General features: G+C 56.4%; 113 protein-coding genes and 3 pseudogenes. 64 read left to right on the plus strand and 52 right to left on the minus strand.

All coding sequences use genetic code 11. The features are described from left to right. Nucleotides 1–241, minus strand: a pseudogene (locus BM216_RS27130) (transposase); the annotation flags it as partial. Between the two features lie 417 nt (nucleotides 242–658). Continuing rightward, the gene (locus tag BM216_RS27135; protein WP_093002501.1) at nucleotides 659–841 is read right to left on the minus strand and encodes a hypothetical protein; all 183 of its coding nucleotides are present in this window, start codon (nucleotides 839–841) and stop codon (nucleotides 659–661) included. Nucleotides 842–2198: 1357 nt separating this feature from the next. Here BM216_RS27135 and BM216_RS27140 point away from each other — a divergent pair. Both BM216_RS27140 and BM216_RS27145 read left to right on the plus strand, forming a co-directional pair. After that, nucleotides 2199–2564 carry a response regulator gene (locus tag BM216_RS27140; protein ID WP_177230936.1) on the plus strand — a complete coding sequence of 122 codons (366 nt, stop codon included), beginning with the start codon at nucleotides 2199–2201 and terminating at the stop codon, nucleotides 2562–2564. A 250-nt stretch (nucleotides 2565–2814) separates the two neighbouring features. After that, nucleotides 2815–3204, plus strand: a complete 390-nt coding sequence (locus tag BM216_RS27145; RefSeq protein ID WP_244530351.1) for a response regulator — start codon at nucleotides 2815–2817, stop codon at nucleotides 3202–3204. A gap of 3 nt (nucleotides 3205–3207) precedes the next feature. Here BM216_RS27145 and BM216_RS27150 read toward each other — a convergent pair whose 3' ends face one another. From BM216_RS27150 to BM216_RS27180, 6 genes are all read right to left on the minus strand, one after another. Then, nucleotides 3208–3693 carry a sigma-70 family RNA polymerase sigma factor gene (locus tag BM216_RS27150; protein WP_093002507.1) on the minus strand — a complete coding sequence of 162 codons (486 nt, stop codon included), beginning with the start codon at nucleotides 3691–3693 and terminating at the stop codon, nucleotides 3208–3210. 678 nt (nucleotides 3694–4371) lie between these two features. After that, on the minus strand, nucleotides 4372–4566 hold the full coding sequence (locus tag BM216_RS27155) for a hypothetical protein (RefSeq protein WP_093002509.1): 195 nt from the start codon (nucleotides 4564–4566) through the stop codon (nucleotides 4372–4374). A gap of 313 nt (nucleotides 4567–4879) precedes the next feature. Continuing rightward, nucleotides 4880–5236 carry a response regulator gene (locus BM216_RS27160; protein WP_093002511.1) on the minus strand — a complete coding sequence of 119 codons (357 nt, stop codon included), beginning with the start codon at nucleotides 5234–5236 and terminating at the stop codon, nucleotides 4880–4882. Then, nucleotides 5229–8021: a PAS domain-containing protein gene (locus BM216_RS27165; RefSeq protein ID WP_177230937.1), complete on the minus strand. Its 2793-nt coding sequence runs from the start codon at nucleotides 8019–8021 to the stop codon at nucleotides 5229–5231. The genes BM216_RS27160 and BM216_RS27165 overlap by 8 nt, the downstream gene beginning before the upstream one ends. A 257-nt stretch (nucleotides 8022–8278) precedes the next feature. After that, on the minus strand, nucleotides 8279–9208 hold the full coding sequence (locus BM216_RS27175) for an NAD(P)/FAD-dependent oxidoreductase (protein WP_177230938.1): 930 nt from the start codon (nucleotides 9206–9208) through the stop codon (nucleotides 8279–8281). A gap of 285 nt (nucleotides 9209–9493) precedes the next feature. Beyond that, complete coding sequence (locus BM216_RS27180) at nucleotides 9494–11446, minus strand: hybrid sensor histidine kinase/response regulator (protein ID WP_093002515.1); 1953 nt, start codon at nucleotides 11444–11446, stop codon at nucleotides 9494–9496. Nucleotides 11447–11877: 431 nt separating this feature from the next. On the opposite strand from BM216_RS27180, the gene BM216_RS27185 reads away from it, so the two are divergent. Continuing rightward, the gene (locus BM216_RS27185) at nucleotides 11878–12378 is read left to right on the plus strand and encodes a YciE/YciF ferroxidase family protein (RefSeq protein ID WP_093002517.1); all 501 of its coding nucleotides are present in this window, start codon (nucleotides 11878–11880) and stop codon (nucleotides 12376–12378) included. A 62-nt stretch (nucleotides 12379–12440) separates the two neighbouring features. Then, nucleotides 12441–12737 carry a hypothetical protein gene (locus tag BM216_RS27190; RefSeq protein ID WP_093002519.1) on the plus strand — a complete coding sequence of 99 codons (297 nt, stop codon included), beginning with the start codon at nucleotides 12441–12443 and terminating at the stop codon, nucleotides 12735–12737. A 186-nt stretch (nucleotides 12738–12923) separates the two neighbouring features. Here BM216_RS27190 and BM216_RS27195 read toward each other — a convergent pair whose 3' ends face one another. Further along, nucleotides 12924–13832, minus strand: coding sequence for an aldehyde dehydrogenase family protein (locus tag BM216_RS27195; protein WP_093002521.1), 909 nt, complete (start codon nucleotides 13830–13832; stop codon nucleotides 12924–12926). A gap of 872 nt (nucleotides 13833–14704) precedes the next feature. On the opposite strand from BM216_RS27195, the gene BM216_RS27200 reads away from it, so the two are divergent. The 6 genes from BM216_RS27200 to BM216_RS27230 all read left to right on the plus strand — a co-directional run bounded on the left by BM216_RS27200 (nucleotide 14705) and on the right by BM216_RS27230 (nucleotide 20162). After that, the gene (locus tag BM216_RS27200; RefSeq protein WP_244530352.1) at nucleotides 14705–16144 is read left to right on the plus strand and encodes a DUF7125 family protein; all 1440 of its coding nucleotides are present in this window, start codon (nucleotides 14705–14707) and stop codon (nucleotides 16142–16144) included. A gap of 21 nt (nucleotides 16145–16165) precedes the next feature. Next, a complete protein-coding gene (locus tag BM216_RS27205) occupies nucleotides 16166–16540 on the plus strand; it encodes a response regulator (RefSeq protein ID WP_093002523.1) in 375 nt (124 codons plus the stop codon). A gap of 1092 nt (nucleotides 16541–17632) precedes the next feature. After that, nucleotides 17633–18013, plus strand: a complete 381-nt coding sequence (locus tag BM216_RS27210; protein WP_093002525.1) for a PH domain-containing protein — start codon at nucleotides 17633–17635, stop codon at nucleotides 18011–18013. Between the two features lie 247 nt (nucleotides 18014–18260). Then, nucleotides 18261–18524 carry a DUF982 domain-containing protein gene (locus BM216_RS27215; RefSeq protein WP_093002527.1) on the plus strand — a complete coding sequence of 88 codons (264 nt, stop codon included), beginning with the start codon at nucleotides 18261–18263 and terminating at the stop codon, nucleotides 18522–18524. 916 nt (nucleotides 18525–19440) lie between these two features. Then, entirely contained in the window at nucleotides 19441–19752 is a 312-nt protein-coding gene (locus BM216_RS27225; RefSeq protein ID WP_244530353.1) for an ArsR/SmtB family transcription factor, read from the plus strand. Between the two features lie 176 nt (nucleotides 19753–19928). Beyond that, complete coding sequence (locus tag BM216_RS27230) at nucleotides 19929–20162, plus strand: hypothetical protein (RefSeq protein ID WP_093002531.1); 234 nt, start codon at nucleotides 19929–19931, stop codon at nucleotides 20160–20162. 584 nt (nucleotides 20163–20746) lie between these two features. Here the strand turns inward: BM216_RS27230 and msrA are convergent. Both msrA and BM216_RS27240 read right to left on the minus strand, forming a co-directional pair. Next, nucleotides 20747–21259, minus strand: coding sequence for a peptide-methionine (S)-S-oxide reductase MsrA (gene msrA, locus BM216_RS27235; RefSeq protein WP_093002533.1), 513 nt, complete (start codon nucleotides 21257–21259; stop codon nucleotides 20747–20749). A 104-nt stretch (nucleotides 21260–21363) separates the two neighbouring features. After that, nucleotides 21364–21888, minus strand: a complete 525-nt coding sequence (locus tag BM216_RS27240) for a CYTH domain-containing protein (protein WP_093002535.1) — start codon at nucleotides 21886–21888, stop codon at nucleotides 21364–21366. A 703-nt stretch (nucleotides 21889–22591) separates the two neighbouring features. On the opposite strand from BM216_RS27240, the gene BM216_RS27245 reads away from it, so the two are divergent. The 4 genes from BM216_RS27245 (at nucleotide 22592) to BM216_RS27260 (ending at nucleotide 26526) form a co-directional block, all read left to right on the plus strand. Then, nucleotides 22592–22990: a hypothetical protein gene (locus BM216_RS27245; RefSeq protein ID WP_093002537.1), complete on the plus strand. Its 399-nt coding sequence runs from the start codon at nucleotides 22592–22594 to the stop codon at nucleotides 22988–22990. A gap of 145 nt (nucleotides 22991–23135) precedes the next feature. Continuing rightward, nucleotides 23136–23636 (plus strand): YciE/YciF ferroxidase family protein, encoded by a 501-nt coding sequence (locus BM216_RS27250; protein WP_093002538.1) that lies wholly within the window; start codon nucleotides 23136–23138, stop codon nucleotides 23634–23636. Between the two features lie 67 nt (nucleotides 23637–23703). After that, nucleotides 23704–25836 (plus strand): catalase, encoded by a 2133-nt coding sequence (catE, locus tag BM216_RS27255; RefSeq protein ID WP_093002540.1) that lies wholly within the window; start codon nucleotides 23704–23706, stop codon nucleotides 25834–25836. A 432-nt stretch (nucleotides 25837–26268) separates the two neighbouring features. Beyond that, a complete protein-coding gene (locus tag BM216_RS27260) occupies nucleotides 26269–26526 on the plus strand; it encodes a DUF982 domain-containing protein (protein WP_093002542.1) in 258 nt (85 codons plus the stop codon). 61 nt (nucleotides 26527–26587) lie between these two features. Here BM216_RS27260 and BM216_RS27265 read toward each other — a convergent pair whose 3' ends face one another. The 3 genes from BM216_RS27265 to BM216_RS27275 all read right to left on the minus strand — a co-directional run bounded on the left by BM216_RS27265 (nucleotide 26588) and on the right by BM216_RS27275 (nucleotide 28697). Beyond that, nucleotides 26588–27115, minus strand: a complete 528-nt coding sequence (locus tag BM216_RS27265) for a DUF4142 domain-containing protein (protein WP_093002544.1) — start codon at nucleotides 27113–27115, stop codon at nucleotides 26588–26590. A gap of 80 nt (nucleotides 27116–27195) precedes the next feature. Next, nucleotides 27196–28065: a hypothetical protein gene (locus tag BM216_RS27270; RefSeq protein WP_093002741.1), complete on the minus strand. Its 870-nt coding sequence runs from the start codon at nucleotides 28063–28065 to the stop codon at nucleotides 27196–27198. 35 nt (nucleotides 28066–28100) lie between these two features. Beyond that, nucleotides 28101–28697: an alpha/beta hydrolase gene (locus tag BM216_RS27275; protein ID WP_093002546.1), complete on the minus strand. Its 597-nt coding sequence runs from the start codon at nucleotides 28695–28697 to the stop codon at nucleotides 28101–28103. A gap of 305 nt (nucleotides 28698–29002) precedes the next feature. Between BM216_RS27275 and BM216_RS34220 the strand changes: the two genes are divergently transcribed. Continuing rightward, nucleotides 29003–29143, plus strand: a complete 141-nt coding sequence (locus BM216_RS34220) for a hypothetical protein (RefSeq protein WP_177230935.1) — start codon at nucleotides 29003–29005, stop codon at nucleotides 29141–29143. A 69-nt stretch (nucleotides 29144–29212) separates the two neighbouring features. Beyond that, entirely contained in the window at nucleotides 29213–29401 is a 189-nt protein-coding gene (locus tag BM216_RS27280) for a hypothetical protein (RefSeq protein WP_093002548.1), read from the plus strand. A 196-nt stretch (nucleotides 29402–29597) separates the two neighbouring features. On the opposite strand, the gene BM216_RS35110 is transcribed toward BM216_RS27280, so the two are convergent. The 6 genes from BM216_RS35110 to BM216_RS27315 form a co-directional block, all read right to left on the minus strand. Continuing rightward, nucleotides 29598–29945 carry a type II toxin-antitoxin system YafQ family toxin gene (locus tag BM216_RS35110; protein WP_348272020.1) on the minus strand — a complete coding sequence of 116 codons (348 nt, stop codon included), beginning with the start codon at nucleotides 29943–29945 and terminating at the stop codon, nucleotides 29598–29600. Continuing rightward, on the minus strand, nucleotides 29920–30183 hold the full coding sequence (locus tag BM216_RS27290; RefSeq protein WP_093002552.1) for a type II toxin-antitoxin system RelB/DinJ family antitoxin: 264 nt from the start codon (nucleotides 30181–30183) through the stop codon (nucleotides 29920–29922). The genes BM216_RS35110 and BM216_RS27290 overlap by 26 nt, the downstream gene beginning before the upstream one ends. A 1122-nt stretch (nucleotides 30184–31305) precedes the next feature. Continuing rightward, a complete protein-coding gene (locus BM216_RS27300) occupies nucleotides 31306–31896 on the minus strand; it encodes a DUF2076 domain-containing protein (protein ID WP_093002556.1) in 591 nt (196 codons plus the stop codon). Nucleotides 31897–31923: 27 nt separating this feature from the next. Then, complete coding sequence (locus BM216_RS27305; RefSeq protein ID WP_093002558.1) at nucleotides 31924–32640, minus strand: Bax inhibitor-1/YccA family protein; 717 nt, start codon at nucleotides 32638–32640, stop codon at nucleotides 31924–31926. A 17-nt stretch (nucleotides 32641–32657) separates the two neighbouring features. Beyond that, entirely contained in the window at nucleotides 32658–33419 is a 762-nt protein-coding gene (locus BM216_RS27310; protein WP_093002560.1) for an anti-sigma factor family protein, read from the minus strand. Beyond that, the gene (locus BM216_RS27315; RefSeq protein WP_093002562.1) at nucleotides 33412–33942 is read right to left on the minus strand and encodes a sigma-70 family RNA polymerase sigma factor; all 531 of its coding nucleotides are present in this window, start codon (nucleotides 33940–33942) and stop codon (nucleotides 33412–33414) included. Before BM216_RS27315 ends, BM216_RS27310 begins: the two co-directional genes overlap by 8 nt. A 188-nt stretch (nucleotides 33943–34130) precedes the next feature. Between BM216_RS27315 and BM216_RS27320 the strand changes: the two genes are divergently transcribed. Then, a complete protein-coding gene (locus BM216_RS27320; RefSeq protein WP_093002564.1) occupies nucleotides 34131–36044 on the plus strand; it encodes a potassium transporter Kup in 1914 nt (637 codons plus the stop codon). Nucleotides 36045–36171: 127 nt separating this feature from the next. Here the strand turns inward: BM216_RS27320 and BM216_RS27325 are convergent, their stop codons facing one another. From BM216_RS27325 to BM216_RS27345, 5 genes are all read right to left on the minus strand, one after another. Continuing rightward, nucleotides 36172–36381: a hypervirulence associated TUDOR domain-containing protein gene (locus BM216_RS27325; protein WP_093002566.1), complete on the minus strand. Its 210-nt coding sequence runs from the start codon at nucleotides 36379–36381 to the stop codon at nucleotides 36172–36174. Nucleotides 36382–36391: 10 nt separating this feature from the next. Further along, nucleotides 36392–36634 carry a DUF2934 domain-containing protein gene (locus BM216_RS27330; protein ID WP_093002568.1) on the minus strand — a complete coding sequence of 81 codons (243 nt, stop codon included), beginning with the start codon at nucleotides 36632–36634 and terminating at the stop codon, nucleotides 36392–36394. A 100-nt stretch (nucleotides 36635–36734) separates the two neighbouring features. After that, entirely contained in the window at nucleotides 36735–39998 is a 3264-nt protein-coding gene (locus BM216_RS27335) for an error-prone DNA polymerase (RefSeq protein ID WP_093002570.1), read from the minus strand. Continuing rightward, nucleotides 39995–41506, minus strand: coding sequence for a Y-family DNA polymerase (locus tag BM216_RS27340; RefSeq protein ID WP_093002572.1), 1512 nt, complete (start codon nucleotides 41504–41506; stop codon nucleotides 39995–39997). The genes BM216_RS27335 and BM216_RS27340 overlap by 4 nt, the downstream gene beginning before the upstream one ends. Beyond that, the gene (locus tag BM216_RS27345) at nucleotides 41427–42179 is read right to left on the minus strand and encodes an ImuA family protein (protein WP_093002574.1); all 753 of its coding nucleotides are present in this window, start codon (nucleotides 42177–42179) and stop codon (nucleotides 41427–41429) included. The genes BM216_RS27340 and BM216_RS27345 overlap by 80 nt, the downstream gene beginning before the upstream one ends. A gap of 303 nt (nucleotides 42180–42482) precedes the next feature. On the opposite strand from BM216_RS27345, the gene BM216_RS27350 reads away from it, so the two are divergent. The 6 genes from BM216_RS27350 to BM216_RS34780 all read left to right on the plus strand — a co-directional run bounded on the left by BM216_RS27350 (nucleotide 42483) and on the right by BM216_RS34780 (nucleotide 46217). Beyond that, complete coding sequence (locus tag BM216_RS27350) at nucleotides 42483–42746, plus strand: hypothetical protein (protein WP_348272021.1); 264 nt, start codon at nucleotides 42483–42485, stop codon at nucleotides 42744–42746. Nucleotides 42747–42918: 172 nt separating this feature from the next. Then, nucleotides 42919–43701, plus strand: coding sequence for an exodeoxyribonuclease III (xth, locus tag BM216_RS27355; RefSeq protein ID WP_093002578.1), 783 nt, complete (start codon nucleotides 42919–42921; stop codon nucleotides 43699–43701). Beyond that, a complete protein-coding gene (locus BM216_RS27360) occupies nucleotides 43698–43994 on the plus strand; it encodes a hypothetical protein (protein WP_093002580.1) in 297 nt (98 codons plus the stop codon). Before xth ends, BM216_RS27360 begins: the two co-directional genes overlap by 4 nt. 492 nt (nucleotides 43995–44486) lie before the next feature. Next, nucleotides 44487–45056: a type 1 glutamine amidotransferase domain-containing protein gene (locus BM216_RS27365; RefSeq protein WP_093002582.1), complete on the plus strand. Its 570-nt coding sequence runs from the start codon at nucleotides 44487–44489 to the stop codon at nucleotides 45054–45056. 61 nt (nucleotides 45057–45117) lie between these two features. Continuing rightward, nucleotides 45118–45975, plus strand: a complete 858-nt coding sequence (locus BM216_RS27370; protein ID WP_093002584.1) for an SDR family oxidoreductase — start codon at nucleotides 45118–45120, stop codon at nucleotides 45973–45975. A gap of 32 nt (nucleotides 45976–46007) precedes the next feature. Continuing rightward, nucleotides 46008–46217, plus strand: coding sequence for a hypothetical protein (locus BM216_RS34780; RefSeq protein WP_093002586.1), 210 nt, complete (start codon nucleotides 46008–46010; stop codon nucleotides 46215–46217). 568 nt (nucleotides 46218–46785) lie between these two features. On the opposite strand, the gene BM216_RS27380 is transcribed toward BM216_RS34780, so the two are convergent. Beyond that, the gene (locus tag BM216_RS27380; RefSeq protein ID WP_093002588.1) at nucleotides 46786–47040 is read right to left on the minus strand and encodes a hypothetical protein; all 255 of its coding nucleotides are present in this window, start codon (nucleotides 47038–47040) and stop codon (nucleotides 46786–46788) included. 176 nt (nucleotides 47041–47216) lie between these two features. Here BM216_RS27380 and BM216_RS27385 point away from each other — a divergent pair. The 7 genes and pseudogenes from BM216_RS27385 to BM216_RS27410 form a co-directional block, all read left to right on the plus strand. Further along, nucleotides 47217–47648, plus strand: a pseudogene (locus BM216_RS27385) (response regulator); the annotation flags it as partial. A 56-nt stretch (nucleotides 47649–47704) separates the two neighbouring features. Further along, on the plus strand, nucleotides 47705–48685 hold the full coding sequence (locus tag BM216_RS27390; RefSeq protein WP_093002592.1) for a L,D-transpeptidase family protein: 981 nt from the start codon (nucleotides 47705–47707) through the stop codon (nucleotides 48683–48685). Between the two features lie 249 nt (nucleotides 48686–48934). Continuing rightward, a complete protein-coding gene (locus BM216_RS34230) occupies nucleotides 48935–49090 on the plus strand; it encodes a hypothetical protein (RefSeq protein WP_177230940.1) in 156 nt (51 codons plus the stop codon). Between the two features lie 356 nt (nucleotides 49091–49446). Continuing rightward, nucleotides 49447–49677 carry a hypothetical protein gene (locus BM216_RS27395; RefSeq protein ID WP_093002594.1) on the plus strand — a complete coding sequence of 77 codons (231 nt, stop codon included), beginning with the start codon at nucleotides 49447–49449 and terminating at the stop codon, nucleotides 49675–49677. Nucleotides 49678–49704: 27 nt separating this feature from the next. Then, nucleotides 49705–49929: a hypothetical protein gene (locus BM216_RS27400; RefSeq protein WP_093002596.1), complete on the plus strand. Its 225-nt coding sequence runs from the start codon at nucleotides 49705–49707 to the stop codon at nucleotides 49927–49929. A 30-nt stretch (nucleotides 49930–49959) separates the two neighbouring features. Then, nucleotides 49960–50166 carry a hypothetical protein gene (locus BM216_RS27405; RefSeq protein WP_093002598.1) on the plus strand — a complete coding sequence of 69 codons (207 nt, stop codon included), beginning with the start codon at nucleotides 49960–49962 and terminating at the stop codon, nucleotides 50164–50166. A 139-nt stretch (nucleotides 50167–50305) separates the two neighbouring features. Next, on the plus strand, nucleotides 50306–50635 hold the full coding sequence (locus BM216_RS27410) for a hypothetical protein (protein WP_093002599.1): 330 nt from the start codon (nucleotides 50306–50308) through the stop codon (nucleotides 50633–50635). A 69-nt stretch (nucleotides 50636–50704) separates the two neighbouring features. On the opposite strand, the gene BM216_RS27415 is transcribed toward BM216_RS27410, so the two are convergent. Next, nucleotides 50705–50953, minus strand: coding sequence for a DUF2934 domain-containing protein (locus tag BM216_RS27415; RefSeq protein WP_093002601.1), 249 nt, complete (start codon nucleotides 50951–50953; stop codon nucleotides 50705–50707). Between the two features lie 506 nt (nucleotides 50954–51459). Next, the gene (locus BM216_RS27425; RefSeq protein WP_143102873.1) at nucleotides 51460–51765 is read right to left on the minus strand and encodes a hypothetical protein; all 306 of its coding nucleotides are present in this window, start codon (nucleotides 51763–51765) and stop codon (nucleotides 51460–51462) included. A gap of 2 nt (nucleotides 51766–51767) precedes the next feature. Here BM216_RS27425 and BM216_RS27430 point away from each other — a divergent pair, with 2 nt between their 5' ends. From BM216_RS27430 to BM216_RS27450, 5 genes are all read left to right on the plus strand, one after another. Then, nucleotides 51768–53168 carry a dihydrolipoyl dehydrogenase gene (locus BM216_RS27430; RefSeq protein WP_093002604.1) on the plus strand — a complete coding sequence of 467 codons (1401 nt, stop codon included), beginning with the start codon at nucleotides 51768–51770 and terminating at the stop codon, nucleotides 53166–53168. 11 nt (nucleotides 53169–53179) lie between these two features. Then, nucleotides 53180–53422, plus strand: coding sequence for a hypothetical protein (locus BM216_RS27435; protein ID WP_093002606.1), 243 nt, complete (start codon nucleotides 53180–53182; stop codon nucleotides 53420–53422). 39 nt (nucleotides 53423–53461) lie between these two features. Then, on the plus strand, nucleotides 53462–54034 hold the full coding sequence (locus BM216_RS27440; RefSeq protein WP_093002608.1) for a 3'-5' exonuclease: 573 nt from the start codon (nucleotides 53462–53464) through the stop codon (nucleotides 54032–54034). A 70-nt stretch (nucleotides 54035–54104) separates the two neighbouring features. Then, nucleotides 54105–55199, plus strand: coding sequence for a catalase family protein (locus tag BM216_RS27445; RefSeq protein WP_093002610.1), 1095 nt, complete (start codon nucleotides 54105–54107; stop codon nucleotides 55197–55199). Between the two features lie 39 nt (nucleotides 55200–55238). Continuing rightward, nucleotides 55239–57518, plus strand: a complete 2280-nt coding sequence (locus BM216_RS27450) for an FdhF/YdeP family oxidoreductase (RefSeq protein ID WP_093002612.1) — start codon at nucleotides 55239–55241, stop codon at nucleotides 57516–57518. A gap of 30 nt (nucleotides 57519–57548) precedes the next feature. On the opposite strand, the gene BM216_RS27455 is transcribed toward BM216_RS27450, so the two are convergent. From BM216_RS27455 to BM216_RS27465, 3 genes and pseudogenes are all read right to left on the minus strand, one after another. Then, on the minus strand, nucleotides 57549–57764 hold the full coding sequence (locus BM216_RS27455; RefSeq protein WP_093002614.1) for a hypothetical protein: 216 nt from the start codon (nucleotides 57762–57764) through the stop codon (nucleotides 57549–57551). A 68-nt stretch (nucleotides 57765–57832) separates the two neighbouring features. Then, nucleotides 57833–58141 (minus strand): annotated as a pseudogene (locus BM216_RS27460) (hypothetical protein). Nucleotides 58142–58412: 271 nt separating this feature from the next. Further along, entirely contained in the window at nucleotides 58413–58709 is a 297-nt protein-coding gene (locus tag BM216_RS27465; protein WP_093002616.1) for a PRC-barrel domain-containing protein, read from the minus strand. Between the two features lie 158 nt (nucleotides 58710–58867). Here BM216_RS27465 and BM216_RS27470 point away from each other — a divergent pair, with 158 nt between their 5' ends. The 5 genes from BM216_RS27470 to BM216_RS27490 all read left to right on the plus strand — a co-directional run bounded on the left by BM216_RS27470 (nucleotide 58868) and on the right by BM216_RS27490 (nucleotide 61327). Continuing rightward, complete coding sequence (locus tag BM216_RS27470) at nucleotides 58868–59269, plus strand: DUF2177 family protein (protein ID WP_093002743.1); 402 nt, start codon at nucleotides 58868–58870, stop codon at nucleotides 59267–59269. A gap of 6 nt (nucleotides 59270–59275) precedes the next feature. Then, complete coding sequence (locus BM216_RS27475; RefSeq protein WP_093002617.1) at nucleotides 59276–59797, plus strand: hydrolase; 522 nt, start codon at nucleotides 59276–59278, stop codon at nucleotides 59795–59797. Nucleotides 59798–59892: 95 nt separating this feature from the next. Continuing rightward, nucleotides 59893–60120, plus strand: coding sequence for a hypothetical protein (locus tag BM216_RS27480; RefSeq protein WP_093002619.1), 228 nt, complete (start codon nucleotides 59893–59895; stop codon nucleotides 60118–60120). A 401-nt stretch (nucleotides 60121–60521) separates the two neighbouring features. After that, the gene (locus BM216_RS27485; protein WP_093002621.1) at nucleotides 60522–60986 is read left to right on the plus strand and encodes a pyridoxamine 5'-phosphate oxidase family protein; all 465 of its coding nucleotides are present in this window, start codon (nucleotides 60522–60524) and stop codon (nucleotides 60984–60986) included. Continuing rightward, the gene (locus BM216_RS27490) at nucleotides 60983–61327 is read left to right on the plus strand and encodes a DUF3140 domain-containing protein (protein ID WP_093002623.1); all 345 of its coding nucleotides are present in this window, start codon (nucleotides 60983–60985) and stop codon (nucleotides 61325–61327) included. Before BM216_RS27485 ends, BM216_RS27490 begins: the two co-directional genes overlap by 4 nt. A gap of 726 nt (nucleotides 61328–62053) precedes the next feature. Here the strand turns inward: BM216_RS27490 and BM216_RS27500 are convergent. The 4 genes from BM216_RS27500 to BM216_RS27515 form a co-directional block, all read right to left on the minus strand. Beyond that, a complete protein-coding gene (locus BM216_RS27500; protein WP_093002625.1) occupies nucleotides 62054–62431 on the minus strand; it encodes a response regulator in 378 nt (125 codons plus the stop codon). 2 nt (nucleotides 62432–62433) lie between these two features. Then, a complete protein-coding gene (locus BM216_RS27505) occupies nucleotides 62434–63450 on the minus strand; it encodes an HWE histidine kinase domain-containing protein (protein ID WP_210217075.1) in 1017 nt (338 codons plus the stop codon). A gap of 718 nt (nucleotides 63451–64168) precedes the next feature. Next, nucleotides 64169–64591: a type II toxin-antitoxin system VapC family toxin gene (locus BM216_RS27510; RefSeq protein WP_093002629.1), complete on the minus strand. Its 423-nt coding sequence runs from the start codon at nucleotides 64589–64591 to the stop codon at nucleotides 64169–64171. Next, entirely contained in the window at nucleotides 64588–64842 is a 255-nt protein-coding gene (locus BM216_RS27515) for a type II toxin-antitoxin system prevent-host-death family antitoxin (RefSeq protein ID WP_093002745.1), read from the minus strand. The genes BM216_RS27510 and BM216_RS27515 overlap by 4 nt, the downstream gene beginning before the upstream one ends. A gap of 518 nt (nucleotides 64843–65360) precedes the next feature. On the opposite strand from BM216_RS27515, the gene BM216_RS27520 reads away from it, so the two are divergent. From BM216_RS27520 to BM216_RS27530, 3 genes are all read left to right on the plus strand, one after another. Beyond that, nucleotides 65361–66365: a saccharopine dehydrogenase gene (locus tag BM216_RS27520; protein ID WP_093002631.1), complete on the plus strand. Its 1005-nt coding sequence runs from the start codon at nucleotides 65361–65363 to the stop codon at nucleotides 66363–66365. 122 nt (nucleotides 66366–66487) lie between these two features. After that, nucleotides 66488–66670, plus strand: a complete 183-nt coding sequence (locus BM216_RS27525; protein ID WP_093002633.1) for a hypothetical protein — start codon at nucleotides 66488–66490, stop codon at nucleotides 66668–66670. Nucleotides 66671–67737: 1067 nt separating this feature from the next. Beyond that, nucleotides 67738–67956, plus strand: a complete 219-nt coding sequence (locus BM216_RS27530) for a hypothetical protein (RefSeq protein WP_143102874.1) — start codon at nucleotides 67738–67740, stop codon at nucleotides 67954–67956. Between the two features lie 202 nt (nucleotides 67957–68158). Here the strand turns inward: BM216_RS27530 and BM216_RS27535 are convergent, their stop codons facing one another. The 5 genes from BM216_RS27535 to BM216_RS27555 form a co-directional block, all read right to left on the minus strand. After that, nucleotides 68159–68317 carry an entericidin domain-containing protein gene (locus BM216_RS27535; RefSeq protein WP_093002637.1) on the minus strand — a complete coding sequence of 53 codons (159 nt, stop codon included), beginning with the start codon at nucleotides 68315–68317 and terminating at the stop codon, nucleotides 68159–68161. Nucleotides 68318–68346: 29 nt separating this feature from the next. After that, nucleotides 68347–68592, minus strand: a complete 246-nt coding sequence (locus BM216_RS27540) for a hypothetical protein (RefSeq protein WP_093002639.1) — start codon at nucleotides 68590–68592, stop codon at nucleotides 68347–68349. A gap of 217 nt (nucleotides 68593–68809) precedes the next feature. Further along, a complete protein-coding gene (locus BM216_RS27545) occupies nucleotides 68810–69298 on the minus strand; it encodes a PRC-barrel domain-containing protein (protein WP_093002641.1) in 489 nt (162 codons plus the stop codon). Nucleotides 69299–69437: 139 nt separating this feature from the next. Then, nucleotides 69438–69641: a CsbD family protein gene (locus BM216_RS27550; protein WP_093002643.1), complete on the minus strand. Its 204-nt coding sequence runs from the start codon at nucleotides 69639–69641 to the stop codon at nucleotides 69438–69440. Between the two features lie 644 nt (nucleotides 69642–70285). Next, the gene (locus BM216_RS27555) at nucleotides 70286–70528 is read right to left on the minus strand and encodes a DNA ligase-like domain-containing protein (protein WP_093002645.1); all 243 of its coding nucleotides are present in this window, start codon (nucleotides 70526–70528) and stop codon (nucleotides 70286–70288) included. 187 nt (nucleotides 70529–70715) lie between these two features. On the opposite strand from BM216_RS27555, the gene BM216_RS27560 reads away from it, so the two are divergent. Then, nucleotides 70716–70898, plus strand: a complete 183-nt coding sequence (locus tag BM216_RS27560; RefSeq protein WP_093002647.1) for a hypothetical protein — start codon at nucleotides 70716–70718, stop codon at nucleotides 70896–70898. A 75-nt stretch (nucleotides 70899–70973) separates the two neighbouring features. Here the strand turns inward: BM216_RS27560 and BM216_RS27565 are convergent. Further along, nucleotides 70974–71728 (minus strand): IS5 family transposase gene (locus BM216_RS27565; protein WP_093002649.1). Its coding sequence is split into 2 segments (ribosomal slippage): nucleotides 70974–71395 and nucleotides 71395–71728, totalling 756 coding nucleotides; the frame shifts between segments, so codons are not numbered across the junction. A gap of 939 nt (nucleotides 71729–72667) precedes the next feature. On the opposite strand from BM216_RS27565, the gene BM216_RS27570 reads away from it, so the two are divergent. The 3 genes from BM216_RS27570 to BM216_RS27580 all read left to right on the plus strand — a co-directional run bounded on the left by BM216_RS27570 (nucleotide 72668) and on the right by BM216_RS27580 (nucleotide 74206). Further along, the gene (locus tag BM216_RS27570) at nucleotides 72668–72883 is read left to right on the plus strand and encodes a hypothetical protein (protein ID WP_093002651.1); all 216 of its coding nucleotides are present in this window, start codon (nucleotides 72668–72670) and stop codon (nucleotides 72881–72883) included. A 226-nt stretch (nucleotides 72884–73109) separates the two neighbouring features. Continuing rightward, nucleotides 73110–73421 carry a hypothetical protein gene (locus BM216_RS27575; protein WP_093002653.1) on the plus strand — a complete coding sequence of 104 codons (312 nt, stop codon included), beginning with the start codon at nucleotides 73110–73112 and terminating at the stop codon, nucleotides 73419–73421. A 503-nt stretch (nucleotides 73422–73924) separates the two neighbouring features. Continuing rightward, nucleotides 73925–74206 (plus strand): hypothetical protein, encoded by a 282-nt coding sequence (locus BM216_RS27580; RefSeq protein WP_093002655.1) that lies wholly within the window; start codon nucleotides 73925–73927, stop codon nucleotides 74204–74206. A gap of 932 nt (nucleotides 74207–75138) precedes the next feature. On the opposite strand, the gene BM216_RS27585 is transcribed toward BM216_RS27580, so the two are convergent. The 3 genes from BM216_RS27585 to BM216_RS27600 all read right to left on the minus strand — a co-directional run bounded on the left by BM216_RS27585 (nucleotide 75139) and on the right by BM216_RS27600 (nucleotide 77670). Beyond that, entirely contained in the window at nucleotides 75139–75336 is a 198-nt protein-coding gene (locus tag BM216_RS27585) for a hypothetical protein (RefSeq protein ID WP_093002657.1), read from the minus strand. Nucleotides 75337–76376: 1040 nt separating this feature from the next. Further along, nucleotides 76377–76499: a hypothetical protein gene (locus tag BM216_RS35115; RefSeq protein WP_280141712.1), complete on the minus strand. Its 123-nt coding sequence runs from the start codon at nucleotides 76497–76499 to the stop codon at nucleotides 76377–76379. Between the two features lie 781 nt (nucleotides 76500–77280). Further along, nucleotides 77281–77670: a PAS domain-containing protein gene (locus BM216_RS27600; RefSeq protein WP_177230941.1), complete on the minus strand. Its 390-nt coding sequence runs from the start codon at nucleotides 77668–77670 to the stop codon at nucleotides 77281–77283. Between the two features lie 277 nt (nucleotides 77671–77947). On the opposite strand from BM216_RS27600, the gene BM216_RS27605 reads away from it, so the two are divergent. From BM216_RS27605 to BM216_RS34235, 3 genes are all read left to right on the plus strand, one after another. After that, nucleotides 77948–78142 carry a hypothetical protein gene (locus BM216_RS27605; RefSeq protein ID WP_093002665.1) on the plus strand — a complete coding sequence of 65 codons (195 nt, stop codon included), beginning with the start codon at nucleotides 77948–77950 and terminating at the stop codon, nucleotides 78140–78142. Nucleotides 78143–79454: 1312 nt separating this feature from the next. Continuing rightward, nucleotides 79455–79859, plus strand: a complete 405-nt coding sequence (locus tag BM216_RS27615; protein ID WP_093002668.1) for a hypothetical protein — start codon at nucleotides 79455–79457, stop codon at nucleotides 79857–79859. A gap of 902 nt (nucleotides 79860–80761) precedes the next feature. Then, nucleotides 80762–80911 (plus strand): hypothetical protein, encoded by a 150-nt coding sequence (locus BM216_RS34235; RefSeq protein WP_177230942.1) that lies wholly within the window; start codon nucleotides 80762–80764, stop codon nucleotides 80909–80911. 2235 nt (nucleotides 80912–83146) lie between these two features. On the opposite strand, the gene BM216_RS27630 is transcribed toward BM216_RS34235, so the two are convergent. After that, nucleotides 83147–84094 carry a GDP-L-fucose synthase gene (locus BM216_RS27630; RefSeq protein ID WP_093002674.1) on the minus strand — a complete coding sequence of 316 codons (948 nt, stop codon included), beginning with the start codon at nucleotides 84092–84094 and terminating at the stop codon, nucleotides 83147–83149. A 2-nt stretch (nucleotides 84095–84096) separates the two neighbouring features. Continuing rightward, a complete protein-coding gene (gene gmd, locus BM216_RS27635) occupies nucleotides 84097–85236 on the minus strand; it encodes a GDP-mannose 4,6-dehydratase (protein WP_244530355.1) in 1140 nt (379 codons plus the stop codon). 833 nt (nucleotides 85237–86069) lie between these two features. On the opposite strand from gmd, the gene BM216_RS33700 reads away from it, so the two are divergent. The 4 genes from BM216_RS33700 (at nucleotide 86070) to BM216_RS27655 (ending at nucleotide 90258) form a co-directional block, all read left to right on the plus strand. Beyond that, on the plus strand, nucleotides 86070–87269 hold the full coding sequence (locus BM216_RS33700; protein WP_143102875.1) for a right-handed parallel beta-helix repeat-containing protein: 1200 nt from the start codon (nucleotides 86070–86072) through the stop codon (nucleotides 87267–87269). A 100-nt stretch (nucleotides 87270–87369) separates the two neighbouring features. Beyond that, a complete protein-coding gene (locus tag BM216_RS27645; protein ID WP_244530356.1) occupies nucleotides 87370–88227 on the plus strand; it encodes an ABC transporter permease in 858 nt (285 codons plus the stop codon). Nucleotides 88228–88352: 125 nt separating this feature from the next. Then, nucleotides 88353–89396, plus strand: a complete 1044-nt coding sequence (locus BM216_RS27650) for a capsular polysaccharide export protein, LipB/KpsS family (RefSeq protein ID WP_244530357.1) — start codon at nucleotides 88353–88355, stop codon at nucleotides 89394–89396. 103 nt (nucleotides 89397–89499) lie between these two features. After that, nucleotides 89500–90258: a 3-deoxy-manno-octulosonate cytidylyltransferase gene (locus BM216_RS27655; RefSeq protein ID WP_093002678.1), complete on the plus strand. Its 759-nt coding sequence runs from the start codon at nucleotides 89500–89502 to the stop codon at nucleotides 90256–90258. Between the two features lie 11 nt (nucleotides 90259–90269). On the opposite strand, the gene BM216_RS27660 is transcribed toward BM216_RS27655, so the two are convergent. Continuing rightward, nucleotides 90270–91265, minus strand: a complete 996-nt coding sequence (locus BM216_RS27660; RefSeq protein WP_093002680.1) for a KpsF/GutQ family sugar-phosphate isomerase — start codon at nucleotides 91263–91265, stop codon at nucleotides 90270–90272. Between the two features lie 49 nt (nucleotides 91266–91314). Next, nucleotides 91315–92160 (minus strand): 3-deoxy-8-phosphooctulonate synthase, encoded by an 846-nt coding sequence (kdsA, locus tag BM216_RS27665; protein WP_093002682.1) that lies wholly within the window; start codon nucleotides 92158–92160, stop codon nucleotides 91315–91317. Between the two features lie 299 nt (nucleotides 92161–92459). Between kdsA and BM216_RS27670 the strand changes: the two genes are divergently transcribed. The 5 genes from BM216_RS27670 (at nucleotide 92460) to BM216_RS27695 (ending at nucleotide 99644) form a co-directional block, all read left to right on the plus strand. Beyond that, the gene (locus BM216_RS27670) at nucleotides 92460–93629 is read left to right on the plus strand and encodes a capsular polysaccharide export protein, LipB/KpsS family (protein ID WP_244530358.1); all 1170 of its coding nucleotides are present in this window, start codon (nucleotides 92460–92462) and stop codon (nucleotides 93627–93629) included. Between the two features lie 646 nt (nucleotides 93630–94275). Beyond that, on the plus strand, nucleotides 94276–95208 hold the full coding sequence (locus BM216_RS27680) for a class I SAM-dependent methyltransferase (protein ID WP_093002686.1): 933 nt from the start codon (nucleotides 94276–94278) through the stop codon (nucleotides 95206–95208). 68 nt (nucleotides 95209–95276) lie between these two features. Then, a complete protein-coding gene (locus BM216_RS27685; RefSeq protein ID WP_093002688.1) occupies nucleotides 95277–95984 on the plus strand; it encodes an acyltransferase in 708 nt (235 codons plus the stop codon). 167 nt (nucleotides 95985–96151) lie between these two features. Beyond that, nucleotides 96152–98569, plus strand: a complete 2418-nt coding sequence (locus BM216_RS27690; RefSeq protein ID WP_093002690.1) for a capsular polysaccharide export protein, LipB/KpsS family — start codon at nucleotides 96152–96154, stop codon at nucleotides 98567–98569. 16 nt (nucleotides 98570–98585) lie between these two features. Next, complete coding sequence (locus BM216_RS27695; protein WP_093002692.1) at nucleotides 98586–99644, plus strand: capsular polysaccharide export protein, LipB/KpsS family; 1059 nt, start codon at nucleotides 98586–98588, stop codon at nucleotides 99642–99644. Nucleotides 99645–100231: 587 nt separating this feature from the next. Here the strand turns inward: BM216_RS27695 and BM216_RS35120 are convergent. Continuing rightward, nucleotides 100232–101014 carry a CatB-related O-acetyltransferase gene (locus BM216_RS35120; RefSeq protein WP_093002696.1) on the minus strand — a complete coding sequence of 261 codons (783 nt, stop codon included), beginning with the start codon at nucleotides 101012–101014 and terminating at the stop codon, nucleotides 100232–100234. Nucleotides 101015–101394: 380 nt separating this feature from the next. Between BM216_RS35120 and BM216_RS27710 the strand changes: the two genes are divergently transcribed. Next, entirely contained in the window at nucleotides 101395–102543 is a 1149-nt protein-coding gene (locus tag BM216_RS27710; RefSeq protein WP_244530362.1) for a right-handed parallel beta-helix repeat-containing protein, read from the plus strand. Nucleotides 102544–102850: 307 nt separating this feature from the next. Here BM216_RS27710 and BM216_RS27715 read toward each other — a convergent pair whose 3' ends face one another. Both BM216_RS27715 and BM216_RS27720 read right to left on the minus strand, forming a co-directional pair. Next, nucleotides 102851–103795 (minus strand): HEPN domain-containing protein, encoded by a 945-nt coding sequence (locus BM216_RS27715; protein WP_348272022.1) that lies wholly within the window; start codon nucleotides 103793–103795, stop codon nucleotides 102851–102853. A gap of 83 nt (nucleotides 103796–103878) precedes the next feature. Further along, nucleotides 103879–104424, minus strand: a complete 546-nt coding sequence (locus BM216_RS27720; protein ID WP_093002755.1) for a Pycsar system effector family protein — start codon at nucleotides 104422–104424, stop codon at nucleotides 103879–103881. Nucleotides 104425–104735: 311 nt separating this feature from the next. Here BM216_RS27720 and BM216_RS27725 point away from each other — a divergent pair, with 311 nt between their 5' ends. From BM216_RS27725 to BM216_RS34240, 4 genes are all read left to right on the plus strand, one after another. Next, nucleotides 104736–108227: a FecR domain-containing protein gene (locus BM216_RS27725; protein WP_348272023.1), complete on the plus strand. Its 3492-nt coding sequence runs from the start codon at nucleotides 104736–104738 to the stop codon at nucleotides 108225–108227. A 31-nt stretch (nucleotides 108228–108258) separates the two neighbouring features. Beyond that, entirely contained in the window at nucleotides 108259–110067 is a 1809-nt protein-coding gene (locus BM216_RS27730) for a CHASE2 domain-containing protein (RefSeq protein WP_093002704.1), read from the plus strand. A 445-nt stretch (nucleotides 110068–110512) separates the two neighbouring features. Beyond that, the gene (locus tag BM216_RS27735; protein WP_093002706.1) at nucleotides 110513–111469 is read left to right on the plus strand and encodes an SDR family oxidoreductase; all 957 of its coding nucleotides are present in this window, start codon (nucleotides 110513–110515) and stop codon (nucleotides 111467–111469) included. Nucleotides 111470–112005: 536 nt separating this feature from the next. Continuing rightward, complete coding sequence (locus tag BM216_RS34240) at nucleotides 112006–112164, plus strand: hypothetical protein (RefSeq protein ID WP_177230943.1); 159 nt, start codon at nucleotides 112006–112008, stop codon at nucleotides 112162–112164. A 1342-nt stretch (nucleotides 112165–113506) separates the two neighbouring features. Here the strand turns inward: BM216_RS34240 and BM216_RS27745 are convergent. Next, nucleotides 113507–113791 carry a DUF2934 domain-containing protein gene (locus tag BM216_RS27745; protein ID WP_093002710.1) on the minus strand — a complete coding sequence of 95 codons (285 nt, stop codon included), beginning with the start codon at nucleotides 113789–113791 and terminating at the stop codon, nucleotides 113507–113509. Between the last annotated feature and the right edge of the window lie 210 nt (nucleotides 113792–114001).

Here is a 114001-nt window from a genome sequence, read left to right on the forward strand (position 1 = left end):
TCACTTCGCCGTGGAGAGCCACGCGCTCGCGGATCCATTCACTATGGGCCGAGAGCTTGCTGCCAGGCGGATGGCCTTGCCGGGCGGGGCTAAGAGAACCGGATGAACGGTGCAGGATCATCATGTTGTTGACGAACCGAGGCGAAACGCGGAAATGCCGCGCCGCTTCCCGGTTACTGTTGCCTTCATTCACAAACGCAACGACACGCTCACGCAACTCGATCGGATGCGGCTTGCCCATGGCGCTTCTCCTTCCATGGGCAAAGTGAATCACAGATCACACAAAACGGGAATCCCGAATCCGGTTAGCTGCGACACGCTTTAACGCTATTTCAGCCGATCCTGAGGACTGCCGTGACCCGGGATTCATCTCGGAAAATTTCTTCTTGCCGACAACGAAGGAGTCGAAACACCGCTGGCTCGCGGGTTGCACTCACACCCATCCTATGTGCGCAACTGCGGACCGAAAGGGCGGCATCGTGGCCGGCCTCATCCTTGCGAACGACGATCTTGTGTCCGCAACATGAGCGGAAACATCAGGTATTTCGTCCTGATGGTTCTATGGCATGACGGCCGATCTTGCTGTTAAGCAATCTAGCGAGACGCTTGAGCGTTTGGGTAGTGAGGGGAAGTGGCGAGATAGCGCCCCATGTAAACCCTAGTTTGCATTGTTCGGATTTGAAGCCATGTAGATGGCTGTGAAGATGTATAGTGCCAAAGCAAGGGCTGCGTAGCAACCAAATACGATGACGACACCCCTTCCCATCCGGGCTTTCTTCTTGCGTTCTTCGAGCGGCGCTGACTTCCGTTCCAAAGCAGGCTCGTCTTCTGGTCTTACCATTCATAGCCTCCACGCGATGGCAGGCAAACAATGTGTCTGTGACAGAGTTCCGGGCGCATATTCTTTTCTGGTTCGCGGTCGGATCGAGCGGTGACGCTAAGTGCGATGCCCCCGCTCAACGACGATCGAGCAGGGTGACGTGTCGCCGTCAAATCTTCATTAGGCCGTGGAACTTTCGCGACCGAAGTCGGTTCGAGCGCCTCAGCAACTAAGGGGACGCTATGTGTGACGGACGATTTATGCGGCGGAACCTCGCCCAGCTCGCGGAACGAACGCGGCGACAACGATACCTGTCAGCGCTCTCTCAGCACATGGAAAAGCTCCGTGAAATAGAAGCCAATAATTTGTCGACTTGCAAGTGGTCACAGGACCCCGAACCGTCGAAAGACGATGAGTAAGGCGACGGCAGCGATGGAGATACGCTGTACAATATGAGGATCAACGTCCGAGACATTGTGGCCTCTTTCCGATGCGAGGGAGGTAGGCTGCGATGTTGCTGAAAATCAAGTTATCGTCAAATAGAACGACCGCGCGATAGTCGCTTCGACATGAGTGACTAGCTAAAAGGGGATCCAACGGTCGCGTAGGACTTGAGCGAGGTTTGCAAAGTCGCAAGCCCGTAGCGCAGTCGTAAAATGCATCTTGGGAGCCTTGCCGTCATGCTTGATGCGTATATGGATCTTCGTCTGGGTGAAGCACATCGATACGAGCAGGCATAGTGTGCCATTTCCGCGAGGAAGCGAATTATGATGCGCCACTGCCGCCCTGCCGGGCTATTCCAATTGAATCCGCAGCTTTCTGTTTCTCAGCCCAGCGGATACTAGGAAGCGTGCAAGCCCAGCCTTGATGGGCGGGTGGAAGCTGGACTTGCACCTGGGCATTGTGATCGAGGACATTCCCGATCGTGCGCGCGAACTCTCGTCTGACCCGGTGGTTCCACGGGCAATCAAAGATTTGCAATAAATTCGCGAGGCGCTTCAGGATTGGGATCAAGGAAATGCTCAAGTAGCTTGGGTTCATGCACGACAGCCATTGCCTTTTTTCGAGATAGCGATAGAGCGACAAGCCGCTCTGGCGTCTCTAAATGTCTTAGGCCATGGGTTTTCGGGGCACATTTAGTAGCGATTGAGAAGTTGTGACAAAAGTCCTGTTCGCCGGCTAAGGGATAGTATCCATTATAGATGGCGTCGCCGCCAGCGCCGCGGGCTGCTCTCAGCGAGAGGCGGAAACTAGGCGCGGCAGCGGCAGCCCCTCACCAGCGCGCTGGAGCGAGCTTTTCATCGGAAGTTTTGAGGCGGGATGAAACTTTGCCACGGTTGCAGAGTTTGTCGGTGCCCTTGATGACATGAGGTTGAGGATGTCCGAAGTCGCCAAATTGGATGGGAAGAAGATCCTCATCGTCGAGGACGAGTTTTTTCTTGCGGTTGATACCGCGCAATCGCTGGAAGACGCTGGAGCACATGTTCTGGGACCCTGCGGCAATAAGGATGAGGCTCTGCGTATCCTTGCAGAGCATTCCCCAAGCGCTGCCTTGTTAGATATTAATCTCGGCGATGGCTCTGACTTCACGGTGGCTGAGGCGCTTGCAGTGCGCGGAATTCCGTTCGTGTTTATGACAGGCTACGATTTGGAACTTATCCCGCCTCAGTTTGCGGGAGTAGCTCGGCTTCAGAAGCCTATGCGGCTTCGCCAGATCGTTGATGCATTGGAAACGATCATCTAAGTCGCTGACCATGCACGAGGCGAGTCCTGTCGCGAGATCCGCTCGCCTGGGCTTGCGATCCATCGTGGTGATGGCAGAGGCCGTGAAACCATGGACCGGCGGATCCGTTCACGACTCGGACAGGTTTCAAGTGATACCATGCCTGAGATGGATGGAGGTCTGATCATCAACCTGTTACGTGCGCGAGCAGCACGTAAATACACGCGGCAATCAGTTCGGCTGACTCAAACAGAAAGCCTTTGAAGAGATGGTGGGAACACCCGACGTTTTGAAGGAATACAGGGGCAAGCGCATCCTCGTAGTTGAGGATGAGTATTTCTTGGCGGATGAGGTCCGTCAAAAACTTGCAGCTCTGGGCGCAACGGTGGTGGGACCCGTCGCCTCAGTCCGAGATGCGATGGATATGATCGAAGCCTCTGAGATCGATGCGGCCATTCTGGATGTTCACTTGGGAGATGAATTTGTGTTCCCCGTTGCTGACAGGTTAGACGAACTCGATATCCCTTTCGTCTTCGCAACCGGATATGACAGAGCGTTTATTCCAGCTCAATATGCAGGGTTCGCTCTTTGCGAAAAGCCGACCGAACTGGCAAAGATCGCCCGTGCTCTGTGGGACGATGATATCCCGACCTTAAACTAATCATTACGTATTGAGTAACTCGGTGATCCGTTCACGCGCTCTGTTCACGCGGCTTTTCACGGTGCCTGTCGGGCAACCGAAGCGCCTTGCGGCTTCTTCGTAACTAACGCCGTCAATAAAGACGATCTTGATCGCGTCGCGACTGAACTTCGGCAGCGCGGCAATTGCCTTCTCCAGTTCTTGTCCGCGCAGCGACCATTCCTGCTGCGGCTGTACGCAAGCTTTTCGGTCAAGGATGTCGTCCATTCCAACATGTTCGCGTTTCGAAACGCCGAAACGGGTGCAGAACGTGTTGCGCATGATCGTAAACATCCACGATTCGAGCCGAGTGCCCTTCTCGAATTTGTCGAGATTGCTCAGGACTTTCACGACCGTATCCTGGACGAGATCGTCAACGTCGCTAGGAGAGGAGTAAAATCGCCGCGCGAACCTACGAAGCGCTGGCAGGAGTTCGAGCAGTTCTGCTTCAATCTTGGCGTTTTGGCACATCTGATGTTCCCCGTTTACGCACTAACATTTGCCTCCGGAGATTGTTCCTGACTGAGTGCCACAATCAGATGTTTGTGCGCTAGCGTACATAAGCCAGCGGCATTGGGTTAGCGTCATCGTCAATGACTGTACCGATATCGAACGATCTCTTTAGACGTACGGTGTCGCTCCCCTGTCTGACGACAGTGGCCGCGATCTGCCCCACCGTCAGCGTTAAACGTCACTTACCCCGGGTAACAGATCAGCCAGCTGCCCCAGTAGCCAGCGGTGAGACAGCTCAGTATTCATCTTACAGGTTCGTCAAGGTCACGCCGGGTTTTCTTCTGATCCACTGCGCTGATGCGCCAATCACGCTCTCGGTGCACAGAGGCGCCACGTCCCGATCGGCAGCAAAGGCATTCCGACTCTTGCTATCGCGAGTCCCAACCTAGTTGACGTGAATCTTATTGCGATCACCGCCACGCATAAGATTACTCGCCTGCCCTCTTACGACGGCTCCAGATCCTGGGCAGCGAGGTCCCCGGTAGTTCCGAAGCGTCCGAGATGCTTTCAACTGCCGAGTGTACCGATGCCTTCGGATTGCAGGTCCGGTTGCTAACTGCTATGCATAGCATGATTGTTTATTTTCATCTCGCCCGCCCAGCTGCACCGAATTGCGAGCCGGCGTTGATTCTTACGTCAGTTCTTGCTTTCGCTTTCGGGAATTGTAGTGACGATGGTACTTGCCTGTCCTTTTGAGACAAGCACGTTGCCGTGAACGCCGCCCTTGCCCATGTCAACCTCTTCAAGGTTCAGGGAGTCAGATCGCTTTCCCGACTTACCGATCATGGGAGTGGGAAAGGCTCTATCGGATCTGCTTTGCTTGTCGATCATTGAACGTATCCTCCTGGCAACCGATGCGGGAGCGCGATACGATCCCGCTATTCAACAGTGTGACTGGCAGCTAACTGAAGCCCCGAACGTGAGTTCCATTCCTCCTTCAGCCTAACAGCTTGGTACGTTTCCTGACGAACAGCGTTCGCCGCTGCTGGTTCATGACTTTTATTCAGTTGTGCGTGAAGTGCCGTCACCGCCAGGCGGCGGATGCCCCGTTGGCTAGTAGCCGGTCCGGTTTGAGCGATCACTGCTTTAGCAAGTTCGCGCCGCGATTACGTTTTTTTCCAGTTGTCATCGTGGACCAGGGGCGTCAGCCCAGCGCCTGGGCGACTGCGTCGACGTTGATCGGCTTTTCGCAGCGCGGGATATCCGCAAAGCGAGGCGGAAGCGCAGCGTCAACATAGCCTGTCGAAAACACGAACGGGGTGTTTCGATCCATAAGCAGGTCGGCGACCGGATAGGCGAATTCGCCGCCGAGATTGATGTCGAGGATTGCCCAGTCGATCTTGTCCAGTTGCCGGATTAACGCAATCGCCTGCTCCACGGAAGGCACCGGTCCGAGCACCACCGCGCCGGCGTCGCTCAACTGAGTGCGAAGTTCGTCAGCCAGCATATATTCGTCTTCGACGACGAGAATGCGGCGACCTTTCAAAGCGCTCTTAGTCATGACCAGCCTCCGACGTGGTGTCTGATACGGGAATGGAGATGACGCAGTGGACGCCATCTGGTCCGAGGGTGTAAGTTGTTTTCGCACTGAGCTGGTATGGTAATGCCTGCTCGATCAATTCACGGCCTTGCCCAGTGCCACGCGGCGCGCTTCCCTCTGCCGCCATCACCACTCCCCTCTCCCGCCAGTCTATGTGGAGCCACGGCTTGCCTTTGTCGCCAGCGGCTTCGAATGACCAGGCGATTTGGAGGTGCGCATCTGGCTGGCTTAGCGCGCCATACTTGACGGCATTGGTCGCCAGTTCATGGAGGGCCATCGCGAGTGTCTGTACCGTGGACGAGCGCAGCCGCACCCCATTTGGTCCGTTCAACGTCACCTTGTCCGAGGTGACACCCATGGCGGCCAGTTCGGTATGCAGGAGATCCTCGAAGGTTACGCGATCGACGTCATTCAAGCGCGACAGCAGACCCTGGACGCGTGAAAGCGCATCGAGCCGGTCGCGGAAACGAGCCCTGAAGTCAGGAAAATCAGTACTGGCGCGGGCGGTCTTGTCGGCCATCGAGCGAACAACACCGATCAGGTTGCGGGTACGGTGCTGAAGTTCGGCTACCAATACCTTTTGCCGGTCCTCCCATGTACGGCGCTCGGTCGTTTCGATCATTGAGCCGATCATTCTGACGGGTCGCGCAGCCTCGTCGTAGAAGAACCTCCCCCTACCCGACAGCCAGTGTTCCGAGCCGTCTGGGTGCAAGGTGCGAAACTCATGGACGAACTCGGTGTGGTTTTGCATGGCAGCCTGTACTGCCTCCTCTGACACCTGCAGGTCGTCAGGATGGATTCTTGCAACCCACGCCTCGTAACTCGGGTTGACCTCGCCGACAGCGTAACCCTCCATTCGAAAATGTTCATCCGACCAGTGAACCTCGCCGGTCAGGACATTCCAGTCCCAAAGTCCAAGCCGCCCCACCTCGACGGCACTTCGCAGCCGCTCCTCGTTTTGCTCGAGCTGATCCTGGGCGCGTTTCATCTCGGTGATGTCCTGCCCGATACCGCCGATGCGCTCTACCTCCCCGCTCGGTCCGTGAATGGGAAAGTCCGTATCGCGCAGCCAGCGGACGCCGCCGTCGGGACGACGAACACGAAACTCCATGGTGATCTGCTCTCCAGCACAGACCTTGCAGATGCCCTCGCGTACGCGTTCGCGATCTTCCTCCACGATCAGGTTGGTCCAGGTCTGGAGGTCGTCTCCGGCAAGGGCTTCATGGACGGGGAGCCCGTAGATGGTCTCGAATGCAGGGCTCAGGTAATCCCATTGGAGACTTCGGGCGTCCCGCATCCAGATTACGTCCGACGATGCCTCGCCGAACTGGCGCATCCGCGCTTCGCTTTCACGCACGGCAGCTTCCGCCTTCACACGATCGATGGCCGACCGAACCCGGTCGCCGACCTCCCGAATGAGGTAGTCATCCGAGGCGCTCCACGGGCGTGAGGTGGTGTTCTGAACACCAAGAAAGCTGATTTCATCGCGGTCGTCGAACAGGACCAGGTCGGCGAACGCAGCGATCTGACGTTCGCTTAGGTTCGCGCGTGCTGCGTTGTCGAACCTTGGATCCGTCGCCACATCCGAGCTCTTGGTCAAAGTACCCGATCGATAGACACTGAGGAAATTTCGCCCTAGCGGCTCCAGGGAATGCCGTCCGATAATGGACGGCGCATTCGCCGCATATTCGTGGTCGATCTTCAGCTGCCCATCGAAGATTTCGCCGTAGATTACTCGATCGGCACCAAGCTCCTTGCCGAGGTTTCGGATTGCGATCGAAGCGATATCACCAGGCGTCGAAAGGGAGCGTAGGGTGTCTGAGAGGGCCAGCAGGAAACCCTGCCGGTCTTCGTTCAGTTTCCGATCGGTATTGTCCTGGGCAATCTTATAATAGCCTCGCAGGTGGCCGTTATGGTCTCTAAGCGCTATCGTCTGCCCGTCGAGGAAAACCCGCGACCCATCCTTGCGCTGATGCCATCGCATGTCCGCTGCAGCCCCTTCGGCGCGGGCAGTCGACAGTTCACGATCGGGTATACCGGCATTTCGGTCCTCTTCCGTGAAGATGATCTCGCTTGTTTGCCCGATCGCATCCTGAGCCGACCAGCCCAAAATTGCTTCGGATCCGCCCAGCCAGTCGGTGATCCTGTCATTGGCGTCAATAACGATCAGCACATAAGCATGTGCGTTTTCGACAATCAGCCTCAGGCGCTCGTCGGCTGCGCTGAGTGCCGAGACCTTCAACAGCCGGTCGATCACCGGGCCGAGCGTCATGGAATAGGTTTTTAGGAATTCGATATCTTCCTGATCGAATTCGCGTGGCTCACGCGCATCTACCTGCAACACGCCGTAGGGTTTCCGTCCGGGCAGGAAGATCGGCACGTTGACCAGTGCGACGACATGATGATCCGTCAGGAAGGAAGGGAAGACGAACCGTTCTTCGCGAGCAAGGTCATTCGTGATAACCGGCTCTGATTTTTTGATGGCATATGCTTCACACGACCGCTCGCTCAGATCAACCCGTTGATGGCCTACGATACCCTTATCCCAGCCAACGCCGGCTCGAACAATACCCGTGTTCGTCGCTCGCTCAATTTCCAGAACTTTGGCAAGGTCAGCGCCGAGTGCCTCGGCGACCAGCCGGCAGCCTTCTTTGAGGATCTCATCGAGGTCCTCGTGGTCGAGGACGAAGTCCCCGAATTCGGAAAGCGCGCGCTGGCGGCTTACAAATTTGTTCTGAGCGTTCATGACACCCAATGCCTCCTTGCACAGACTGTTCTGGTTCGGGCAGAAAACGTCAGCTTGCTCGCCGCTGTGGCAAACGTATCTGATATAGCAAAACGTTGCGGAAAATCGATCAGCTCTCTCATTGTAATCTGATGGGGGTCGAATTCCTGGCTGTGCCGATCTGCCAATCCGCGCAAAGGATCGATTGCTTGGAAGATCAATTTGTCTCCACAGCAATCTCATACAAACGATGCCTTGGGTGTCGGTTAGTTAATTTTTCAAGATCGTCGGACAAGCGGCGATTGATCACAAAGATCGTTCCTGATTGTCGTCGCGGCGACGCCGGCCTGGCCCATTGCATGGCTGATCTGGTCGAGCCCCTTTACCACGTCGCCCGCAGCATAAAGGCCTCTCACGTCCGTACGCTGGTGATCGTCAACGCGCACGCAGCCCTCCGCCAGAAGGGTCGCTCCGAGCATCTGAGCGAGATCGGATCGGACAGTCGTGCCTAATGCGGGATAGACGGTATCGAATCGTGATCTCGACGTTAGATTACGGACGACGATCGCTTCCTGCTCCAACTCGAATTGAAGTGGTCCGATTTCGATGCGTATCCCAACTTGCGCCAACCGATTCCGTTGCGTGCTGTTTAGGTCGACGCCTTTTGGGCATAACAGTGTGATGTGGGGGGTATAACTTCTGAGAAAAACGGCCTCGTGAAAAGCTCGTTCACCTTGGCCCACAACAGCCACACGCTTATCCGTAATTTCGAAGCCGTCGCATACGGGACAGTAGCGCAAGAGGCCGCGCCTTAGCGCTTCATCATGCATGGCTTTTGGCATCTCGGGTGCCCGATTGGTCACCCCTGTAGCAATAAGAACGGTGCGTGCCTCCAATGTTTTCGCTCCGAACGAGACCACGAATTCACCCTTCTCATGGGTGAGAGCATCGACCCTCCCTTGGCGGATTTGAGCTCCGTATGAGCATGCCTGTGTGCGCATCCTTAGCATCAGATCCGAACCGCTGATGCCGCCTGGGAATCCGGCATGATTGTGTGTGATGGGAATGGTGGCTGCCCTGCCAGATCCGTCATCGAAAACGGTCACCGCCAGATGATAGCGCGCGAGATATATCGCAGCTGTCAGCCCAGCCGGTCCGCCTCCGATGACAGCGCAATCCAACGATCTCGGTTCCGTACTGGTGTTCACTTGCAGAAGCCTCTTTGTACGTTGGCGATGAGAAGGGCAGATGAACCAGCTGGCGCGCTGAAAGTTGCAAACCCTTCCGCGCCGGCCAAATCGGCCGGGATTTCGTGTCACCTGGAACAGCCCGTGCGGACGCAATCGTCGTAATGCCAAGGCAAATCCTGGTCCGTGCGGAGGCCTAGGTTTCGAACATATTCACGGTTCATGCCAGTCGCGGAGGAACTCGCAGGCGTAAGAGATTTGCGGAGAGCCGTGTGAAGGAGCGTTCCGGTACCCGACGCCGCGGCTTCAGTCAGTCGACCTGCCATGCCCGTGCGCTTCGCTTAGCGCTTGCTGCAGCGCGTCTTGCGAAAACGGCTTTGCAAGACGATGCATATCGCTCCGCACGCCGTCGGGAAGTTCTGCATAGCCGGTGGCGAGGATAACGGCGACGGCTAGATATTTCTGCAAAACGACTTCCACCAGTTCCGCCCCTGTCATGTGTGGCATTGCGTGGTCCGATATCAATACGTCAGGCAGTTCCCCATGCTCCAGCAGCATCAGAGCCTCTTGGCCCGACTGCGCCCGCATCGTTGAATGGCCGATGTCTTCCAGCATCAGCACTGTATTCATCAACACCAGGGCATCATCATCTACCACCATGACGGTGAGCGGCTCGACCGCAAGATCCGGCGCCGTTTCAGGGTCGGAACTCTTTGTGTCGTTGAAAGCGTCTGCCAACGCAACGGGCATCCAAAGTTCTGCCGTAGTACCGCAGCCCTGACGAGACTTCAGATTGAGCGCGCCACCTGATTGCGCGAGAAATCCTTGCACCATTGGCAAACCGAGACCAGTACCTTTTCCGACGCCCTTGGTCGTGAAGAAGGGCGTCATGGCCTGCTCGAGGGTCTTGGCATCCATCCCCTCGCCTTCGTCAGCTACTGTTAGACAGACGTAGTCGCCCGCGGGCAGGTCACGGATCTCTTTCGCTTTGACCGCACGCCTGCGACCGCCAATCGTTATCGTGCCGCCGCCTGGCATGGCATCGCGGGCGTTGACAACGAGGTTTAGCAGTGCCGTCGCCAGATGGTTGGGATCTGACATTACCATCGGTAAGCGCAGCGAAAAGGTGGTCGCGATCTCGATCGATCCACCGATCGTCCGCTGAAGCAGGTCGGCCATGCCTTTGACAAGGGCTTGCACGTCGACAGGCTCGAGCTTGAGCTCCTGCTTGCGCGAGAACGCAAGAAGCCGCTGTGTCAGGGATGCACCGCGTTTGGCGCCCAAGATCGCGTTGTCGATCAATTGGACGACGTTTTTGCCCTCAACCGCGCGGCGGCGCGCGATCTCAAGACTGCCAAGGATCGCCGTGAGCAGGTTGTTGAAGTCATGGGCGATGCCACCAGTGAGCTGGCCTACCGCCTCCATCTTCTGTGCCTGGAAAAGTTCCAGCTGTGCCTGTTCAAGCGCCTCTTGCGCGCGACGCTTCTCGGTGATGTCCCGCGTTACTTTCGCAAAGCCGATCAACGCGCCATCGTCACTTCGGATCGCGTCAATGATCACGTTTGCGAAGAACCGGCTTCCATCCTTGCGAACCCGCCAGCCTTCGCGCTCGAACCTGCCTTCAAGGGCCGCAGTTTCCAATGCTACCCGCGGAAGGTCGTCCGCCATGTCCTCTTTGGTATAGAACCTGGAGAAATGCTCACCGATGATCTCTTCCGGCTCGTACCCTTTGATGCGTTGCGCGCCAGCATTCCAACTTGAGACCTTACCTTCAGGATCGAGCATATAGATGGCATAGTCGGTGACACCCTCGACGAGCAGCCGGAATTGCTCCTGGCTGTGCCTGAGGACAGTCTCCGCAACTTTGCGCTCCGACAGGTCGCGGGTGATCTTGGCGAAGCCGAGAAGCTGCCCTGACGGGTCTCGGATTGCGTCGATGACTACATGCGCCCAGAACCGTTCGCCATCCTTGCGAACGCGCCAACCCTCTGCTTCGAACCTCCCATCCTTAGCCGCGGTCTTCAATGCCGTCTGAGGCTTACCTGCCTTGCGATCTTCCGGCGTATAAAATCTGGAGAAATGCTCGCCCAGAATTTCCTGCTCGCTATACCCCTTGAACCGATTAGCGCCGGCATTCCAGCTGCTGACATGACCTTCGGGATCAAGCATATAAATCGCATAGTCGGTGATCGCATCGACGAGCAACCGGTAACGCCCCTCCAATAAATTGGATTGGAGCGAGCTTGTATCAGCGGACATAATTTCCCTTCCGAGCCTTGGCGCGAGCCCCCTAAGCCTTGACCGTTCCCAAGATAAGTAACGTCCGATTTCGTCAACCCAAGTCTTGGTACGGTAAATGACATTTCTGGTGATCCCTAAATTTGCGCTGGTGTCCTCAGCCACTGCGAACCGAAAACTCGATGATCTGGAAGATGTCTTGACGGCCTGATCTGGCAGGGCCCGACGAGATTTTATGCGGGGGGGACGGTCGCTCCGTTGTTTACCCCTGGCGAAGGTAATAACGCCGGTTCACGCAGGTGGTGACTGCTGGTGTTAACCCTGTGCTTGCATCCTCCTGAAAGACGACTTGGAAGCGATGCAGCGATCGTTGGTACGGTATTGGACAGGGAACCCATCTTTCCCTCGGCAAGTTGACGGGCGACCAGACACCAACCCAAGAGGATAACTCAATGGCTTCCACGAAGACGCTCGATGATCTGTTTCTCGACACCCTTAAGGATATCTACTTCGCCGAAAAGCAGATCCTGAAGGCTCTACCCAAAATGGCCCGTGCCGCGCAATCCGAGGAAGGTAAGGCTGGCTTCCTCCAGCACCGTGATGAAACTCAGGGGCAGATCGAGCGCCTGGAGCAGGTCTTTGAATTGCTGGGCAAAGCCGCGCGCGGCAAAACCTGCGAGGCAATCCAGGGTATCATCGCCGAAGGCGAAGAGATCATGGAAGAATTCAAGGACAGCCCTGCCCTAGACGCCGGTCTGATTTCGTCGGCTCAGGCCGTTGAGCATTACGAAATTGCGCGTTATGGCACGTTGATTGAATGGGCCAACCAGCTCGAACTCACCGACGCGGTCCCGTTGTTGCAGGCAAACCTTGAAGAAGAAGAAGCGACCGATGAGAAGCTGACGCAGTTGGCGAAGTCTTCCGCTAACGCCAAGGGCAAAAAGGCCTCCTAAGCCCGAAGAATACGTTCGTCTAGGCCGCCTACGGGCGGCCTTTTCTTTTGGATGAGGTCCGCATGACCCACTTGGTAGAGATTTTCCTCCCTGTCAGCGTTGATGATGCCCAGTCAAAGATCGAGGCTGTTCGTCAGGCACTGGTTGACAAATACGGCGGCGCTACTCTCCACATCAACGCTCCTGCTGAAGGCGTGTGGCAGGATGAAGATACAGTTGAGAGCGACCGTATTGTTGTGGCCGAAGTTATGGCTGAAACGCTCGACATTGCTTGGTGGCGCTCGTATCGGGGCCGACTGGAGGCCACGTTTGATCAGGACGAGATCCTGATACGGTCGACAGAGATCACCCGTCTTTAAAGACGTGAATGTCGAAGCGCGCACACACAGAAAAGCTGGCTCGTTCTGTCCGAGCCAGCTTCTTGTCCACGAGAGCTGCAGGAAGCTGGCGGCTACCTGCGTGCCGACGATGGTCGGTGAGCCAATCATTCCCAGCGCTCGTCGTCAAGCTCGCGACGGGAAGTGGCTCACAAGGCCATATCTTGGTTACTTGTAACCTCTAGCCCGAAGTTCGTCATCACGCGTCACGTGGGTCGTACCAACTGCACCACCAATCCAGGCGGCGATTGCACCGACAGCCGATGCGACGAAGGCGATGATGGCGCCTGTTGCGATGGTGGTTGCTGCAAGCTGGGCGGCTTCGGTTGCTTGCTTCTTGGCCTCTTCGACCGACTGACGATACTGGGTTTCGTACTGCTGGACCTGCTGGCGAGCCTGTTCGACCGGAATATTCTGGGCGCGAGCGAGCGCTTCGGACGCGCGGATGCGTGCTTCCTCAATCTGAGCCTGGTCGCCCGTCAGCATGGCCTTCATAGAGGCGACAGCAGTATCGCGCAAAGCTGCCGGGTCATTGCCGCCGCTGGCATCACGAATGCTCTGTTCGATGCCGGCCATTGGATCAGCTGCCGTGGCAATCGAAGGAGCTGCGGTCGTTGCAGCAGTGGCAGCTGTCGAACTAACACTGGACACGATCCCACCGAGTCCGCTGAATGCGCCGCCGATGATCGCGCCGACCGAGGTCGTCAGGAGATAGACGACGACCAGTGTAGTTACGGCCCATGAAGCCAAGCCATGAAGCGAACCGGTGGAGCGTAGCGGGCGACCTGAAAGACGGCTTGCTACATAACCACCTGCAAAGGCCGCGATGATGCCGCTGGCCAAGAACCAGATCGCGCTCCCGATCGAAAGTGTGCTTGCGGCAGGCGTATCATTGGATGCCGGATCGATAACGGCTGCACCAATGCCAACGCCTAAAAGATTAAGGAGGATGTGGACGGTGAGGGACAAGGCGACGCCTGCAAAAATCGCGCCCCACGACACCTTGTTATAGGCTGCGTTGAGATATGGATCGGTCGTGCGCGTATGCAGCTGCGCGACGGTGACGGGTTCGGTCATAGCTTTATCCTCGTTGCTCACGGCGGTGTGATTGTGGCAGCAACGTGGCGAACTTTATTAGGTTCCCTTGTTTGACGGTTATCCTGACTTTTTCACAAGAGCAGATACGGGAAATCTATTTGAATGAAGGATCGACCGTATTTTACATGATCGAACGCGAGGGCGTATGGTTGCCTTGCAAACGATTATTCGGCCGACCCAAGGCTCATACGAATTATCTAACCAGGATTTTTGCCGAACGGGGATACCTTGTCCGAGTGACTGAAAACTTATGTCTCTTCAAGTAGTATCAAACACCGAATGTCCGTTCTCTCCGCGACGGCGCTCGCAACATATGGCTCTGATCGGCTTGTCGCCGCTAACTCACTCGATTAACACTACCGTCGTGTGGTCGCAGCTCGTTTCGCCCGGGATCCGCATGAATGTGGAATAAGCACCTGCCACGTTAACCGAAGCGACGTGGACACATCTTCGCCGGCCGACGTGACAGCGGGCGTGGTTGTTAGGAACGTGCCCCCAAACCGCGTACCAAAATGGATGAGTGCACGATGGCTTCAGCACCACTTTGAGAACGAGCCCGATGCAATCAATATTCTCGCCTGATCGATGGGTTCGGCGGCTGTTGTCATGCTGGATGTCAGTTCGTGGAATGCGGCTCCTGAGGCTTCCAACTGACATTACTGCATAAGCCTCTTCAACAAGACGAGCGAGATAAAAGCCTTCAGCTCGGCAGTTAGCTTCACCTCGCCCCATCGACAACGGCAACGATCCCAATTAAGTCAACGGCAAGAACGGGGGCGAAAGCTTGCCGCCTTGTGAAATGTGGCGGAGCCTTCTAGCGTGCGGCAGGGGCAGTTGACGGGAAAATACGAGTGATACACACACTTCCGAGACTTGAAACCGGCATTCCAGGGTTGGACGTCGTGCTGGGCGGCGGGCTGGTAACGAGCGCGTCATACATCCTGCAAGGCCACCCGGGGGCAGGAAAAACGATCTTCGCCAATCAAATTGCCTTCAGAGCAGCAGAAAGGGGCGTCAAGGTACTTTACGTGACGCTGCTTGCCGAGACACACGAGCGGCTCTTTCAGGCGCTTGGAACTTTGGACTTTTTCCAAGCAGGACGTCTCGGCGTCGACGTGACTTATGTGAGTGTCTTCCAGACTTTACGCGAAGAAGGCCTGTCGGCCGTCGTAAAGCTCATTCGGCAGGAGATTTCGCGCCAGGGAGCCACTCTGCTGGTTTTCGACGGACTGTTGAACGCGCGCGACCGAGCTGACACCCAGCTTGATGTCAAAACCTTCGTTGCGGAAGTGCAAAGCCAGGCTGCTTTCGTTGGCTGCACTGTGCTGTTTCTAACGAGCAGCCGCATTGAGGAGGAAAGCCCCGAGCACACGATGGTTGACGGGGTTATTGATCTGCATAACGAGCTCAGCGGCGTTCGCGCGGTTCGGCGGCTTCAGGTCAAGAAATCAAGAGGGACGGCTGCACTGGGCGGCTACCACCAGTTCGAGATTACGTCCCAGGGTGTCTCGGTATTTCCGCGTATGGAGGCCGTCCTTGCGCATACCAGCGTCCCTGATCAGGCCCTGCACGGTTCGGTTCCGACGGGAACGCGCGGTTTTGATGCGCTTGTCGGCGGGGGCCTGCCTGAGGGGTCGGTCTCATTAGTGTTCGGACCATCGGGAAGCGGCAAGACCTCGTTCGGCCTCAATTTCTTGTCACTGGCGACGGAAGATGAGCCGGCGCTGCATTTCGGGTTTTACGAGACCACGGCCCGTCTGCGTGCCAAAGCAGCGACGCTCGGTCTGAATCTTGAGGCGCCGATCAACAGCGGTGCGCTTGAGATGCTTTGGAACCCGATGACCGAGAATCTTCTCGATAAGCTTGGGCACCGACTTCTTGATGCCGTGCGTTCACGCGGAGTGAAGCGGTTGTTGATTGACGGGCTAGGAGGCTTCGAGCGCGCTGCGGTCTATCAGCCGCGGATGGTCGAATTTTTCGCAGCACTGACAAACGAATTGCGCGCGCTGAACGTTACCACGATTGCGACTTGGGAACTACGCGACCTGTTCGGACCAACAGTGACTGCCCCGGGATCGGAAGTCTCCAGCCTACTGGATAATCTGGTGATGCTGCGCCATGTAGAAACCGGCTCTCGTTACAGAAGCACCATCTCGGTTTTGAAGGTACGCGACCGGCCGTTCGAACCGGTTATCCACGAGCTCGGCTTCGGGCCAAGGGGGATGGAAGTGCGAGTTGCCCTTGAACCTGTTGCGGGTGCCGCAACGGGATTAGCGCAGGCGACAGTGTGAACATGGGAACGTATAGCTAGTATGCCGCTGATCGTCATAGCCGAGGATGAATTCCTGATCGCTGACGTTCTGGCGATGATGCTGGAAGACGCTGGCTATGAAGTTGCCACAGCAGCTCATGGCAAGGCCGCTTTGGCGCTGGTGAAGGAAAAGCCGCCGGCGCTCGTCATTACCGATTTCATGATGCCGCTGATGACGGGGCTCGAACTTGCGCAAGCGATGCGCGCTGATGCCGCTCTTTCATCCATTCCCATCATGCTTGTGAGCGGCGCGCAGGGAAGCATAGGTCGAGCCCACCCGCACATTTTTGATGTCGTATTGGACAAGCCTTATGAGGAGAAAAAACTCATCTCCACCGTTGTCAGCCTCATTGGTAGCGCTCAAGCGCTGGGCTAACCTCAATCTTCTAAGGCATTAGACGCGCTCGATGGCGTCTCGCATATCATTGATGCCGAATGGTATTTGGAGCACCCTTCCCTCACATTGACTACGGGCTTTCTTCACCTTGAGCTTGCCCGCACCCCCTGCGATCGCAGCGGTTCGTCGTGCTTGAACCTGTCGTGACACTGCCGAGTTAGATAAACGCTTCAAAGCGTCAGGCGGCAAGCAGACGGCTGATAATCTCGCCGGGCACCTCGGTTGAATGCTCATAGCCGATATAACGAAGCTGTTGGTCGTCGTCCTACGAGATCCGGGTCGTCCTTTTTACTCGAGGCATGGTTTAGTCGAGCAGGTTCCGGCGGACACGATACTTAGTTCAGCTTCAGCTCAGCTCGTGCCCGTCGCGATGCCGGTATGGCGCCAGTTGGCAGAGATCACAAGCGGCCGACCGCCCTTGCGCCATAATCAGCCTGTGGCGGCCGGCCAGCGGCGCCCTGACTGATGTAACGCATCCCCCCGTCTACGGTCCCTTCACGAGTATACCACGACGCCGAGGGACCAGGAGGTCATCATAGTCGAGGGTTCAGGTCAGATGGGAAGTGATCTCGCCGGCGCAAGAGTGAAATGAGCGCCCGACAGCCGGCCAAAATGATCTGCAAAAGAAACAAACTCGATGATCACGCAGATGAGAGTTCGGACCCGAGAGACGTTACCTCCTGAAGTCGAGGAGGGGGCCGTAGATTGACCTGCTACCTAGCGCCCTCGCAAGTCAAGAGTGGTCTGAAGAGCTGCCGCGTCTCGACCAATTGAACGGGATTACGGTGGGCAATCGACTTCCCCCACGATGGATACTGGGCGGGCACGCCGGTGCCGCCATCCTTCAACTTCTCAACCAAGTTTGAGCCGCTTTTGCCGGATTGAAGCCGTCATCGTCGGAGGTCGGTGTTTAGACCGGAGGCCCTCGCTTACGGTCGCATGGGTTAGCGCCACTACTACGCCACTATCGACGGCAGGCTTTCAGCGCCCGGCGCATGGAACACGAAAGAGTTATGGACATTTTCCCGAATGCGATCATTCGATCAGAAGTGAAAGTGACGGAGACCACGAATGGGCATCTTTGACGGATTTCTGGGACATGGATCCAACGTTGATCCCGTCGACCTGCAGAAGCGGCTCGAAGGCGTTCTCATCGACGGCGAGACACCAGGCCTCGCGTTTAAAATTATCCGAGACTTCTTCGTGTTCACGCAACACCGGATTATCGTTGTCGATATCCAGGGAATGACGGGAAGCAAGGTGGACTACATGTCGATCCCTTATCGCTCGATAACGCGGTTCTCGGTCGAGACCGCGGGGACCTTTGATCTGGATTCCGAATTGAAGATATGGGTTTCTGGCGCCGATCTCCCAATCAGCAAGACCTTGAAAAAAGGATCGGACGTTCGGGGAATACAAAGGGCGCTGGCTTCTGGGATAATTCGACCGTAGAGCGCCGAAAATCGCGGATGGCGACGAGGCCTAGTGTTGGATTGAGCACCGGTAGCTCGAACGCCATCCATTGGCTCGGAACGCACGACATTAACAGTGGTTCCGGTCGGAGCCGGTGAACGTATGGGCGCCGCGCTCAAGGTCTTTTGTCGTGGCGACTCCTACTTAAATCGGACAGCCGTCTGGTTTTAGGATACGTTGCAATTATGCGGGGGCATGCACTCAAACCCTCTAGAAGGGAAATGGCTTGAACTCGATCATACCGGTAGGCTTTGGCCTTGAGTGGGAATTTGTCGTCTTCGTGGAAGATGGACTAAAAGACAGGCCGATTAACGGCCCAAGAGAAGCCTTGAAATATCTTCATGAGGATGTCCGGCTGCAAACCGGTCGTCCCTACCGAAGCGCGGTAGCAGATTGCAACAATGCCCTCCGCTACCGCCTTGATGCAGAGATCGCGCGGAACTCCTTCGTTGCCGCATATGCCGATTATATGGTGAGAAAACGCGGCTGAAGGCGATCTCGGACGCGACCGTCGTTGCCTTGATGGAGGCTCGCCGCACGGACAATCATCACCGGCGGGCGGCGCGCGTGTCCAAATGCGCTCTCGTCAACTTTCTTTGGACAGCTTCTTGCCCAGGGGCGCCTATAGATGGAAAAGCGATGCACTCTGGTTTCGACGACCATAAAAAAAGCCTCGCCCCGCTCCTTCTTTGCGCAGAAACAAAAGCATCTGCCCTCCTGAGAACGAACCATTCTTGGTGAGCAGCAAAGAGGCCCGGTCCAAACGACCGGGCCTCTTTCGGATTCATAGGTCTAAGACTATTAGTTCGATTGAGCGGGCGCTGACGGCGCCGGAGTTGCCGGTGTGGCGGGTGACGGTGTTGCAGGCGCGCTTGTGTTGGCTGGCGGAGTTGCGGGTGCGGTCGCTGTACCCGTATCACTCGGTGCTCGTGTCATGAGCACGACGGCAAGGATAACGACGACGACCACGACTATTCCGATAATGACGTTTCTATTCATTGAGTTCCTCCCTAAGCCGTAACGGCACAATGCTAGGTAGGCTTGGTCAGCAAATTGTCCACCAGCCAACGCAACACGTCGACGTCAGCATCCCAATGTCTCTGACGCCGGTAGTAAGGCCTGACCGAGAGTAAACATCATCCCCTGCCTGTCAAACCGAGCCGCGAGTGACGTATACTGGTAAGGCAAAGAGCAGAAAAGCAGCTGCTGCAGCGCCTGAAGTCGTTTGAGATGATCTGCATCCACTCCGATAGAGTAAGGCGGCGCCACCCCCCATGGTTGCTTTACAACAATTCAGCATTAGTCATATAAAATTTATTAACCACCTTGCTCCGCACTGCTTACTCAGCATGCTGTAGAAAGAGTGGTTCTCTTTGCGTCTACGGAAACTTCGCACGAGACTGGTTGTGACCTCAAATCTTGACTTTGACACCGCTGCCGACTTTTTGTCCGTTTTGGCCAACGGCAACCGCTTACAGATATTCAGACGTCTCACCGACCGTGAGTGGGACGTTGGTTCGCTGGCCAAGGAGCTCAACCTGAGCCAGTCCGCGCTATCCCAACATCTTAAGCGAATGCGAGAGTTGAAGCTGGTGGAGACGCGTCGCGAGGCCCAAACCATCTTCTACTATTGCCAGAGCGCTGCGGTGGTGAAAATTCTCCTAGTGTTGTCAGACATCGCTGAGACGGACGGAGGCGGCTCAGAGCTCGCGGCCTAGCTTTCGCCGTCGCCGGAATAGGATTGTTAACGCAGCGGATACGTCATGCAATCATCGCTCCCGAGCTTTCGCCGGAACGTCCCTTAGAAAAGCGTCTTCCGCCGGTCCCAGATGCGCGCGGGCCAGTGACAAAAACTGCTCGCCGGTTAAAGTATCCTCGTCAGAGAGGAACTATAATGTCTGAACCTTCGAAAACCGCCCTCGCCGATATTGTCAGATACCATTTTGTCGAGATCGAAAACTATGCAGCAGCTCAATATCCGGGCGACAGTGAGCTAGGCCTGGGCATCGCCGATTTGAGACAGGCCCTCAATGATTACTTCGGCGCAATTAGCTTAAGCAAGCTCGGCCCGAAGGGCAGTCAAACATCGGCTGCTCCTGTCGTTCAAACCACGCCCGATCAGTCTTAGACGTTCCCAGGGGGCAATCCTTTGAATGGAGCTGACTGTTTCAGCTAGAAGCGGTCCTGCGCCCCAGGCGCTGTTCTTCGCCGGGTCGTGCGCGATAGGAAGTAGCCATCTATCGAGTGCGGTGACCGCTCTGACGTTACCGGTGCTGCGCTCTCACGTTGTTCTCGCGCCGTGATGTGAGCGCCTATCCATAGACAAGCGACGAGAATTGCTCCTTAGAGACTAGATCGGAAGTTCCAACGCTGAGGAAGTCTGTACGTCATGTCCATCGGGATCGGCTAGACGATGTCATAGCGCAGATCGTCTGGAAAAGTCTTCGGCCGGGAGACTGGGTAAATGAGGTTGCAGAGCTTACCCCATCTGGAGCAGAACTACGTTGCATCGGGCACTGGGACTGGATCCGGTTCGACCATCCCAATGCCGAAATCAAGATGCTTGATGAGGTGGGGCATATGACCCACCATGCCTATCCAGAAACCTGCAGGCCTGACGGAACCTGTCGGTCAGGTTATGGACTACTCAGGAACGGGACAGACCCAAGCCGGCCACGCTGCGCAGGGCTAATGGCTCGCTCGAGCGTTTTGTCAGCTGGCCGCAACCTTGCGATCCGGGAGTTTCCAACCCGGACGCGGAAAGTGACAGGTGTATCCGTTCGGAATGCGCTGCAGATAATCCTGGTGCTCCGGCTCGGCTTCCCAGAACTCACCGACAGGGGTCACCTCGGTGACGACCTTGCCAGGCCAGATGCCGGAAGCGTCAACATCAGCGATCGTATCTCTCGCGACCATCTCCTGCTGTGAGTTGGTGAAGAAGATTGCGGAACGATAACTGGTCCCCAGATCGTTGCCTTGGCGGTTCAGCGTGCTGGGGTCGTGGATCTGAAAGAAGAATTCCAAAAGATTGCGGAAGCTCGTCATCTCTGGATCGAAGTTGATCTCGATCGCTTCCGCGTGACCGTCATGGTTCCGGTAGGTCGCGTTCTCGACATAACCTCCAGTATAACCTACGCGGGTGGATTTCACGCCGGGGAGTCGGCGAATGAGATCCTGCATTCCCCAGAAGCATCCACCTGCCAGGACTGCGCGTTCAGTACTCATGACTAACTCCCTGTGTGCTGTGTCTGAGGAAGATATGGGAATTGGCGCACACACGAACCAGTCCGCCGTGGCACAATGGGAGCCAAAGCAAATCGATGCGAGGTTTAGTCATTAGAGCCGCCGACAGCGTTCACTCCATAAAGCGTGATGATCTGAGCAGCCCCATTAGGGTCCCGGGAGGCTTCAGCCAGAACTGCAGAACTCAGTCGAGTATCACCTGTGATTTCCCGACCTGTCCATTCCGGAATGTCGAAGTCTTCGCTTTCGGCGCCTAGCTCGATTTCAGCCGTCACAAGGCCCAGCAACGGTCCAAGATACTCATCGACCTGCCAAAGATGCTCTCCCACCTTCACCTCGTGCCTCAGCTTCTCCAGCCCAGGCCCTTTTGCAAACTCGGAGATTATACCTTGGGCGTCATCACTCGTCAGGCTGACATGATATTCACTGCGGGCAGCGCCATGACGCTCCCCCTTCAGGGTCAGTGTCGGCTGATCCTCGCAAAGCCGCACCCTGGCCTTACCTCCCTCGAAACGAGCAATCAGATGATCCTCGATGTGCCGGCTGGCGGCTGCCTCTCCCCTCCATGTGTCGTTTACTACCAAATATTTTCGCTCGACTTCCAACGCCATCGGACGTCCTCCATTGTTCGCGTCCGATAGCGCGGTTGTCAGGAAAAAGTTCCGCTGCGCAGCGATGGAACGCGGACCGTCGTCAAGGAGTTGAAGAGAATATAATGGAGGTCTGAAACAATGGATATCAAGTTGTATCTCATCGGAAGCACGGTCCTAACCACTACCTGGGTTGGCGGAATGGTCGTTCTGCTGGCGGCCGCCATGTAAGGCTGTAGCGGTCGGCTAATTCTATGGGCTGTCCGAAAAGAACAGTGCGACTTTGCTGTCTTCTCCTGTCCTTGGAAACGTCGCTCAGTCTAATGCAAAACGGCAGCCTACCATCAGGACGGCCTCTCCATGGAGCGATCGCCCTCCTACTGATCGATATAAACTTGGGCAATTATCGAAGCTTTACGGCTTGGCGCGGCCTAACCGCCCGACATTTTTGTCGAAAAGACCGGCCTTTCCTTGCTCAGTTCATAGGCCATTCATTTACTCCGGGCCTTTCTCCTGAAGTTCGCTTTCAGTCGCATCCTCGTCTTATTTCGCAAGATCATTGAGATCATCACGCTAAACGCTCGCGGCATTTAGCGTGTAGCGCAGAAGATCTCGACGCAGACGAACAAGAAACGCGCGATGCCTACGCTCTCCACCAAGCCAGCCCGGAACCTCCGGTCTCGAAAAATGTTGCACCGGCAGTCACTATCGAGAGGACAAGAAAATGGCGAACAGCAAGTCTCCGGCTGTCAACTCCCTCCAAAACGAACAGGCTTCGCAACGCTTCGATCCAGATCCTTTGCAAGAAGGGCCGGAGGATACGTTGCTGGCATCCGATCCGGTCTCGGCGGGTAAGTCGTTTCCCGCTGGGGCAACATTGGTGAGCCAGGATGAAGATACCGCGTCAGATGCGCCGCGAGTCGACGAGGCTTTGGAAGCAATACTGGAAAACCGCAATAGTCCCTATGTCGAAACCCGCGAGCATGTTGCGGCAGCGCGGGATCAGATCGACAGCATTCGAGATCGAACGGCAGCCGACATCCGCAGCCGGATCCGGAACAATCCATGGCGGGCTGTCGGAATCGCCTCTTTGGCGGGCTTTCTTTTTGGCCTGAGCCGGTGATTAGCCCGGGCGCCACGTTCTTCTGAGGGTTCCTTGTACGCTGCCGTACAGGAACCGTTTCTGACGACCACCATTTTCCCGAGGTTAGTGGTGTGGCCCCCCGCGCGCACCTTTTAAACTATATCAACATCGACGGAGGACGACTATGGCTAGCGCCAAAACTCTCGACGACCTGTTTCTCGACACCCTGAAGGACATCTACTTTGCGGAAAAGCAGATCCTGAAGGCGCTGCCTAAGATGGCCCGCGCCTCGCAGTCCGAAGAAGGCAAACAAGGATTCTTGCACCATCGCGAGGAAACGCAGGGCCAAATCGAGCGCCTCGAGCAGGTGTTCGAGCTTCTTGGCAAGTCGGCGCGTGGCAAAACCTGCGAGGCGATCCAGGGCATCATCGCCGAAGGCGAAGAGATTATCGAAGAATTCAGTGGCTCGCCCGCGCTCGATGCCGGCCTCATTTCGTCCGCTCAGGCAGTCGAACATTACGAGATTGCACGCTATGGCACGCTGATCGAGTGGGCCAAGCAGCTCGGCCTGAACGACGCGATACCGCTTTTGGAAGAGAACTTGTCTGAAGAGGTAGCGACCGACAAGAAGCTGACCGCTCTTGCGAAAGCCTCAGCCAACAGCAAGGGCAAGAAAGCTGCCTGACCGACCTAAAAGTGAAAGGCTGCCCACAGGGCGGCCTTTTTTAGTTTTCCAACTCGAGGACCGGCATATGGCCAAGCAGACAAAATCACCCACCGAACAAGTCGTTATTCACGATCAGACGATATCCCGCGGTCAGGGCGGCGAACTCCACCAGACGGCGGAAGATGGCTTCGACGTGCTGACGACATCGCAGGGCACTCCGGTCGCCGACGATCAGAATACATTGCGTGTGGGGCCCCGGGGCCCGGCTCTAATGGAGGATTTCCACTTCCGGGAAAAGATTTTCCATTTCGATCACGAGCGAATCCCGGAGCGGGTCGTTCACGCGCGGGGATATGGCGCGCACGGTTTTTTCGAGACGTATGACTCTCTTGCCAAATATACCCGCGCCGATGTGTTCCAGCGCGCCGGAGAGAAGACACCGGTTTTCGTCAGGTTCTCCACGGTTGCCGGTAACAAGGGCTCGGCGGATCTCGCGCGCGATGTGCGCGGCTTCGCCGTCAAGATGTACACCAAAGAAGGCAACTGGGATCTGGTCGGCAATAACATCCCGGTGTTCTTCATCCAGGATGCGATCAAGTTTCCTGATCTCATTCATGCGGCAAAGCAGGAGCCCGACCGCGCCTTTCCGCAAGCCCAGACGGCACATGACAACTTCTGGGATTTCATCAGCCTGACGCCCGAGAGCATGCACATGGTTATGTGGATCATGTCGGATCGGACGATCCCGCGATCGCTCCGCTTCATGGAAGGATTCGGCGTCCACACCTTCCGCTTCATCAACGACAAAGAAGAGTCCACCTTCGTGAAGTTTCACTGGAAGCCGAAGCTCGGCCTGCAGTCTGTCGCGTGGAACGAGGCAGTCAAGATCAACGGTGCGGACCCTGACTTCCACCGTCGAGATTTGTGGCAAGCGATCCAGTCTGGCGAGTTTCCAGAATGGGAGCTCGGGGTTCAGCTCTTTGATCAGGAATTTGCGGACAGCTTCGATTTCGACATTCTCGATCCGACCAAGATCATTCCGGAGGAGGTCCTGCCTGTGAAGCCGATCGGACGGCTTGTTCTGGACCGCATGCCGGATAATTTCTTTGCGGAAACCGAGCAGGTCGCCTTCATGACCCAGAACGTGCCGCCGGGAATCGGCTTCAGCAACGATCCTCTGCTTCAGGGCCGCAATTTCTCTTATCTCGATACCCAGCTTAAACGCCTGGGCGGCCCCAATTTCACTCACCTGCCGATCAATGCCCCCAAGTGTCCCTTCGCGCATTTCCAGCAGGACGGCCACATGGCGATGCGCAACCCGGTCGGTCGGATCAACTATGAGCCAAACTCGTTCGGGGAAGGCCCGCGAGAGAGCAAGGCTCGCGGCTACCGCCATTTCCCAGCGGAAGAAACCGGCACCAAGGTTCAGCTTCGTCCTGAGAGCTTCGCCGACCATTACAGCCAGGCGCGGCAGTTTTTCATCAGTCAGACACCACCGGAACAGCGTCATATCATCATGGCGCTCACCTTTGAATTAAGCAAAGTCGAGACCGTCGCGATCCGCGAGCGCATGGTTTCCCACTTGGTCAACATCGACGAAACGCTTGCATCGGAAGTCGCTCATCGGTTGGGAATGAGCAGCGTGCCGAAGGCTGCGTCTTCAGCTGTAGCCACCAGACAGGATCTCGAACCCTCGCCCGCTCTGAGCATTGTCGAGCGCGGGCCGAAGAGGTTCGAGGGGCGTAAGCTCGGCCTTCTCGTCACTGACGGCGTCGATGCGAAACTGCTCAACGGTCTGATAAGCGCAGTTTTAAAGGAAAAGGGGGTAGTTGAGCTCGTCGCCCCCAAGGTAGGCGGCGTGACAGCGTCAGACGGCACTTTCATCGTCGCGCAGCACATGATCGATGGCGGCCCCTCGGTATTGTTCGATGCCGTGGCACTGCTCGTCTCCGAAGCGGGTGTCGAGGACCTGGTGAAAGAGGCAACGGCACGCGATTTCGTGGCGGACGCATTCCAGCACTGCAAGTTCATCGGCTATAACGGCGCCGCCCTATCTCTTCTTGAAAAGGCTGGCATCGCAAAGGACATGGATGAAGGCGTCCTGGAACTCTCGAGCGCGGCAGCGCTGACAGCGTTTGTCGCAGAGCTTGGCAAGCTTCGAGTGTGGGGGCGGGAGCCCTCAGTGAAACTTGGCCAGACCTCGACGCCTGTCGCGTGATCTAAAATTGACCGGCACGGGGCTTCTCCCCGTGCCGGCCATCCGGAATTGCTGGACAGAGACGACGGGTGGCGGCTAGCACCTATTTTGCGGAGGCCGACCAGTCCGGCTGCGGTGGGTAGATCCTACGCGCCCCCCCTTGAAAGCAAGGCCTCCGCTTGCATTATGCAGCGTTTCGGGCGGGCTGACCTTGGCGCATCTGCTCGCCGAGAGCTGGCGCGAGGATTACGGTTGTCGGCGGCAAACCTGGGTGGATATTTGAAGATAGGAAGCTGAGACTGGCAACAGTTTAGGCAGTCTTCGATATTCGTGGTGCTGGTAGCGTGCAACGCATGCGCTCTTTCATACCATTTGACTAATATTCGCGCATCGAGGGGAACTTGCCCCGTGGTGCGACGTTCTCTTGCGGCAAATCTGTAGGGAGTTAAACAAATGTCTGGTCCAAACGTACGATGGAATGAGCCTGTGGAAATTGCTTTCCCGTCCGGTTCGCACAGGGTCAACGGTCCGTTTGAGGCGCTCGCGCACATGACGGAAAACTGGCCTGCTGCGCAGGGAATTGATTTCGTCCGGGCCCGCAGTGCTTGCCGCGGAGCGCTCGCCGGTCACAGGACGATCGATGAAGCGCGAATTGCTTTCGAAGCGGCTGCCACGGAAGCTCGCAAACAGTTCGATCTGCGTCGACATTAAAAGGCATTAGAGCATTGGGCAGGATTGCCCAATGCTCATTCGCATTATCTAACCAGGTAGATTACTTGTCGAGATCCTGAGCCATCTTGTAGTGATGCTCAAGCGCCGGCAGCGTCTTCGCAGCCCAGGCTTTCAGATCGGCGTTCTCGCCTTCTTCGGCGTAGCGCTTGAACAGATCGACGGCATCTTCATGGGCTTCCACCTGATCGTCGATGTATTCCTCGTTGAACTCAGCGCCGTCCAGCTTGGCGAGTTCATCGACCTCTTCCTTGTGGTCTTCAGTCAGGGCCGTGACCGGATTGCCTTGCACCTTGCCGCTGGTCAGCAGCGCCTTGAGCTCGGCAGTGGTCTTCTCGTGCCCGGTGATCATCTGCTGCGCGAACGCCTTGGTGGGTTCGTCACCCTTCTGAAGCGCAAGCTTGCTGGACTCGATCTCGAACATATCGCTGGCGGACGCCTGAAGGATGAAGTCTTCGGTCTTCGGCGCGACACCGAGCGCCGAGTTTACGCCGGTCGATTCCGTGGCGGACTGGGCGAACGCGCCGGAAGCCGTCAGTACGAATGCGGAGGCGATTAGGATCTTTTTCATGAGGTCTCTCCTGTTGTTTCGCGCCTACAACCCGGAATTCCGCCGTGGGTTCCCGTTAAACGTTTTTGACGAAAGATTAATCACCCGGAACCGGGCTCGTGTCGCTGCCGTCGTTTCACTTTTCGTCGAGCGTCGCGGAGCTCCTCGAGCGTCGGCTGCCACCAGCCACGGCCCCGCTCATACTCTCCAGGCTCGGCTCGTGCGGGCCATGTGTGCACCAGTTCGTCTGCGGTCGGCACGCGCCATGTGGCCCAGATGTATTTGTCGCCGGCATGCGGATAGAATTCGGCGACCTCATCTGCATCGACCAGTTCGCCCGTCGTCTCGGTGATGATGACGATACCGTACCTGGTAGTCGCAATGGGACGGTCAGGTGGTGGCAGGTCATCGCTCGGTACCGGCAGGCGCTTTTTGCGGCGCTCCATGGACCGGCGCTTCGACTGCGCTTCCTCCTCGGTCCCCCTCCTGGCTTCGGCACGCTTGCGGCGTTCCTCGGGCTCGTTCCGTTTCGCGGCCTCCTCGATCGTCTCCCATCGGTGCTGCAGTTCGTCGTAGGAGGCGTATGGAACCTCCCATGCCTTTTCGTCGTCATTCCACCGCGCGAACGGGATCTGTCTCAGCTCTTCGACGACAGTTCGCGAATACGGTGTGCGGATGCGAAAGCCGCGGTCGTAGACTGACAGGTATGGGCTGAGAATGGGTTCGAATTGATAGGCGTCGCGACCGCGCTCTTCCTCGTAGGGGGTCCTTCGGGCAGCTTCGCTCGCCAACCAGTGTTCGATACGGCGCCGGGCGGTCGTCCCGGGCACCGTCCACGCTTGAAGGCTATCGCTCCAGCGGGCACGGGGGAATGTCTCGCGGAATCGCGCGACAGTCAGCCGGTCAAACGCGAACGACACCGTTTCCGGCTCGGGATGGGATCCCGTCTCTTTGTCAGCTTCACCTGCCATTTCCAGGAAACGTCCGTCGAAGGCTGCAGTTTCCATCACAAGAGCGACTTCTGCAGGAAGTGGAGCGCTCTCTCCGCACCGCCGGGCGAGATTGTATGGCCGACGGCCGGGAGGATATCGAGTTCAACATGGAATCCTACCGCGCCGAGCTGGGTGGCAGCCATAGTGGACGCTACCGCAGGAATCGTTTGGTCATCCTTCCCGTGGAGCAACAGGATGGGTGTCCGGTTGCTTTCGGAGGAAATCTGCATCGGTGCGAGAAGGCCCGCGAAGGAGACGAGCGCGCCCACCTGCCATCGGCCGGAAGAGACGGCATCGAGCGCTACGATGGCACCCTGCGAAACGCCGACGAAGGCGATACGCTCACGGGAGCCTTCGAACCCTTCTCTCCTGACGATGTCGGTGACGACTTGGTCGAAGCCTTCACGCGCGGATCGAATGTTCTCGGGAGCAAGCGGATTGCCGTCAATACGGAACCACTGATGCCCCCGCCATTGTGTGAACGGAGCATCCGGGGCGGCGAAGCGTGCACCGGGGAGCGCGGAACGCCATGAACTGGCAAGCGGCATCAACTGTGCGCCGGAGGCACCGATGCCGTGGAAGAAGATGACGAGACTATCCTGCGCTATCATGCCGATCCTGCTGTTGGGGGGAAGACACGCCAAGGGCGCTCGACCGTTGCCGGGAGCGCCCTACCCCGCGCACAGTCATCGACGCGCGACGGAGAGGTCGCTGCGGAGGCTGCGCTGATTGCGGGGCGGCATGGTTTAGGTGGTGCTTGCAAAGCCCGTATGCAAGGCGGCACTCATGCACCAGGGAGATACCTGTCATTCATCCTATGCAGTTGAAGTTACGTGCGCGCTCAACCAGTTAGGAGGTAACCCTTACAGAACGTGAAGATGATGACATGGTAAGCAGGATCCGCAGGACTCTGACCGTGGAAGAACGCGCGGCAGCATTCGAGCATACGAACAAGGTGGCGCAGGAAGCGGCTGAGGAGGAGCGACTCCGCCGTGAAGAAAAGAGCGCCAAGCTACGCGCGCTTCGGATTGCCGCCTCCGGTGCTTCTCCAAAATAGCCTCCCATTCTTCGAATGGACCAGCCTTATCTCTCCCGAGCTCAAGACCAACTAGACCGGAGTTTCCATATGGGTCACACATCCAATCCCCAGCTTGCACGCGCCGATGATAGCCTGGCCTCGCGACGCCTCGCCAAAGGATATAGCCTGGAGGATCTCGCGATTGCGACGGGCCTCACTACACACGAGATTGTCAGTGCCGAGAACGGCGGCGGGCCAGCAAACTACGTCCAGCGCATCGAAAGCGTGCTTCGATAAAAGTGGTTCGTCAAGAAAATGAGAACGACGACAGGCCTTGCCACGTCGAAAGATACCGAGACTATAGGATTGCCGTATAAATCCCGGGCGGCAGTTTTTCGGAATTATGGAGCAACTACAACCATCTCGTGGCGAAGCTTTTTGTTGCCAAATAAACGACATAGGCATTGAAAATGCCTATGTCGGCTCCCTGATCTCATTCGAATAGCTCGGCGTGTGTGCCAGTCGCTACAAATACGATTAGGTTCTTCTTTTCCTCAACGCTATAGATGAGAAGAAAATCTCCGCCAACATGGCACTCGCGGTGATCATCCCATTCCCCGTTTAGTTCGTGATCTTTGTATTCCGGCGGAAGTGGAGCATCATTTGCCATCAAAAGAAGCATGAGAGTTTTCAACGCTCCCATGTCGTACCGTCCGGACCGTGACATTCGCTCCCGGTCTTTCAGAAACTGCTTTGAATGACTAGAGACCCGTGGAAGCGAGGCCCGTTTTGTCGAAGCGGGCCTCGACCGCTTGTTACTTGGCAACCTTGCGGCCCTCAAGAGAACTGAACAGTTCGTCTGCGCTGTCGAATACCTTGCCGTGGCCAGCCTTGATAGCTCTCGCCTCTTCCATCGCAGCGATTGTTCTCGCGTTGGGACGGGTCAATTCTACCGGGAGAGCCTTATCACGGTGGATTCGGGTCATTACTATACGGATGATATCCGAGGGAGTTAGGCCCAGACTATCAAGCACTAAGGTGGCACCCTCTTTCACCGAAGGATCGATGCGGGCTCGCACATACGCATTTGCCGAATCTTTCTTACAATTCTATCTACACGTATGTAGCTCAATTGAGCATCATTTTCAAGTTCGCGGCGGCACTGGATCTCAATGCTAGGAATCGATAGCCCCAGTCATCGGGTCCATGAGCAGAGCGGGTTAATCCGGGAAGAGGTTGATATCTAAAACCCGATGAAACGGTAAGTCTCATGCCCAGTGGCAGTTGCTACCTAGTACCGCAATTTTGCCGTGATCTCACCGTCTGGAAGAAACGCTGTTCTAGGTCTCGGCGCGCGACAGCCTCGCTCGACCGCGGTTGGGGGTGTTGCCGTCTGTCTCGACCGTTCGAAGACCGCGGTCGATCATCTCTTGGACAGGACCGACATTCTCTCGATCCGGACATTTTTGTGTCTACCAATTGACCGGTCGTCACTTAATCCTGAGGCCACCCCACCTATCTGCGAGCTTAGGAAGGTAGGAGCAGTGAGGCCGTGCCATTCCGGTCTGACACCTCGACATAAGGCAGCCAGTGCGGGTTGCCAGTCTCGCCATTCCGGTTCACCCAGACGGCGCGCAAGCCGAGTTCGTGGCATGCCTTCATGTCCGTATACATCCCATCGCCACGTGGACCGTTCGCGCCGGTTCTACACCCATCATATGCCATGCTCGAATAGGTGTCGCGATGGCTTATAGGCTCTAGCCTGCTCAGATGTGATTGTGTAGTCAAAAGGCACGCCTATCGTCGCCGCGGTCGGCCCGATGAGATCCTCGTCAGAATTCGTGAAGATCGCGAGCTTGAAGCGCTCGCGCAACCGCCAAAGGCCCATTTGCCGCATCGGCATGGGGACCCATTTTTGAAGGTGCGAGAGACCGGGCCAATCCTTCTGTAGATAATGGGAAAAGAAGAAACCCGCCGCGACGCAGCCCGGGCTGACATGGGAATGAGAAATGCGTAGAGACCGCAGCGCCGGGATAGTCGGGCGCCAGTCATTCGGTGACCTTCGGAACTGTCTTCGTTCTTCTTCAGGCATCGTGAGAATTTTCGGCGCTGCGGGGTAACTTGAGATTGCGGAATTGAGCCGCCGGGGCTTGGGAGGAGGATGGGTTGCGCCCGGCGGCCGGACTCAAACGGCTCAGAGATCAGATCTCCTCGTCGCCGCCGAAGTCCATGTCTTCGGCAGGGGCTTCCGCATCAGGTGCCGCGGCTTCGGGTTCCGCCGCCTGGGCCCCAGGGCCTCCGAACATGCCGCCGATGGCATTGCCGAGGAGCACGCCGCCGGCGACGCCCATGGCAGTCTGCGCTGCACCCGCTAGGAAGCCACCGCCGCCCCGCTGAGGCTGCTGCTGGCCGTATCCTGCCTGACCCTGGTTGCCCCAAGGGGAACCGGCAGATGCCGGAGGGCGGCTGTAGCTTGCCTGCCGAGGAGCAGCGCGCTGCTGCGGCTGCTGACTGCCGCCAAACATCGACGAGAAGAAGCCGCCACCACCAGCCTGACGCTGTCCGCCCTGCTGGTTCTGATTTTCGAGTTCTTCGATGCGACGCTGGGCGGCCTCGAGTGCCTGCTCCTGAACGACGATCGTCTGAGCCATGTAATACGGAGCGCCCGGCTGCTGGTTGATCCGCTCTTGGATAAAGCGGTCGGATTCAGCATCACGCTGGCCGGACTGCTGTTCGACGTGGGCAAGCTTGGAGAACAGGCCGTCGATGGCCTGCTGGTCGTTGCGATCCATAAGATGTCTCCTTGGGTATGGAATGGATTATCCTTCGCGCTGGCCGGTGAAGTTCAGCAGCAACTGGAAGATGTTGACGAAGTTTAGGTAGAGCGACAGGGCGCCGGAGACCGCGAGCTTCTGCTGGCTCTCCTGGTCGTAATTATCCGCGAACTGCTCCTTGATATTCTGGGTATCGTAGGCCGTCAGGCCGACGAACACGATGATGCCGATCACCGAGACAGCGAACTGTAGCGCGGTCGAACCAAGGAAAATGTTCACGACCGAGGCGATCATTACTCCGATCAAGCCCATGATCAGGAAAGAACCCATCTTCGACAGGTCGCGCTTCGTGGTGTAGCCGAACAGGCTCATCGCGCCGAACATGGTCGCGGCGATGAAGAAGGTCCTTGCGATACTGGCACCGGTAAAAACCAGGAAAACGGATGCGAGCGACAGGCCCATGACGGCGCTGAAAGCCCAGAAGGTCATCTGCGCGGCCGACGCCGACATCGAGTGCATCTTGAACGAGAAGATGAAGACGAAGGCGAGCGGTGCCAGCATGACGACCCACTTGAGCGGCGTCGAGAAGATCGGCACATAGAGTGCCGGCGTGGTCCCGACGATGAAGGCTACGAGGCCCGTCACGACGAGGCCAAGGCCCATATAGTTGTAGACGCGCAGCATGTGTTTGCGAAGGCCTTCGTCGAACACAGCGCCAGACGTCTGGGCATAGCCGCCGAAGCGGTTCTGGTTAGGATACATGATTGTCTCCTTGACGATCAATAGAGTGAGTTCTTGAGCGTTTCGGCCTCGTCCGTCAGGCCGACATCGGGTGTGCTGGACACGACTGCGTAAGCCACTTCACCAAGCTGCCACCAAGCAGCTTCCGCATCCGAGAAGTTCATGTTTTTCACCGACTCGACGGCAAAACCTCCAGGACGGCCCGCGAACAATGAGACACGCGTCCCCTCGCCGGTGGTCACGGCAGCTTCGATGCTGGGACCGAACTCCGAAGGAAAGACCTGAACGTCCACGACCTTCCAGTCGGCTGGTAGCTCCGGCATGGTAATCGCTGTCGCCGCGCGGATCTCGTCACGATCGTAGGACTGAACCTCCGGCTGAGACTGCATCTCAGAGCGGACAAGGGTGGTCTGATGCGCGCGGATGGCTTGCTCGACGAATGCCGGCGGATGGATGGAGGCATTTACCTCGCTTGGCCCCATGGTTGTATGGGCCAGCCAACCAACCGAAACGAGCAATCCGACTGCCGCGACCCGTCTCAGCGTATCCCACATCTGACGGTCCGAAAGACTGGAGGACAATCGCCGAGCGGTCTCTCGCGTGTCAGCGCTAAAGTGCTCGTCCTTGCTGCATATCGCGAGCTTCAAGGAGCTGCGAATGCCGAGATCGGCCATAACCTGAGCCGCGGCTTCGGGGTTTCTAGCAAGGTGCCTTTCGACCCTGAGCCGCCCTGTCGCATCGAGCTGGTTGTCTACATAAGCGTCCAGATCCGTGTCGGTCACGGTTGAAGCATCAGTCATCGTCGCCTCCTACCAGCCGCAAATGGGCTTTCCTGGTCGTGGCCTGTTCGAAGGTGCGCAGCGTCGCCCTCGCTCTCGATACACGGGACATCAAGGTGCCGATCGGAACGCCAATAGTGTCGGCAGCCTGCTGATAGGAAAGATCTTCCACCGCGACGAGATGCAGGGCTTCGCGCTGCTCGGCGGGCAGCCGCATGAAGGCCTCGTGAACCTGACGCAGATGGACGATATCCTCCTGGGAGGCGGGAATGGTGTGCTCCGCCTCGGAAACGGTCGCCCCATCCCTACGGACGCGGGAACGGTTGGACCTCAATGTGTCGACATGCGTGTTGTGAAGGATTGCAAAGAGCCAGCTGCGCAGATTTGCGCCTTTACGGAACGACCCACGACGCTCGTAGGCTTTGACAAGTGCGTCCTGCACAAGGTCCTCGGCATCCGCGTTGTTACGCACGAGCGAGCGGGCATATCGCTTCAGCGAAGCGAGGTTTCCGATGACGTCGAAGGGGCCGTGTCTGCGATCCATACCTGCATATACGGAGCCGTCGTCCACTCTCATCCCGTATGGTCGAAAAGAATTTTCATTATTTTTTTTTGGCGCGCGTAGACGTCGAGGAGGAAGCGCAACAATTTCTCTTAGCAAAATTGCAAGCGGCGGCGCGATGCACCATATAGCGCCGCACCTTAAACGATGCCGGAGTGCCTGGAGAGCCCATGACCGCATCCCACGCAGCCGTCCCGGACGCCCGTTCGGAGACCGCGAAGTTTATCGGTCTACTGGTCGGCTCGGTCGGCGTCGTCTACGGCGACATCGGCACTAGCCCGCTCTATGCATTCCGGGAATCGCTTCGGCCATTCACTGCCAACGGCGTGCAGCACGAGCATGTCATTGGGCTGATATCTCTGATGATCTGGACGCTGACGATCATCGTCACGTTCAAATATGTTCTCTTCCTACTGCGCGCCGACAATGATGGCGAAGGTGGGACGCTATCGCTGCTAGCGCTCCTCATGAAGAAGACCGGCAGCTACATGCCGGTACTGTTCTTTGCGGGCCTCATCGGTTCAGCTCTCTTCATTGGCGATGCGATGATCACCCCCGCCCTGTCGGTGATGTCGGCGCTTGAAGGCATGAAGCTGGTAACGCCTGCCTTCTCCAACTACGTGCTGCCGTTATCAGCGGCAATCATGATCGGTCTGTTTCTGGTACAATCAAAGGGCACTGAAGCGGTCGCGAAATTCTTCGGACCGATCACAGTCGTCTGGTTTCTTGCCATGGCCTGGGGCGGTTTGATTCACGTCGGGGATGACTGGACCATCCTTGAGGCACTTAATCCGATTAATGCGCTCTGGTTCATTACCCACGCGGGCTGGGCCGGCCTGATCGTTCTTGGTGCGGTCTTCCTGACCGTCACGGGTGCTGAGGCCCTTTATGCCGACCTAGGCCACTTCGGCCGCAAACCGATTAGCTGGGCATGGTTCGTCCTTGTGTTTCCGGCGCTCGCCTTGAACTACCTAGGACAGGGCGCGCTCGTCCTGAGCAACCCGGCTGCCATCGAGAACCCGTTCTACCTGCTTTATCCGGAATGGGCGCTGCTGCCGATGGTGATCCTCGCAACCATGGCAACGGTTATCGCCAGCCAGGCGGTCATCACTGGCGCGTTCTCGCTCGCCCGCCAGGCCGTGCATCTCGGCTTCTTACCCAAGCTGATGATCAAGTTCACCTCGGAAACCAATACAGGGCAGATCTATGTTCCGGCCGTCAACATGGTTCTGTGCTTTGGCGTGCTGGTGCTTATCTTCTCGTTCGGAAGCTCGGAATCGCTCGCCACCGCGTACGGCATCTCGGTTACCGGGGCGATGGTTGTAACCACGTTGATGTCGTTTCAGTTTCTGCGGTCCGTCTGGGGCTTTTCTGCCGTCACCGCATGCGCGATACTTCTTCCGCTGCTGCTGATCGAAAGCGTCTTCCTCGGGGCAAACCTACTCAAGATCCACGACGGCGGATGGGTGCCGGTTATGCTGGCGCTGGTCATCATGCTAGCGATGTGGACGTGGACCAAGGGATCGAAGTACCTGCGCGAGAAGGCGGCGAAGAACGACATCCCGATAGAGACATTCATCAAGTCTCTCGAGGGTTCGATTGAGCGAGGTTCAAGCAGCGCTCCGGCGACGGTGCCGGGGACTGCTGTATTCCTAACCAGCGTTCCCGACCGAACACCGGCCGTGCTCCTGCACAATCTCAAGCACAACCACGTGCTTCACGATCAGAACGTCATCTTGACGATCTGGACGACGGAAAAGCCGTACGTTCCGGATGAAGAGCGAGTGACCATCACGCAATTATCGAAGCGTTTCGTGCGGATCGATATACATTTCGGCTTCATGGACGAGCCGAACGTGACAAAGGCGCTGATGCTGTGCAAGAAAGCTGGCTTCAAGTTCGAGATCATGCAGACCTCGTTCTATCTTGGCCGCCGCAACCTTATCGCGACGCCGAATACCGGGCTCCCGCGATGGCAGGAGGACGTCTACATCGCCCTGGCAGGGTTCGGAATCGATCCGTCGGCCTACTTCAAGCTGCCGCCGAACCGGGTGGTCGAACTCGGTGAGCAGGTGGCGATCTGACGAGGCGCTGGCCGTGGCGACAAGCTTTACGGGTCCGGCGGCCAGTCGTGCCATTAAGTTGGAGCTCGCTCACGCCAGCCAACATTCGGATCGCATCCTTCCATCCGGGCAACAGTTGCCGAAAGATCTAAGCCTTCTTGAGGGATTCCGGCTTGTGAGCCGCCCGCTTCCCGGACTTCTCGCTCTCGACGATGATCTGCGGGTCTTCCTTGGACGCTTCGACCTTGTGACCCTTGATGCTCGAGTCCGAGGTCTGCTTCTTCACGACTTTGCCTTCGGTCTTTCCCTGGCTGGTTTCCCAGGTGACCTTATCGCCCTTCTTCAAGTTTCCGCTCATGCCGATCTCCTCAATCCGGGCTGACGGAGGACGGCGGTTTGATCTCAGCCGCAACCTCGGTCTCCCTATCGTCGTGTGCAAACTGGTCATCGGCCACCTGGTTGACCTTGGTGACGTCATCAGATTGCTGTTCTGTGAGCTCATGCTGTCCCTCAGCACGTCTCCAATGGGCCTCGTGCGCACCTTCCGGGCGACCTTCGTCCTCCCAGATTTTATAAGCCCGCTCACGGCGCTGCTGTTCGCTCTCGTTCATCGTCTTCTCCTCCCGATGCTGAACACAACTCCGGGTCCCAGGACTCGTTCCTCGGGAGTGACAACGGTGCTCTCTTGAGGATGGTAAGCCGTTCTGCCGCTTAGTGGAAGTTCCTCGCCTTCACCTTGAGCGTGTCGATGTGCAAATCAGGGATGAAGATGTCCCTCGCCTCCGGCATTGTTTTCGGCCGGTCCCGCGCATCCCCTCCTCCCGGCGACCCATGAGCGAACTCATCACCGCGCCCGCTTGGATTTCTGAATTCGGTGTCGCGGTCAGACAGCGCTGACAGAGCGCCGGAAAGATCATCGAGCTGTCGTGCGATCAGGTGAACGACATCACCTTCGCGCTGGATCTTGCCTTGGATCGCCATCATGCTCGCCCCCAGGACGACGCGGCGCCTCTTTTCGAACAGACTGGGCCAGACCACGATGTTGGCGGGACCGGTCTCGTCCTCGATCGTTATGAACATGACACCCTTCGCGCTACCGGGCTTCTGCCGAACGAGCACCAGACCGGCGACGCACAGCCAGCTCTTGTCGCGAGCGTTCATCGCCTGTTCGCAGGTCACGATCCGCCGCGCCGCGAGATCCCGCCGAAGGAACGAGATCGGATGCTCTCTAAGGGTCAGGCCGACATGCGCGTAGTCTTCCACGACGTTGTGGCTTTCGGTCATCTGCCGGAGAGCGACTTCCGGCTCCTGCTGCTCGGCAACAGTCTTCATCTCACGTTCGGCTGCCGCAACGAAAAGAGGTAGTGGTTCGTCTCGCAGAGCCTTTATCGCCCATAAAGCGTCGCGGCGCTCGAGACCGAAGGCGGGTCGAAAGGCATCCGCCTCCGCGAGCTGAACGAGAGCCTCGGATGGAACCTCGGACCGCCGCCAGACATCATCGACGGATTCGAAGGGTCGCTCGATGCGTGTCGTCACAATCCTCGCAGCATCGGCGGCGGCCAGGCCAGTTACCTGACGCATGCCCAGGCGGACCGCGTGGCGATCCGAGCCAGGGATCTCCTCCAGCGTGCAGTCCCAGCGGGAATGCTGCACCGAGATCGGACGGATTTCGACACCATGCTTTCGGGCATCGCCGATGATTTGCGCCGGCGCGTAAAACCCCATGGGCAGCGAGTTCATCAGCGCCGCGGCGAAGGCCTCCGGGTAATGACATTTCACAAAGCAGCTCGCATAGGCGATCAGGGCGAACGACGCGGCATGAGATTCCGGAAATCCGTAGGATCCGAAGCCTTCGAGCTGCGTGAATGTTTTCTCAGCAAACTCGGGTGTGTAGCCGTTCTTGACCATGCCGCTGATGAGCTTGTCCTTGAAGCGTGAGACCCCGCCCGTAAACTTGAAAGTCGCCATCGACTTGCGGAGCTGATCGGCCTCGCCGCCCGTGAACCCGGCGCATACCATCGCCACCTTCATCGCGCTCTCCTGAAAAAGCGGGACACCGAGCGTCTTGCCGAGAACTGCCTCGAGTTCTGCGGTGGGGTATTCGACAGGCTCCTTTCCTTCACGGCGGCGCAGATAGGGATGAACCATATCGCCTTGGATGGGGCCGGGTCGAACGATCGCGACCTGCACGACGAGGTCATAGAAGGTCCGGGGCTTGAGCCGTGGGAGCATCGCCATTTGAGCGCGGCTTTCCACCTGGAAGGTGCCGAGAGTGTCAGCCTTGCGGATCATCGCATAGGTGGCACTGTCTTCCTGGCGGATCTTCGCGAGATCGAGATCCTCGCCCTTATGGTCTCGGATCAAATCGAAGGCCTTCTGCATGCAGGTCAGCATGCCGAGCGCCAGCACATCGACTTTCATCATCTTCAATGCCTCGACGTCGTCCTTGTCCCACTCGATGACCTGTCTGTCCGCCATTGCCGCCGGCTCGATCGGCACGAGATCGTCCAGACGTGACCTGGTCAGAACGAAGCCGCCGACGTGCTGGCCGAGATGCCGGGGGGCGCCCATCAGCTCACGGGCGAGCTTGAGCGTCTGGACAAGACGGTAGTCGTCAGGATTGAGGTTCAGTTCCTTGACATTGCGCTCGGTGATTTCTTCCGACCACGACCACAGACCCGCTGAAAGCGCCTTCGTGACATCCTCGGGCAGGCCCATGGCCTTGCCGACATCTTTGATCGCACCTTTGGCCTGGTAGCGAGTGACCGTGCAGACGAGAGCGGCCCGGTCTCGGCCATAGGTCTTGTAGATCCACTGGATCACTTCTTCGCGGCGCTGGTGCTCGAAGTCGACATCGATGTCCGGCGGCTCGTTTCGCTCCTTGGAAACGAACCGCTCGAATAGGAGGTCGTTTGTCTCCGGATCAATGCTGGTGATCCCGAGAACGTAGCAGATGGCTGAATTAGCGGCCGATCCCCTGCCCTGACAGAGGATGCCCTGACTGCGGGCGAAGCGCACGATGCTGTAGACGGTCAGAAAGTACGGCGCATAGTTCATCTCCTTAATAAGATCGAGCTCGTGCCTGACGGTTCGCAGCACCTGCTGCGGCAGGCCCTCAGGGTAGCGGAGCGGAATACATTCTCGAACGCAATGCTCCAGCGACTGCTGGGCGTCCATGCCGTCGATGAGCGCCTCTTGCGGATAGTCGTAGGTCAATTCTTCAAGGGAGAACTTGCACTGGCTGACGATCTCCATCGAGCGGGCAAGGGCTTCCGGGTAGCGTGGGAAGAGCCGCTCCATTTCTTCCGGAGGCTTGAGATAGCGGTCGGCGTGCCGCTCCCTGTCGAAGCCGACATCGTCGATCGTCGTGGCCTTGCGGATGCAAGTTACGATGTCCTGAAGCTGTCGGCGGCTCGGTTCGTGGAAGAGGACGTCGTTCGTCACGACTGTCTTCACCTTAAACTTCGCCGCTTGGGTTGAAAGCTCGTGGAGCCGCATTTGATCGTTTGGCCGTCGCCGGAGGCTGAGAGACATGTATGCCCGGCTGCCGAAGATTTCCGCCGTTTTGCGGAGCTGAACGGCACAGGCATCGTCCGGAAGATCGGGTACGAGGATGCCGATGAGGCCTTGCGAATAGAGCGCGACATCCTCGATATGCAGGATGCAGTTATTCTTGCCGCCCCTGCCCTTTCCGAGAGTGATCAACCTGGTCAGCCGGGAATACGCCGCTTTGTCGGTGGGGTATACGAGGATCGACATCCCGTCCTGAAGGTCGAGACGACAGCCGACCACAAGCCGCAGACCGGTGTCGCGGGATGCTTCGAGAGCGCGGACAATCCCGGCGAGTGAGTTGCGATCAACGATGCCGAGAGCGTCGATACCAAGCTCCTTGGCAGTCGCGAACAATTCCTGAGCGGAAGATGCGCCGCGCAGGAAGCTAAAATGTGTGGTGACCTGCAGCTCGGCATACCTCATGCGAAGATACCGTGCATGAACCAGCGGTGGCTGCCAGTCTGCGGGTCGACGCCGTCACCGGAACGGAAGATCCAATATCGCTCGCCATCATCGTTCTCGATTGCGAAGTAGTCTCGAACGGCTTCAAGTTCGTTAGGTGTCCGCCACCATTCACCGAAAACCCGCTCAGGGCCATCGGCTCGCTTCACCCGATGCCGCTTTCCACGCCAGGTGATGCTCGCTGGCGGATAGTCCGGCATCAGGGCAATCGCCTGGATCTGCTCGGGGCGATCGAAGAGGCGGACTGGCCTTCGCCAATGGCCAACCCAGCTCTCCTCGGTCTCTTCGGCGACGGCCGGGATTTGCCGAACACTTCGCTCGGGCACGTCCGACGCGACCGGGGCAACGCGGTAGACGCGTTGGCCTCTGTTGCCGAAGATGTCGATCAGCGGCGTGATGTCGTTGTCGTCTTCCTCCAGGAGACGCGAGGCTTTCTGCTGCTCTTTGAGCGGCTCGGCGGCGACGGCGACGAGGACGAGCTTCTCAATGCCGAAGCCGGGCTCTATCTTGTCGGTGCGATCCTTGAAGAGCTTGGTCAGCCAAGCGACGTCGCGCGCTGGTTTGGCGGTTCCGGCGCGGATCGCCTGGATTGTGTTATCGACCTTGTGGACGATGAGATCGGTGCGGCGGACGCCGAGACCGCGTTTTTCAAGTTCGCCACAGAGCTGAACCACTAGCCGACCGACATATTTGTTGATCGTCTCGGCCGCGCCGATGGGCTCCTGGAACGACCGGGACACTTCTACAAGCTCCGCTGTCCGGATCGGATCGATCGGCTCTTTGATGCGCCCGAACATCTGATCGAGACGTCTGCCCGGTTCGGGACCGAAACGGAGGGCGAGTGGCGCGCGTGGTGTCGCCGACAGTTCGCCGATCGATCGGAAGCCCAGTAGTCGTAGGTCATCGACGACCTTTTCTGGCAGCCGCAGCAGGGAGAGCGGCAGCTTCTCGACTGCGGCGACGACCTCGCCTCTCGGCACGATGACCGTGTCCCGACTGATCGCGCGAACGCAGGCATGCGCTGCGCCCCAAGTGTCGGCGATGGCGACCTTTGCCGTGAGCTTTCTGGAACGGAACATGTTGACGATGCCGGTGATCATCGGCAGCTCCCCACCTTGCAGGTGGTCGGCGCCTTCCGTGTCGAGAACGAGACCGTCGATGCCGTCGATGGCGACGATGGGAGAATAGTGCACCAAGGCCCACAGACCGAGGCGGTCGAGCGCGTTGGCATCTGCGAGCGGGTCAGCATCGACCAGCATGAGGCCGCGAAAGATGGCCTGCGCCTTAGCTGCAGGCATCCCGGCGCGGACACCGATCCGCTTCGCGGCGGCATCGGCGGAGGAGACCCAGCGCTTTGAGCCCGACCGGGCAATAACCGCGATCGGCTGATCATCTGGAATAGACGGATCGGCCCGACGTATTCGATCGGTCGGCAGATCCGGAAGGTAAATCGACACGACCCTTGTCATCGCAGGCTCCAACTACAAACTCAGCACATTCGCCCGCACGCGATCTCATCAGCTCCAAAAACCATCTCGCCCTCCCCACGCCGGGAACCGGCAGCTCATCGGACGGCATCACGCTCACCCGCCATCTCGTCGTCGACGCAGTCGGCTGACCAAAGTCACTCGCTTCCGTCTGCCGTCGCCATCGCCGGACAACGATCCCCATCGTCCCAGTCTTTTCGGCAGCTAGCTGAAGGCGCCGCGAGGCGACCATTGGAAGCCGAACGAGTTCCCCAACGACCGCGCCAAGGCCGCCATACGAAAGGGCCTCTTCCATACTGGCGAGAACGTCTTCTTCCTTGTCCGCTTCGACGAAAACCACCCGGTTGTGATGGAGACCCGCTTGCACGAGTGCCGGAAAGAACAGATCCGGCCGGGTCAGACACCACACCACATGCCCCTTCGTTCGCGCGGCTATTCCTGCTGCGAAGAGAGCGGCCGCCGCGCCGTCGATTGCTCCCGAGCCGCCGCCCGCAAATTCGTGCAGAGCGCCGTAGGCGAGACCGCCTTCAGGAAGCACGGCGTCGATCTCCGGCACCCCGAACGGCAAGCAGCCGACCTTGCGCGCCGATCCGCCTTCTAGAAGGGATATCCTTTCTCGCAGATCGGCGATGACATGCTCGCGCGCAGCCGACATCGGTCACGAACCCTCTGGAAATCGCGGTGGAAGAGACGGCATCATGCCGTTGGAATGCCAATGTTCGCTTTCTGTTCCGTATCGCGTGCGGCGTCAAGGTGCCTCTTTTTTAAGGGGTGTATTCCTGCAAATTAGAGATTCAGAAGATTTGTAAGATGAATCAAATCGGTAGCTTGCGCTGGCAAGGTGCGTCGCCGCTGTAAAAAAATATTGCGCACAGTGGGACTTGCTGTGGATGACGGCGTTCTGTAGGGGTCGCCGCTTTCCTTGGCACTTTTGGTTGTCACCCGCTGGAGACATTGATTGGCGAAATGGATGCCTGCTTTGGATAACGATGGCGGACTTACACTCAAGGACGTGCGAGTTGCGATCATAGAGGTGGAATGCACCGTCTGCGATCGTCGCGGTTCGCATGACCGTGCAGCGCTGGTGAAGGTTTTTGGCACGGGTGTCAGTTTCGCCCGGCTCCGGCGTCGCGCCGCGATGGGATGCGAACGTCTCAACGGACCGGATGGCGACCGCTGTGGAACGCGCTTTCCGTGCCTTGAGGCGTTTAAATCGCAATAATTTATGAACGCAGGCGTGGTCGGGCGGACCATACCTATGGTCGGACTTCACGTCGTGCCGGATTTGCAGCGGGACGCGATGGCCTGCGCGATTGGAGTGGTTGCGCACGGCCGCTCGGAACTTCTCGACGCTGCGCTCATTCCCACTGAATCTAGCCACGTCACCGAGATCCATGAAGATCGCCACCTACAACGTCAACGGCATCAATGGCCGTCTGGACATCCTCCTGAAATGGTTGAAGGAGGATAAGCCGGACATCGTCTGCCTGCAGGAGTTGAAGTCGACGTCGTTTCCGAAAAAAGAGATTGATCGCGCGGGATATGGCGCCGTCTGGCAGGGCCAGAAGTCTTGGAACGGCGTCGCTATCCTTGCGAAAGGACAGGAGCCGCTCCTGACGCGCCGGAGATTGCCGGGTAACCCCGATGACACTCATTCCCGTTACATCGAGGCCGCAATCAACGGTGTCTTGATCGGGTGTCTCTATCTTCCGAATGGCAATCCAGCCCCGGGGCCGAAGTTCGACTATAAGCTCCAGTGGTTTCGCCGTCTCCAGGACTATGCATCTGAACTGCTCGACCTGGAGGTCCCTGCCCTCCTGATCGGTGACTTCAATGTAATTCCAACCGAGCTGGATGTGTACAAGCCCGAACGTTGGCTTGATGACGCCTTGTTCCGGCCGGAGGTCCGCAGGGCCTATGCCGATCTGGTGGGACAAGGCTGGACAGACGCCGTGCGGCATCTGCATCCGAAGGAGCCTATGTTCAGCTTTTGGAAATACTGGCGAAACAGCTTCGAGCGTGATGCCGGCTTGCGGATCGACCATGTCTTGCTGTCGCCGGTCGCCGCGCCCTGGCTGAAGACGGCATCCGTTCGGAGAAACCCGCGAAGCTGGCCGCACACGAGTGACCATGCTCCCGTTATTATCGAGCTTGATGTCCCTCAGGAGCGCTTATGAAGCAACCAGTGGAAGAAACGCCGGACGGTCGTTACATCATCGTGAGAGGTCGCCTTTGGCGGACGTCGAACCCGCATCTTGCTGAGGAAGAGCGACATCGTCTCGTGTCCGAACTGATGTTTGCACGTCGCGCGGTAAAAGATGCTGCTGGCGATCCGGAGCGACTTCGGCGAGCGAGAATGGCGGTCGATGCCGCGAAGGTAGCGCTGGGAGAACGTGGCCCGGTATGGTGGACGGATGGCGCTCCGGACTTGAACCGGCATCTTGTTAAGAATACGCCCTATGGACGCTAAGCGCTGAACGCCTTTTCCGTGGTCAGCGGTCATTGTGGCTTACTCGTCGGACAGACTAGCCTTACTCCTCCTTCCTTGCCATGGCTTTGAGCAGAGCCGACTTCGGCAGATCGATGGACCTCCTGCGGGGCCTCTTCATCCCCCTCAACCAGAAGCGAGGATGTTCTCCTCGATAACCACCGCACCAGCGCGATCGATCTTCTCGGCCATCCCGCGAGAAGAGGGTCCAATAGCGCTTTCCCTCGCAGTATGACCTATCGCGTCGTGCTGTCACTCACGATCCTTTCTCACTTGGAAAACCAAGGGCCGGCCCTCAACACGGATTGCCTCGAATGCGGCCGCAGGAACTTTCGTCCTCGACGACAGTTCCCACAGGACAGCAAACTAGAAACACATCCTCACCCCCGACCCCGATGCTTCCTTCACGGCCACCCCACGGGCCGTCTCAAGAGCACCCCATAACCGCCACTCAGAACCCGAACGGAGAGAAAAATGATCCTTGAAGGCAAGAAGATCGCCATCCTGCTCGCGCCTCGCGGCACTGAAGAGCCCGAATTTGTTGAGCCGAAGAATGCGGTCGAGGCGGCAGGTGCAACTGTCGTTGTTGTCGGCGTCGAAGCCGGCGAGGTTCAGGTTGTCAACAATGACCTGAATCCCGGATCGCGGTTCTCGATCGACAAGGCTGTCGAGGAAGTCTCAGCCTCCGAGTTCGACGGCCTCGTCATCCCCGGCGGCAGCGTTGGAGCAGACACGCTACGCGGCAATGACAAGATCGTGTCCTTCGTACACGACTTCTTTGCCCAGCAAAAGCCGGTCGGTGTGATCTGCCATGGCCCGTGGATCCTCGTAGAAGCTGATGTCGTCAGGGGCCGTACGCTGACATCCTACCCGACAGTGTCCACTGACATCCGCAACGCCGGCGGCACCTGGGTCGACCAGGAAGTGGTTACCGATAAGGGGCTTGTGACGAGCCGCACCCCCGATGATCTGCCTGCATTCTGCGCGAAGATTGTCGAGGAGTTTGCCGAAGGTCGTCATCCGGCGCAGGCGCGTAGCGCGTAGTCCGATAGAGCGGCTTTTATTGCTCTTGTGTCCGCCTTTCACACTATCGAAGGAAACGAATATGACCAATCATCCAACCCCGCCGTTCGAGACGCCAAGACAGGAGATGCCGGGAAAAACCGCGAAAATGTCTCCCCTCCCCGATCACGGGGAGGAAAGTTATCGTGGCTCCGGCCGCCTGTCGGGAAAAAAGGCCATCATCACTGGTGGCGATAGCGGGATCGGCCGCGCGGTCGCGATCGCCTTTGCCCGCGAAGGGGCCGACGTCCTGATCTCATATCTGGATGAAGACGACGATGCCGAGGAGACCAAGGTATGGGTCGAAAAGGCGGGCCGAAAGGCAGTCCTCTTGCCTGGCGACATCCAGCATGCCGCCCATTGCAAGAAAATCGTCGATATGGCGGTGTCGCAGCTAGGCGGGATAGATATTCTTGTCAACAACGCGGCGCATCAGGCAAGCTTCAGCGACATTGGCGAGATTTCAGACGAGGAGTGGGAACTTACATTCAGGACCAACATCCACGCGATGTTCTATCTGACCAAGGCCGCTGTGCCGCACATGAAACCCGGCAGCGCAATCATCAACACGACTTCGATCAATGCCGATAGTCCAAGCCCACATCTGCTTGCCTACGCGACGACGAAAGGGGCGATCCAGAACTTTACTGCGGGACTAGCGCAGATGCTGGCCGGCAAGGGTATCCGCGCTAATGCGGTCGCGCCAGGCCCGATCTGGACGCCGCTCATTCCTTCGACGATGCCCGATGACAATGTGAGGAACTTCGGCAAGCAGGTCCCGATGCAAAGACCTGGCCAGCCGGGCGAGCTTGCAACCGCTTACGTGATGCTGGCTGACCCGTTGTCGAGCTACGTCTCAGGTGCAACGATCGCAGTTACCGGGGGAAAACCCATTATCTGAAATGACTGAACGTGAACCACGGGAGAATTCAAATGACCAAGCCCGAACAGGATGCCAAAGGGCAATACGCCCCCTCACAAGCGGATCGTCACGCGAGCGGCGTCCATAGCGCAAAGCCCACCGTGGTCACGGGATCGGAGGACGCGACGGTCAACCGGACACCGCCCGGACAAAAGGGGCAGAAGGATTTCGACCTCAATTACGATCCAGCGGAAAGCAGCGGTAAACCGAAGGGAGGCTAGAAGAGCCAATTCGGTCCCGCTCAGCCGACGAGGATCGAGCGACTTGCGCGACACGATCAGGCTGATCGCCTGCCGGCATTCGCATCCTCTGGCATAAGCGGGCTCATCGGGCTGGCCGCTATCGTCTGGCTTTCTGATCGAAAACAGATAGGCGATCACAGTCCCGATCCCGCTCATCGTCAATGATTTGTCCCAACAAGAAGCGAGCATTGAATGACAGCACCAGCGTCGTTTACGGATTTCGTCCAGCAGGTCGTCAGCGATGCCCGTGCGATCACACCACGACCGACGGTCGAACTTGGTATCCTGCATAGTTTCTGCCTCGACGCAGCTCAAGCGCGCCGGCCGCAGTTGGTCGACTTTCTGACAAGCCCTGGTGGTCTAGCTGCACTGTCGGCTGCATTGGCGCAATTGCCGGGCTTGGTCCGGCAAGCTGATGTTGATGGAGCGAGATGGGAATTTGTCCGAAACGAAGCTTCGGGCGGTTCTGAAGCGCGCTAGGATCACGCCTCTTTAGCGACCACGATCAGCTTTTGTTTCCGGCGAAGCGCTTCACTTTGCCGGTTCGCTACCACCGGGGCCTTTCACCAGATGGCGCCTCCACCTGTCGCCATTGATCGACGTGTTCGAGCACCGTATCGCCTGCCGTTCTCAGAATGCTCGGGTCGTTCCAGACGAACCATCCGCCAACGACAAGCGCGGCGATCAAGGCTACGCTGACCACCTTTCGTAGGATGAAGACGACCAGCCAAAGCACGGCCAGGATCACGGCACCCGTTATCAGCAGAGAATAAAAGTCATCCGGCAGGTTCGCTTCGATCACAGTCACGCCTCTTCAGCCATTGCCTCACAATGACGCATGTCGAACCCTTATGGCCAAATCGAGACTTAGGTTGCGTGTTTGATCCAGCGGGTCTGAAGCACCTGCGGGGTGCGCCCTCAACTTTTCCGGGAACCGCATCCCGCTTTCTCGGTTGAGATAGGGCCAGTAGGCAACAACGGAGAACAAGAATGTCCTACAACGTGCTCATCGTAGAAGACCAGCCTCTGATCGCGCTTAACCTCGAGGACGCGGTCACTGAACTCGGACACCATTCGGTCGGCATCGCATCCAACATGTATCAAGCGCTCATGCTTGCCGAAAACGTCGACATGGCATTCGTCGACGTCAATTTGGAGGATGGGCCAACGGGTCCGATCGTTGGACGGACGCTCGCGGAAGCTGACGTTGCCGTGCTTTTCATGACCAGCGATCCAGGCGCGTTGCGTGGCGGCGTTCCGGGCGCTCTCGGCGTGATGAGAAAGCCGGTGATGGATCTGGAGCTCATCGAAGCGATCCGATATGTCGCCGACCGCCGGAGCGGTAATCAGGAGGTTGCCGCGCCGAAATCGCTTACGCAGTTCGACGACAAAAATATCCATGCAATTTAAGGAAGGATCGCCGGGATCCGCCGGAACAACTTCCGCCTCTGGCGGGTTCAGCGTCCATGAAAAATCACAGCCTCGTCGTCCTTGCCTTCACTCTCTTCAGCACAGTGGCCAAAGCGGAAAATATCACTGCCGACATGGTCAATTCGACCGCGATCAGCGCCATAGCCACACAGCGCCCTCTTGAGATTTCCAAAGAGCCTGATCCCGCGATTGTACGATTGCAGGTGCTGCTTGATCGGGCAGGATCCTCACCCGGTGTGATTGACGGCTTCTACGGAGAGAATGTCAACAAGGCGATTGCAGGCTTTGAGGCGATGAATGGCCTGCCTGTCGATGGAAAACTCGATCCGGACGTGGCCGCCAAGCTAGAGCGCAACGAGCCTCTGATCGGCAGCTATGAGATCACCGTCGATGACGGTCAGGACATCGTAACATCCATCCCGGAGGACTATGCGAAGCAGGCAGCGATGGATCACCTTGGGTTCACCAGCGTGGCGGAGAAGCTGTCGGAACGCTTCCATATGGACATTGAACTGTTGAAGGCTCTCAATCCAGGGGCCCAATTTTCCCCCGGCGATACTGTTTTCGTCACGGCGCCGGAGCGGCCTCGGGAAGGCAAGGTAAAGCGTATTGAAGCGCATGTTCGGTCAGGCCAGGTGTTCGCCTATGACGAGGCCGACAAGATCCTCGCCGTTTACCCGGCCACGATCGGCAGCGATGACAATCCATCGCCATCAGGCACCCATAAGGTCAACGGGGTCGCGCAGATGCCGAAATACACCTACAATCCGAAGGTCAACTTCCAGCAGGGTCAGAATAAGAAGGTCCTGAACTTGCCGAGCGGTCCCAACAATCCGGTCGGCACTGTCTGGATAGATCTGTCCGAACCGACCTACGGCATTCATGGCACGCCAGAGCCCAGCAAGATCGACAAGGCCGGGTCGCATGGTTGCATTCGTCTTGCGAACTGGGACGTGGAGGAACTGGCGGCAATGGTGAAGCCAGGCGTCATAGTCGATATCCTGCCGCAGGAATGATCCTCGGTCTCGCTGCAGCGGAACCTTTGCCCATTGTTGCAAATTGAGCACGCAATGAGATCAGTGCCGACCACAAATACCCTCACGCCACCCGCCAGGGAAATATCCGCGCAATGCTGATAGTCGGCACCGTCTCGGTGGTCGTCTGTGCGATTGTTTTTCCTCGCGCACCCGACCATGGGCACGCCAGACGAGCCGCCAGGCAGTCACTTTAAAGTCACCACCAAATCCAATCTGTAGGGAAACCCGATGAGCACAGGTAGTAAGGCCCGTTCTAGAATGTACACTTATGTCATGGTCATTCTGGTGATCGGTCTCGTCATCGCAGGCGTCTACACATTTGTTGTGAAGCCCGGCGAAACGCGCGATGCACCGGCTGTGGAGGCGGTGAATCCGAACGGCTAAGGCCTCAAAGCCGTCGGGCTATACAAATAGCTCTCAATCGCTATACGGCGCTCAACTCAGCGGCCGAAATTCACGCGACCTGTTTGGTCGCTCTGGTTTTCCATGACCGGAACCTTTGCAGCTCACGAGAAAAAAGGCGGCGTTGCTGCCTTGACGTTATCGCGGGCAGTACGTGCTGGCCGCGTTAACGCAAGGCTAGTCGCATGACGGGGAACTCGCCGGCGACATGTCGTCAGCGGTTATCTTTCAAGGCAACAGGTTTAGGGCGCATGATGTACTCGTGGGAGTTCTTGCAACGGACAGGAGCCTCGGGCGTTAACGCACGAAGACCGTTGAGCCATGGTCTGGAGGTTGCGATGGGCAAGAAGCTTTTCAGCGTCTACGACGTCCTGGTCCAAGGTGTCGGGCAAGGCCTTTCGGGATATGAACTCTACAACTTCGTGATGGGCCGATGCAAAGCATCGTCGAATAAGCGTATTTGCCGCGCGTCGCTGCTTGCCATGTCCGATGCCCCGTTCCTGGACCGGAATGCGCTTGAAGGCATTTACTCCATCGCCACGGATCAGCGCATGCGTTGTTCTGGCTGACGAAGCCCCCAGAGCTGAGGATAAGACATGCATGATGAGCCGAATGGATCCAACGACGAACTGCATGAAATTGTCGAGACTAAGCTGACGGCGATGATTGTCGAAATGACGGATGGAGACTGGAGCACGGCTGAAGTCGCTCTGGCGATACGGGACGTGCTGAAGACCAAATGGCTGGATGAGATAGATGCGCTTCGGGCGGCCGGAGAAGAGATGCCTGGAAACTTCGTCTCCGATGGCAATGAAGGCTGATACCGGCCCACAGGAGAACAGGTGACATACATGGCAGCGACCTATCATGTGATCGCGCTCAGCTCGGAAGACCCTGACGGGGCCGATACGCGCGGCGAACCGAGCCTATCGTACCCGGATGCGCTAAAATCGGCGAAAGAGCTTAAATCACAAGGCAAGGCATTCCGCGTCCATGTCGGCGGAGAACAGTCCGCCGAGCAGATGCAGCGATTTCGCGATCTGGGGGCACTGTTCTAATCTCTGCGTCAAGATCGCGTTCTCACTGCGACGTGATGGAACCTCAACTAATTGAGAAGACCAACTTTTTCTCGAAACCAATCATCTCCTGGAACGGTTCTCCCGTCGTGAACACAACAAAATCGCAGGAGACAAAGCTATGAAAAAAGTTCTCGCACTTGCCGCTATGATTTCGGCCTCGACCTTCGCCGCCGGCGCATTTGCCCAGGACACGAGCGTGACCGCTCCGGCACCATCGGCTTCCGACATCACGATCGTCAATGTTGCGAACCCGCCCGCTTCTGGTGGCGGCACGACCCCGCCGATTGAGGTCACGTCTCCGACCCCGGAGCTGACCCAGGCCGCGCAAGAGCAGGTCCAGTCCGACCCGGCACTGATGACGGCCTTGGAAAAGGAGAACGTGCAGCTCAACAACGTGGTTTCTGTCCAGACGGCGGCCAACGGCGGCAAGACGGTCTACGTCAAGTAAGCGGTCTGCCCCATAATCTTAAAGCCGGGTCCATGCATAGACCCGGCCTTTTCGTTGCTGACTACCAGATCAGGTCGCGCCTTGATCGTTTTCCGAATTAAGATCTTCGGGGCGGATACCTTCGCTCTCTATGTTAGATGACTGTCGTGAAGCCTCAACGCCGCCGCCATGATCGGCAGACCATGTTTGAGGAATTCCTGAAGGAGAGCCGTGCGCTTCACTCGCTTCTTGCCAATGCCGTTCATGTTGGCCGTCAGGCCGTCCTTCGGCCTCCCATTTCCTGTAGGCTGCTTCACGAACTTCGTTCTCGTCTGACATGGTTCACTCCCTTGACGTTTCAAAGAGAGACATTCGCCGGTCTCCCACGATAAAGAACTACGTGGGCGATCCCGCGTTCCTCTCATGGCGGCGAAGGAACTGGTCACTCCGACATTTAAGCCATGCCTTTTTCAGCGATTTCCTTTTGCGCTTGCGGGCTTTTCTGCAATTGCAGGCCCATCGAGTTCAGCACGCCCGGTGTTTATGCAAACTGCAGATCTTTGTATTCAACGACGTCCACGCGGTTGCCCCGAGAAAGTCTGGAAAGGATCCAGCGAGCATCGTGGCCCCAGCGGCTTGCGCCAGTGATCTCACATTCGACCGATCGTCTACCACCAGTCCAAAACGGCGGCTCTGGTCGGGAGCCTGATGACGGATGCGGCTGAGAGCGAAAAACTGATCTCCCATGTTAATGAAGGCCATTCCGTAGAAATGGACCGCCTGCTAGTTGTAACCGACCTCAAGCGCGACGTGATTGACGCTAACGAGCCTCGGCTCTCCCGTGCTCATCGGCTCTTCTCCTTCTTGTTGCTCTCGGTTTCGCCATCCTTCTCCATCTCGGGAGGCGTCGCTGGTGTCCCCAGCGCTCCTGTCGCGCCTTCCGTTTCCTCATTCGCAGGAACGACTGCGGGCTGAGTGCCGGCATTTTTGTCGGGCATTTGGGCGGCTGACCGAGATTTTTCGTCTTGGTCGCGGTTCTGCTGTCGAGAATTCATGATGTCCTCAAATGTTAAAATCGCATGACGGCGGAACGAACCGAACCGCAGGACTGTTCCCCTGGCCCGGAAATTGAAACTGACAAAGGAAGCCACACGTGCCAGATCGGAACTGTGACGTCGCGATCATTGGAGCAGGCACTGCGGGGCTTTCCGCCGAGCGAAGTGCACGACGTGCCGGCGCAAAGACAATGCTCATCGACGAGCGTTTTGCCGGTACGACCTGCGCATCCGTCGGCTGCATGCCCTCAAAATTGCTAATCGCTGCGTCGAAAAATGCGCATTCTATCGCAAGCGCCGCAGAGTTCGGCATTCATGCGAGGTCGGTGAAGATCGACGGACGGGCGGTAATGGCGCGCGTGCGCAAGCTGCGCGATGCGTTTGTTGCATCGACGCTGAAGTCCTTGGACGACATCCCTGATGGCGTGAGGCTTGAAGGAACTGCCTGCTTTGTTGAGCCCGGTATCCTCGCCGTAGATGGAGCCCGGGTGGTGGCCAAAGCGATCGTCATCGCGACAGGGTCCAGAGCTGCGATCCCCCAGACGTTTAAAGGGCTCGGACAAATTCTGACCAATGAGACCGTTTTCGAACTGGAGGATCTTCCCACATCGCTTGCGGTGATTGGCGCGGGTCCGCTCGGTCTTGAGCTTGCTCAAGCATTTGCGCGGCTGGGCGTCGACGTGGAGGTTTTCGACGAAGGCGATACTATTGCGGCTCTCAAGGACGACGCTGTCGCGCAGTCATTGCGTCCTCTTCTTGAAGCTGAGTTTCCTCTCCGTCTTGGCACCAGCATCGTGGCTTCACAAGCTGGCAACGAAATCGAAATTTCATGGTCGGGCGCTTCCAGCGGCAAAAGGCGGTTTAGCCACGTTCTTGTTGCCGCCGGCCGTCCGCCGAATATGAAAGAGCTGGCACTCGAAAAGGCCGGACTTGAGCTCGACGATCATGGCATTCCGATATTTGATCGCACGACCATGCAGTGCGGATACACACCGATCTTCCTTGCAGGCGACTGCGACCACGATTCGCCCGTCTTGCATGAGGCATCCGCAGAAGGTGCAATTGCCGGACACAATGCGGCGCGGTTTCCCGCTGTCAAACCCTCCAAGCGGTCGACGCCACTGGCAATTACCTTCACGGATCCGCCGAGCGCGTCGATCGGGTGCCCCGCCAATGACGAGAGCGTGGTCGGGGAAACTGACTTTTCCGACCAGGGGCGGGCAAAGGCGGATGGCCGCAATGCGGGGCTTGTCCGCCTCTACGCCGACCAGGGTGGCAAGCTAACCGGCGCAACGCTTTCGGCACCGGAAGCTGAGCATCTTGCGCATCTGATTGCCTGGGCAATCGAACATGGGCAGACGGCAATGCAAGTGCTTGACTTACCGATCTATCACCCAACCTACGAGGAAGGTTTGCGCAGCGCACTTCGGCAAATCTGCCAGCAGATCGACGTCGGCTTTGCAGCTGACCGAGACGAAGGCTCAGCACCCGGTATTTGAAGGAGAAAAAAGTGCCTGGCGCTTACACATCCATATTTCTGGTGGCGTTCGATCTCGATGGCCGAGGACAACCAGTTCAGGCGTTCGAACCGCGGCTCGTGGCCAACGAGAGTTCGGCTCTGGACGAGGCAAAAGGTCTTGCCGGGCAGCACGCCGGCGTGGTCCTCTGGAAACGCGAAGCAGCTCCCGCGATTGGCGAGGAGAGCGAACCCATTGTCCTGTGGCAGACAGGCAGGGTCGGTGACTTTGATTGAGGAGCGGCTTCGATTGGCGCCTGCAAGACGGATCCGGACATGATCGTATTCATCGACTTCGAAGCCTCATCGTTGTCGAAAACGAGCTACCCGGTCGAAGTGGGCTGGGTGTTCGAGGATGGGCAGGACTTCTCATGCCTGATCCAGCCCGCGCCGGACTGGACCGACTGGTCGTACGAGGCTGAAGCGATCCATGGCATTTCGCGCGAAGAACTGCGGGGGCAAGGAAGGCCTGTCGCAGTGGTCGCGCGGATGATGCTCGACACGCTATCGGGTCATGATCTTTTCGCCAGCGCGCCATCCTGGGATGGCAAATGGCTGAGCGCATTGCTGCGGGCCGGTGGCCTTCCCCGACATGCATTGCGTCTGCGCAAATCCGACGAGGCTTTCTTCGAGGCGGCACGCAAAATTCTCGATCAGAGGTACAGCGACGAGCAGGTCGCCAAGCTTGTCGCCGACACCGTGCACGAAAGCGAACCGGCGATGCAGGCCCACCGCGCCTTGCCGGACGCACGGCTTGAGCTTGATCGCCTCCGATTGGTCCAACTGAAATCCTGTCAGATCGCCCGTAGCACAAGCGGCGACCTCTCCTCGTGCCCCTTTGGAACCTAAAGGGCCTGAACGGGTTGGAAACTGACATGGCAAACCTGCCAATGCGTTTCACCAGCAAGAGGAGAGCTTCATGACCGAGGCAGCCCCAGCCGGATCATCGGAACCTGTCCGCTACTCTCCTGAACTGGAGATCTTCCAGCCGGACGAGCATGAGACCAATGCCGGCCTGAACGACACTTTCGATACTATCCTAGAAACGACTGCGGAAGATTACGGTCATGCCGTTCGCTCGGTTCATGCCAAAGCCCACGCCATCCTCAAGGCAACCCTCTGCGTGCGGGAGGGACTGCCTGCCGAATTAGCGCAAGGCCTGTTTGCGCAGCCAGGTGTTCATCCGGCATATATGCGCATCTCGACCAATGCGGGCGATATTCTTCCGGACGCAGTGTCGTTGCCACGCGGACTGGCAATGAAAGTGCTCGATGTGGATGGTGACCGCCTGCCTGATGCGGAGGGTTCCACCCAGGATTTCGTCATGGTCAATGGTCCGATCTTCCAGTCAAAGACGGCCAAACAGTTTCTCGGAAATCTGAAGATGCTGGCGAAAACCACCGACCGGATGGAAGGTACAAAAACGGTGATGTCGAGCGTGCTGCAGACCGTCAACGGCGCCCTTGAGGCCGTCGGCGTCGCGAGCCCGAAGGTACAGTCGCTCGGCGGGGCGCCGAATGTCGATCCGCTTGGCGAAACCTATTTCAGCGTCACGCCGTTTCGCTATGGCGATTACGTCGCGAAATTCCGGCTAAAGCCCGTGTCAGCAGATCTTACGGCCCTCACCGGCCGCAAGATCGACGTCAGTGTGCGAGAGGATGCTATCCGTGAAACGGTGCAGGCCGAGATGCAAAGTGTCGAAGGCGTCTGGGCGTTTCAGGTGCAGCTCTGTCGCGATCTCGACAAGCAGCCGATCGAAGATCCAACGGTCGAGTGGAGCGAGGACGATGCGCCCTTTGTCACTGTCGCGACCGTGACCGCTGCACCCCAGGACAGCTGGAGCGACGGACAAGTCCAGCAGGTCGATGAGGAGATGCGGTTCAGTGTCTGGACAGGGCTCTCCGCACATCGGCCGCTGGGCAATATCAACCGCGCGCGCAAGGCGGCCTATCGGCACTCATCGGATTTCCGCCAGAACTTCAATGGGTGCCCGATCCACGAGCCGCGTACCTGAACGAACGTCAATAGCCACCAGCACTCCGGAGTTTCTTCCATGGCAGATTATGTCACCAATCCCGATGGCGATGGCCCTGCTGGCGGTTGGGGGTCGCTCAAATCGATTGCCCGAATTTACGGCGAAAGCGGGCCGCCGCCTAGCGTGATTGAGACGCTCGCCCGACAGAATAAGCCGGGCGGCTTTATGTGTGTCTCCTGCGCCTGGCCGAAGCCGAAAAACTATCATCCGTTCGAGTTCTGTGAGAACGGAGCCAAGGCGACAATGTGGGATCTGACCAATGCCCGCTGCACGCCGGATTTCTGGAATGAACATACGGCGACCGAGCTGAAAGGCTGGAAGGACCACGATCTGGAGATGACCGGTCGCCTGACCCATCCGATGCGTTTCGACCATGGGAACGACCGTTATGTCGAGGTCACCTGGGACGAGGCATTCGACAGGATCGGCATGACCCTCAGGCGCCTGAAGCGCGACAAGGTCGTGTTTTACTCATCGGGTCACGCAGGACTGGAGGCATCCTATCTTTATGCTTTGCTCGCCCGTGCCTATGGCAACAACAACCTGCCCCAAAGTTCCAACATGTGCCACGAGACGACGTCGGTCGGCCTCAACAAGGTGATCGGATCGCCGGTCGGCACGATCGTCTGGGAGGACTTGGAAAAGGCAGATGCCTTCTTCTTCTTCGGCCAGAACCCCGGTTCCAACAGCCCACGTTTCCTGCACCCCCTGCAGGATGCTAAGAAGCGGGGGGCAAAGATCGTCACCTTCAATCCGGTCATCGAACAGGGACTGGTTTCTTTCGTCAATCCGCAGAACCCTTTCGAGATGCTGACCGGCCACGAGACCAAGATCTCCGATCAATACTGTCAGGTGAAGGCCGGTGGAGATGTTGCCGCCATGCTCGGCCTCTGCAAGGTCGTGGTGGAGGCCGATGACGCCGCAGTCGCCAAAGGCGCCTCGCGTATCCTTGACGTCGACTTCATCGCTGAGCACACGACTGGGTTCGAGGCGTTCATCAACTGCGTGCGGGAAACTGCTTGGGCAGATATCGAACGGGAAAGCGGGCTGTCTAAGGCCGATCTGCGCGAGGCGGGCGAGATCTATATCGCGGCCGAACGTGTCATCGGCGTTTACGGAATGGGCCTCACTCAACACGCCCAGGGTGCCCTCAATATCGGGATGCTCGTTAACCTCCTGCTTCTGCGCGGAAATATCGGCCGGGAGGGAGCGGGATGCTGTCCCGTGCGCGGCCATTCTAACGTGCAGGGCCAACGCACGGTCGGCATTGCCGAAAAGACCAAACTTATTCCGATGGAAAAGTTGAAGGCACTTTTCGATTTCGACCCGCCGACCGAGGACGGAACCCATATCGTCGATGCGGTAAAAGGCTTGATGGCGGGCACAATCAGCGCGACGATCTCACTTGGCGGCAATCTTTTGCGTGCGGTTCCTGACCAGGAGGAGATGGAGACAGCGTGGGCCAGACAGGATCTGACCGTGATGGTCTCGACCAAGCTCAACCGCAGTCATCTCTTCCCCGGCAGGGAGGCATGGATCCTGCCATGTTTGACACGCACAGAGATGGACGTGCAAGCGACCGGCAACCAGTCGGTGACGACAGAGGACAGCTTCTCTCATATCTCTGGTTCGATCGGGAAACGGCCCCCAGCCTCGAAGCACCTGAAAAGCGAGCTCGCGATCGTGGCAGGCATCGCCAGGGCGACACTCGATCCGAGGCCGACGCTCAGATGGGATGAATGGACAGCCGATTACGGGTTGGTACGAGATCTGATCGAGGCGACGTATCCCGATGATTTCAAGGATTACAACGCACGCATGTTCGAGCCGGGAGGCTTTTACAGAGGCAACGACGCACATGAACGCGTCTGGAATACCGAGCAAAAGAAAGCGGTCTTCACGACCCCTAATCAGTTGAACGCCCTTTCCTTCAACGATGCGCCCGGCCGATATCGCCTGATGACAATGAGATCAAACGATCAGTTCAATACGACGATCTACGGTTATTCTGACCGCTTCCGCGGCATAGAGGGAACGCGGGATATCGTGCTGATGTGCAAGGAGGACATTGACGCTGCCGGCCTGAGCGAAGGCCAGAGGATCGCGCTCGTCAGCGATTTCGGCGATGGCAGACATCGGGAGCTCGGCGGGCTGGAGGTGCGTGCTCACAAGCTGCCACGAGGGACGATTGGCGGGTACTACCCGGAATGCAACGTGCTGAACGCCATCGATCACCACGACGAACTTTCTAAAACGCCAGCGGCCAAAGCGATCCCAGTGAGGATCGTCACGCGTTAGAGATGGCGTCAAACGCTGGTTCTGCGTTAGTCACTTATCTGCGGCCGGCCAATTATTAGCAGGTTCATCAACGACGATTTCCGGCGTCGTATCAGCGAGTTTTCGATTGGGATCGGTTACCGACTTGCGGTGTTCGATCACTTTTGCCACTTCCGCAAATACGTCCTCTTGCCGTGCGCCTGCTGCCACAGCACGGTCTACCATTCTCTCCAAGTCGTCTGAAATTCGACCACGCCAATCATCCATTTCAACACCTTTTCTCATCCGACTTTGGTCATCTGTCGTTCGTTTAATTCGATGTTTCTGGACAAGCCCTATCGACCCGACACCCGCATGACGCCGACTTCACCCATGATAAGCTGGACGGCGGCAAGTTGGTCTTCCGCGATGTCGACCGACACTTCGATCTCGCCGTCGAGGGGCGCATCCGTTCACGCATCTCCCGTCGATGAAACGTCACCTCCTGAAGGCACCGTGCCTGAGCTGTTAGCATCACGCGCCGCCTGGACGAAGATATCCGGACGAGGCACACCATGTTTCTGAACCAGATGTTCAACCGCACGATCAGCTGCCTCGCGGGTTTCGAAGGTCGCTTTGACTGTAATGGTGCTATTGTCTGACATCGTTTGGCTCCTTCTGGCTGATGGAGGACGAACCAGCGACAACCATATTGGTTTCATTGATGGTTTGGGAAAGTGCCCTCGCCCCCCGGACTAGTTGCCCGTCTTCGCTATACTCGTAAGCGTCCTGGTGGCGCGAGCGTGGTTCCCTTCCGAGTGGTGGAATTCGCAGATCCAGCAACTTCGTTCGACATATTTTTTGAGGAACCATCAAGGGTCGGGCAGTCGGGCAGGCAGGCGAATAGCCCGGCGCGAAGGCCGGGCTTTTGTCATCTCAGTGTTTGTGCTCAGGCATATCCTTGAGCTGATCCTTGGTCCAGGTTGTGACGGCGTGAACCTCGCCATCTTCATCGCGCATGAACTCGAGATCCGAGAGCGGAACGGCGACCGGCTTCGCGCCAATACCTAGGAACCCGCCGACATCAATAATGGCCCGGCTGCTCGCGCCAGCGCCATGGACGTGGTCCAACTTGCCGACCTTGTGGTCGTCGGCGCCGTAGATCGTTGCACCTTCGAGGATGGTCGGGGTGAGTTCGGTCTGGGTCAGGCGTACGTGATTGGTGTGGTCCATTGTTGTTTCCTCCGTGTTTTTGATTGGCTCAGTCAAACACGGTGGGATGATGAAGGTTCCACAGCGGCTAGCGTCAGGTTGGTCTCTCGTTCATCGGAACAAGTTTGAACCCTGCCATGTTGTCGCTCTCAACGACATTGAACGAAGGACGCGCACTGATGAAAGCTCACGCCCTTGCCTACGCTGGCACCCTGATCTCATTCCTCCTGATCGATGCCATCTGGCTTGGCGTTTTGGCAAAGAACTTCTATCGACGCGAGCTTGGCGACATGATGCTTCCTTCGCCGAGCCTGTCGGTTGCGGCAGTCTTCTATCTCTTCTTCGCTGTAGCGATCGTGGTGCTGGCTGTCAGGCCCGGCCTGGAGGCAGGCTCCATCTGGTACGCGGTCGCATATGGTGCGGTTCTCGGATTGGCGGCCTATGGCACCTATGACATGACGAACCTTTCGACGCTGCGGGGCTGGCCGATGGCTCTGAGCATCGTCGATCTTTTGTGGGGAACAGTCCTGACGGCTGCGGCAAGCGCCTGCGGATATGCGGCGGCTCGATCGTTCGGATAATGCGCAATGATTTACTTTACGGGTGACACGCATTTTGGCGATCCGCGCGTGCTGCGCATCGACAGACGTCCGTTCCCAAATATGGCGGAGCATGACGCCGTGCTTATGGCCAATTGGAATGCTGTCGTGAGACAAGACGACGATGTGTGGCATCTAGGAGACTTCATGTCGGTCAAGGCCGGGAACTGCGCTGAGCTGCTCAAAAAACTGAACGGACGCAAGCACCTGATCGTCGGCAACAATGATCCGGCCGAAACGACGGGCTCAGACGGGTGGACGAGCGTCCAGCATTATGCCGAACTCCGCGGCCCCGAGCACCATGTGATACTCTGCCACTACGCGTTCCGAACCTGGAATCAGATGGGAAAAGGATCCATCAATCTTCACGGCCACTCCCACGGAAAACTGAAGCCGGTCCCCAGGCAGTTTGACGTTGGCGTCGATGCACAATCGTTGCGGCCGGTATCGTTGGAGCAGGTGGTCAGATCGAGACGAAAGGCATTGGCTCGCGCTGAACCAAGAGGATAAAGGCACAGTGAATGAGCGCCTCTCCTGGCAAGTGACGACACAGCATGTCATCAAGCCGCTTACCTGACATTAGTCTCGAAAAAATCGGAAGATAGATGGATAGATTTGCCGAAACCGAAATCGCGCTTCTCGAGCGCCTGCGTTCGCTCAAAGCTTCACCGGATATGTCGATCAACCTTCTCGACATCCACGCCCCCTTGGACGCGGCTGGCTTTTCTACAGACGAGGTCACCGCGGTCTTGAATGCCCTCGAACAGGACAAGATCGCGGCTTTCATCCCGGGTCGCAGACTGCTGATCTTGAAGGAATTGCCTGAAGCCTGACGCTCAAAATCCCGCTTGTGGCCTTGGCGTCTTGCGGCGGCGAGATTGTTGAAGTGGAGACCGTGACGGACGGGTAAAGGTGCTCGCCTGGCGTTTCGTTGCCCGCATCGAGAAATCGGAAAAACCGATGCGTTCACCATCTCCGTCGCGTCCGATTGGCACGCCACGATCCCCTGCAAACTAACGTCCACACGTAACCATTGTTCCAGCAACCGCTGTTTTGCGGGGTTGAAGTCACCGACGGTCCAATCGAAACAACGGGGCGCATTGGCAATTACCTCGGTATATGCCGCGATCGGGATGGCGGCCTCATCGAAATTAGCTCCCACATTGACGACGCCTTCGGAACCTAGACTTCGGTCAATTGGTTCATGCATGGTGACGTGTCGAGGAGAACCTGGATGACCACCATGACGATGGAAGAGCTTTCAAAAAAGCTAGGCAAGATTGATTTCTGCATGTTCAACACCAATGGCCTTGAGGGCATTGTCAGCAGACCGATGAGCAACAACGGCGACGTAGAATATGATGGCGATTCCTGGTTTTTCTCTTATGAGGACACGAAGAAGGTCCGCGACATCAACCGCGATTTGGGTGTCACTCTGACCTTCACCGCCCCACCCGGCTTGCTCGGAAAGCCGGGTATCTTCATTGCCGTCGATGGAGAAGCAGATCTCATCCGGGACAAGGCACAGTTCAAACAGCATTGGATCAAGGACCTTGAGCGCTGGTTCCCTCACGGCATCGACACACCGGGGATTGTTCTGATCAAGGTTTCGGCACGAACGATCGAGTACTGGGACGGTGAGGAAAACGGCCGTATCGAGCTGGCTGCAGTCGATGCCGTGGCGGGAGGTGCGGTATGAGCGGCAAAGCGCTCGACCGAGATCAAATCTGGGCCGACTTCGGCGAAGCGGTAAACATGTCGCCGGCTGAATTGGAGACGTGGTTGAAGACTGACGAGAGCGAGGCCGTCGGATGGTCAAAAGATGGTGGCGGCGAGACAGTGGGACATCATTCCGGCCGCAGGATCATTGAGATCAAACACAAGAAGAAGGCCGCTCTGACTGACGACGATTATGCGCATATGAGGAAAGTCGTCGGATATGTGCATCGGCATCTTGCGCAGGCAGGCCCCAAGGAGGACCGCGAAGGTTCGCCCTGGCGTCACTCCCTTATGAACTGGGGGCATGACCCTCTGAAATGAGCTGAAGCTGGTTGGTCCCTTTACGGCTCGCGGTTCCGATCAAGTCAAACTCTGTCCATTTCGCTGCTTATGACGAGAAGGCGGAAGAAGACGGTTTGAACTGATCAAGACGTGGCCTGTGCCGATGTCGCGACGCTCGGGTCTGCGGTTCGTGCCATGGGTATCCTGCAGGAAGTCCGCGCTGCCTCCTTGTGCAGTTCGCAAGGCGGTAGACCTCTAAAGTAGTGTCTTGACGCTGGCGATGCCCGAAATGTCGAGAGCGATCTTCCGCGCGCCCTCGACCTCGATTAACGACATGCTCGACGGAGACATGCGCGACGGGATGGAAACTCTTCCCGTGATCGCCCGCGAAATCGAGGCCATCCTGACGATCACGACCGGTGAGCGGCGCCACAGGCGTAAGAATGGCCGCGTACCCTGCGCAGGCTTACACTTTGAAGCTTCGCGGCCGGGCGCGCCAGATCACGTCCCCCTGTGTTCGATCCGGCCATGTTGGTGGCCTGCTTGATCGAGGCGCCGTCGATGAACGGCGCGAGGAGGATGCTGACCGGGCCGCAGAAAAACGACGTAAGTCGGTCATGAAGAAACTGACACTGCGAGAAAGGAGGAATAAGGCGAGGCGGAAGGGTGGATCGGGCGCGTCGCCTCTGCGGGGTTGGGACGAGTTCGATGCTGACTAAAACCGACTTCTGTTTCCCAAACTTGCGGCTCAAAATTTCGGGCGGCCTAGCGCGTCATCTGATCAATCTGCTGCAGCAGCCGAGCCGGATCGAAAGGCTTGGTGATAAAGCGTGTATTCAGCGGGAGTGCTTCTGATGCAATGTGAGCCGCGCCCGATGTCACAAGCAGGACCGTGGGTGGGTATCTGTCGCGCACGTAATGGGCGAGTTTCAGACCGTCCATCGAACCGGGAAGCTGGATATCGGTCAGCACAACGCGAATTGACGTCTCCCGCTCCAGAATGGCGATTGCTTCATCGGCATCGCCCGCCTCGAAGACCTCGTAGCCAGCGTCGGAAAAAAAATCCGCAAGTTCGAAGCGGATGATCGCCTCGTCCTCAACGAGCAGGATGTTATGTGTATTGATAGGCTTGCTCTGCCCCATGATCAGCCTTCCACCATACCTGCTGCTTCGAGTTCGCAATCGACCTCGAATCTTAGTCCTTCCGGACGGTATTCCAGTTTTGCCTCGCCTCGAAAATAGGACTTGAGAGATCGTTCGATCATCGTCGATCCAAAACCACGCCGCGTCGGAGACGTCACGGGAGGTCCGCCAATCTCCTCCCAAAGCAATCGCAGCCGCGGCTCACCTGCCTGGCGGTCGATATTCCACGTAAGCTCTACATGGCCCGTCTCGTTCGACAGCGCTCCATATTTCGCGGCATTCGTGGCAAGTTCATGAAGAGCCAAAGCAAATGCGAGAGCGCCCCGTGAATTGAGCGTCAGAGGCGGGCCACTTACCTTGATCCTGCTTCCGATCTCCGCGTGCGGGGAAAGCACCTGAGTGATCATCGCCGTGATATCCGCCGATGCCCATGAATTGGCCGTCAGAACGGTGGTGGCGTTACCGAGCGCGACAAGCCGAGCGGACAGTGCCGTATTTGCGGACGGCAAATCATTCGCCTGCCTGAGCGTCTGCGACACCACCGACTGGACGACCGCGAGAACATTTTTCAGACGGTGACTGAGTTCCTCGTTCAAAAGGAGCTGCTGGCCCTCGGCGGTCTTCAGTTCATCGTTTGTGCGGGCATGCTGAGCGACAAGATTGCGGTAGCGCGCGAAAGCCGAGCGCAATTCCGCGGAAAGCCAGGCCAGACCAAGGGTGACGACGAGGAAGAGGAGACTTCCGGCCCACTGAGGCCCTGATAACCAAAGTGGTTCAGCGCGGCTCGATATTGTGAAGGCGGCGACGATCGTCGAGGCGACGCTGGCGTAAAGTCCCGCTCCGCGTCCAAAGACGAGAGCGACGAAAACGATCAACGGAATGAAAAAGAGCCAGGGCAGCAATGACGTGACGAACAAGGTCCTGACTATGCCGACGAGGATGACGGCGACCGTGATTGCAACGAAACGATAGAGAGGAGGAACGGTATGCTCGAGCGACCACTCAAGAAAGCGGTCCATTGAAAGCGTCGATCTCCTATGGGGCATTCGGCGGGCATCTCTGTTGCGGGACATCCCATTTGAATTAGGGTAGCGCGCGTCTACAGCAACTCTTGGAACGGTCGAGAACCATAAGTGCGATCATTGGGCGGAGTTCCACGCCTCCACTTTCTGGATGTCAAAATGGAGATCCGGCACGAGCGACCGCACTGGGACCGACGGTCGACCCGCAGGTCAACATCCTCGCCCAAGCCCGCCCCAATCACCCGTCCTCGTGAGGGAGACCGAAACACAACGGGTGTTGTTCGGAAATCTATGGCGCATCCGAATGCAGCGGAGCGCCACGGTTTCGATCCAGATCATGGCCTCAAGGACGGCGAGGATTTCAATCGCCATTCACTGCGATGCCCAGGCGCCAGCACGGCGATGCTGGTCGAATGCACCGTCTGTAAAGATCTCCAATAGATGTGCCGGCACTATCGACGCTGTCCTTGGTGAGAATTGCTTCAGCATTCCCATGCAGCCGGATTATGAGCAACGAAAAGGACGCTGAGATCGCGCCAATCTTCCCCTTGGCACGGACGCAACTCCCACGACATACGTAATTGGATCCTAGAGCAAGCCGGTCTCCCGTAAGCGGTTACACTGGTTTTTCTGCATCACTGCTGCCGTCGTTGATTTTCGCGTGTTGTTACGCCGCGCTTGCTCAGACAATTTCGGGGCGTCTTATTGCTAGGTGTCACCCATGCCATGGGTCCACGAGGACAACCCCGGTCCCCTGAAAATCCTGAATGTTGCGCGTTACGACCACGAGCCCGTGAACGAGTGCTGTGGCGGCGATGATCGCATCGGCTTCATTGCGGCGATTTGGAATATGTAAATGGGCGCAGCGCGTCGCAATCGCGTCATCGATAGACAGGATACGTTCAGCGAACTCCGGGCGAACTCTGCCATCCATCCAGGCTCGCAAGCGAGAGCCCTGCTCAATATCGCGGCGCTGAACGCTGAGTATCCCCCGCTCAAGCTCTAGGATCGTGATCGCAGAAATAAACAGATCACGAGAATCCAGAGTACTTACCCAAGCCGTAACGTTTGGATCGGCTTTACCATCGGCAACCTTCCGAAGCTCGGAGATAACGTTTGTGTCGAGCAAATATTTCAAGACAGATCAACGTCACGAGGTGCGATAACCGATCGAGGCGTATCGAGATCGATAGTCGACAATCCAGGCATTGATAACGCGTCGATGAGATTGCGACGTTTGCCTGTCAGGCGTTCAAACTCACCGTAGGTCATCAAGACATGCGACGGCCTGCCTCGATCAGTGATAACGACGGGCCCTGCCTCGGCAGCTTTTTTAGCTCTGCCGACATCGTGGTTCAATTCGCGACTGGTCAAGCTTGTGGTAGCCATACGCGCCTCCATGTAGGAACGTACCTACATATAGCGCTGCCGTTTCCAACGCGCAACGCTATTGATCGACAACCTGCCACGATATGAGGAAGCGCGGACGTGGGTTTGAACCTAAAGGCGGCAACGGACGGCAATATCGCCGCGGCAGAAACCGGCGCGACGGAAGCCGAGCCTCAAAACATTTTTAAAGACGTTCTTGAGCCTTTGGCACGCTAAGAACGGGAATGTCGAACCGGACCGCCCCCTCGCCTGCTGCCTGTTTGGCCATGGGTGAACTCATGCATCAGGCCTGCCTTAAAGGACGAAAACGGGAGTGCCCGCGGTGCGCTGCGGCCCCTGCCATGGCGGCTTTGTCAACCGTCCCTTAACTGTTGGCGCAATGGGTCTTGCAGACGCTCTACGCGCGGGCCTCGTCGAATTAGCCATATTTCAGAGTGGCGAACGACCGGAACAAACCTCCACGAAGGCGCTTTTGCGATGGCTTGCAAACATTTCGTCAACAGAAAAGGACATGCCTCATGACATCGGCTCCAATACTCTTGATGGGTGGCTCTGGTTCGATTGGCAGACGGACTGCGGATGCCCTGCGCGCCGCCTATCCAGAACTTCCGTTGCTGATTGGCGGACGTGATTTCAATAAAGCCAGCCAAGCGGCGAGAGAGATTGGCAATGCGGAAGGCGTGCGCCTTGATAACGACGCTGCGGATTTAGGACTTGGGGATCGGCCGGTGCAGGCTGTGGCAGTCTTTTACGCGGACGAGCGGCTGGCGAGCCTGAATTATGCCCATGCCCGCAATATACCGCATCTCGGTATATCATCCGGCATATTTGAGATCGCGCCGGAAGTCGCTGTTTACATGCAAAGACCCGATGCGTCAGCGATCGTGCTGGGTTACGAGTGGCTGGTCGGCGCCACCACTGTCGCGACCCTGGAATGTGCCAAAGCATTCGCCCGGGTGGACGATATTGTCATCGGTGCGCTCGTCGACGAGCAGGATGGTGGCGGGCCGGCTGTCGCGGAAGATTTCGAGCGGCTTAGCAAGATGCTGCCATCGGCACTGACCCGTCGCGACGGTACCTGGATTTGGCGCAGCGGCGATGAAGCAAAAGCAAGCTTTCGGGCAATCGACGGGACGGTGATTGATGCCTTAGGCTTTTCCTCCATCGATGTGGCGGGTCTGGCCGCGGAAACGGGCGCGAGACATGTGGAGTTCAATATCGCGACAGCCGTCAGCTCTTCGCGGCGTCGCGGCGAGGCGAAGTCGACAGAGATCATCATCGAGTTGGCAGGCGAAGGCCAGGATGGCCGGGCGCTTCGAAGCCGCCATGCGGTATTTCATCCAGGGGGCGCCGCAGCACTCACTGCGCTGGGCACAAGCATGATCATCGAACGGCTGGCTGGCCTCGACGGATCGCCCACGCCGGCTGGATTGTACTTCCCATACCAGATCATTGACCGCGCCGCTTATCTGTCTCGCTTGGCAAACCAAGGGGGCAGTCTGACTGCGCTTGAGGTCGGATAATGGATCGCCCTCAAAGTTGCCGCGGATCCATATTGCCGCGCCGTCGCACCGGGCTACGCCGTACCATGGTCTCCTGGCGACGTTTAAGATGATCAGCTTCATTCAACAGAAAGGAGAAAGACATGTCGATTGAAGGGCCCACCGTTGAGCAATTGGCAGAGGTACTAGACCTAATCCACGATATCGCGGCGAAAGCTGCAGCCGAAGAGAATATCCCACCCATCGTTGACGCGTCCCTCGACAAGATCATCGAGCTGTCTCGATACAAATTCAATGTAACTGACGAGAAGCCGAAAGGCTCATGATCGCTTTCGCGACGAGTGAACAACCTCTCGCGGAACTTTGCGTGATCCGACATGTTCGCCGGCTAACCCGACGGAGGCTAATATGCGGATTGAAAGAACAATCGTGCTTACGCTAGTTGTGGCCTGCATCGCTGCAGCCGCTGCGCTATTCCTTTTGCCTGGGAGCTCGGAAGCTCCGGGTCAACCGTCTCCACACGCCATTGACCAGACGCCCAGCAATTAGAAGGTCTTGGTGCGTCGACTTTGCGGCCTGTGAGGGCTGCAGCGCAAGCTCGACTTAGATGCAGCAATTTCACCGTGACCACCGGAGACAGGCTATAGCGGGCGATTACCGCCATGCGTGCGCAAGGCTGTTGGTAAGAACAAAAGCGCCGAGCTCAACCCTTAGGGAGCCCGGCGCAGGATCGCCCGTCGCTGAGAGGAGGCAGCGCCAGGCAATAGCAAAGGAGTAGCCGCGCGGGGAGCCGTACGGCGAACAAGTGGCTCAACCCGCGCGCACGCCGTCGCCTCTGTCTAGCGCCGGACGTTCGTTATCTTTTTTGGAAGGTTCGATCCCTAGATGGTGACGAAGCCTTCCCGTTCAAGAGCGTGGGTGAGCGATGGAAACCGCCCGGTCCGTGTAACGGCTCGACTCCGTCAGCTCCTGTGGAATTTACTCACCGGCACATCGTCTGCTCGGTCTGAGTACCGTCTGAGAGGCGCAAGCGACCAATGCGGACCATCTGACCAGCGTCGTTGTGATGGACAAAACCACTCTTGGCCCGGTTCATGTCTCCTCGACCGACGGCGAAATATCCCAGAGGCGCTCGGTCTTCATCACGGCAACGTCTTCGGAATGTTGTGGTTTGCCGGCGTGACGGTCTAGTTCATCTGGATCGGCTCTGGATCCTGGTCTGGTGCAGTGGCGAACGTCAGGAGCGCGTCAAGCTGCTCGGCGAGTGATCCGTGTCTGACCATTTGGTCTCCCCGGGTGGTGGTTTGGGATAATTCGCCGTCACCATTCAACGGTCCAGTTTCGGAACTACAAGCACTGTGGCTCGTTGAAGCGGTAACAAAAGGATCCGCCCATGACGCCCGCTACATATCTACCGATGATTGCTCTCGCCGTTGCTTTGATCAGCGCGATCGGCGTTTTCGCCTTCATCATTCTCCGCCGCGGCAAGCTTCAGCGCCGGCAGAGCTTCGATGGTGATCCTGCAACGACCACTCACGAATGGCTGGAGCGTGAGGCAGAGAACGCGAAAAAGCTGAAGGCCAAACGTGAAGGTCAGTCATCGGCTCTCTGACTAAGCCGCGCGATCACCAACATGGCGGATCCAGCTATTTGATTGTCCAACGAAAGAGACCGCAGGCATTCCGTGTTAAGCCCGATTTCCAAGTGAATCACTCTCGGCCACCTTATTAGAAGGCGACCACTCGGCACTGTCGCGAGGAAGCTGCAAGGATAGGCGGCATCTCTGCCGCCCCTTCCATCGGATTGTTTACCGCTTAGTATTTAGCAGCTTTATCGACCCGCCGGCCTGCGTCTTGGGTCGCATCAACCGTGCCTTCGAGATCTTTTCCGACACCGCGGACCGTGTTCCCGCATGAAGAGAGGGCAAGGATCGCCAATGTCATCACCGCGATAACCTTAGTGGTATTTTTCATCAAAATCGTCTCCAGTTGCCAATCAGAAGTTACATAGAGCGCAAATCGATTTCGACAGATCCAGCACCGACGGATGGTTGCTGGTTCGTGACTAGATATGCCGAGATGTCGCCGCCGCACGCATCTTCGAGCGCCTCAACCGAGTACCCATAGGCTATAGCCTCCGCGCGCAGCACACCTGCTAGCATGTCGAAGTCGCGTGGATCCTCGGTGAAGGCGAGATTGAATCGGCGTTCGTCTAAGCGGTCTTCGAGCCAGTCATCAATGATCATCATGTATGGATCTCCTACGTTTCGCCTAGTAATTTCCCAAAACCGAATTGGTTGCAGGACAGAATAGAAAAAGGGCGGCATCTCTGCCGCCTCACTTCAGGTCGTCATAGTAGCCTTTATGGCTCGCCAGACAGCGAAGAGGCCGGAGCGATACCTCGCACCGACCTCGTGACTGCATTTACCAGCGCCAGTACATCCGTGGTCGCTGGCTAGCGATCGATTACTTCTTCAGCTTATCGTAATCGAACTTCGGAGCCTTCGACAGGTCGTCCTTGTTGGTGTCAACGTAAGCCTTCCAGGTGCCGTTGTCGTCAGCGAGCGCCATGGAAGCCGGATCTATTACAACGTAGCTTGCGCCCATCCCTAGGAAGCCGCCGACGCTCGCGATAACGCCGATAACGGACTTGCCGTCACCGATGACGATATCGGAAATCTCGCCGACTTCTTCGTTTTCCTTGTTGTAGATGTTCAGGCCGACGAGATTGGACGTCACCAGATCCGAATCCTTAATCTCAACGGTCTTCAGCGGCATCGTTGCAGCCTTGCCCATCGAGATGCCAGGACCGACCATCGTAGCATCGGCGCCATCAGCCGCGGTTGCGGCGGGCGCTGTCGCGGCCGGCTGTTCGGCAGGAGCTGACGGCTGCTGTGCGTAAGCGGCGGTGCTCAACGTGCCAAGAGCGATTGCGGCGGCGATAATCTTTTTCATTCGTACTTCCTCGTATGTAATTGTTATCACGGATTTCCGTGACATTGGACAACGGGCGCCGCCTTCTTCGGTTCCATCGACCTAATTAGGTTTTTAGATAAAGAAAAACCCCGCTTCGATTGAGGCGGGGTCGATTTGACTACCAGGACTGACGGCCATACCAGTCGTCAACATCCTTCTTGCTACGGTCTTTTTCATAACCGTAGCGTTCCTGAATCTTGCCTTCGAGTTGGTCGCGCTTTCCGTCAATAACGTCCAGGTCGTCATCAGTGAGCTTGCCCCACTGCTCCTTGACCTTGCCCTTCATCTGCTTCCAGTTTCCTTCGACCCTGTTCCAGTCCATGGCGTTGCCTCCTATTGTTGTACACCTGCATAATAAATGCGAAGCGTACGAAAACGTTCCTCATCAAGACCGCGGCTCGCAACGGCGCATGAATCTATCGATTTGTCGTCGATCCCCTCCAAACTTCTCTAGGATCTTGACAGCTTGCGGAATGCTCAAAACGTAGGCTTCCTGCAATTGCTCAAGTGTGTATTTCGGCATTGACGGTGCAAGGTTCATAATTGGCTCCTTCACACCAGGAATGCGACTGGTTCTCAGAAGTTCCGTCACGCAGCCCGGTCAACGCCGCCATCTCCCGACGGTTTTAGTCAATCACCGAGGGGCGACGCATTTCGCGGGAACGATCAGCCCCCTTCGACTGGATCCACGTGGCAGAAGAGGTGAGCTCGGCACAACTGCGGAAGTCTTAACTTCGTGACATTCATCCGGGCGCGCTGTGTCATTAATCTGTTCGTTGAAGGCGACGGCGCCCTAGTTGACCGAAGGCCTAGTAATTGCTGGCTCTGGACCGACGAAAACCTCAGGCTAGTCTTTAGGTTTCTGCATTGTCCCAAGGCGGGTGGAGCAGCTTTTAATCGACGTTTACGCAAGGTACTCAATCTCGGCGTTAAGTGTCGGGCTCGCGTAGAGGGCCCTCCTCTGTTTCACCTCGACGACCGACTTCTATCTATGAGCTTATCCATATGTATGCGCAGTCGACGCGCTTCGTCGTGCTTTAGCCTGCCGAAGCTGCCGACGTAGGCAAGCGCGCCATCGCGGCGAGCCGCGAGCAGAAGGCTGGCAATGCCGCCTGGCACATCGATTGATGGTTCGTACCCGACAATAACGAAGCTGTCGCTCTGCCCACACATGATCTTAAGCCAGTCGGCGATACGGCCGACCGGCATGCTTGGCGATCCAACCTTCCAATCTGAGGCCCCTCGCCGCCTCGGCAGTTGCTAGAAAGCGGCGCGTGCGCTTGGTCATCTGTAGTGAAGCGAGAAATTTTTTAGATCTGACAAAAAACGACCTCCTTTGGAACCATGGATCTGCCATGAGGTTCGGAAGGCTCGAAATCCAACAAAGGAGCCCGGCGTGGACCGTAAAGACCAAGATGCCATCGAAGGCGAGACACCCCGTCCCCTCATCGCTCCCGAAAAACCGAAGTTCGGCGGCGGAAGCATGTTGATCATTGGCGTCTGCGTTGCCGTGGCGGTGCTGGGTATATTCGTCGGAATGATTGTCGTCTATGGTGGCGCTCACGCTTTAAGTAATTGACGCGACACGTGGAAAAGTTCGGTACGACGGCTACCGGAACTTTCGTATGGCCATCTAGGGTCAGGACTCGTTAAATCAAAGCCAGAAGATCACGGCTGCAGCGATGCATATGCTTGAGAAGAATGTGTGCGCGCATCGGTCGTATCGGGTGTGAATTCGCCTCCAGTCCTTGAGCTTGCCGAACATGTTTTCGATTTTGTGGCGCTTTTTATAGAGCGCCGGATCATACGGGATGGCGACCTTCCGGTTTGCTCGAGATGGAATGCACGCGGTAATCTTGCGGGCGGCCAGGGCTTCTCGAAACCAGTCGGCGTCATAGCCCTTGTCGGCCAGCAGGGACTTGGCCTTGGGAAAGGCGGGAAGCATCTTTGCCGCCCCTTTATAATCGCTCATCTGCCCTTCGCTCAGAAGCAGGATGACGGGTCGACCGTGACCATCGCAGACGGCATGCAGCTTGGAGTTCAGTCCGCCTTTGGTCCGCCCGATACGTCTGGGAACATCCCCTTTTTTAGCAGACTGGCTGCGGTGCGGTGGGCCTTCAAGTGTGTGGCGTCGATCATCAGTTGTTCGGGCTTGCCGCGCCTGGCGGTCAGTTCGGCAAGAATCCGGTTGAATACGCCCAACCTGCTCCAGCGGATAAAACGGTTGTAGATCGTCTTGTGAGGACCGTATTCCCTTGGTGCGTCGCGCCAGCGCAGCCCGTTGCGCAAGACGAAGATGATACCACTCAAAATCAGCCGGTCATCAACGCGCGGAACGCCGTGGGATAGCGGGAAATACGGCTCGATGCGGCGCATCTGCGCCTCCGACAACAGTAGCAAGTCACTCATCGAAGGGCTCCTTTCGATACAAATGAATCAAAGCCCCGGCCGCTACGCAAGCTATTTAATAGGTCCTGAACCTAGTTCGCAGACCGCCGCTGCCGCGCCCAGTTTCCGTCCCTTGCTAAGACGTATCCCACGGCGATGGCAGCGACACTGTCATTCAACCGAAGCCCTAAGATTTGGCTCGCTTCACGGGGCTCCCTTTTGACAATCTGTTGATCGCCGGTCGGTTTGCTAGGCCGATCCTTCGACTTATAGTTACTCCAGAGATGCGAGAGCGGCTTGTCGCTCCCGGCACTATGAAATCTGGCAATTGGCTCGTCGCCGCGTGAACCGAAGCTACGCGGGCATCTCGTTACAACTTAGGCAATAGCATACGGGACAGAATCGCTGCGCCTACGAGCGTCACTGCTCGATTGCATCTGCAACAACATGCCCGGAACGGATGCCGCGGAGCCCATTCTTACGAAACCGCTCTGCACCGGCTTTCGTCATGGTACTCCATGTCATTGATTGTCGCACAAGTTTCCTCGCCTGCTAGACGTTAGCCTTGATCATGCGGATTTCAGCAATACGAGATACTTGCCGTGCGACCACGCGGCCGGGAGGCTTGGCATGGGGATGGTCGAAGGACAGCGGTTCCCGCCCCCCCCGCTTTGCCTTCGGCTTTCGCAGGATGCAAGTGCGTTTCCAAAAAATCCGACGTCTACATTCAGCGGACAGTAGTGGCACTGCGACCGAGAGGTTCTTTATGCAGGCCGGAACGAGCGGGCTATTGCGAAGTATAAGGTTGCGATGCGAAGAATGCGCGTCGGACGGAAAAAATCTTGCTTGAACTTTAAATGTAAAGCCCAATGGAGAGATAATGCTGACGATTGCCTGGACCGACAACGCTACGACGGCCTAGCAGCGTACGGTCGGTCAGCAGGTCATAGTGGAAAGAAGATGGACCGCGACGAGGATAAGCCGATAACTGCCTTCATAAAAGAACTTGCGCGCTACCAAGGGCAGATAGATGCCGCAATTGGAGATACGAGCGGGAGTGTCGATACTTATCGTATTGATCCATCGGCAGAAAACGAGAAGCAGGTCATTGACAAAATGATCCGAACACTGGAGGCCTTTAAGGCGAGGGATAAATGGCGACAAAGGGAGAGTTGATTGTGCTGCCTGCGTCCGTCAGGAACGACGAAGGCGAACTGGTGCCAGCGTTCGATACTCGGTAGGTGGATACAGAGGAGAGAGCCATGCGCGAAGCAATGCTCATCACCGACCACTTTGCCAGCGCTGTGGCTTGGCGCCGCGATGCGGATCGCTGGATCTGCGGGTATGGTGGTCCGGGTGGTAATTTTCCAAGAGAGCGAAATACCCGGCCTGGAATAGATCCGTGAGTTCGACTAACGATTTTATCGCTGAGTTAGTGCGCGCCGCCAACCAGGTCGGAAAGATTGGTTGCAATGAGCAGCGCCGTCTTCTGGAACGGGCTGTGACAACGATAAGGGATATGCGTGAATCGATTGGCATTCCGCAATCGGCCAGATGCCACGATTTTCTCGCGGACCTGAAGATACTGGCTGTACAAGTCGATGCAGTACCGGTTTCGACTGATGAAGTTCGTGAGGCACTGCTAAAGGCTGCGGGGATGATACGTGACCTGCATATTGTAATAGACAGCGGTGTTACTTTCAATTTCCGCTAGCCCGGCGTTCAAACACAGCTGTTAACCTTCGGAACGCTCAATAGTCCGATTGCGGCGCGATGACGAAACTGACCGGCTGCGATCGGACCGCAGGTGATCGGCACGCAAGAGGGGTGAAAAATTTCAGAGAGTTGTACATGACCGCCGACAGCTGGAACTAACTTGCGTCTCCTTTGTTTAGCACCGCCATGAAGGCGAAATTGGAAAAGTGAGAGCGCTGTTCGTGATAGTCGATGGAGCGGTGGGCCCCGAATTCGTGCTTTGGCTGGGAATCATGAAGCAATAACCGAAACGGTCGCTGCGGAATTCGGCGCTTGGATATCGCGGGTCTAGCACTGGTTTGGCCTTCTCGTTCCCACGCAATATCCCCCGGGCTATCTCAACCTTCGGCTTCGTCTGGCAGCTATCATAACATGCCGGCCTGTGCTTCAGGCGACAACGCATCGAGCGCCGACGGACGATCAGTCGATAATCTCGCCCATGCTACCTCGGAGGGTGTCGAAGTGGATGATAATCATGGTCCCTATTTAGAGGTGGCTAAGCTCGGTGAGCAGATCGCCCAAAAATATCAAATGGACGCTGGATTAGCGCTGGGGCCCCTGGTCTTACACTACCTGGACGAGGTCGATACGAATCTCGCGTCAGACAAATTTGATCATGCCGAATTCCTGGAAAGGATAACGGTTTTCCTAGAAGCCGCTTCATTCGAAGCAGCAGACGATCGACGTACGGAGTTTCTGGAGGCGGTGATTGACGGCTTGGCCTCGCGCATTAGAAGCACCTAATGTGATGTCTATGCGGTTGCTGCTCCAAAGTGCCCCGGAACTCATTGGCCACAGGTGCGGGGGAGGCTCGTCTTCCTTCGTGTTCTCTCGAACCGACGTTTTGTCTCCCGAGGCAGCTTGGCTACTTCCTCCATCACGATGAACGCAGTTGAATTCTGGGAACTGGACGCCGACCGATGCTAGCATCGCAGCGTGATTTCTGGACCTGTATCGCCTAGGGACGGGTCAAAGGTCTGGCGGATGGCCGGCGTGGAAACCGTATTACCGCCTAACTGGAACTTTTAAGCGGTGTCATAGTTTAAGGGTAGCCGCCGAGCCTGTTTCCGTTCCTTGCCAAGGCGTAACAAACGGCGCTGGTGGCGATACTGTCATTGTACCAATGTCCCTAGATTGAGGCCCGCTTCGTGCGGGCTGCTTTTTGACAATCTCGTGATCGCTGCTCGATTTGTTTGGTCGAACCTTCGGATGAGTCTCCCCGAGATACGAGAGCGGCTTGTTGCCCATAAGAACCGTGAAAACAAGCTATTGGCGGTCAGGGCGCGAAAAGAAGCCCCCCCGGGCGCTCATTTACCAATTCGATTACGCTTCATTAACCAGGGGCTGCGATGCTTAAGCCACTTCGCAGGGTGAGACATGAGAAGCTGGCGAGGGCTCGCTCACGTTACGCGTCGCGGGCCCTTTTCCACACGATGTCAGGATGGTGGGCTTTTATTTTAAGTGGGCCGCGTCCTCGCGAACGTATCTTTCCGGCGCTCCTCCCGACTTTTGACATCCAAGCCAGTAGGCCCGCATTACGTCGGCGGCGTATTTGCCGGGATCGTACCCGAACGGTAGATTTTTTTTGGAACGTAGTGCGAATAGTCGCTTGGTGAAGCGGCGAGTGAACTCGTCTTCAGTCATGACACGATCGACGTAGATCCGCGGCCTGGTGCCTATGGCCCGTCGATGAGTATCCCGCGGCGACGAGCAGTAAGGATGTCATCGTCGCTGAACGTGATCGCAGAAAAACCGTGGGCCTCGAGCTCCTTCAGTACGTAGGCCAGTTTAACCTGGTCCAGCCCGACAAGCGCTGCGTTCAATTTTTCCAGTCCGCCTTGCCTATAGATTGTCAGGTAATCCGCTACGTTCATGTCGCTCTCCTGAAGGAGCAGTATAGCAGACTTGGGACGAGGAGCTAATCTGCAACTTAGTGTCGAACTACGCGGCGGCGATCGATAAATAACGGACTTCGAAAGCCCCTACCCTTTCAAATAATACCCGGGCTCCGGCGCCTGGAGCTGACGGCGATCTCGCGACCTCGAGAGGATCTGCAAGATCGTCTGGCCTAGCGGCCCAATTACAAAATGCGATCTTCGAAGAAGGTCGCAACCCAACGACAGCGGACGAAGCGTCCTCAGCAACCCCTATCTCCATGACGATACAGATGAGCGACTGATCAGGCGGGGTCAACGGCTATCTGTTGGGCCGCCTGGATACCTCTACGCAATGAGCCGCAACGAGCCTTGGCCGTTCTTGGAACTTTGTGCATCATGGTGGGTTCGCTGGCAGGGAGTTTGAGACACACCGTCTAGGCACTGCCCACGTCAGCGCTATCGCAAAGTGAGGAAAAGATGGAGAATGCTGTATGGCTCTTCGCAGTTGCAGGCGGCGCTGCGGCACTTGGTATTGCGCTCGCAGTAGGAATGCTCAAGCAAGATCCTAAGCGGTCAAGGTTCGCGATATTTGGTGCGTTGGCAGTCGCGGTGCTTGCGTTGGGATTCGGACTGATTGTTTCGAACACTACGTCGACAGCGCCGTCGAACCCTCCCGATCCAGCTGGCACGCACTACGATGGACCCGCCCGCCCTTCCGATGAAAATGCGCTTCCGGGAACACCTACACCTACTGATAATAAGTAGCCCCTGAGCACCCAAAACTTTGCGTTAAGAGGGCTTTACGACGTTTATGGCCGGCAATCTCCGCGCAAGCATATCCATGCACGTTGCCAGCCTGGGAAGAACGCCGCTGATCATGTCGAGGACCAGCTCCAACCTCGACCGCGCCGACCTCGCGCGAATGATCGCAATTGTCGGCGAGAGATGATCCGCGAAATGCTCGACCAGATTGCGCCAGACTAAAGAAGTTTGGCCCGCAATTCGACGAAAGCGACAACGGCCAGGAGCCGAGGTTATCAGTCTCCGGCCACGCGACGGTATTTGCCATCCTTCGAAATGAGCGTATGAGCCCCGACGAGCTTCAGCACTCTTTCGGCTTTGACAATCCGATCGACTTCCTGCATGCGCTGCTTGGACATCGGCCGCTTCTTATCCGGGGAGCCAGTGTGATAGTCGCACATTTGCTCAGGAAAGCTTCCTATAAGACGGGCACTCTAGAATGGAACCGGTAGATTTCGAGCCTTTTCGTGTTCTGGTAAACCCACAGCTAGCGCTATTGCTGCGGCACCTGAACCAGAGATTTTTCAAGGAACCTCCGCGCGGCGTCGGTTTGAAAACGATGATTGAGGCTCGAGATAGAGGCCTTATCGAATTCGACATGGACCTCAAGCCTCTACGTGGACGCCTCACCTTCAAAGGTGGAGTGGCTAGGCACTATCTAAAAACAGCGCACGGAACATGAAGGTGACGGGCCTGCAGATCCAGCAGTTCGCGCAGGCATAGAGTCAACGGTGGAACGGGAGCGATAGCGCTTGGCGCCGTGTTAATTTCCCTTGGGACTTATCGTCGATTCATTACAATTTCGTACTTTAGTCTAACTCCGCCTTATCCCGGGCGCTCTACTATACGCCCTTGCTTAGGGGGCTGATTATGACGAAACCTCAGATACTTATATTTTTTAGCGCGTTCTTATGGCTTGCGATGATGCTCATTATGAACCTCGTCAGGCTCGGAGTGATCTAGCTGGTCGCCGGACATGAAACTATTCTTCGCTCCTACTCGTATACGATGGCAGGGCCTGTTCCTGTCAGGCTTGTAGGCTCGTCTTCTCACCCCAGACGGCGAGCCTATGGTTGCTTGCAAGTGGCTCTCACAATTTGATGTTAGGGTGACGCCTTGAGCCATCAACCTTCGCCTTGGCTATGTTTTTCCTAAGAGATCGATCGGGTAGATTATGCCAGAGAAAAATAACGGCATAGAGTTTTCGCTTTGGAAACAACGTCCCATAGCGACCGACCAGCGATAAACACCTGAAGCGTCCATCAACCGGTGCTCTGCATGATATGGCTGGCCGTCAACGATGGCTTGTTTGATCAGATGCTTCGTTTGAGCTCGATCTTCTTCATGTACGCGCGCAACATAGGCTTCGAAAGGTAGGCCGCGGGCCGTTTGCCTAGGATCGAGTCCAAATAGCGAGGCAACCAGTGTGTCTCCGAAAATAAGGTTGCTTTCAAGGACCCAGGTGAAAATCCCAGCCTCATTCGGTTCGCTTGGATCTTCCGCATGTTGTTGGTTTTCTAGTTCGACCAAGATCACAGGTTCCTCCCAGTGGCGCCTCGTTCTCGTCCACCACCACCTTCCCTGTCGCGGGACGCGAGGCGCTGAGTACTATCTTAGGTAGGACAGCTAAGAGAGATGCAAGTAGTCCTGCCTCTCAGCACCGGAAAAATGTTCCACCTCGCAATTCAACTGATAACATGTCACAATACGCACGCCGGAATATCCAAATCCTACTCGGACAGAGAAAAGACCCAACTCGCAGCAAGTAGTGTACTATCCTGACTTACGATTGACATCGGAAGGCGCCATGATGCGTGAAACTATTGTTGCCCGGTTGAAGCGGTGGAAAACCGAGCTCGATATGGCACGCCCATCGGAGGGGCAGCCGGCGCCTGTATCGGCATTATCGCAGCATATTAGCAAGGTTCGAGCAACAAAACATCAGATGCAAGGTGAGCAGGTGAAGACGGGGGACGTGGATGGTACTGACGAAAGCCACTGATAGTCGGTAAATACGAGTTGAGTTTAGGACGGTGTGCGCCCCTCCTCATGCTTTGGCCCCGGCGGCTGCCCTATCAGGGCGTCAGCGTGACCGGCACCGAAATTCTCGGGCAGCTATACGCTTAGGAGTGAAGGAACACCTTTCCTCATAGCTAGTTTGGCCGAAATGATACTCGCCCCACAAGAACGTGCCGCCATCGAAGGCAATGGACGGCAAGCAGGTCTGCAATTACGCGGCGCCCTGACGTGCCCGTACTTTGGCGACGAAGACAGGACGCGCTTTAACGCCTGGATGGAAGGGTACCAGCTCGGCGCCGAAGAGAGGCTCCGAGCTGATGGGCGGCTCCAACTTGAATAATCGGTTTGCAATTGATGCCTGGGTGTGGGGTTAAGCTTTTTCAGATGAAAGTCGGAACGGCTACATCAGGTGCATCAATCTCAAGGCCGCCACCATGGAAGCTGAAGTCCTCCTATCTGTCGACCGCAACTTCAAATCAGAAATCGGAAATGCCGATGTTAGGATTGTCGGATCCCTAGCCTACCACTTGTCGGCATGGAAGCTCCGGAGCAAATAGCACTACGCTTCGGTCACTTTATTTGACGGGGTGCTGACCCGCTAAACGAAGTTCGCTCATTCCTGCCGACCATCCTCGAGCATCATCCTGACGCGCGGACGGCGGTGATCAAAGGTCTATCCACCGCGGAACGTGCGGAAGTGGTCAAGCATACGCAGTCAAGATGGGTCCGCACCGCCACGGGGCACGAGGTCTTGTTGAGAAACACGAAAGACCGACGCTAAATTAGATCTTAGGGCGGTGGGAAGAGCCAGTGGGATCGCCTCAGCCTACGCCTTTAGGATAGATATCGCTTGCTGCGATTGAGCGTAATGTCGCAACCGAAAGTCGAGCAGCGTGAGAGCCTCGACTTGTCGCTAAGCCCGCACGGGGGTATGTGCGGGCTTAGCTTCCTCAGTCCACCAGCGATTGCAATAATGGGCCGCCGCCTTACCTCTTCAATACCGTCGAACATCGACGGCTGGGAGATAATCGCGCTCTCGCGCTATTGCGGAGCAATCTTATGACGACACCTGCATCTACTTTGACTCAGAAGCAGCGTCTTGCGATCTTCGAGGAAGGCAGAACAGCCGCCATCGAGGGATCCAGACTCTTCTCCAACCCCTATTTGCGTGACGATGGCGACCAGAGATTGCTGTGCTGGGTTGACGGATATCGGTCGGTCGTAAGTCGTTGACGTCAAAGCATGGGACGTTGGGATCGGTTGTTTTGTGTTTCAATTTTTGTCCCGATATGCGCATGTTGATTTTTCAGGAGGTCAAAATGCGTCTGTCAGCGCTCGTTGCCATGTTAGCACTCGCGGCGCCTTGTGCCGCGACTGAGACGCCAACGATTATTTCGCTAGATGATGGAGGAGCGTCGCAATCCTTTTCGGGCGTTTCAAGCGGTGGAGCGCCGACCAAGTTTAGCCTCAGTCCGCCTAGCGCTCGTTCGATCACCTTCACTCTGGAGAGCGTAGAGGATGGCTGCGGCGTGGAAATGCAGCGTTCGTCCCGGCTGGGTTACATGGCCGAGTTCGACAGGATTCCTGCGAAGCTAGTTGTTGCCGCCAAACAGGGTGAAGTCTTCATAATCTCCTTTTTCCAGAACCGTGCTGCTTGGATTGCTAAAAGCCCATGCTCTTTCTCATTTGAAGTGGAATAGCGCCGGATCGCAATAATCGTCCCGTGGCGACGCAGCTTGGAACGAACCGCGTCATCGATGCTTGGTGGTTGGGTTCAGCCCTCTTCGAGGCCAGGGGCTGTCGCCTACCCCACGACCAGCCTTTGATGCCATTGATCTCACGGCGCGGGGACAGCTACCCCCAGAACAACTCGTCTTCCTCAGCGAATTCTTCAGGCGTCCCACCGTGTTTTGAATATTCTAACCAATATCCTGCCGCCACGTCCTCGGCATACTCACCGGGGTTTCGCCCGAATGGCACTTTCCGCTCTGGAAGCACTTCGTGACAACTGCTTGCACGAAGCGACGATGGAATTCTTCTTCTGACATGCCGAGTTATATATCGCGTAATCGATGGACGATCGAGGCTCGACGGTAGAGCGCCGGCGGGGTTGATCGAGTGATCCAGGAAGGCTGCAGCAGGACTTCCGTCTAACGCGTTGAAAGATATCTTAAACTTTCTTTACGTAAACGGACGAGGGCCCGGATCTTACTGGGCCGCAGGATGACCGCCCGCTGGCCAATAGTGATGACGCAGGACCATTTCGGTTGAGGCTTCGAATGGCAGGGCAACAAGACCAATCATTTCAACCGCGCCAAACGACAAAGCTCGCAAATGATGGCGTTGCGGTGGGCTGGATCGGCTCGGCATGCTGCCGCACAGCACGGTAGGCCCGGCGCGCGATTGCGCCAACGCTTTTACGGTCGCACGACCACCGATCTCGACGGTGAGGACTGTGACAGGCGCAGATGGCCAGACGTCAGGCACGTGCGGCCTGTGGCCACGGTCGCTAGGTTGACAGGTCAGCTCCGTGCAAGGCGCAAAGATCATTAAGGAGTGCTAATTAACCACCGCACTGATGCGAGATCATGAGGGCCACGCCATGCAGTACGACTGGACAGGTGTCAGAACACGCCGGATCTGGAAGCTGAAGATGCTGGCCTTCACTAGCGGGGGGTTATTCGCCGCCTTCAGCTTTTTTGCCCTAACTCCAGGTTTTCAGTTTGCACCCTGGTTTGCCATGCCGTGGTGAGTTCATTTCTAAGAGGCTTCGACAAGAAGTGAACATGAAAAATTGGCGAAACGTCACAATAATCGTTCAAACGGCGGTGGTTGCTGGGGCCTGTCTTTTGCTGGGGTGGACTGTGTTCCAAATTGTCTCTTGGGTTGTCCGGTAACTGACGAGCGCTCGCATACGCGGGGTGCGGCAAGGGCTTGTCCTTCCAAGCATTCGCCGACTGCGGATTTAAACAGGCTGACGCGGCGACTGAAACGGCGCGAGCACACTTTATCAGCGGATAATTTTCCGGCTCATTGCTATTCTCGTTGAATGATTTTATTACAGCCATCATTGACCTACGATCGCCAAGTAGACACAAATGAAGAACAACTACGACGCCGTCGCGGTGCTTATTAGCTGCATCACTATGATCAGCATCTGCACGCTTGTCGGCTGGGCAGCATGTAGTACAGTCTTTTGGATGGCAGGCTGACTAATCAGAGCGAAAAATGTTCTACAGGCACCTAGACAATGCCTGCTGACGAAGAGCCGGTTCATTGGCGTGCGCCGGCTCTTCTTTCTGGTATCTTTACCACCGCGTCATAGGACGAGGAAGTCGCTGAAATTTAATCGCGCCCGACGTGTGCGCCTTGAAACCGGAAGGTGGGATGACCATCATCGGCCCGCCGCACCGCCGCCACTGAAGCGAAGTTCGCCAGCGTGCCGATGAACTTCTTAACCAAATGGCGCCGGACAACTGGCTGCCGCCTTCCACCTATTTCGCGTCGAACCACGAAGATCAATTAGATCGTCTTCAGCACAGCCGAAGTCCGTGCTGACATTGTGAACAGAACCGACACCGGAATCAGTGACAGGCGATCAGATGGAAGGATTGTCCGGTCCAATTCCGCCAGTGTAGTGCTTAGCCCCCGATCCGCAATGCAGGATGTTGATTCCGCTGCCGACGTCCAACACGTCGATGCTGCCGATCCCATTGGAAAACCGGTCTCTTCCGGCTCGTTGACGCTCTGGATGGGAATTTCACTTAGGCTCTAGATCCTCACGAGCTCATGGCTCCTGGCGCCTGCCAACCGCTTACCGCCTTAGAAAAAGGCACAAAGACGGTGAATCGTCGACGAGTTGTTAATGCCTGTTGCTGATATTTAGACACTGATTTGACCAACTTTAAGCATTTGGCAAGCAGGACACGCAGTGACGACCAGGGTAAGGACTATGTTCTACATCACCTGTTTGACGGTGTCGTCGTCGGGATGCGTCGGCCGCATGGACTTTATCAGTCGCTCAGAGCTTGTAGACCGCTCCATAACAACCGGCTCGATCGCAGCGCCTAGCTCGAAAACCCAACATTCTGACGAAACAGCGGTCGGTAATGCCGTAAGTGCAGTCGATCTTCCGTCCTTGGGTGGCAGCCACCTACCCTGGGCAAATACGGAGACAGGCAGCGCAGGGGTCGTGCAAGCGATCAAAGAAAGCAGTGAGTTTGGTCGCACCTGTCGCGAGTTTCGCACCACACGACACTCTTACGATGGCATTGCGGTTTTTCACGGCCAAACTTGCATGACCGGAAGAGGCAACAACTGGACGCTCACTGCGTTTGACAGACAAGGCTAGCGGAAGCTGTATGTTGTAGCTACATTGCGTTACCCTCTGCGCGATTTTCCGAGCTACCGAAAGCTTCACGCGGCAGAGGTTCAAGTATTGCCTCCCCCGCTGTCCAGCACCTTTCTAGAACAATCGGACGATCGCGACGTGCCGCTGATTTGGCCGTTGTAGCTATTGGGCAAGCGCCAAGCTGCCCGTTGCCTGACAGCTTCAAATCTGCTGAGATATGATCTTAGCTAAATCTGGGCATAGTGCATGTTTAACGAACAAGAACCCAACCTCATCACGTCCGCCAAAAGTGGAAAGATTGTCGTTGACGGCTATCCATTCCAGATAGAGATCTTCCGGATGGAAACTGAGGACCTGTGGACACTCGAGGTTGTTGATCATCACAACACCAGCCATGTTTGGGACGACCAGTTTGTATCTGATACGGACGCTCGGGACCTCGCGGTAAAAACGATTAGCACAGAGGGCGCTACAGCTTTCATTCACGGTAACAACGTAGTTCCGTTCCCAAAAATCTAGTTAGGTAAAACACCGTCGGTAAACGGACTTTAAGTTGCGGTTTTTCGCCCCCCGAGCGGAGAGAGCGATCACAGCGCAATCTAGCCAGACATGATCTTCCGCGTTTTTCGCTGATACTCAGGCCCTGCTGACGAAATCACCCTCAAGAAACCAGCTGTAAGTCTGGGCAATTCCTACCTCCAAACGAATAGAAGGCGCCCAGCCGCGCTGCCGCAGTTTGTCGTCACTCATGAGTTTGCGAGGAGTTCCGTCCGGTTTGCTCAGGTCGTGGACGATCTTACCGCGAAAACCAACGATGTCGCATACAAGTTGGGTAAGCTCCAAAACGCTAACATCGGCACCGGACCCGACATTGACATGTTCATCGTCCGAATAGTGCTTGAGCAGAAACACAAGCGCATCTGCGCAATCGTCGCAATGCATGAATTCCCGGCGCGGGCTTCCTGTCCCCCAGATTGTGATCTCCCCGTCCCCTCGCCTTTTGGCTTCGTGTGCCTTTCTGATCAGCGCCGGCAAGACGTGGCTTGAGGCGAGATCGAAATTGTCGCCCGGGCCATAGAGATTGGTCGGCATGGCAGAGATGAAGTCGTCGCCATATTGTTTGCGATAGGCTTGAGCGAGTTTCATTGCAGCGATCTTGGCTATTGCATACCACTCGTTCGTGGGCTCGAGCGGTCCGGTAAGCAAAGCATTTTCTGCGATCGGTTGTGAGGCAAGCTTCGGATATATACAGGATGACCCAAGGAACAGAAGTTTCTCGACCTGGGCCTCGTGGGCGGCCTGAATAATGTTGGTCGCAATCATCAGGTTGTCGTAAAGAAAGTCTGCGGGGAAAGAGGCGTTGGCGAGGATGCCACCAACCTTTGCCGCGGCAATGACGACCGCGTGGGGACGTGCCCGCGCAAGGAAGGCATCAACTTCACTTTGACGGTTGAGGTCCACCTCTTGCCGTGTGGCGGTGAGGATCTCGCAGTGTTCGGTGGCGAGCCGGCGCACGAGTGCGCTACCCACCATTCCCTTGTGACCGGCGACCCAAATTTTCTTACCGGCGAGCGAATAGGTCATCACTAGGTCTCTAGACTGACAGGAAGATCGAGGCCGTGGGTTTTCAGAAGGGCGTAGCGACGGGCTGCCTTATAATCTGAGGCGACCATTTCGCGGCACGTGTCTTGAGCGGAGATTTCCGGAGCCCATCCAAGCCGCTCTTTCGCCTTGGTCGCGTCACCAAGCAGGTTCTCGACCTCTGATGGCCTGAAATAGCGTGGATCGATGCGAAGGACGGTATCACCCACCTTAACGGCCGGAGCCATGTCGCCGCTGATTGCCGCCACGATCCCTATTTCGGCAAGGCCGCTCCCCCTGAATTCTATCGTCAGGCCAAGTTCCGAACCGGCCCATTGGATGAAGTCGCGCACAGAATATTGGACGCCTGTGGCTATGACAAAATCGTCTGGTTCATCCTGTTGCAGCATCAACCACTGCATGTGCACGTAATCTTTGGCGTGGCCCCAGTCGCGCATTGCGCCCACATTGCCCATGTAGAGGCAGCGGTCGATTCCAAGGGCGATGTTGGCGAGGCCACGGGTGATCTTACGCGTCACGAACGTTTCACCCCGCCGCGGCGACTCGTGGTTGAATAAAATCCCGTTGCAGGCATACATGCCGTAGGCTTCGCGGTAGTTGACGGTAATCCAGTAGGCGTAGAGTTTCGCGACAGCGTACGGGCTTCGTGGATAAAACGGGGTTGCCTCGCGCTGCGGGACTTCCTGGACAAGTCCATAGAGTTCAGACGTTGATGCCTGATAGAAGCGTGTCCTCTTGCTCAGGCGCAGAAAACGGATTGCTTCGAGCAGGCGCAGCGTTCCGAGCCCGTCGACATCCGCGGTATATTCGGGAGATTCGAAGCTTACAGCCACGTGGCTTTGAGCGGCGAGATTATAGACTTCGTCAGGCTCGATATCGCGGATAAGCCTCGTCAAATTGGACGAGTCCGTCATGTCGCCGTAGTGAAGTTTCAGGCGAGCGTGGTCGATATGCGGATCCTCGTAAAGGTGATCGATCCGTTGGGTATTAAAAGACGAGGCACGCCGTTTGAGACCATGAACCACATAGCCCTTCTGCAACAACAATTCTGCCAGGTAGGACCCATCCTGGCCGCTGATGCCGGTTATCAGAGCAACTTTCTCCCGACTTGAGCGCATATCCATCATCGGCTCCTACGTTGACGGGACTTGAGAAGATGCGCACGCGGCACCACACTTCGAATTCGAAGTCTGGAACCTTCGTCACGTGCCGAAGAACGAATTATTATGCACGCCTGAACATCTCTGAGGAGCGTGCGAGCACGTCTCCAGATATCGTCTGAGTAATCGCGTCCGGTGGAATGGCTGAACGTCCCTTGTCGAGGCGGGGACTACTTCTCATGTCGATGAGCGAAGAGTAGCCGCACGATAGGTTTTGCGTCAACTTGGCTCAGCTCGATACAATGTCGTTCCCCCTCATCCCTTCGACGGAACACGACTCTCAATGTGCCTCAAGGTTCGACCCAACGGGTGAATAGCCACCATCAATGCTGCAATATTGCCCATATGGAGTACGCACTGCCTCCCCTTTCGGAACAGTCACGGAGGTTGGAAGCTGAGAAAACCGAGACCCATGGATACGCGGACAAACTCATTGTGTGGGAACTGCGAAACGGCGCTGGTTGCCTAACCGCGCTACTCGTCGTAATTTCATGGATAGCTGCAAGTATCGCCTGGCACGCGGGTAGGCTGTCTCCACCTTTCGAAACGAGAGACCCTCCCCTCGTATCGCATAGACGCGATGCCTCGAGAGAAGGGATGCGATGTAGCGAACCAGGATCGGCGGCCTGCTCAATCCTAGTTTCAGTCAGCGAGGGTAATCGTTCGAAATTCTGCCAGGGATAACAGGCGGGGCTCAGCACTGAACACCAATCCGACAAATGAGGCTTCCAATTCCATCTGAAACATGGATGGTTAGCGGCCGATTGCTGTCAGCGGCGGACCACGAGGGGGAATTGATGCAGATTCGGTTGTTCGACGCTGTCGCGATCATGAGCGTGGCGACTGCCCTTGCCGCCTGCCAAGGCGACTTAGAGCCGCTGCGGTCGAGTCTTCAGGCCGGCATCACCCCGTCTGGCATGCTTGAGGGCAAAATTGGAACCGGCGCCCCGCAAGCGAACCCAAATCCTTCATCCCCGACTCAGCCTGTCGCGATTGCACCGCCGAAGGCTTCCGCTGGAGTTCCGGCGCCAGCATGCCCTGGTAGTATCGTTAAGCAGCTCATCGACCCGACTGCGCAGGACGTGTCTCCAGTCAAACTTACCTGCAGCGCGCAGCTACCGGCCAACTCCACTGTGACGCGGCAGATCGTCTTTGAAGGCAGCGCGGCAAATGGAGCCAGCCTCGACTGCAATGGCGGGCGATTGAAAGGGACAGCTGTAAAGGGAGACAAGGAAGCGGTGGTGGTACGATCGAAGAGCAACGGTTCATTCTACGAAAGGCCGGAAGGCATCGCCGTGCGGAATTGTAAAATCGCCGGCAGCGTTCGCATCTATGGCATGGGACGAAATGGCGAGGCCGACCCTGTCAAGCGATCATCGATGAGTGTCAACCACACGGCAGATGCTCAGGCCGCAGCCCCGAGTAACGTCATATTCGATCGGGTTGAGATTTTCGGTAGCGGCGGCGTGCCATTTTACGTTAGTCCCGGCGTCACCAATGTTACATTGACTAACTCAACTATCGCCGGCTCTTCCACGAGCGTCGTCGTTTATCTCGACGCCGAATCTGCCGGCGCAAAAATCACCAACAACATTTTCCGCGCCCGCACAAAAAGCCGCGAGGTTATCGCGATCGACGGCTCTGCGTATAACACAATCAGCGGCAACCGCTTTGACGACGCCGGTAATGGCGGCATCTTTGCCTATCGCAATTGCGGGGAAGGCGGCACGATCCGGCACCAGGCGCCGCAATTCAATAAAATCGAAAACAACACGTTTTCTTTGGGCGGCAGCAGCGATCCCGCGGTCTGGCTCAATTCCAGAAACGGCAATCGTTCCTACTGTTTCCAGGATCCCGAGCACCCTTTCGGCAGCAGCCTCACGCCAATGGACATGGCTCAAAACAACGTCGTTGTAGGCAACAGAGCATCGGGCAGCCGCGGTGAGCCCTTCCGCAACAGCGATCCGAGCAATACCATAACAGGCAACTCGCGCTAGCTCGTTTTAGAGAAGCTTTTCCAGCATTGCACAGTACGAAAAGAGTCGCCACGCGCACTACCCACATTTTTCCTGCTTGCTCATCGATCGGTGATGCACCATGGACTCATCGGTCGAAAAAGCCGTGTTCAATTCTTGCTTCGTCGTGCTATTCAGCCACCACATGCAAGCTGTAGCGGGACGAGCCTTGGAAAATTTCAAATCACATATGCGGGTCGTTTTTGCCTTCATCGTGCGCGAAATGGCCACACGCTATGGACGGAGCCCAGGGGGCTATCTCTGGGCGATCCTCGAACCTGTGGCCTATGTGGGAATGATGAGTGTCCTTTTCGGCGCCCTCGCAAGGGCTCCGGCACTAGGTACGTCTTTCCCGCTTTTCTTTGCTACCGGCTATATTGCATACAGTATGTACAACGGGATGGCGGGCTACCTGTCGTCGTCAGTCTCTGCCAATAAAAATCTGCTGCAGTATCCGCTGGTAGCTCCTATAGATCCCTTCGTCGGCCGCGCCATTCTTCAGGGTTTGACGTCGATTGTTGTTGCCACGGTGATACTTCGAGTTGCATGGCTAACGGAGCCACATCCACCGGCAATTGGCTGGGCTGCCCTGATCGAAGCGACAGGATTTGCGTGGATTTTGGCCAGCGGCATTGCCCTGACGAACATCGTTCTTTTCCAGCATTTCAAAATTTACGAGAAGATATTTGCAATTGTAACGCGCCCTTTGTTTTTGCTCTCCGGAGTATTCTATGTCCCAGAGCAAATGCCCCACCCACTTCGGGAGGTGCTATTATGGAATCCGATCACGCAGTGCATTGTGCTATTTCGGGAAGGGTTCTACGGTCCCACCACAACTGATGGCCTCGATATGAATTATCTCTTCTGGTGCGTTCTTGGGACCGCGTTTGTTGGTATGTTGACCTTTACGATGTGGCCCATCGGTCGCATCAGAGACTAATGTCGGGTAGTGTTGCGACCCCACGGCTATCCTGACAGCGTGCTTGACCTCCGTCCTTTTAGGTATGTTCGGTGCTTAATTTAATACGCTCCTCAGCCAATCTTCTGCGAACAAGAGGCTTGGCCTTGACGCCACGCTCGTATGTAATCGGCCTTCGGCCGTGGAAGCGTTTCATCGAATTTTGGCTCCCTGGCGAAACTGTTGTCCGCAAAAGCCGCTTTATTAATCAGTTGCACTTTTATGCGTTGATCGCGCCTTCAATTCTTTTCCGCCCAGGGTCGAAGATTTATGTCTGGGGCTACAAGGCCCCTGCCTTCGTCGACGCCTTTGCCGAGAGATGGAGCATTCCCCTTATCCGCATTGAAGACGGCTTCATCCGATCTGTCGCACTAGGGGCAATGCGCGTTCCTCCACTCTCGCTCTGCTTCGATATGTCGGGGATGTATTTCGACGCTACAAAGCAATCTGATTTGGAGCTTACTCTTGAAACGTATGATTTCGCGGCTGATGGAGCTCTGCTGCAACGAAGTCAGGAGGGAATTTCGAAACTAGTCTCTTCCCGTCTTTCAAAATACAATTCATCAAATGACGTAGATATCGACAAAATCTACGGAGTAAAAATGAGACGACGCATCCTTGTTGTCGGACAAGTTGAAGGAGATGCATCGATTGAAAAAGGATGTAGTCGAAAAATAGATAACAATGACCTGGTTCGAATTGCTGTCGAGGAAAACCCTGACGCGCAGGTGATTTACAAACCGCATCCTGAGGTACTGCAGCGTACCCGACCAAATCAATCAGATCCACGTGCTGTTAGCGACATTTGCATGGTCTTAGACCAGGATATCACACTTGCGGACGCATTTCGTACCGTGGATCACGTCTACACGATAACATCACTTGCAGGTTTCGAAGCGCTTATTCGTGGCATAAAGGTTACGTGTATCGGTATGCCCTTTTATGCGGGATGGGGCGCCACAGAAGATCGACAGCTGTGTCCGCGTCGAACAGCCAAAAGAACGCCGACTGAGATTTTCGCTGCAGCATACATCCTCTACCCGAGATATTTCAATCCATATACGAAGCAGGCTCTGACATTCGAAGATGCTCTGGATTTGTTGACTCGGTTGAAAGCCCGGCCTCAAGATTTCAAGCGGGAAAATGCCTAGCGACAAATTCCGCAGCCGCCTAATGAACCCTTGGCACGCCACTTAATTAGTGGATGGCAAACGGGGGCGTGCGCCTAGTTTCCAACTATGAAAGGCTTTAAGAATGCCGACTAACGCTGCCAGACGCACTTTGGTGATGATCCCTGCCCGCATGGCTTCGACCCGCCTGCCCGGCAAGCCGCTGGCGGATATCGCAGGCCTGCCGATGATCGTGCAGGTGGCAAAGCGCGCCGAGGAGGCCAAAGTCGGCCGGGTCGTCGTTGCCGTCGATGAACAGGAAGTGTTCGACGTGGTCAAGGCAGCCGGCTTCGACGTCGTCCTGACGGGGGCCGACCACCAGTCCGGCTCCGACCGCATTTACGAGGCGCTGACCAAAGCCGACCCGGACGCGAAGGCGGACTATGTGATCAACGTCCAGGGAGACCTGCCGACGATCGAGCCCGAGGCGGTGCGCGCCTCGCTGCGCCCGCTCATCGACAATGCATCGACCGACATCGCCACGCTGACGGTCGAGATCACCGACGAACACGAGAAGACCAATCCGAACGTGGTCAAGATCGTCGGCTCGCCGCTGTCCGACACGCGCCTAAAGGCGCTCTATTTTACCCGCGCCACCGCGCCTTACGGCAACGGCCCGCTCTATCACCATATCGGCCTTTATGCCTATCGCCGTGCGGCGCTCGAAAAGTTCGTCACGCTCGGTCCTTCCGTGCTCGAAAAGCGCGAGAGCCTCGAACAACTGAGAGCACTCGAGGCCGGCATGCGGATCGACGCGGAGATCGTCAATTCGGTGCCGCTTGGCGTCGACACGCCGGCCGATCTCGAAAAGGCCCGCGCCATCCTTTACTCCCGACAGCTTTGAACGAGTTGCCGTCAAACAACTCCCACGCGCAGCAAATCGTGGAAATGGATGATGCCGATCGGGCGACGGTCTTCGTCTACGACAAGCAGCGCTGCGATGCTGTGCTTGTTGAGCAGAGCCATAGCCGCCGTCGCCAGCGAATCCTTTGCGATCGTCTTCGGGTTCTTCGTCATGGTGTCGTCGACGAGCATCACGCCGAGATTGCCGTCGAGATGACGGGCAAGGTCGCCATCCGTCAGCACGCCGCAGAGACGTCCGTCCTCATCCAGCACGCCGACGCAGCCGAAACGCTTGGCCGAGAGTTCGTGGATGGCGTCGGGCATCGACGCGCCCTTGCGCACGAGCGGCAGACGATCCCCGGTATGCATCAGATCGCTGACATGGGAGAGCATCGCACCCAGCTTGCCGCCGGGATGGTAGACGCGAAAATCGGTTGCGGAGAAGCCGCGTGCCTCGAGCAGGGCGACCGCCAGCGCATCTCCCAAAGCGAGCTGCATCAGCGTCGAAGTGGTCGGCGCCAGTCCATGCGGACAGGCCTCCTGGGCCTTCGGGAGCAGCAGGACGATATCGGCCTCGCGTGCCAGAGTGGACACCTCTCCAGAGGTCATTGCGATCAGCGGAATGGAGAAGCGGCGGGTGAAGGAAACAATGCCCTGCAGCTCGGCCGTCTCGCCACCCCAGGAGAGCGCCAGCACAACGTCGCCGGCGGTGATCATACCGAGATCACCATGATTGGCCTCGACCGGATGGACGAAGAAGGCCGGCGTGCCCGTCGATGCAAGGCTTGCAGCGATCTTGCGACCGATATGGCCGCTCTTGCCGATACCGGTGATGATGACACGGCCATCTATACCGCCGATCATTTCGGCCGCACTGCGGAACGCTTCACCCAGTCCCTCACGCAGAGAACCTTCGAGCGCATCGAGCCCCTGTTTCCCAAAAGAAGTCGTCCGCAGCGCAGAATCGATTACGTCATGTTCTACTTGTTGAAGGGCTCGCTTTATCATTCGAAAGGTCCTATCTGAGATCTACACCGAGCGCGTCGCGCACTTCACGTCAGCCCTTTGCGACGGCATCAAGCGCCAGCAGCTTTTCGAGAAGCGCCGGCATGTCCTTCAGATGCACCATGTTCGGGCCGTCGGACGGAGCGTTGTCCGGATCCTCATGGGTCTCGATGAAAAGGCCGGCAACCCCGACGGCGACAGCTGCGCGTGCCAGAACAGGAACCATGGTCCGGTCACCACCGGAAGAACCACCCTGCCCGCCCGGCTGCTGCACCGAATGGGTGGCGTCGAAGATCACCGGCGAGCCCATGGCCGCCATGACCGGCAGCGAGCGCATGTCAGAGACCAGAGTGTTGTAACCGAAGGATGCGCCCCGTTCGCACAGCATGACATTCGGATTGTCGCTTTCGAGAAACTTCGCCTGGACATTCTTCATGTCCCAGGGCGCCAGGAACTGGCCCTTCTTGACGTTGATCGCCCGGCCGGTCTTGGCGGCTGCGACCAGCAGGTCCGTCTGGCGCGACAGGAAGGCCGGGATCTGCAGCACATCGACGGTTTTTGCGACCACCGCGCACTGCTCTTCCGTGTGGATGTCGGTCAGCACCGGAAAACCGAATTCCTTCTTGAGGTCGGCGAAGACTTCCATCGCCGTATCGAGCCCGATGCCGCGCTTGCCCGACAGCGAGGTGCGGTTGGCCTTGTCATAGGAAGACTTGTAGACGAGGCCGATGCCGAGCTTGCCGCAGAGTTCCACCAGGTTGCCCGCCATCATGAAGGCATGATCGCGGCTTTCCATCTGGCACGGCCCCGCGATCAGCGACAGTTTAGCCGTGTTAGAGAAAGTAACCTTGGCGAAACCTTCGCCGACGATGACCTCAGAATTGGGAGAAACAGGCATGTTCTATCCTAAAGGCAGGAACGAATATCTCACGGAATTCCGTAAAAAACGATGATTGGTGACGGCAGATAGCCTATCATCAAATCGAGGTCAAACATTGAGCCGTCTATGGAAGCGAGACGTTAATCACCAGTTGCCTACTAACCGTAGCCATTTCGCTTCACGCTCATTCAGCAAAAAATCGGCGTGTTAGCTATGGGCTCAATCGGATAGAGGATACACCAACATGACTGAACAGCCAGCCGCACAAGACTGACCGCGTGTTTTGTACTATATACCAGCCGACTAGAAAGCCCTCTATGCCGACCTTCAGCCTCAACCTAATTTGTCTGATTGCCTTAGCGCCCATCCGAATTGCAAAGAGTCTTTTTCTGAGCAAGATGCCTGCTAAACGTGAGCCGCCGCTCATTTTATTTGGATTTAGTCCCTGGAAGATTTTTATCCGCGACTGGTTTCCGCACCACCGCGTGATATTTACGCCCAAGAAGATGAGTGCGGTTGAATTCCACTTGCATTGGAGGTGGGTTATATCACAAGACGCGAGGACAAATGTTCTCGCGTGGCAGTACAACGCCTTGCCCCAAGTGAAGCAATTTTGCGGAACGAAAGGAATTGGCTTTGCTTACGTAGAAGACGGATTTATCAGATCTGTGAAGTTGGGAGCCTTGCACGTTCCTCCCATATCCTTGGCCTTTGACCGGCAAGACGTTTACTTTAACGCGAACGCAAAGACTGATTTGGAAAACATACTATCAGATTACGACTTCGATAACGATACGATTTTAGTGCATAGAGCACGTCTCGCTATCGAACAATTAGTCGCGACTGGCCTCAGTAAATATAACTCCGGAACTAGGGTAGAAGCTAAGACCCTTTACGGCCCGAAAACAGCGAAGAGAATCCTTGTCATTGGCCAGGTGGAGAGAGACGCATCGATTGCATACGGTTGCTCAAGAAATTTTAGTAACAACGACCTAGTTCGTTTAGCCAGAGAAGAAAACCCTGACGCCGAAATTATTTACAAGCCTCATCCCGAAGTGCTTCAAGGAACTGCCCCACGGGGATCGGATCCTTTTGAGGTGCAAAGCCTGGCTACTATATTGGAGGTGGATGTTAGCTTAGCTGACTGCCTCCAGACGGTAGATCACGTTTACACCATTACATCGCTCGCCGGATTCGAAGCCTTGCTACGTGGGATTACCGTCACGACTATCGGCTGTCCTTTCTATTCTGGCTGGGGACTTACCGACGATCGACAAGCGAATAGCCGCCGGTGCCGTAAGTTATCGGTTGAGCAGCTATTTGCAGGCGCCTACATTTTATATCCGCGGTACCTGGATCCAGACACTAAGGCTGAGATCGACATTGAGAGGGCGCTGGATGTCCTGTCTAAGATGCGTGCACAGGAGCCGGATTTGAAGATGCCACCCGCAACTCAAGCGCACGGGCCCAGTGGCACCGCGAAGTGAGCCATTGATTTTCTCGCCCTGCTGGCTAAAGAAGCCGATACCTTTGGCTATGGCGTCACGGGTCGAGAGCCAGGTGTTGCAAAGCTCGGGCATGATCCCCCTGTAACCCTCCCGCAGAAGACTGAAGACAGGGCTACACGATCGCCTCAAACAAAAGCAAAAGAGAAATGACGGTTGAGCGCACAATTATGCTATTGAAGTCCGCCACTAATCCGGCACGAAGCCTAGACGGCGCCGTTGCGGAAGCTATCGGTTGGTCGCGCCAGGTCGAGAAGAGGCGCGATTCTGAGAGCGGCGAAACTATCAAGACCACGATCTGGTTTATGGCAGATGGCCGCAAGGCCGCAAAGCTCCCCTACTATACGGCAAATATGCAACACGCATTCGACTTGGCTCAACAGTTCGCTCCAGACAACTTTGGAGGGTGCAGCTGGGAAGATGGGAAAGGTAGCGCTAGGCTTAACGATGGACCCTATGTCCAAGCAGCCACTCCCCAAATCGCGCTTTGTATCGCGGTTCTCCTGCTGTTGCACTAAATGGAGGTTGAGGTTATCAGACTGGCAAAAACGATTTAAGGATGCGAATTTTTTCCGACGTTTCAATGCCCAGATGTAAAATAGAGTCAGTGCGATAATCGGCGGGGGCCATGACAGAGACAAGCGTTAGAAAAGAAGCTTTAAATGCTATACGCGAACTCCTCGCGAGAGGTAACAAAAAAGAGGCGGTGAACGTAGCCAATCTCTTCAGGACAAATCTGAAAAAATCGTCAGTTGATGACCTGACCTTTTATGGAAAGCTGATGACCGAAGTTGGTTTTGTTCAAGAAGCCGAGAAATTGCTTCGAGCCGCTATAAAGAAAGCAGAACCAAACAATTACACGCAAGGCTTAGAAACCCTTTTTTGGCACCTCCGTATCCCGCCACGTATGCGTGACATTCGAGCCGGAGTTGCGCTGGCTCAGACACTTTCTCTTCCTGACGTTCAGAGCGTGCTAGACGTGGGCTCGGGAGGAGGAGAACATGCTCTAGCTTTCGCTAACGCTGGAAAGCAGGTACACTGCGTCGATTACGGAACTTCAGTCTATGTGCAGAACTCGGCAGCCCTAGCTGAGGCAGACGCCCACTCGAACATACGTAAATCGATCTGCGACTTCATGGAATTGAATACGGACGGGAAATACGACCTTGTCTGGTGCAGCCATGTTCTAGAGCATCAAACCAACCCTAACCTCTTCCTAAGGAAATGCCTAGCTCATACCGCAGAGCGTGGCTGGTTAGCCATCACTGTCCCACCTTTGAAACATCAGATCGTGGGTGGGCATGTTACTCTTTGGAATGCGGGCTTGCTCCTCTACCAACTCGTTCATGCTGGAAACAATTGTTCCGACGCCCTTGTGATGAATTATGACTACAATATCAGCGTGTTGGTCCAAAAAAATCCGATCATATTGCCTACGCTAGATTGGGATGCCGGTGATATCAATCGTCTTCACGATTACTTCCCGCCGGGTTGCACTGAAGGCTTTGACGGACGACTCTACGGGCACGCTATTCGACGAAGCACCAGCGAGAAAACCTAAGTATCAGTCCCTAGAAATATAGCACCGTTGACGCTCTCAGAGCGCGCTTCAACATCGATCGGCTCTCCATGACTTCGCAGATAACCTTTCCCGTCAACACGTTAGTTGGAAATCTAACCATCGAATTACCCCAGTATATTGAGGTTGTAGCTCTTCCGGATAGACAGATCTGTGAAGCGTTTAAGAGCTTCGCTAAATTTACATGTGAGGGTGAAAAAAACTCACTGTATCGCGGCCAAAACACGCAAACTTCAAAGCTGACCGTTAAGATTAAAGGAAAGCGCAATAAAATTATAATTGGCTCGAATGCGGATGTAAGGGGAACGATCAATATCGTTGGCGGTAATCTCACGGTCCTGATCGGAGCAAGCACGACTTTTAATAACGTGAACATATATTGCAAAGGCTGGAATCACTCCGTCTTTATTGGAAAGGACTGCATGTTCTCGTCCGACATCGAAATCAGAACATCGGACTCTCACTCAGTGATCGATCTCGAAAGAATGGAGACGACAAACCCGCCCGACGGCGTTTTCATTGGTGATCATGTCTGGATCTCCAAATTTGCGTTCATACAACGCGGGTCAGTATTGGCTAGTGACACGATTGTCGGCTTTGGCACCATGATAAACGGGAACTTCTCAACCGAGAACAAGCTCATCGTCGGTAGACCTGGACGAGAGGTGCCCAATCGGCGTGTAAGCTGGGCAAGAAAGGGTGAACTAAAGGTCGTTGACGACTCAATTTACCAGTGGAGAGAACTCCCGTTGTTGTAATCGACGAAGACACCCCGAGGCCTTGAGTTTGCCACACACTTCCTATGCAATGCGTGTAGGCATGATGACCCCCCGCCCATTCCCCGTGTTCCAGACCCCTCTTTCGAAAGTGGCCCTACAAATTCTTGTTTGGGTAAGACGCAGAATTAAGCAACTGAGTAGAGCAATTGTCCCAGATTGAAGATCAAAATCTTACGCTGCAGAGACCGACTGAAACGTCCGACATCGTAGACGTTAGCGACATTACGATGGTATTCTGCGTTCGATTGCATGACGGAAATCCATGGATCGCTCAGCGATTGAGCCAGGTGCGAGAGTACTACAACCCGTGCCCCAAAATCGTGATAGTGGACTTCGGGTCCACCTCGGAGCACGCTGCAACGATAGCCGCGGTGTGTAAAAAAAAGGACTACCGGTATCACTTCGTCCCGGACTTTGATGTATTTTCACTAGCGTCCGCGAGAAATTCTGGCTTCGACCAAGTCGAAAGCGATTTTGTATTTTTCTGTGATCCCGACTTTGTTGGCGAGCGAGATCTATTCGCTCGCTTGTCAAAGCACGCCACCTCGCTGAAAATGCGATCAGTTGTCGATATCATTCTAAATCCTCCGGCGTTTCACTTAGGTGCCGAGGAAAGTATGATTTTCGACCAGCTTGCCGATCCTGCTCTCCAGTCTTCTTATCTCGACGCGTTATCCTATCGCTCGTATTACCGAGCGTATAGCAAAGACGATGAGCAGTTCGTTGCTCCTTACTCTAATGTGTTTCTTATCAATCGAAGCTTTTTTTCAATGGCTGGAGGATACGACACCTCCTTCAGGGGCCACGGTTCGGAGGATTTTGAATTCCTGCTGCGCCTGTGCGTTATTGCCGGGTACTTTCCGATGCCTAATGATCCCCAGTCAGACATGCTTGGCCCGTTGAAGAACGAATTCTTCGAGGCTCGACCGTATAGCGGGTTCCGTCGCCTCTTCGAGTTGTTATCCCAGCCTAGTGAAAGCTTGGGTCTTAAGATTTTTCACCGTCATCACCCGCGAGAGAGGACTGGAACGTGGTACGAAAATAGTGACTGGAAGCGAGGTCGTTTTCGCGCCGCGACTGACAAGTTCATATCCGCTCATCAAAACCTACTTTCGGTAGATTTTCTCGGGCGAAAAAAGAAAATCGCTTGCCTCTGCAGGAACACGGACACTTGGGGTTATTTTCTCCCCCTCCGGCTTGCCGGTTATGAGCTAGTACCAGTGTTCGATTTCAGCGCTGAGACAATGGCGAGCCTGACGAAACACATAGTTAGTGGCGAAATCTCGGACATCGCTATATTCAATCCGCATATGAAAAGTCACATGCCGTTTCGGCCTCTCGTGCTTCTGGCTCGGGAGCTAGGTCGTACGGTCATAGTGCTAGAACGCGGCGCGCTACCCGGGACGATTTATTACGCCGACGACGTGTGCTATACATCCGACGAATTTTCGGAACGGAATTTTCTGGAAGCCGAGTTCTCAGATTTAGAGCTCCTTCAAGCTGATGAGTACACGCGACGTCTACGTAATGGCAGTGCCACGCTGGAAAGCATGAATAGCTACAGCATCACGGCCGACAAGTATGAGGCACTCAGAAGCTTGTCGGCGAGAAAGTTGTTTGTTCCTCTTCAGCTGGACGATGACATGGCCGTAACGATGTTCCTAAAAGGGGAGCAACGATATTCAGATTTCGTCAATAGCCTGGACAGCCTAGCCCGGTCCCACCCCGATTTGATTTTAATTATAAAGCCGCATCCGCTTTCTAAGACCGATAATTTACCAAATGCACCTAACGTGATTATAGCGGAGCGCATGGATAACGTCCATACGCTTCTGGACTTAGCAGATGCGACGCTATGCTACAATTCAGGCGTTGGCTTGCTTTCTATATTACATCAAAAGCCGACCATTACCTTAGGGAACGCCTTCTACAACATCTGCGGCGTAGGTTATCGATCCACTTCATCGCTCGAAGGCGTGAACGCGTTTCTTTCGGGATCCGTCGTGCCGCCACCTCTAGACACGGTCAATCGCCTGACCGCTTGGTTCATTCACCGAAAATATTCCACATTCATCGCTACAGACCACATCAAAGATTTTGACACCCGAAAATCTCATGCCTATCGAGATATCTCCGTAACCACCTTTCGTTGGAAGGAGCACTCGTTCCAGCTCCGGCGTCTCAAGGAAGAATCGCCGTTCTCTTGGAAGAGTTATGGTGCTTCCAAAATTGCACGCGAACGTTCTAAAGACCGGGAGGCCGAATTTGGGCCTGACAAACTACTCCGGGCGGGTTTAAACGAGTTTCATGACCGGAATTATCTAAAATCAGCACAACACTTGGTTTCGGCGTATTCTCTTCGGCCCGAAAAGCCTGTGGTATTGAGATACGCCGCAGAGGCCTACTATCGCGCGGGGAACCGGAGGTTGGCGATAGAGACGCAGTCATCTGCAGTTCGAGCGCTGCCGAGTAACAAGAACACGAGAGCCCGGCTGTGGACGATGCGATTTCCGTTTTTGATATGGTTTGTTGGCAAGAAGGCGGTAGACGTCCCTCGTCGTTAATGAATAGGAACAAGTCGTGGATAGTCTTGAATTTTGCACGACCGCTGGTCGGAAGAAGCATTCGGTTGTCGCCGTATCTTCTGCTGGATGGTTGAACGAGACGAATAAATACCTTCCGGACCTACTGAATGCAGAGAAGTTGATCGTCCCGAAGGACGCCAAACTTGCTGCAAGCTGCGCCGGTTTTGTCCAATGGGGTATACAAGAGAGCGAGTCGAAAACGAGATTGCGTCAGTATGCCCGAGAACTCGCGCGTCCTCTCGCTTACATCGAAGACGGCTTCATTCGGTCGTTTGATATAGGTCTTTCACATGAGCCTGGTCGATCAATCATCCTAGATGACTTAGCATTTTACTATGATGCGACAAAACCTTCTAGACTTGAGACTATACTTAACTCCGACTTTAAGCCAAACTTTATTGAGAGATGGAAAACGCGTGACGCAATACATTACATCACCCGCAACAGGATTTCTAAGTACAACAATGCACCCGAGGAATTACCGGCGGATCTATCCCGAGCCTCCGGTAGGAAAAAAATCCTTTTGATCGATCAACGAGCAGGGGACGCTTCGATCGCCGGCGCGCTTGCTTCGGAAAGCAGTTTTAAACGGATGGTTGACGAAGCGTTCAAGCACAAAGACGCTGATGTAATCGTTAAAATACACCCTGATGCTCTGACTCCAGGCAAATTTTCAGCCATATCGCCGTCGTTGGGAGAGTATAAGGGTGATAAACGCCTTCACGTTATCAGTGAAGCCGTGAACCCGTACGTTTTGTTTGATTTCGTCGACGAGGTCTTCGTGGTGGCTTCAGGTATGGGGTTCGAGGCGGTGATGGCGGGAAAATCTGTTTCCTGTTTTGGGGTGCCTTATTACGCCGGATGGGGCGTCACCAACGACTATAAAGAGCCGCTTAGAAGCCGTAAAAAACGGTCTCTCGAAGACATATTTCACGTCGCTTGGATGCGATTGTCGAGATACGTCGACCCCTCATCACGGAAGCTAGTTTCCGTGAAGGCCGCAGCTAAGACGCTCGCGTCTGAGAGACAGCGGCAAGGGCTTACTGCATCATAGCGAATCTACTTTGCATCAGGCGGATGAGGGATCGTTAAGCGGTTCGACGCATGCGTCGGCATATGAAGATCAGCAAAGCGTCTGCTTTCTCTTGCGTCGCTGGGATTGAGCTACAGGGCTCGCGCTCAGGATAAGCTTGTAACAGTAGTGGCAGATCTTAGTAGTGGCGCATGACGACCCTTAGTTTGGTTGCTCAGGAGCCTAAAAAACGGAGGTAGATAATCATGTCTATTGAGGAGACGATATTCCTACTCCAGTCAGCGACTAAATCTGAGCGGGAACTTGACTACGCTATTGCCGAGGCGATCGGATGGAAAAAACAAGTTCACGAAGTTCATAATCCGCGGACCGGAGGCGCCGTTCCGGACACAAAATGGCTAATGCCCGGTAGCGAGCAGCCGGGGAAAGTTCCGTACTTTAGCTCGAACTTGCAGAATGCACATGAACTCGCGCAACAGTTGGCTCCCGGTCACATAGGAGCTTGCGGTTGGCAGATGGGCAAAGGGCGCGCACGAATAAATCTCGCTCCTGTCGTCGAAGCCGCTAATCCGTCTATCGCGCTATGCATCGCAGCACTGACTACGCGGCTAAAAATCGGCAAGTAGAGGATCATATTCTGTTATCGAATTATCTGGTGCAATTCGAATTTTTTTCGGAATATATTTGGGGGCCCCGGACGAAATGCGCGCCTCTAACGAAGCAATACAACGAGAAACGTTTGTCCAGTCACAATCCGCTAAGATTTCAGGGCCGTAGTCCCACCATCTCAAACTAAGTAATTTCTCGACAGCTTCTTCCTCGAACCTTAATCTGATTTCGCGCGCTGGCGCTCCCCCAACAACCGCATAAGGAGGAACATCCTTCACTACGACAGAGCGCGCAGCTACCGCTGCGCCATCGCCAATCGTTACCCCTCTGGCAATGAATACGCCGTCACCTATCCAAACATCACTTCCGATTTCGATAGGTCTGCTTCTGTGGATGGTATTAGCTAGGTAAGCTTTTCTACTATGGTCTATTTGATCTTGCCGAAGGTGAAAGTCTGTGAGCAGTTCAGGCCAAGCCCTGCTCCAATGTCCCTGTAGGAGCGAATGGGTAGAAATCTGTGAAAGATCATGCTCTGCGGAGCCCGCAATTAGGGCTGGCCCGATTGAGCAGAAACGGCCAATACGACGGACATGCCTGAGGTTGCTGTCCCGACCTCCCATGTACGTGAATGCACCAACCTCTTGTACGTCGAATTCCCCACCTCGAAATTGCACGAACGGCTCCAAGGTCATAGTGCCGCGCCGTGAGCCGGAGCCGATCTTGCTTTCTTTCCAAAAGGAAACGCGGTGCGCCCTAAGCGCGTCTAAGAAGCCGATATCCATTACGCGTGATTAGATTGTTTCTGATCGCTTCACAAGGGAACCTACTTTCCAGCAATTTCGGCCTCCCGACAAGGCCGAGCGGTTCAGAACTTGTTTGGTGCAGGCTTTTCCGTGTTTAGGATTTCGTTTACTTTAAATCTAAAACATGTAATTATCGTGGACGGTTGCCGCCGTTATCCAGTTGGACGTGCGAATCGGCCCTGTCACTGACATCAAGCGAAGTTCGGATATGGTTCGTTCGCTAAGCAGGCGCACCAGAGAATCACAATTAGCGCGGAGGCAACCGATCTAACTGTGCTACAGGGATCAGGTAGCCATTGAAAACCATATCACCATTAAATGCTTTCAGAGCGCTACAGTACGTATTTTTTCTCGTCGCCATGTTCATCGCAGCGAGCGATACGCTAGCTTCGACGAGGGATTGCAAGTCACCACGGGAACTCACAAGAAGTCTTCGTCTAGACCCGACGTGTGTATACAAAGGCTCCATTCTCATTGCAGCCTCTGACGTTGTGCTAGACTGCGCCGGCGCCAGTATTGACGCCTCGACGTCGCGCGTCGGAATAACCGTCAGAGGGGAAAACATCGAGAACGTCACCATAACAGACTGCTCAATTTTCAACGCGAGAAACGAAGGGATCCGAATTCGTCCTCCAATTAGCGCGACGCAGATGGCGCTTTTACCACTGCACGAGCGTTACCTGCGGGCCCCTAAAAATATCAGCATTAACAACGTCAAAGTTAAAGGCGCCGGCAACGTAGGGATATACGTCGGCAACTACGCACAAAATACAGCCATTAGGAATGCTTACGTCACAGCTACCGGGGGGGTCGGGGTTTATCTTGATGCATCGTCAGTACGGACAGTCTTACTGGACAGTAGGTTGGAAAAAAATGGCTACGGTACTTCGAAGGAGCCACGAAGGAACCGAGAAGCAGTGGCCATTGACTCGTCTTCACAAAATGAGGTCAGAAACAACATATTCATCAATAACTCAGCAGGAGGCGTGTTCCTGTACAAGAATTGCTGGGAGCACTACAAGGATCCGAATCAGGCGCCACGATGGATGTTTCCCGTCCTGAACATTATCACTGAAAACCACTTTTCCGAAAAGGTCGGGGTTTGGATTGCTTCACGGCAGCTAAAGAATCAGACGTCTATGAACTGCGGAGATACAGCGATCGCGCCAGGCTACTACCGCGACTATGCTGAATACAATACGGTTGCAGCAAATAATTTTTTGGGCGGCATAACCGGCGTCGTTATTCAGGACAGCTTCGCGTCTATACTTCACAACAGCTTCGAGCGCCAGGAAGGAGCATGTGTCCTTTTAGGATCGCCGCTGCGAGATCGACTACTACCGGGCGGGATCAGCGGCACGACTCTTCGAGGAAATGCTTGTGCTTCAACCCGGGGCTTCGTGGCGCAAGGTGAGTCCGAGTTTGCCGAGTGCGAACTTAATACTTTAAAGAAACAAGAATTCGAGTGTTCCAAACAAGACTCTAATGGTCGAGCACCGCAACCGTGAATTGCAAATTCCGTTAACTAAGCAGGGTAGGCTGCCGACAAATTGTACGTCTCCGCGACGAATGCTCTGCCGAAAGGTCCTGGATTTGCGAATTCTGGAGGCAAATCATCAAAGGATAAGAACCTCAAATACCGCCGCATTATTTCCTTCCCATTGGAGAGGATGAGTTTGCATCCGCTGCCAGACGCGGGCGTGGACCAATTGTGGCAGATCTTCCACGCCGTGCTACGTAGACAATGTTCACCCTACCATCGTGGCACTCTCCAGAATCTTTTGATGGCTAAGCCGACCACGAGTTCGATAAATCTTAACAATTACCGGCAACTCCGGAGAGCCGACGTACACACACCTCTCGAACCAAGTTCAAGAATATGTATATCCGCTCGACGATGAAGTTAATTTCCTGATCTGTAACAGAGAAAGCCGTAGAATAACGCGCGTCAACGTAGGCGCGATCAAGGCGATCAAAGCAACGGCGCGCGAATCTTGTGTCGCGGGGCCAGGCTTCTATCAACTTTGGCTCAACACGTTCGGCGGCAGACCTCAACACTTTCAGCCGATGCGACTTCGGGCTATAACGTGTTAAAACCAGAAGCACGCAGTGATACAATTTTTCGGTTGTCTGATGGAGGTCAAACGCGGCTTCGTTGCGGAAGCCACGTTTTACCGCTTCCTCCGCCAATGCGAGGCGCCTTTGTGCGCTCGGAAACCATTGGTCGTAGTAATCTTGTGCCTCTGCCAGAGCCCCTTCAGCGTCGAGTACCCTCTGTTTTGCGAGCGGATGCCCCATCGCTTCATAAAGCATGATCCCGTCGCGTGCGATGTCAACAAAAAACGGCTTGCCGCTAGCTAGCTTATCGTTGACCTCCTGCAGCGTGTGGACAATGAAATTGACCGGTGTCTCGATGTTGCGTGTGATCGTCAACTCGCGCAGGAAGTGCTCCGCGACCTTATGCCAGACCTCATGCTGCTCGTCCCATGTTTTGATATCCACGACGATGAGAAGATCGTAGTCAGATCGGTATCCGCTTCTACGATCCTCAACCCAATCCCCGCGGGCGTAGGACCCGAACAGCATCACTTTCAGGATATGCCCGGTTCGCTGTTTTCCGTTTTGCGCCTCCTCGAACTCGTCAAAGAGGATCTTCAGAGCCCGCTTGAGTTCGGTGCGCTTCTTTTCCGGCAGGTGATCAAGTCGGTCAGAAAACATAAACGGCTTGGCTCTCGAAATGGCATTTTGATTAATAGCCACAGATTAGCAGATCCGGACGGTTACCGCATCTCGAAAGCTGCTCTGACGAGAGCGTCGCTCTCATTTTTTGAGACTTACTCTGCCTATTGCGTGGCGAGCAACAGCACAACGTAGGCCACGACCGTGAAGACAAGCCCTCGAAAAGCGAGGGACACGCATTTGTACTTCTGGCCCGCGATCAGCGCCAGGACATCGGCGTTATCGAGATATTGGTGGAAGAGGTAGGAGACATCGCTCCGCTGCGCCGCTGTCTCGAAGAGGCTGCGGTGATGCGTCCACTTTCCCCAAAACAACGACGTCGACTTGTCGATCTGGCGCGGCAGAACAACGCGGATGGCAAACAAAATAGAGAAAACGGACGCAACTGCCAGCATAGCTGAGAAGAAAATCTCTATCCAGTTGCCGTGTGTATATCTCGCCCAGTTGAAGACACCCCTACCCTCCGCTGAGGAGACCAAGAATGCCAGCATGAATGTAAATATGTAAGCAGCCTTCTGATCTGCAATTTTTATCTGGTCATAAAATACGTCGTTAATCTTGCGTATGTGATTTATATATTCTTCTGTGATCTCTCCTGTCGCCATTGGCATGTCCAACATTTCGGTCGGCGCGCTATCAAAGTCACTCACGTAATTTTTCTCCAATGGCAAAAGCATAACCTTCATATAAGACTCTGGCTTCCAATCAATGCTCTTGCTAAAGCATCAACAAAACTAGTCAGGTTTGGGGACTGACGTCGGGGATGCTGGGACTACGCAAATTAGTTTTTTGCGGCGCAACCGCGCTGCCATTGATGATGGCCGCAGCTTTTCCTGCGATGGCCGAACCTGTGTTGCGGACCGGCGAGAGGGCCGGTGCCGTTATCGCGCGAAAAGCTGGCGAAGAAGTCCGTTTCATTGATGTGAGTGATTGGCGCTCAGTCGACCTGAAGCAGGATCTCTTGAGTGGAGACATCCTTCGCACAAACGCGGCTGGCCAATTAGCGATCGTTTTTTCCGACCGCACTCAGATCCGGCTTGGACGTAACTCGACGCTGGTCGTCAAACAAATCACGACGGGCACAAGCGCCGACACCGTTTTGCAATTGCAGAGCGGGACCATCTGGGCACGCGCCGAACGCGGAGGCTCTGGGGTTGAGGTACAGACCGCGGCCGCGGCTGCCGCGATCCGCGGCACTGACTGGACCATGACCGTCAATGGTCCCAATACAGCACTTACTGTTCTGGAAGGTGTGGTCCAACTGAGCAATCCGCAGGGCAGCATCGAGGTAAGGCAAGGTGAAGGGGCCGCAGCGACGATCGGGCAAGCGCCGAGGAAAGTTGTTGTCGTCGATTCAGACGATCGCGAGCAGATGCTTTTCTATCTTCCGCCGCGCGAAGCGTTTCAGCGCATGGCGCCCGCCGCTCAGCCACTGGCCGCCATCCGGCGCGATGCGGACCGGATCCTTTCAATCCCGCCGGATCGACGAAGTTCAGAGGATTTGCTTGCACTTGCGGAAGCGCAGATGTCGCTGGAAAGCAGTGGCAGGGCGAGCGAGACACTTGCCTTGATCAACAGGGCAAGGCTCTCTGCTGGTCAGCAGGCGCGGGTTACCCTGATCGAGGCCGTTCTTGCTGCCGGAGAAAATCGCTTTTCAGATGCCGCAGGGCTTTTTGAGCAGGCCGAGCGCAAGCTTGACGGCGCAAGGCGTGCGATCGCCCTGTGGGGCGGCTATTACGCTCGCTCGCTTTCAGATCCGAGCCGTGTGGAGGCGCTTCCGCCGAGTAGCGGGGGGCCAGAGGCTGCATTTCTGCGTGCCTATGCGCTAGGCTTTCTCAAGGACTTAAACGCTTCAATCGATGCGTTGCGTGAAGCAGAGACACGTTTTCCGACTGATGCATCGCTCCCAGCCTACCGCGGATGGATTGCGCTCCTTCTCAACGATCGCGACCAGGCACTCGAGGCGATCAACCGCTCGCTGTCGCTCGACCCATCCGAGCCAACTGCGCTTGAGGCAAGGTCGCATTTTCGCGCCGGTTTCCAAGGCGACACCCAGGGAGCGATGGAGGACCTTCAGGCGGTCTTGAAAGTGACGCCGGGCAGCAGCAGCACATGGAATGCGATTGGCGATCTTCAGTCGACCCAGGGCGCTGCGCGAGAAGCGGAAGCGGCGCTTAAAAAGGCGATAGAACTCGATCCTCAAAGCCCCGTTCCCCATGCCAATCTGGCGATTTTTTATCTGGACACCAACCGGATAAGCGAAGCCAAGCGCGAGATCGACGCAGCGTTGATAGCGGATCCGGCGCTCGATCAGGTTCTGATTGCGCGCGGGCGCTACTATCTCCAGATCGGCGAGACCGACAAAGCGATCGACGATCTGCTTGCCGGGACAACCGCCAATCCAGCCGATGCGCAGGGCCAGATCGTCCTTAGCGCGGCCTACTATCAAAAGGGCGACCGCATTGCGGCAGAACAGGCGATCGACAACGCTGACAGGCTTGATGACAACGACCCGGTCATTGCTGCATTGCGGACCTCTGTAGCAATCGAGGAATATGATTCCCACCGCGCGATCTTGCAGGCGCGCGAATATTTGCGGCGGGCCCGAGCCCGCGGCGGCGAATACAGTTCGCTCGGCGCCGATCAGCAGGCCGGATCGACGCTCAACAGCGCCTTCCGGTTTCAGGGGCTGAATGCCTGGGGCGAATATTACAGCGATGCCGTATTCGACCCGTTTTCCGGTGCAGCCTATATCGACGAAGGCATCCGCGGTAGCAGCGCCCCCTTTGCCAACAGCTATTTCTACGGGGCCGACATCGTCAACAACGGGCCGAACGCAAATATCTTCTCGTCAACGCTGCAGGGACTGCTGCTCGAGCCAACGCTGATCTCGGCACCGTCGCGAGGCTTCAACATCCTGCAGCGTCCTTTCCTGGAAGTGGCAATTGGCGGCGGCGTCACCTCGGGGGATGGCGAGGCGGGCTATACGTTAGAGGCGGAGGTACAGGGCTATTTCAACCTGCCAATGCCGACCAGCTACTACGCCAATATAGAATGGCAGAAAATGCCAGAAAGCCGACCGACGGAGGCGGTATCCAGTCTCGACACGGAGCTGGAGGCGCTCGGCGGAAATGCCTTCGTTGCCGCCAGCCCGACCTTTTATGACCACGTCGTCCTTTACTACAATGACAGCAAAAGCAATTTTGACAGTTCGGTCACGACCAGTGAATTTCCGCTTCTGTTCGGCATCCCTGTCGCTGGCACATTTCCTCTAGACCGCGAGCGGGAAGTGTCGGGCACCGCACGGAATGGGGGGATCGGCTGGAGCCATACATTCGGGGACCAGAACGTCCTGAACACGGCCCTGCTTTATAGCGGGGTTGAAAGTGACGACACGCAATATCTCGAGTTTGACGACGGCACGTCCCTTCCCGTCCTTCGCACGCGGGGCGAATTTCGGCGCGAAGCCTATATCGCGGGCGTCAGCCATGCGATCGGCGTCAACAACCTGACCTGGCGCTATGGCATCGAGGGAGGCTGGCTCGACGATCGCCAGAGGCAGAGCGCAGAAAACCTCCTGCCGCCCTTCCTCGGTGGCGGCACCGTCACCATCGACAGTTCCTCCGAACGTACAGCGGTCGGCCGGGCCTATGTCGATCTCCTGCATGAGATTACGCCGGAGCTTAAGGCGGAATACGCGCTCTTCGGCAGCTATGTCGACCGCGAAGACGACCGTCGCGCCCGCCTCGAGCCACGTGCGGGCATTGCCTGGACGCCGGCCGAGGGCCAGTGGCTGCGCGCGAGCTTCATGCGTTCCAGCATCGACATGAGTACACCGACGCTGTCCCCCGTCGCAGTCGTCGGGCTGCAGCCGAACCGCTTCGAGGTCGGATCGGGAGGTTATGCCGATACCTACGCCCTCCGCTGGGATTCGGAATGGTCCGATATTCTTTTCACGGCCCTGGAATTCCAGCATCAGGAACTGAAGGATCCGCAAATTGCTGTTCCACTTGTCGCCGTTCCTTTCTCCACACCAAAAGGCCGGATCGACCGCGCGAGCCTGACAGCCAATCTTCTATTGGAACACGGTTTTGGCCTTTATTCCAGCATCGCCTACACGGAGTCCAAAGATGAGGGCCGTGGCACATCGACCGCCGGAGGCGCCCTGCCCTACCTGCCCGAATGGGCCGGCCAGCTGGCTGTCACATGGGTCAGTGAAGCGAATATCCGGGCGACGCTTGCCGCCAACTATATCGGCAGCCGTGATAGCCAGCGTGGCGTGACACTCGACGACTACTGGACGCTCGATGCCAACCTGACCTGGGAGCCGTTCGACAAACGTTTCGAGGTGGAACTCGAAGCTCGCAATCTGCTCGATCGGGATTTCGACGTCGATGTCGCCACACCCGGCTGGGGGCGCTCCTTCAAAGGCACAGTGAAGGTCCGGTTTTGATGAGCCATCCGTCGATGAAAGTGTTTCTTTGATGCTCGCACGTCCCGAGCTCGCTCCGAAGGTGCACCGTCTTGCAGCCTCGCGTGCTTTGCAGGTGACGATACTGGCCATCGTCGTTGTCGCTGCAGTGGCGTTGATCGCTCGCCTACCTGCGTGGCCGCTTGTTGACGCCCGGGTTTTTGACTACGTTTCAACGATCGGTGCACCGGCGGCACCCGACGGCGGACCGGTGATCGTCGCGATCGATGAGCCCTCCTTTTCCGAAATCCAGACGCAATGGCCATGGCCACGCAGCATCCATGCCAGGTTGATCGAGGCCCTGCGCGCAGCCGGAGCCAAGGTGATCGGCATGGATATCATTTTTGCCGAGCCATCGTTGTCCGCCGAGGATGCTACGCTTACGGCAGCACTGGGGCCCGATGTCGTGCTTGCGGGTGATGAAACACTGGTTACCTCGCCGCAGGCAGACCAGTTCGTGCGTGTGCTTCCGATGCAGATGTTTTCAGACGCATTGGCACTGTCGGGCATCGCCTCGGTCGCGCTCGACCGCGATGGCGTGCTGCGCCGCATGCCGGCCTATGACGACGGCTTTGCCGCAATGATTGCCATTGCCGCAGGGCTGGAGGTAAACCCTCCACCCGAATGGGCGCTGATCCAGACCTACGGACCGACACGAACCTATCCGACCGTCTCCTACTACCAAGCCCTGGACCCGGATCAGTTCCTGCCGCCCGGATTCTTCAAGGACCGTGTCGTCATCGTCGGCCTTAGCCTGCAGAATGCGGCCTCGGTGGAAAGCGGCGGCGCCGATGCCTTTGCCACGTCCTATACGGTCCATACGGGCAAGCTGGTCGCGGGCGCAGAAATCCAGGCGACGATCTTCGACAACATCCGCCAGGACGCCTACGTGTCGGAGGTAAGGACCTCTATGGGTCAGCTGTTTCTGCTCGCCGCGGCGATCCTTGCCGCATTGACAGTCTACAGGCGGACTGGGTGGCAGACGGTAGCGATAAGCGCTTTCGCAGTCGTCCTGATGTTTGCCGCAGCCTATCTTGCGGTACGCTTTGGTCGGGTCTTCGGGTCGCCCGTCGCCCCCGCCCTTGCCCTTATTGGCATTGCTGCCAGCCAGTCCGGCATCGACTACGCGCAGGAGCGCAGAAGCCGCCGGCAGATCACCCGGGCGTTTTCGCAATACCTATCCCCTGCCCTGGTGGAGCAGCTTGCGCGCGACCCTTCAAAGCTGAAACTCGGCGGCGAGAAGCGCGAACTTTCAATCCTGTTTTGCGACGTGCGCGGCTTCACCACCATTTCAGAACAACTGAAGGATGACCCGCAACAGCTCACGACGTTGATCAACCGGTTACTGACGCCACTTTCCGACATTGTGCTCGCGCACGGTGGCACGATCGACAAATATATAGGCGACTGCCTGATGGCCTTTTGGAATGCGCCTCTGGATGATCCAGACCACGCAAGGCACGCTGTGGCAGCGGCTATTGCCATGCTTGGTTCGATGGATCGGCTGAATGAGGAGCTGTTGAGCGAGGCCGAGGCAGAGGGCCGCGTGTACTATCCATTGCATATCGGGATCGGCATTAACACCGGAGAATGCGTCGTTGGAAACATGGGCTCGACCACCCGGTTCGACTATTCGGCGCTCGGCGACAGCGTCAACCTCGCTGCCCGCCTGGAGGGTGCATCAAAAAATTATGGAGTCTCGATGCTGATCGGCGAAAATACTGCGGCCAGGGTTGCCGGCAGTTTCTCGCTTGTGGAACTGGACCGCATCTTGGTCAAGGGAAAAACCGAAGAGGTCAGAGTCTACGCAGTACGACCATGACCACCCGGTCGAAGAGGGGATGCTTCCCGTTCAGAACGACATCTCATAGGTCGAACCAGGTTTTCCGAGCTACTGACTGACTGAGCTCAGGCAATGGCCACGTGCACCGGGCTGATCCGCACCCACGGGCCCGCCTGATCAGAAAAGTTCCGGAAGCCCCTTGAACACGAACTTGGGCGGCGAACGCGTCAGCCGCGGTTTCATCAAAGAAATGACCGTCCTGATGTGCAAGTAATCCCCTCCGCCACAGGGCGCGGTATCCAAATCACTGAATGTTATCTTGGGATGATTCCGCCGCCCCGCCTGAGTCGTATGTCCGACCCAGAATGCGGACAATCGCATCCGAGGGTTCTCCAAAACCTAGCTGCGACCTCGTCGCCCTACGCCCTCGAACAAAAAGGCAGCGGCGGAGTTCTTACACTGCCAAGCAACGGAGGCCGCCGCCATGACATCTTCATTCACCGCCGCAAAACAGCGCGAGATCCAGGAGCAAGTCGCTGAGGCCGACGAGCAGGAGCGGGCACCGAAGGAAGGCGCGATGCAGGCCGGCGCACGCCTCTATCCAGAACCACCGTTCCCACAGCAGCATCAGGACAAACCCGGAGATGAAGATGCCCTTTCCCCGCCCACCTACTACGATGCGCCATACTACATTGGCTCGGGGAAGCTTCAGGACAAGGTCGCTCTGATCACTGGCGGCGACTCCGGCATCGGGAGGTCTGTCGCCGTGCTCTTCGCTCGCGAAGGCGCGGACGTCGCGATAGTTCATCTCGATGAGGAGGATGATGCCGCTGCAACCGTGGAAGCGGTCAAAAGAGAGGGTCGTCGCTGCTGGGCTATCAAAGGCGACGTTAAAGATTCCAACTTTTGCCGACAGGCCGTCGCAAGCACGGTCTATCAGTTCGGGAAACTCGATATCCTGGTCAATAATTCCGCATTCCAGGTCCACACGCATGACATCGTCGACCTCACCGAGGACCATTTCGACGAGACGCTCAAGACCAACCTGTATGGATACTTTCATATGGCTCGTGCGGCTGTCCCCCATTTGAAAAACGGTTCGGCGATCATCAACACAGGTTCGGTCACTGGCTTTGATGGCGAAAAGTCGCTGCTGGACTACTCGATGACCAAGGGTGGTATTCATGCTTTCACGAAATCCCTCGCCTCCCAGCTGATACCGAAAGGCATAAGGGTGAATTGCGTCGCACCTGGCCCGGTCTGGAGCCCGCTCAACCCAAGCGACAAAGACGCTGAAGAGGTTGCACAATTTGGCTCCGGTGTCCCGATGAAGCGCCCCGCACAGCCTGAGGAGATCGCACCAGCTTACGTCTTCCTCGCCTCGCCGCACTGCTCAAGCTTTATCACCGGCGAAATCCTGCCGATCGTAGGCGGATATTGAACGGGGCAAGATCATGAAAATTCGAAACGGAAGCTGACGATGCGCGAACGTCCAGTTCACCCTCACCGGTGAACATGATCGCGTGGGCATTTCCCACTGCACCGACTGCCGACAAGAAAGCGGATCAGCTGTTACAGATTTGCGTTTGGGCAGCGAGCAGCTTCAAGCCACCCGGTGAGATTGATGTTTACGAAGGTCAACGCTTGCCGCAAATGCGGCTCAATTGGTCACGGCGGATGACAGTGAGGCAGAGATCAAGCGTGGGAGCGTCAAATTCTCCTGTCGGCTCGAAACCCTCTTACGAACTGTGCGTGAACATCGAGAGCCTTTGCTAATGTCCGGTTGAGGGAGCTGACCAGTATGAACAGGATAGGAACCTAAGGATCGCATCTGAACTGCTAGAGAAGCCAACATGGTGAAATCTGACGATAAGGGCGGATAGCTACAATCAGCATTGTCGGCTTGGTCATAAACCGTACGATTGGGTTGCCGCTTTGGATCATAACGCTATGTCCCTGCTGTACTCGGAGGCATGAATGACCCAAGATAAGCCAATGACGACCATCGAAAGGCGCCGGGCGCAATTCGAAGAGACTTCCCGGTTTGCCATGGAAAATGAAGAGAAGCGTGTCGAAGCGGCTCGGGCGAAAACCGAGCGACTGAAAGCAATGCGTGAGCAGGCTGCCGGTCGGTAAGACCACCCTCGCTCAAAGTCTCTGGCCATGCAGCCAAAAAAATGTGAGGGACGAAACTGAACCTTCCCGACGTTGGTGCGGATCTGTAGCCGGTCGCAGTATGTTCGGCGACTGTCGAGTATCGTCAGGCAATTCACCACTCCTTCCAACAGCCGTCAGTTTCCCTGCTGGGCGGCGTCTGGGCAGGATTTTCTCGTTCGTCCCGTCGGTGACAGTCTGATACAGCCTAACTGTTTCAGCTGGCGCTAAAGTCAGAATCATGGTTGTATTGCTTGCCGGTACAACCGTCCCCTCCGACCGGTGCAGTGAAAACCCCTGCTGTCCTCCTACGGCGGCAGGGGCTCTACCGTTCAAAGATATGATCATAGAGGCTCGAGCAATTGACGAGTCGGACATCGTTAGCCGCCGTCCTTAGAGAGGCGAAAGACGCTTGACGATTTCGTGCTGATCATCCCCAGCGATCAGTACGCCGTCCAATCTTAACGCTTTTGCTCTTCGTGGCGCCGATCCCGCCAAGCTTATCGATGATAGCGCCGTTGCTCGCCCGGTTCCCTTTCGCGCATCTCGTCACGGTGTCAATCTAGATGCGGTACATGGGTACTTGCTAAATCTCGCACCTATGCGTGCTCGTCAATCAAGGTTAGCATCCAGGTAAGCGGGGGCTGGTGAAATGAATTTCTCGACGCACGTGGCGCATGAGGCGCTCGAACCCAAAGATTTGGCGCTGTTGCGCGCTGTACTGGCTGAGATATGTCACGAACAGCGTATCGACCTTAACACGAGGACCGCTCAGGCGGTGGCGCACGATCTTATCAACCTATGGCTATCTGGATTTCGGACCGCGGACGAGCTTAAAGCGATGCTTGCAGCGATGCCTCTCGCAAGCTAAATCGATCCGATCATTTATTAGATGTGGCGTTCCCCGACTAAACCCGACTTCGAAGAGTTGGGTTCTTTTTTAAAAGGATATTGGAAATAATAGACGATCGCCACCATCGCGGGAACATACACAGAATATAACGTGGATATCCGCCGAACAAGCACGACTGTTTTGGAAATGCTCGATACGCATCAGCAGCAAGTGGCAGCATTTTTCAGGCACTTAACTGCCGCCTCCGACAGGAATAACCGCCAAGCTTTCGCGCCCTTCTTCCGGACGAATTCAATGGCAGCCTCACTCCCTCACGTCCTACGCTGACATTGCAATTATCTTGCGCTGAGTGCGGGTTGCAAACCGTCGGCGAACGCTCGTCGGGCGTGATCGCGATGCGCGCCCGCCGGCTGCCGATGGTCACGATTCAAAGTGGTGTTCCGTCCGGCTGACGCCGTTACAGCAAGAGATCTACGGACCTTCTGTGCCTCTAACCGTTCGAGATGGGCTTGCTTCGCCGGTCGTAATCTCGACGTCGGGAGAGGCGTGGGTAGAGTTCATCAGGTCATTGGACCGGCGGTCATCATCCCTATCGTCCTCATCGATCAGATCCTGTAACGTTTCGTGCTCGTCTTCACCCATGAACTCATCCGTCGCCTGCGCGTAATGACGGTCGGCGGCGCCGTCTGGACGCCCCTCGTTCTCCCAAATCTCGTACGCCCGCTGACGGATCTGCTCGTTTTTATCGGTAGCCATGCTCGCTCCTCCGTGACACTCCATCCGAAGCAAGAGGCGGGCGCTTTTGTTCCTATCATCCTTCTCTCTACCACAGCCGTGCTATTTCAAAGGCCGCGCGGTGGCGACCGGATACGGCTTCATTGAGGACGGCGCGTGTGGGTGGGGAGCGAAATGGATTTTATTGTTCCGCTTAGGCCATGTCCGTCCGGGTGCAGCTAAGGGGTCTAT

Origin of the sequence: Rhizobium sp. NFR07 (genome assembly GCF_900111905.1) — a bacterium.
In the GTDB taxonomy this organism is placed as follows: Bacteria; Pseudomonadota; Alphaproteobacteria; order Rhizobiales; family Rhizobiaceae; genus Neorhizobium.

Bases quoted from the DNA above. Each gene is read 5' to 3' on its own strand.
- BM216_RS27410 (WP_093002599.1), top strand. From the start codon at position 50,306: ATGAAAAAAGTTCTCGCACTTGCCGCTATGATTTCGGCCTCGACCTTC.
- BM216_RS27585 (WP_093002657.1), bottom strand. From the start codon at position 75,336: ATGAACGTAGCGGATTACCTGACAATCTATAGGCAAGGCGGACTGGAA.
- BM216_RS27135 (WP_093002501.1), bottom strand. From the start codon at position 841: ATGGTAAGACCAGAAGACGAGCCTGCTTTGGAACGGAAGTCAGCGCCG.
- BM216_RS27480 (WP_093002619.1), top strand. From the start codon at position 59,893: ATGGATAGATTTGCCGAAACCGAAATCGCGCTTCTCGAGCGCCTGCGT.
- BM216_RS27670 (WP_244530358.1), top strand. From the start codon at position 92,460: ATGCCGACCTTCAGCCTCAACCTAATTTGTCTGATTGCCTTAGCGCCC.
- BM216_RS27660 (WP_093002680.1), bottom strand. From the start codon at position 91,265: ATGATAAAGCGAGCCCTTCAACAAGTAGAACATGACGTAATCGATTCT.
- BM216_RS27345 (WP_093002574.1), bottom strand. From the start codon at position 42,179: ATGTCGGCTGCGCGCGAGCATGTCATCGCCGATCTGCGAGAAAGGATA.
- BM216_RS27415 (WP_093002601.1), bottom strand. From the start codon at position 50,953: ATGTCAGACGAGAACGAAGTTCGTGAAGCAGCCTACAGGAAATGGGAG.
- BM216_RS27210 (WP_093002525.1), top strand. From the start codon at position 17,633: ATGGGCATCTTTGACGGATTTCTGGGACATGGATCCAACGTTGATCCC.
- BM216_RS27505 (WP_210217075.1), bottom strand. From the start codon at position 63,450: ATGGACCGCTTTCTTGAGTGGTCGCTCGAGCATACCGTTCCTCCTCTC.
- BM216_RS35115 (WP_280141712.1), bottom strand. From the start codon at position 76,499: ATGTCCAAGCAGCGCATGCAGGAAGTCGATCGGATTGTCAAAGCCGAA.
- BM216_RS27550 (WP_093002643.1), bottom strand. From the start codon at position 69,641: ATGGACTGGAACAGGGTCGAAGGAAACTGGAAGCAGATGAAGGGCAAG.
- BM216_RS27630 (WP_093002674.1), bottom strand. From the start codon at position 84,094: ATGACCTATTCGCTCGCCGGTAAGAAAATTTGGGTCGCCGGTCACAAG.
- BM216_RS27520 (WP_093002631.1), top strand. From the start codon at position 65,361: ATGACATCGGCTCCAATACTCTTGATGGGTGGCTCTGGTTCGATTGGC.
- BM216_RS27205 (WP_093002523.1), top strand. From the start codon at position 16,166: ATGCCGCTGATCGTCATAGCCGAGGATGAATTCCTGATCGCTGACGTT.
- BM216_RS27680 (WP_093002686.1), top strand. From the start codon at position 94,276: ATGACAGAGACAAGCGTTAGAAAAGAAGCTTTAAATGCTATACGCGAA.
- BM216_RS27440 (WP_093002608.1), top strand. From the start codon at position 53,462: ATGATCGTATTCATCGACTTCGAAGCCTCATCGTTGTCGAAAACGAGC.
- BM216_RS27555 (WP_093002645.1), bottom strand. From the start codon at position 70,528: ATGCCGGTCGGCCGTATCGCCGACTGGCTTAAGATCATGTGTGGGCAG.
- kdsA (WP_093002682.1), bottom strand. From the start codon at position 92,160: ATGCCTGTTTCTCCCAATTCTGAGGTCATCGTCGGCGAAGGTTTCGCC.
- msrA (WP_093002533.1), bottom strand. From the start codon at position 21,259: ATGAGTACTGAACGCGCAGTCCTGGCAGGTGGATGCTTCTGGGGAATG.
- BM216_RS27245 (WP_093002537.1), top strand. From the start codon at position 22,592: ATGGCGAACAGCAAGTCTCCGGCTGTCAACTCCCTCCAAAACGAACAG.
- BM216_RS27515 (WP_093002745.1), bottom strand. From the start codon at position 64,842: ATGGCTACCACAAGCTTGACCAGTCGCGAATTGAACCACGATGTCGGC.
- BM216_RS27195 (WP_093002521.1), bottom strand. From the start codon at position 13,832: ATGACCGAACCCGTCACCGTCGCGCAGCTGCATACGCGCACGACCGAT.
- BM216_RS27185 (WP_093002517.1), top strand. From the start codon at position 11,878: ATGGCTTCCACGAAGACGCTCGATGATCTGTTTCTCGACACCCTTAAG.
- BM216_RS27275 (WP_093002546.1), bottom strand. From the start codon at position 28,697: ATGATAGCGCAGGATAGTCTCGTCATCTTCTTCCACGGCATCGGTGCC.
- BM216_RS27160 (WP_093002511.1), bottom strand. From the start codon at position 5,236: ATGACTAAGAGCGCTTTGAAAGGTCGCCGCATTCTCGTCGTCGAAGAC.
- BM216_RS27165 (WP_177230937.1), bottom strand. From the start codon at position 8,021: ATGAACGCTCAGAACAAATTTGTAAGCCGCCAGCGCGCGCTTTCCGAA.
- BM216_RS27270 (WP_093002741.1), bottom strand. From the start codon at position 28,065: ATGGCAGGTGAAGCTGACAAAGAGACGGGATCCCATCCCGAGCCGGAA.
- BM216_RS27475 (WP_093002617.1), top strand. From the start codon at position 59,276: ATGATTTACTTTACGGGTGACACGCATTTTGGCGATCCGCGCGTGCTG.
- BM216_RS27325 (WP_093002566.1), bottom strand. From the start codon at position 36,381: ATGAGCGGAAACTTGAAGAAGGGCGATAAGGTCACCTGGGAAACCAGC.
- BM216_RS27455 (WP_093002614.1), bottom strand. From the start codon at position 57,764: ATGGATGATTGGCGTGGTCGAATTTCAGACGACTTGGAGAGAATGGTA.
- BM216_RS27390 (WP_093002592.1), top strand. From the start codon at position 47,705: ATGAAAAATCACAGCCTCGTCGTCCTTGCCTTCACTCTCTTCAGCACA.
- BM216_RS27450 (WP_093002612.1), top strand. From the start codon at position 55,239: ATGGCAGATTATGTCACCAATCCCGATGGCGATGGCCCTGCTGGCGGT.
- BM216_RS27400 (WP_093002596.1), top strand. From the start codon at position 49,705: ATGCATGATGAGCCGAATGGATCCAACGACGAACTGCATGAAATTGTC.
- BM216_RS27280 (WP_093002548.1), top strand. From the start codon at position 29,213: ATGGGTCACACATCCAATCCCCAGCTTGCACGCGCCGATGATAGCCTG.
- BM216_RS27315 (WP_093002562.1), bottom strand. From the start codon at position 33,942: ATGGATCGCAGACACGGCCCCTTCGACGTCATCGGAAACCTCGCTTCG.
- BM216_RS27155 (WP_093002509.1), bottom strand. From the start codon at position 4,566: ATGATCGACAAGCAAAGCAGATCCGATAGAGCCTTTCCCACTCCCATG.
- BM216_RS33700 (WP_143102875.1), top strand. From the start codon at position 86,070: ATGCAGATTCGGTTGTTCGACGCTGTCGCGATCATGAGCGTGGCGACT.
- BM216_RS27250 (WP_093002538.1), top strand. From the start codon at position 23,136: ATGGCTAGCGCCAAAACTCTCGACGACCTGTTTCTCGACACCCTGAAG.
- BM216_RS27405 (WP_093002598.1), top strand. From the start codon at position 49,960: ATGGCAGCGACCTATCATGTGATCGCGCTCAGCTCGGAAGACCCTGAC.
- BM216_RS27685 (WP_093002688.1), top strand. From the start codon at position 95,277: ATGACTTCGCAGATAACCTTTCCCGTCAACACGTTAGTTGGAAATCTA.
- BM216_RS27320 (WP_093002564.1), top strand. From the start codon at position 34,131: ATGACCGCATCCCACGCAGCCGTCCCGGACGCCCGTTCGGAGACCGCG.
- BM216_RS27395 (WP_093002594.1), top strand. From the start codon at position 49,447: ATGGGCAAGAAGCTTTTCAGCGTCTACGACGTCCTGGTCCAAGGTGTC.
- BM216_RS27545 (WP_093002641.1), bottom strand. From the start codon at position 69,298: ATGAAAAAGATTATCGCCGCCGCAATCGCTCTTGGCACGTTGAGCACC.
- BM216_RS27655 (WP_093002678.1), top strand. From the start codon at position 89,500: ATGCCGACTAACGCTGCCAGACGCACTTTGGTGATGATCCCTGCCCGC.
- BM216_RS27605 (WP_093002665.1), top strand. From the start codon at position 77,948: ATGATGCGTGAAACTATTGTTGCCCGGTTGAAGCGGTGGAAAACCGAG.
- BM216_RS34235 (WP_177230942.1), top strand. From the start codon at position 80,762: ATGCAGTACGACTGGACAGGTGTCAGAACACGCCGGATCTGGAAGCTG.
- BM216_RS27570 (WP_093002651.1), top strand. From the start codon at position 72,668: ATGGACCGCGACGAGGATAAGCCGATAACTGCCTTCATAAAAGAACTT.
- gmd (WP_244530355.1), bottom strand. From the start codon at position 85,236: ATGGATATGCGCTCAAGTCGGGAGAAAGTTGCTCTGATAACCGGCATC.
- BM216_RS27735 (WP_093002706.1), top strand. From the start codon at position 110,513: ATGACATCTTCATTCACCGCCGCAAAACAGCGCGAGATCCAGGAGCAA.
- BM216_RS27180 (WP_093002515.1), bottom strand. From the start codon at position 11,446: ATGTCCGCTGATACAAGCTCGCTCCAATCCAATTTATTGGAGGGGCGT.
- BM216_RS27335 (WP_093002570.1), bottom strand. From the start codon at position 39,998: ATGAGGTATGCCGAGCTGCAGGTCACCACACATTTTAGCTTCCTGCGC.
- BM216_RS27490 (WP_093002623.1), top strand. From the start codon at position 60,983: ATGAGCGGCAAAGCGCTCGACCGAGATCAAATCTGGGCCGACTTCGGC.
- BM216_RS34780 (WP_093002586.1), top strand. From the start codon at position 46,008: ATGACCAAGCCCGAACAGGATGCCAAAGGGCAATACGCCCCCTCACAA.
- BM216_RS27150 (WP_093002507.1), bottom strand. From the start codon at position 3,693: ATGTGCCAAAACGCCAAGATTGAAGCAGAACTGCTCGAACTCCTGCCA.
- BM216_RS27530 (WP_143102874.1), top strand. From the start codon at position 67,738: ATGACGCCCGCTACATATCTACCGATGATTGCTCTCGCCGTTGCTTTG.
- BM216_RS27470 (WP_093002743.1), top strand. From the start codon at position 58,868: ATGAAAGCTCACGCCCTTGCCTACGCTGGCACCCTGATCTCATTCCTC.
- BM216_RS34230 (WP_177230940.1), top strand. From the start codon at position 48,935: ATGAGCACAGGTAGTAAGGCCCGTTCTAGAATGTACACTTATGTCATG.
- BM216_RS27240 (WP_093002535.1), bottom strand. From the start codon at position 21,888: ATGGCGTTGGAAGTCGAGCGAAAATATTTGGTAGTAAACGACACATGG.
- BM216_RS27535 (WP_093002637.1), bottom strand. From the start codon at position 68,317: ATGAAAAATACCACTAAGGTTATCGCGGTGATGACATTGGCGATCCTT.
- BM216_RS27330 (WP_093002568.1), bottom strand. From the start codon at position 36,634: ATGAACGAGAGCGAACAGCAGCGCCGTGAGCGGGCTTATAAAATCTGG.
- BM216_RS27465 (WP_093002616.1), bottom strand. From the start codon at position 58,709: ATGGACCACACCAATCACGTACGCCTGACCCAGACCGAACTCACCCCG.
- BM216_RS35120 (WP_093002696.1), bottom strand. From the start codon at position 101,014: ATGGATATCGGCTTCTTAGACGCGCTTAGGGCGCACCGCGTTTCCTTT.
- BM216_RS27190 (WP_093002519.1), top strand. From the start codon at position 12,441: ATGACCCACTTGGTAGAGATTTTCCTCCCTGTCAGCGTTGATGATGCC.
- BM216_RS27645 (WP_244530356.1), top strand. From the start codon at position 87,370: ATGGACTCATCGGTCGAAAAAGCCGTGTTCAATTCTTGCTTCGTCGTG.
- BM216_RS27370 (WP_093002584.1), top strand. From the start codon at position 45,118: ATGACCAATCATCCAACCCCGCCGTTCGAGACGCCAAGACAGGAGATG.
- catE (WP_093002540.1), top strand. From the start codon at position 23,704: ATGGCCAAGCAGACAAAATCACCCACCGAACAAGTCGTTATTCACGAT.
- BM216_RS27310 (WP_093002560.1), bottom strand. From the start codon at position 33,419: ATGACTGATGCTTCAACCGTGACCGACACGGATCTGGACGCTTATGTA.
- BM216_RS27500 (WP_093002625.1), bottom strand. From the start codon at position 62,431: ATGGGGCAGAGCAAGCCTATCAATACACATAACATCCTGCTCGTTGAG.
- BM216_RS27260 (WP_093002542.1), top strand. From the start codon at position 26,269: ATGTCTGGTCCAAACGTACGATGGAATGAGCCTGTGGAAATTGCTTTC.
- BM216_RS27710 (WP_244530362.1), top strand. From the start codon at position 101,395: ATGTTCATCGCAGCGAGCGATACGCTAGCTTCGACGAGGGATTGCAAG.
- BM216_RS34240 (WP_177230943.1), top strand. From the start codon at position 112,006: ATGACCCAAGATAAGCCAATGACGACCATCGAAAGGCGCCGGGCGCAA.
- BM216_RS27730 (WP_093002704.1), top strand. From the start codon at position 108,259: ATGCTCGCACGTCCCGAGCTCGCTCCGAAGGTGCACCGTCTTGCAGCC.
- BM216_RS27615 (WP_093002668.1), top strand. From the start codon at position 79,455: ATGTTGATTTTTCAGGAGGTCAAAATGCGTCTGTCAGCGCTCGTTGCC.
- BM216_RS27365 (WP_093002582.1), top strand. From the start codon at position 44,487: ATGATCCTTGAAGGCAAGAAGATCGCCATCCTGCTCGCGCCTCGCGGC.
- BM216_RS27265 (WP_093002544.1), bottom strand. From the start codon at position 27,115: ATGAAAAAGATCCTAATCGCCTCCGCATTCGTACTGACGGCTTCCGGC.
- BM216_RS27140 (WP_177230936.1), top strand. From the start codon at position 2,199: ATGTCCGAAGTCGCCAAATTGGATGGGAAGAAGATCCTCATCGTCGAG.
- BM216_RS27300 (WP_093002556.1), bottom strand. From the start codon at position 31,896: ATGGATCGCAACGACCAGCAGGCCATCGACGGCCTGTTCTCCAAGCTT.
- BM216_RS27745 (WP_093002710.1), bottom strand. From the start codon at position 113,791: ATGGCTACCGATAAAAACGAGCAGATCCGTCAGCGGGCGTACGAGATT.
- BM216_RS27360 (WP_093002580.1), top strand. From the start codon at position 43,698: ATGAAGCAACCAGTGGAAGAAACGCCGGACGGTCGTTACATCATCGTG.
- BM216_RS27230 (WP_093002531.1), top strand. From the start codon at position 19,929: ATGTCTGAACCTTCGAAAACCGCCCTCGCCGATATTGTCAGATACCAT.
- BM216_RS27525 (WP_093002633.1), top strand. From the start codon at position 66,488: ATGTCGATTGAAGGGCCCACCGTTGAGCAATTGGCAGAGGTACTAGAC.
- BM216_RS27445 (WP_093002610.1), top strand. From the start codon at position 54,105: ATGACCGAGGCAGCCCCAGCCGGATCATCGGAACCTGTCCGCTACTCT.
- BM216_RS27340 (WP_093002572.1), bottom strand. From the start codon at position 41,506: ATGACAAGGGTCGTGTCGATTTACCTTCCGGATCTGCCGACCGATCGA.
- BM216_RS27305 (WP_093002558.1), bottom strand. From the start codon at position 32,640: ATGTATCCTAACCAGAACCGCTTCGGCGGCTATGCCCAGACGTCTGGC.
- BM216_RS27485 (WP_093002621.1), top strand. From the start codon at position 60,522: ATGACCACCATGACGATGGAAGAGCTTTCAAAAAAGCTAGGCAAGATT.
- BM216_RS27540 (WP_093002639.1), bottom strand. From the start codon at position 68,592: ATGATGATCATTGATGACTGGCTCGAAGACCGCTTAGACGAACGCCGA.
- xth (WP_093002578.1), top strand. From the start codon at position 42,919: ATGAAGATCGCCACCTACAACGTCAACGGCATCAATGGCCGTCTGGAC.